Source organism: Bradyrhizobium sp. 199, from assembly GCF_023073355.1.
GTDB lineage: Bacteria > Pseudomonadota > Alphaproteobacteria > Rhizobiales > Xanthobacteraceae > Bradyrhizobium.
On sequence record NZ_JADPJI010000005.1, the window covers coordinates 732,098 to 845,967 of the forward strand.

Below are 113,870 nucleotides of genomic sequence, written 5' to 3' on the forward strand. Positions count from 1 at the left end.
GAATACAGGGGTGCGTGCGAATGTGAAGCTGACGCCTTCCGGCGATGTTGTGGCAGACTTGGCCGGCGCAACCATCTCGGGCCTCGACATCGAAGGCCGCGTCTATATCAAGGCACCGAACGTAACGTTGATCGACTCCAGGGTGACTTCTGCCTCGTTTTACATCGTGAGAATCGAGCCCGGTATTACTGGCACGGTGATCAAGAATTGCGAGATTAACGGCGTTGGCTCAGGCAATGATGGTTCTTACGGCATAGTAGGCCAGGGTACGTTCATCGCAAACAACATCTACAATGTGGAAAACGGAATTGGTGTGTCCGGGTCCGATACGCTCATCCAGGACAACTACATTCACGATCTCCTTGCTTCAGGCTCTCCGCACTACGATGGCATTTCGATCGATGGCGGCAACGTCAACATCGTTATCAGGCACAACACGGTCATCAACATGCACACGCAGACCTCGGCGGTCATGATCGATAATTATTTCGGGCCGATCTCAAATATCGAAGTCGACGGCAACCTGCTGATGGGCGGTGGATACACGGTTTATAGCTCTGCACAATTCAACGGCGGATCGGTCGAGGGAGTTTCGTTCACGAAGAATCGGATGGGCAGAGGGAAGTGGGGCTATAGTTCGATTGTGAAGAACGTCCCGGTCTGGCGAGAAAATGTGGACAACGTGACAGGCCGCCCCGCTGGTCCCCGGTAAGTCATCGGCGCACTCAGGTCCCCTATTTATTCAGCCGCCGGAACCAGAATGAGCCTGGCTCGCGCCACTGTTCGCGCATCCAAACCGGACACGCGTTGTTCAGCCTGGCTCCGTGATGGCGAGCAAGCCAGTTGACTGCGCCAATAATCTCGAAATGTGCGTTGAAACTCAGGAAGGCCTCAAGAAGATATTGCTCATTCCACAGCCAGCGATCGCGAAGTAGCCATTGAGCAGGGTAGTCGTGCGGCGTGAAGACGTCGTGGACATGGACGATCACGTTGGGGCGGAGGAGACCGAGCACGTGCAGATATTCGTGCAGGACGTCGCCCTGCGGCCGGATGATGTGGGAGGAATCGATGAACAGAATGTCGTTCTGGTCCAAAGTCTCAAACAGGCTGTCGGGACAGCACTCGACCTTCTTTCTCAAGACCGTCACACCGGCCGCTTCGAGCCACGGTTGCTCGAACGGCTCGATACAGATTTGCTCACATTCGTAGCCCGGATTGTCCGTCCTGTTCGCCTTTATCGCGAGGCGGGCCATGAGGGTCGAATTGCCACTTCCGACCTCAATTATCCGTTTGGGTTGGAAGTGACGTATCATATTATAAAGAAATTCGGCGTCTCCAGGCTCGAACGATCCGTTGTGGTATCCGAATTCGCTGGGTCCCTTTTGATGGATTGGAACTTCGAGCAGTTCGTCCCGGTAGTTAAATTGCTCGACTAACTCAAGTTGTGCAGCTTCGTTCAAGTTCAGCCCGGCAATTTGCCTCGGAAGACTGAGATCGCGCTTCAGGTCCGTCGCGAAAAGGATGGGCTCGTAGTAGTGATGCCGCACAATGGCGAACTGAAATCTGTCGCAGACGGACCTCGAGAAGGGAGCCCGATCACGAAGGCGGCTCAGGAGGACTGCAAGCGGCGCAAAAAGCAAAACGACGGGTGTCAAAATCAAATCGAGTGCTCTGTAAACAGACTTGCGGAAATAGTGCATGGATCATGACTTCCGAGCTGAATGAAGAGAAAAACGGGAGACAATCTGCGGGTCTAACAACACTGCACTGATGCACGGGAATATTGTGACCCATTGTCATTCGGCCGTCCAGACCAGGCGCCCTTGCCGAGGTCGCCAAGGCCGTAAGAACCCGGCTGCCTTTGCCGGGCGGAGAAAACCTGCATTTTCGGGCCTCGCCCTGCCACGACAATGCAGCAAGTCTGGCCTCAGCGGTCGATCGCACGGGCACGACGACTCAGCGCGCGCTTCATAAAAGATACAGCGGCTACGCAGCGGGATGGCCGGCAACATCAGGTGCTTCAAACGGCTTCTCGACGCTTTCGACCGCCACATCTTAGGTGAGTGCCGCCAGAGGATGCGCAGCACCCGGCCGAGCTCTGCTGACGAGTTCGCACGAGGCCCGTCAGATCGAGTGGCTCGATTCCAACGCCATTCGTGGTCAGAGGCTTTCTGGCAGCGAGCCATTTTGCGAAGGCAGACATTATATCGCCAATTAAATAAAAAAAGCTGACGGCTCACTGGTGATGACGCACGCTTGTGCCGACGCCTGCGTAGATAGGAGTGAATAAATCCGGGTGTGCTCTTGTGGCAACGTCCGAACACCCGCAACCTCTCGGAGCTTACATGGCGGAGTTGCTTCGGTTTTTTTAATCGTGATTGAATTTAGCCGAGCTTGTATCCAAAAAATGACCCAAGTGGTGCCGCCATCTCGTCCCAAAAAAGCCCCCGCCGGTGGAGCATGACACCGGCCGGACGCGACCTTTGGGGATACCCGCGTCTACGTGCACTGCACGTTCGATTTAACTGCGAAGGAGAGTAATATCTTGGCAACGACAACTGCTTGGCCTGATGCTACGAATACTGGAGTGTCGGCGGGCGTGACCCTCACTCCCTACTTCGGGGATCTCGTCATCAACACGGCGGGAGCCGTGATCAGCGGCCTCGACATCCATGGATCGGTCTTCATCAACGCTCCGAATGTCACGTTGGAGAACTGCAAGGTCACGACCGATGCGTTCTACGCCGTGAGGGTTGCGACGGGCGTTACCGGAGCGGTGGTCCAGCACAATGAGATCAATGGCGTCGGCTCAGGCAATGACGGCGACTACGGAATCATGGGGCAAGGGAAGTTCATCGCCAACAACATCTACAACGTCGAAAATGGGATCGGGGTGGATGGAGGGAATACCCTCATCCAGGATAATTACATCCACGATATGATCGCGTCGGGATCTCCGCACTACGACGGTATTTCGATCGACGGGAAGAACTTCGATATCACCATCCGCCACAACACGGTCATCAATGACCATACCCAAACGGCGGCAATCATGATCGACAACTACTTCGGGCCGGTCTCGAACGTTGTTGTCGACAATAACTTGCTGTACGGCGGCGGTTACAACATCTACAGCTCGTCCCAGTTCGACGGCGGATCGGTCACTGGTGTGGTGGTCACGAACAACCACATGGGTGGAGGTTATTGGGGCCCGACCGCGTTCACCGGCAACTCCCCGGTTTACACCGGCAACGTCGATGACAGCGGGTCACTTATCTCGGCCCTCAACACATCGGCGAATAGCGGCTCGGGCTCGACAGCCCCGGTGGCACCGGACGCTCCCGTCGTCGGGTCGTTCTCGACAGATAGCGGCACTGCTGGCGACAAGATCACCAACGACAATACCATCGAGCTCAAGGGGGCCGCTGCGGCCGGCAGCACGGTCAAGGTCTACGACGGTACAACCCAGCTCGGTTCGACGACTGCGGATTCAAGCGGCAGTTGGGACTACATCACAAAGGTCCTGACCGACGCCAAGCATACGCTCACCGCAACGGCGACCAACGCGTCGGGTCAGACCAGCGCGGCGTCGGCTGCGTGGGCAGTCACCGTCGATACCAAAGCGCCGACTGCGCCGACCATTGCCAGCCATACGGTGAACAGCGCGAGTCAGGTGGTGTTGTCGGGCAGTGCCGAGGCGAGCAGCGTCGTCAAGGTGTTCGACGGCACGACCCAGATCGGGACCGCCACGACCAACAGCAGTGGCGTGTGGGGCTACACCAGCGCGACTCTCGCGGCCGGTTCGCACAGCCTCACCGCAACGGCAACGGACGCGGCAGGGAACACCGGCGCGGCGTCCACCGCGTTCGCGGCCAGCATAGCGACCTCGGCGACCCCGTCCGCACCGACGTCGCCGACTTCCGGTACGGTAATCGAGTCGGCTGGTGCGACACGTCTCGTTGAGAGTGGCGACAAATTCTACCTCAACACCAGCACCGGGACGGGCCCCTCACTGAAGTATGCCGGTGCGGATTTTGTCAACGGGTCAGATCACACCTGGGCGCCGATCGCTGCGGAGAAGACGGCGACGGGCTATGAGGTCGTCTGGAAGGAGGCAAGCACCGGTCAGTACACGGCGTGGAACACCGACAACAACGGCAACTACGTTTCCCATGTCGACACCCTGACCGGCTCAACGTCGGGCGGCTCCGTGTCGGGTACGGACTCCGGCCTCAAATCGCTGGAGACGAGCTTCCATCAGGATCTGAACGGTGACGGGCAGATCGGTACTTCCACTGCAACTGCACCGACGTCGCCAACGCCGATTACGGGCAAGGTCATCGAGTCGGCCGGTGTGACAAGTCTCGTCGAGAGTGGCGACAAATACTACCTCAACGGCAGCAGCGGATCGGGCCCCTCACTGAAATATGGCGGTGCGGATTTTGTCGATGGATCAGATGGCACGTGGGCTCCCATTGCTGCGGAAAAGACAGCGACGGGCTATCAGGTTGCCTGGAAGGAGGCTAGCACCGGTCAGTACACAGCCTGGAACACCGACAACAACGGCAACTACGTCTCCCATGTCAGCACCCTGACTGGCTCCACGTCGGGCGGCTCCGTGTCGGGTACGGACTCTGGCCTTAAATCGCTCGAGACGAGCTTCCATCAGGATCTGAACAGCGACGGGCAGATCGGTACTTCCACCGCAACTGCGTCGTCCACCGTATCCGACAGCACGAGTCAGGTGGTGGCTACTTCGGGCAGTACGCTCGTCGCCTCGACAGGCAACACGACGCTGAAGGGCACTGCCGGCGACGACACCTTTGTTGGCAGCAGCCAGGCCGACACCTTCGTGTTTGGCGCGAACTTCGGCCACGACGTCATCAAGGACTTCGTTGCCCGCGGTCCTGCTCACGACACGATCGAGTTCAGCAAGACTGTGTTCGACAGTTTCGCGGGCGTTCTCTCCCACGCGGCCCAGTCGGGCAGCGACGTCGTCCTCGCGACGGGGAGCGACACGCTCACTCTGAAGAACACCAAGCTGGATGCGTTGACCAGCCACGACTTCCACTTCGCGTAAGCGGCGAGTCAACCACACAGACGAGTACTCAACAACTGCCTCGGGGATCTCTTGGGGGATCTCCCGAGGCTTGTTTCAAGGGCGGGTGTCATGACTGACTCTGGACGGCGGGGGGTGATCTCCCCGCTTGTGAATTCTTATCGCATCCCACTTATGCATTTGTCAGGACTATGGTCCGTCGGACGACAGTGGGCGGATGATGCCGAACTGCGGACGCCGCAACTGATCGGCTGGGCAAAGCGCCCGGTCGAGGCCCTGCGGCAACGGATATTTGCTGGTCGACCCCGACCGGCGGAGGATTATGACGAGTCGCAGTCAGAGATGTCGGCTTTCCTGCGGTCGTGCCGCCGGATTTTCTGGGCTCTCGCCGCCTTCAGTGGGATGAGCAATCTCCTTATGCTCACCGGCTCGTTTTTCATGCTGCAAGTCTATGATCGGGTGCTGCCCGGGCGCAGCATACCGACGCTGGTCGCCTTGATGGTTCTGGCCACGGTTCTCTACCTGTTCCAGGGTGGACTCGACCTCGTCAGGAGCAGGATCAGCTCCCGGGTTGGCCGGTATTTCGATGAAAAGCTCAGCATTCGCATATTCGACTCGCTTGTCCGCCTGCCTTTGAAGACCAGAGCGGATGGCGATGGCTTGCAGCCGGTGCGGGATCTCGATCAGGTCCGCAGCTTCCTGTCGAGCGGGGGGCCGACGGCGCTCTTCGATCTTCCCTGGATGCCGATCTATCTCGGCATCTGCTTCCTCTTTCATTTCTGGATTGGCGTGACTGCGTTGGCCGGCGCGCTGGTCCTGGTCGGCATTACGATACTTACGGAAACACGTACGCGAGGGCCGGCAAAGGCATCCTCGCGTCTCGCCGTCTCGCGGACCGCACTGGCGCTCGAAGGGCGGCGAAATGCCGAGGTCCTGCAGGCCATGGGCATGCGGCAACAGGCGGGCTTACGTTGGCGGGATGTCAACGCGAAGTACCTCGCGGCTCATGAGCAGGCAAGCGATGTCGCAAGCGGACTCGGTGGTGCCTCCAAGCTCTTCCGGGCGATCTTGCAATCGCTGGTTCTTGCCGTGGGCGCCGTCCTCGTTATCAATCAGGAATCCACGGCCGGCATTATCATTGCCGGATCGATCCTCACCGCGCGGGCACTGGCGCCCGTCGAAATGGCCATCGCGAACTGGAAAGGATTCGTCGCCGCGCGGCAATCGGGGCAAAGGCTTGATCGCTTGCTGAAGCTTCTGCCTCGCGAGGAGGAGCGGTTGGCATTGCCTGCGCCCGTTGAAACCCTCACTGCCGAGCACCTCTATATTGGCGCCCCGAACTCGGAGAGGCCCACGGTGAGTGAAGTGTCGTTCCAGCTGCGGAGCGGGCAAGCCGTTGGAATCATCGGTCCGAGCGGGTCCGGCAAATCGACGTTGGCACGCGCGCTGGTGGGAGTGTGGCCGTGCATTCGAGGCAGGATCCGGCTCGACAACGCTTCGCTCGATCACTGGTCTTCGGACGCCCTCGGCAAGCACATCGGTTATCTGCCTCAGGACGTCGAATTGTTCGACGGCAGCATTGCAATGAACATTGCACGGTTCGATCCGAAGGCAACGGCCGCCGCAGTTCTGGAAGCTTCGCATGCCGCGGGTGCGCACGATCTCATCCTCTCGCTTCCAGACGGCTACGGCACGAAGATCGGCGAAGGAGGGTTAGCGCTGTCGGCAGGGCAGCGGCAGCGTATCGGGCTCGCGCGCGCCTTTTACGGCAAGCCGTTCCTGGTCGTACTTGATGAACCCTCTTCCAATCTCGATGCCGAGGGCGAGGACGCCTTGACCGAGGCGATCTTGAACGTGCGCCGTCGAGGCGGAATTGTCGCCGTTGTTGCGCATCGTCCGAAGGCGTTGGAAGGTGTGGACCATGTCTTGTGCCTCGGGGGAGGCAAGGTGCAGTCCTTCGGCAAGAGAGAGGAGGTCCTGAAGAGAGTGTTGCGAAATCCCACACCGCTCAAGGTCGTCGCGGAAGCTCAAGGAGGTGGCCGATGAATGGCCAGGTGACACCGGCGATGCAATCCATCCAGCGTTACATGATCGTGGGTATGATCATGTTTGGTTTGGTAACCTTTGGGGTCGGCGGCTGGGCGACAACGACCCAACTGTCGGGCGCGGTGATCGCCCAAGGCGTGGTCGTGGTGGATTCGAGCGTCAAGAAAGTTCAGCACTCCACTGGCGGGATCGTGGGAGAGTTGCGCGTGCGGGAGGGCGCGCGGGTCAATGCAGGGGATATTTTGATCCGCCTCGACGAGACTCAGACGCTCGCGAATGCGACCATCGTCACCAACAGCCTCGATGAGCTGTTCGCGCGCCAGGCTCGCCTGGAGGCCGAGCGCGATGGCGCCGAGCATGCTGTCTTTCCAAAGATGCTGCTCGACCGGGCCAAGGAGAGCAACTCCGAGGCGAGCCGTGCTATCACTGCGGAGCGAAAGCTGTTTGAGCTGCGTCGTCAGGCGCGGGGCGGCCAAAAAGCGCAGTTGCAGGAGAAAAGCGCGCAGCTGGAAAACGAGATCAAAGGCCTTACGGGGCAGACAGAGGCCAAGCAGAAGGAAGTCGAATTTATTCGGCAGGAGCTGGAGGGCGTGCGCAGTCTCTGGCAAAAAAATCTGGTGCCGATCACGCGGCTCAATTCTCTCGAGCGTGATTCCGTCCGCCTCGAAGGCGAGCGCAGCCAGCTGGCAGGAATGATTGCTCAATCGAAAGGCAAGATCGCCGAAATCGGACTCCAGACCATTCAGATCGACCAGGACCTGCGGACGGAAGTTGGAAAGGATCTGATCGAAACGCGATCGAAGCTCTCCGAGCTGAGCGAGCGCAAGACTGCGGCGGTCGATCAATTGAACCGGGTCGATATCAGGGCACCGCAAACCGGCCGCGTCCACGAGCTGAGCGTGCACACGGTTGGAGGTGTGATCTCTCCCGGCGAGCAGATCATGTTGATCGTGCCCGATGCGGACTCGCTTGCGGTTGAGGTCAGGATCGCACCGCGCGATATCGACCAGGTCTATATGGGGCAGACCGCGACAATGCGCTTCGCGGCGTTCAACCAGAAGACCACGCCCGAAATCGACGGAGAGGTCAGCATGGTCTCGGCAGACATTACACAGGATCAGCGTGCCGGCACCAGTTACTACACGGGCCGTGTCCTGCTTAAGCCGGAAGAGCTGGCGAAACTTGGGTCGGCCAAGTTGTTGCCCGGCATGCCGGTCGAGGTCTTCATCAAGACGGCAGGTCGGACCGCGCTATCCTACCTGCTCAAGCCGCTGCACGATCAGGCGGAGCGCGCATTCAAGGAGCGCTGATTCTTCGCGGGAAGATAGCAGCGCTCGACTGCGCGAATTCGCGGCTGGCGCCTATCCGTGGGTACCAGCGTTGCGATTAGCCTCTGAAGGCAGGGCTGGACGGCCGGATGCATCCGCAGTAGGCGTGGCTGGTTGACCAGAGCGCGTCACAAGCCAGGACGGAGTCTGCGGTCTGATTTGAAAGCTCGACCGCGGCGTTCTGGTGATGTAGGGCCGTCGCAAGAGATTTGGTGGGGCGAGCGCGGCGAGATCGATCCACTTCCTGAGCAACCGCATAGATCCCGCGGCTTTCGACGGATCGGCCGTAGTGGATGCCTGTTGTCCGTGGCGAGACTATCGATCGCTCGAACGACCGTCCGCTTAGCACATCCATTCGCTTAGCGTACAGGGTCATTGCCGCGTCGAAGACGAGTATCGTGGCTTCAGCCCCAGAACGACGAGTAGCTCATCCGGCATATGAAATTGTCCTGCCCGAAGAAGTATTGTTTGAAGATCCGGTCTCGGCGAATAATCAAATCGATTGTTGAAATTATATGTGGCGCTGAGATGTTGCATGGCGCTCGATGCTCGAAGCATGTCCCGGTCCGTCCTTGACGGTCCCTTCCATCGGGGACGCCCGAGCCGATCAGAACTTCTCAACCCCTTTCATTCTTCCCTCCAGCAGGGCCCCGCGGGCAATCCCGGCTGTCTACGTGCGACATCAGCGCCGATTTAAATGAGAGAGTAATATTGCTAGTTAATTTAATTATCATTAAATAGTATAATCTAAACGATTGGTCGCTCCCAAGACCGGGGCGGCCCCGCTGACCGGTGAATCCAGACCTTAGTTGGCGATCTCAGGGGATCGGCAGATGCAACAAACCCCGGGACTGGTCGTCGCGACAGTTGTAGCTGTCATGATCGGAGGCGCTCAGTGGGCGCGTGCTGCATTGTTGACAGTGCCAAGGGTTCCGCAAGCGGCTCTTGCGCATGTCGAGCTGGGACGCCCGACGCTTCCGCCTTTCAGTTATTCGGTGTTTTGCTTGCGTTATGAGGCCGAATGTCGCCCGCGGCGCTTCTTCCGCGGCGGGCCAATCCGGTTGACGAAGGGGCGATGGGCACAGTTGAAAGCAGTCAATAGCGCCGTGAACCGCGCCATTGCTCCGCAGCCCAATGAACTCGGCCTTGCAGGTGAGGAGTGGATCGTTAACCCCCATCGCGGTGATTGCAATGACTACGCAGTGAGCAAGCGTCATGAACTGCTGCAGCGCGGCTGGCCCGCGCGGGTCCTGCTATTGAGCGAGGTGGTCACCAGTTCTGGAGACCATCACCTTGTGCTGGTGGTGCGCGCCAGGACTGGCGATCTGGTCCTCGACAATCTGACGCCCCAGATCAAATCCTGGTCGCAGGTGCTATATCGCTGGGTCCGCATGCAACGGCCGAGCGACAGCCGGCTGTGGGCGACGATCGGCCGTCCAGGAGCATGACTCCTACCGCGCGGCCGGGATCGCGCTGGGCTAGCGCCGGCGGGACGCTTGAGCCGAAGCATGCAAGTGCACGCATCCGCAGGTTTTCGGGAGCCGAAGTGCCCTCGGCTCTGTCGTGGACCTAAACAAGTCTCACAAGCGGCGCATTCTCCAGGGCGGCGGCCGTCACGACGCCGCGAGGCCCAGCGTGTTCCCGGCGGCGGCCGAGGGGTCCACCCAACGTCGGATCGTGCCGTCATATATATCGGCGCCGTAGAGCCAACCATCGGGCCCCTTTTGCAGGTCCGCAATGCCTTGTACATTGTCCACCAACTGGACGCTTGCGACCTGCCGGCTTGCATTCAACGTCGCGGCGTAGATTGTTCCATTGTAGACGTCGTCGAAGAATATGGTGTTCTGATTGTAGAAATCTCCCGCGGTGATCACATGGGCGTTGTCGGGCGCACCGTGGCTTAGGGGTAAGATCGGAAACACGGCAGCCGGGTCCGACAAATTGTTGCGGTTGCCATTGTTGTAGAAGGTGATCGCCTGGGAGAGATTCTGGTAGCTGGCGGTTTTGTTCGGACCTTCAAAGTAGGGCCATCCAAAATTCGAGCCGGCTGGCCCCGTATCGATCTCTTCCCAGTTATTCCAGCCCACGTCTCCAAGCACAGGCAGATTCGTCACGGGATCGAAGCTGAAGCGATACGCGTTGCGGACGCCGTAGTAGAACACTTTCGACTGATTGCTGTTTGGATCGCCAGCCTGATAATACGGATTTCCGGGCGCTCCCTCGCCCGTAACAGGATCGATCCGCAGGAGCTTGCCCGAGAGATTGTGGATGTCTTGGACCCGCACTGCGCGAGGATCGACGAAGTTGTACGATGTGCCATCTCCGACCGTCAGGTACAGGTAGCCGTCGGGGCCGAAATGAACCGCCCCTATCGAGTGCGAATCGCTGTCGGTTGCAAGATAGTCCCGGATGTTCTGGTTCTGGATGCCGGCCCTGTCCGGATCGTTGTCCTGCGATCCTACCTCGATCTGACTCGCGGGAGCCGTGATCGTGGTGCCGTTGACGATCCCGGAAGGAACGATGCTGAGATCACCGCCGCTGTTCGCGTCGGGGCGGCTGATATAGGCCCAGATGCTGTTCTTGCCGACCAGCACCACTTCGCTGGACGGATCGGCAATCATTGTGTTGGGGTCGACAGTGACTCTCACCAGACGACAAGGTCGGTTGCCGCCCTGATCGGCGGCCGCGAGACCGCTCTGGCCCGCCGTCTCAGGCGGATCGTAAGTGTAGAGCAAGTAGACATAGTGGTCGCTTGCGAAGTTCGGGTTAACCGCGATCCCCAGCAGCCCGCGATCACCGAAATCATTTACCTCGCCCGAAAGGTCGACGAGCGGAGTGGATCTCAATGTGCCGTTGTCCACCACGCGGACCACGCCGTCCTTCTGCGCGACCAACATGTAGCGGCCGTCGGGAGTCCAGTCCATCGCCGCCGGTTGGTTCAGCCCCGTCACGGCCGTCTCGCCCACCAGATTGCCGAGAGCGGGGTTGTCATTATCCAGGATCTTCACTGTCGTTGCCGCCTGAGAGCCGAGAGTGGCACCCGTCGGGTTGCTCAAGGTGACCGTGAAAGTCTCGTCGTTCTCAGGCGTCGTATCATTGATGATCGGCACCGAGATGGTTTGGCTCACCTGACCAGCAGCAAATGTCACCGTGCCGGACGAGGTGGTGTAATCGGATCCTGCGAGTGCGCTGCCGCTGCTCGTCGTGAAACCGACCGTGGCTGCTTGATTGACGCTCCCGCTGCGCAGCAGCGTGATCGTCGCCGTCGGGCTATTCTCGGAAACACTCACCACAACGTCAGCCATTGCGATCTTGGCGGGTGCGTCATCGTCGATGATGGTTACGAGCACAGTGCGTGGGGCTCCGAGGGATCCGGAGCCGGGATTTTGAAGCCCGACGGCGAACGTTTCGTTGCCCTCGGTAAGCTGATCGTTGACGATGGGGATGGTGAAGCTCTTGGTGCTTTCCCCCGGTCCGAAGATGATCTGGCCGGTGTTCGTCCGACCATTGAAGGTGGGCTGGATGAAGTCCGATCCAGCCGTCGCAGTCTCGGCGGTGCCGATTTCATTCGTCGTGTATTCAACAGTGTTTTGAGACTGGAGGTCCCCGGAGCGTGTGACGGTGACGGTGGCCGTGCCGGCCGCTTCACTGACGTAGATCGTAGAAGTGTTAAGGAGCGCGATGACGTTGGATGGGGCGAACACGACGTCGCGGAAATAGTTTGTATTCTGGTAGACGGCGGCTGGGAAGACGCCCGCGCTGTAGTCGAAGACGCCGGCGCCGGCCGGTGCGTTCAGGCCGCCGTTGCTGATGCCGGAGGCGAAGCCCTGCGGGGTGGAGACGTAGTAGCTGTTGATATTGACCGAGACCACGTAGGTCGTACCGGCCGCGATGGTGAGCGGCGTGGCGAGCGCCTGCTGCTGCCAGCCCGATGCGCCTTCGCTGGTGAACGTGACAGTCGCCAGCTCCTGGCCCGTTGCCGACCAGATGTGGCCGACATGAGTGCCGGCCTCGTTCGAGGCCTTGTAGTACCGGATCGCCTGAATTACGCCGGACGTGTCGCTGGTGAAGCGCATCCCCAGCTCGTAATCCGCCCCTGTCCCGTCGGTGGCATTGGTGATGGACGGTGTCTGGGTGGTGAGCAGAGTGGTGGTGGTACTCGCAGCTGCAACCGTCGCCGTGGCCGCGCTGGTTGCGTTCTCGCTGGTGCCGAGCAGGTCGGTGTAGGTGGCATTCACCCGGATCCGCTTGCCGACCAGGCTGCTGTCGAGGGTGAGACTCGAGGTCGTGGCGGTGAGATTCGTCCAGGTGGTGCCGTCGGCGCTACTCTGCCAGCGATAGGCGATGCTCGCCGGGACGCCGTCGGGATCCGTAACGCTGGCCGTCAGCGTCTGGTTCTGGGTCGCCGTGCCGTTGATCGTGACGACGCCGACGTCGTTGACGTTGGCCACCTTCGTTGCGGTCGCGGAGCTCGCCGGGGTCTCGCTGCTGCCCAGCAGGTCCGTGTAGAAGGCGGTAACGCGTATGAAGCTGCCGACCTGGGCCTGCCCGAGGGTCAGCGTGCTCGCCGTCGCGCCAGTGATGTTGCTCCATGTGGTGCCGTTTGTGCTTTGCTGCCATTGATAGGTGACGGCGCTCGGCACTCCATCCGCATCGCTCACCGCGGCGGTCAAAATCTGTTTCTGTGTCGGGGTCCCGCTGATGCTTACCGTGCCGGGGTGATTGTTGGGTTTGGACGATCCCGCAGCGAACACGACGTCGCGGAAATAGTTTGTATTCTGGTAGACGGCGGCTGGGAAGACGCCCGCGCTGTAGTCGAAGACGCCGGCGCCGGCCGGTGCGTTCAGGCCGCCGTTGCTGATGCCGGAGGCGAAGCCCTGCGGGGTGGAGACGTAGTAGCTGTTGATATTGACCGAGACCACGTAGGTCGTACCGGCCGCGATGGTGAGCGGCGTGGCGAGCGCCTGCTGCTGCCAGCCCGATGCGCCTTCGCTGGTGAACGTGACAGTCGCCAGCTCCTGGCCCGTTGCCGACCAGATGTGGCCGACATGAGTGCCGGCCTCGTTCGAGGCCTTGTAGTACCGGATCGCCTGAATTACGCCGGACGTGTCGCTGGTGAAGCGCATCCCCAGCTCGTAATCCGCCCCTGTCCCGTCGGTGGCATTGGTGATGGACGGTGTCTGGGTGGTGAGCAGAGTGGTGGTGACAGCCACGTTGTACTCCCCGGGCTAGTCCAAGTAACTGGCTAGTACCTAAAGTTGCCCTGCCGACCTGCGTGGCGCGGAGCGACAGCGCGGTTGAATTATTCGAATTAATAACTTTAAATAACATAAAAGATAATTAAATAGTAATTGTTTTTAGCTACTGGGAAAAGTAACGCTAGTCAATTTCTCTTGAAGTTGAAGGAAGCGAGGCGCGTCACGGACCTCGTGCACCAGCTCCGCGTCCCGCGATCCCGGGCAGAAGAGGCGCACAAGTTGGACGAAGCGGCTGCGCACTTCGTTACCAGCCCCGAACACGCTCGCGATGCGCAGCTCTTATGGTTCCATCCGTTTCGCGATCAGGTCGGCGAACTCACCCAAGTTCCGAGCCGTCTCGACTTCGCCAACGCGGAATCGCACGCGAAACTTCTGCTCGACGGCGATGACGAGCGAGATCTGCATGAGCGAGTCCCACTCCTCGACGTCGGCCGCCGACAACTCAGGCTTGGCCGCGACACTCTCAAGGAAGATGCCGTCGAATACCTCCTGCAACTTCGCGAGTACTTCAGCTTGCTTCATAAGCCCTCCGGGTTACGCGGATCTTTGTCGGACGCCTTTGATACTTCTCCACCTTGAGCTCGAACTCCTTTCGGGCGGCGGAGTCTTCCGTGTGCACGAAGCCAAACTCCTCGTAGATGCTGGCAACGATCCCGTTTTTGGCCGTCGGAAGATAAATGCCGCGCACTCTTGCGCAGCCGACGACCTCCGCAAGCCGAAAAATCTCATTCATGATCTCATCCTCGACCTGGCGCTTAAGGACGCGGCAGCTCATGAGCCAGGTATCCAGAACGAAGACTCCGCCCTCGATCTTTGCAATGACCACAGAGATGAGCCCGGAATCACCGAACCGATCCTCCAGCCGCATCGTGAAGCATCGGTAGTCCGGCCTTCTTAAGAGTCCCTGGATCTCGGTTTCGGATCGACGCAAGGTCGTCAGGTTGAACTGGTTACTGCGCGCGATCAGCTGGGCAATGCGGGGTAGGTCGAGCGAGTCGAACTCCTTGATCGTTCCTCTCATCTCCAGCGAGGCGAGATAGGCTGGCATGTCGGTCACGCTCGCCGCGAGCTCCGTACGTCGCCGTTCCTGCCTATACTGCGTCGTCCGCTCAAGATCCTCCTCTGTGACGTTCCGTGGCTCGAAATGGCGCCCGGCCTGGAGGCGGCCGATGAATTCGGCGGGATCTGCCCCGAGGAACACGCCGTCGACCTGGGGCTGAAACTGGCGCACGATCTCGATCTCCGCCGGGTTGTCGTCGGCGAAGACGAAGCTGTCCAGGCCAACGCGGAGTTCATCCGCGATACGCTGCAGGTTGTCGGACTTCGGATCCCAATTGGCTTTGAAGGCTGCGAAGTGCTCCAGCCGGAGAACCATCTCGGGATGCTTCTCGAAGACCTCGATCGCGCGCGCATGGTCGTTCTTGCTGCATACCGCGAGCAGGACGCCGCGTTCGGAAAGCGCAAGGAGGTACTTCTGGAAAGCCTTGAAAGCTTCGCCGCGGGAAGACGAGTCGCCAAGTTCGATTCCCTCGATACCGTCCTCCGCGATCACGCCGCCCCACAGCGTGTGATCCAGATCGACGGCCAGCACCTTTTTGGGACCTTGCTTACGGGAGGCGATCAAATGGCTTAGCTCTTGCGCGACGTCCACTAGAAAATCAGGTGAACCGGGCTGCTTCGATTCGTACCACCCTCGCGCATCCTCCGCGGCCGTGATTCCTCGGCGTGCCGAGAGGAACTCGACGTCGCAGATTTGCACCCCCGCCGGAGCCCGGAGCCCGAGCTCAAGGTTTACCGCCTTGCGGAAACTCCAATCGGCGCCAAGTGTGCGTGAACGAAACGAGCCGAGATCGAGGTCGCCGGGCAGCGCAAGATTGGCGAGAATTACCGCCGCACCTGAGCGTTCGATGAGAGTCTGCGCCAGGGTGAGGAGGTGCTCCGCGGCGCCAACTGCAGCTTCGCGCTGATGTTCCACGGCACCGAGGAGCGAACCGGAAAACCGGTAGCGCCTCGCGTTCGGCAGAATGAAGGCGAGATCCGGCTTGAAAGCGTACAGTGGGCTCGAACCGTCGAGGATTTCCGAGACGAAATTATCGTAGTCGCCGAGGAAGCGTTCGCACTCAACTCCACGAATGGCCAGGAGGTGTTCAACCAATTCGTGCAATGGGTACAGGTTGTAGCCGCCGATCAAGGCGAGGCGGAGTCTTGGCTGGACACTTTCGGTCGTATGTAGCTTCGCCTTCTTTCGAAGTGTCGACAGATGGAATATTTCGGAAAAACTCGCAGCCTGCCGCGAGCGGGCAGCAAGATGTCCCCAGAACGCGGCATCGCCGGATTGCGCTAAGGACTTGAGTTCGGCATCATTTACGTGCCGGTTCGGCAAGACGGGTGCAGCAGCGAGAATAGCGGGCCTCCACCAAGGAAAGCAGGCATCATTTAATTGTCACGCACTTTAAATCAGGCTAAGATTCGAGTCAATTAAATATATATAAATGCCGCTAATTAAGGTCTAATGAATAGATGACGATGCATATGGGATTGGAGCCGCTTGGCTTGGCCACGCTTTCCACCAAGGCTGAGAATCTCAAACGGCTTCCCGAGGGAAATAACCTAGCTCTGCGAGAGATCCGGCTGGACGACTCCGCGCAAATCGTCGCCTGGCGAAACGATCCCGTTCTCGGCAAGTTCATGACCCGCGAAAAGCTGACGTTGACCCAGCAGGAAGAATTTTTCCGAAACTACCAGGCTCGGGTGGACGACTACTATTTCATTGCCGAGTTCAAGCGCTCGAAAAAGCCGGCTGGCAGCATCGCCATTGCGAACGTGGATTTCGCGGCGAAACGCGGCGAGGTGGCGCGGTTGATCGTCGATCCTGGTGCGCGCCTCTTTGTGGCCGAGGTCTTCGATCTGCTTTTCACGTTTGCGTTCGCTGAGCTAGGGCTTTCGGCCGTCGTGGCCAACGTGCAAAGCAAGAACGTGCTCTCGAAGAACTTGCATATTCGCCTTGGTTTCCAAATCGACAAGATTGCGCCCAAAGCTTGGTGGAACGGCGACGACGTAATCACGTTTCGGATGTCGCGCGAAGATTATCCGCGGTTGAAACAGGCTTGGTCGGCGCTGCTCCTCGATGCGCGAGAGGAGTAACTGCCCTACCAGCTAGGCGAGCACAGCCGGCGCAGCGCATCCCGCCTCTGGACGCGACGAATTTCACGCTGGAATTAGATGTTGCCTGTCCTCTGGAGCCGCCCACGGCCGCACGTGGATCACGGACACTTTGCCTCTTCCCGCCTGCGTGGCGCCCGACAGAAATTCGTATTGTTGACTGCTACGCCTGCGGTCGCGTTTGACATGCGCAGTAGTGTTTCTCGCCTCGGCGACGCTCACGCTCATGGGAGCTTTATTGAGGCGAGGACCGGGTGTGAACCGAGGAAAGCTCGATCGGGGGCTGAGTAACGATTTGCGCGTATCCGTCAGTCGAAACAGGTCTACTTCGCCGAACGCATTCGGCAGCGCGCAGGCCGCCTGCCTGCAGTCGCACGATCGGTTCAGCGCCAATCTCCGACAGGAGAATGCCCATGTGCCCCAATGCGGGAGGCGCTGTTGGCCAAACGGCCAATCCATTCGCTGACAATACGGTTCGATCCATATCGCCCCAAAACTGCACGATAACCCCACCGGCGGGCGCGCAAGCAGCGAGGTGCGTTGCTTCCGGCGAACCGATACGAGGCTGAGCCGCCGGTCGCAGCGCGACGATGATTGCGTCCCACTCGTCGCGATACACAGCTTGGACGCTGTCAAAAATTTCCACGCTCGCTCCAGAGTTCGCGAGACCGGTGCGGAGCGAGCCAACAAAGTCATTGTCACACAGCACACCAATGCGATTCTTGTAAACGGGTAAACCGCAATCGTGAAGTTGCTTCACGCACAGTGGACCGAGAAACGAGAAGACATCGACTGCCGGGTGGCGTTCGTTCACGCCAACAATCGGAATTCCGCGCCGTAAGCATGCTTCCATGTCGAGGTCGTTGGGGCGAAATTCCCAAGCCTCGAACATCAAGGCGATAACGGCCTCCTTTGGTAACTTATCAATTAGCGCAGCGGTAAGAGGCCGAAGATGGCCGCTGTTGGTTACAATATCCGTTTGATTGAGAATATCCGGGGTGATCTGCTCCAAGACGTCGATGCGATCGGCCACACCGACCGAATCTGCAAGCTCCAGAGTCTGTTGCCTGGCATCGCCTGGTGTGCCGTGCCGCGTAGGTTTCGTGAAGGCATAGACGTGCCTGGCTCCGGCCATCGCTGCCAGCACGGCCGTCACGGCATACGCGCCGGTCGCAGCCTCAGTGAGAACCGTTAATTCTGACAGGTCCAAGAGCGTTTCCGTGAGCGCTCGGCTCATCAAGGTTCCCAGACGCGGCAGTGAGAATCCCGGACGCAAAGCCCTGTCGAAGCCAGACCGCAATTGCCTCAGTGCTGCTCCGGTCTCGGTTCCGGTCATGAACTGACTTTCGTTTTTACCACTTGGCAAGAGCGATGCTTTGTGCGCCGCACATGTGGTCGAGCTGCCCTGAGCTCGTTGTGCGCCGAAGAGATTTTATATGTGAAAGTTGCTTCCGAGTTAATTAATGTATTTAGAATTATAATGGTTCCGGTTTAATGTCAATGGCGGACCATGACTGCGTTGTGCCCAAACACGGCGCGGTAGTGCAACCTCAATGCTCGTAATGGACCGTGCGACTGGAGTATTGTTCAATGGTCGCCGTTGAGGGCTATGCTGTAACGGCGGGTCGGCATGTTAAATTGTGAATTAACAAATTTAACTTGCAGTATGTCCATTCCGCCCTATTTTCACCTCGACGACGATTGGAGGGTTGACCCACCTCGATGCCGACGGCGAAGACCGTCGTGAGTTCTTGAAGAGCTGCGGAAAATTTGCTGCCGTTACCCCTCCAGCCATGACGCTGTTGCTGTCGACCTCTCTGACTTCAGCCGCCATAACCGGTTCAGGCGGCCATATCGTGCGGGGCAACAATGGCTTCGGCAACAGCGGCGGTGACGGCAGTCCTAACAATAAAGAGGATCGTGATCGCTAGATTTTGCGGTCCATGGACGGCCGCGCCGTTGCGGTATGTACGGCGTCGGGGCCGCGCCGTGCTCAACCGGTGCGGCGGCGCTTTTGGCTGGATGAGCGGTTAATCAATAGATCGTTCAGCTTCTTGCCGGCGCGAAGCTGCGCCTTCAGCCAGCGGGGTTGCTTGCCGCGACCGGACCAGGTCTCGGATGGGTTTTTCGGATTCTGATACTTCGGCAGCACTGGCGGGTAGGGCCGGCGTGCACGTTCCTGGTTGGGGGCCCCGGAAGTTCCCTCTATCTTGCGAAGCCGCTCTTCGAGCTTGGCTTTTTCCGCAATCATTCTCCGACTAAGAACAGTCGTCACCTCATCGTAAAGCCGCCACAGCTCGGCTGTGGCCGCGGATGCCCACTCGTCGTTCCCCATGGAAGCCGTCCCCACTACTTCCGATTTGAAATAGAAGGGGGACTTATCAGGTCGAAGCCCGGTCGGGCAAGCCTGATCGGCCCGCGCACGGAACTCTACTGGTGCAGTGCGGCATTTCTTGGCGCTATCAGCCGGGCCTGTGCCTTCGACCGGCCGGTCGCCTCCCAGCCGGTCTCCGCCGGCGGACCCTTCGCATCGGGCCGAGCAAGCGCTGCTCGGCCATCAACACGCGACTACGTAAATTCTGCAATTCGGTGAATTGAACGATCAGAGATTCATGCGTTTGTCGCAAAACAGCCGAAGAATACATGTGACCACCTACTCATTACCAGCGATGACCCGTGACTGCAGATTGAAGTTTGCCGGGTTGCGAAAATGTCGCCCGAACTTTGCTGACCAGGTTTTCATCGGTGCTATTGCCGAAGCGTTATCGTTCGATACGTTTGATTAATGGTTGGAAAATTTCCACCTCATATTGATGTTGGATGAATAGTAATACTTTTTGAAACCTCCTCTTCGTGTTATGGGTCGAGGCTTTTCAGCTGCCTGGCTCGGTCAAGTTTGTCGAATGTTAGATTTGAATCGTGAATGTGACTATATATCGTTCGTAATAAGTGGTCGGTGATGGGCTTGATGGCGGTTAACCAATCCTGACAAGGCAGCCACATCCTGGAGCGCCAGATCCGCGGGAGAGTTTTGCAGATTATAGCCAGCTGAGAAGGCGCTGTTTTGTAGATGAATCGGCTGCTTCGGATTTTCCATGGAGGACCGCAATCCTACGGTGCTGCACGCATTCTCAAGGCGAGTTAGAGTGGTGTGGCCATCATGCGTTGCCGATGCGCGCCGTGACGAATTGACAGTGCGGCGTTTTGGCAAAACGGATTGGTTGTGCTTCCCACGCGTCTTGAGGTGAATGCAGGAATAAAAACTGCCGCGCGGGGTATCAGGAATAGGCAGGGGAAGCATGCGCCGCATCAGAGTCGTCATCGCGGATCGGCACCCGATCGTCTTGCAGGGGATCAGCAGCGTCCTTGCGGCGCAGCACGATTTTGCGATCGTGGCCGCCTGCGGGGATACTGCAAGCTGCATTGGGGCCATCCGACTTCTGGTGCCCGACGTTGCACTGGTCGATATTGCAATGCCCAGTATCAGTCGACCGGACATTCTGGCTATCGCAAACACCGCTGGCCAAGGTACCCGGGTCATTTTCTTCGCTGAAAAGGCCGGCGATCAAAGGTTGCAGATGCTGGCCGCGGGCCGCGCCTGCCTCGTCCTTACGAGGGATGCTGAGCCGGAGATGCTGGTCGCGACCCTGAGGAAGGTTGCGGAACGCCAAGGACCGGCATCGCGGTCGCCGTGCACAGGTGGTGAGGTCCCTGGGGAGTCTCACACCGGTGAGGAAAGGGCTCCGACGCAGCTGACCGACCGGGAGCGGCAGATCATGAGACTTGTATCGGAGGGGCTGTCGAACAAGGAGATTGGGCGTTTCCTGAACATTACCGATGGTACGATCAAAGTCCACCTTCACCACATCTTCCAGAAGCTCGATATTAGCAATCGAACAGTTCTCGCGACATTTGCAATTTCGCAAAACGGGAAGCATGCGGCCGCACGTGAACTCGCTCCTTCCGGCCTACTACAACAGGATTCGGCGGTTCGAAACGACGAGGACGTCAAGCGCGGCAATGTCCTTCCGGAACGAACGCGTTAGCTGGACATCGCATCATGCTGGGCGGTGAGCGGTTGCGGCGCGCAGATGCTCGGCCATGTTGCGGCAGGCTCCTTCGGCCTCAGCCAACGTTCGGAAGGGCGACCCGCTGATCTTGATCGCCCCATTGTTCTCGTAGAGTGGTCGCCAACTCGCCAGGTACCCAGAGCGTCCGTGAAAGCCTGGACCGGTAGGGCTCTCCAGGCTGATCACAAACGAGAAGCCATCGCTCCTCGCGCTCCAGATCTCCATGTTTTCGATGGGCCGGTGAAATTGCAGTGGCATGGCAATCATCCGTCGTGCGCTGCCCTTAATCAAGCTAATCAGATATATGCATATTAAATATTAGTTGACACTCCAGATTGGGGCCCCGGCGCCGGGACGAGCAAGCGCGAGGCCATGGAAATGCTGGCGATCTGCCGGCGTCGCACGCTTCGCAATCCCATTTTTAAAACAAAATTTTGGTTGAAAGGCTATTTAATATATAATACGAATGAAGCAAATTTAAATCAAGGGGAGCGCATCGTGACCCAAGGTAGCAATGAAGATGACGACCGGCGGGCGTTCCTGAAAACCTGCGGAAGATTTGCGGCCGTGACACCCCCCGTCATGACGCTGCTGCTGTCGACCTCGCTGACCTCGACAGCCATCGCACGTTCAGGCGGACAGAACGGAGCAACGCATGGCGATGACAGGGACCAGTCATTCTTCGACAACGATCGTCCGTCCTCTGCAGCGTCGGGGTCCTCTGGCAGCGGGTCACCTGGAGGCGGTGGCGGACCGGAGGGGCGCCGTGGTGGGCCATCTGCTGCTGGAGGGCCGCCATCCGGCGGTGGCGGCGGATCCGGCGGAGCGGCAGGTGGCAAAGGACCTTTCGCGACGGCAGGGAACTCCGGAAATCCGACCGCATATGGAGGGGTCGATTGTGCAGATGAAGAGGACGACGAGCGGAGGCACAAGCCCGAGTGCGAGCGAGCCGCCACTCGACTTTCGAGCGCAACCCGCTCCGAGCATTAACAACGGCTCGACCCGCTGTTATCGCAGGCTGAGCAGCCAGGCCCAATGGAGCCGTGCCGCGCGCCTGGGCACATGAGTACTTTTTTTACGCGCCGCCACATCGTTATCGGCAACGCAGCATGCCAAATTAGTCGCGTTTCCTGTGATTGCATTTTTTTGCCCACCGTCAAAGCTGGCGGAATTCTCGCGGACATATTGCTAGGAGACCTCACATGAAAATCTGCGCTCGAGTAGACAACCCCGGTGCTGTTCTTCGCCAGCGTCTCGAAGCGCTTGCCGTCCAACTCGCAGAACTTGAGAGTCTCAGGGACCGGCTGAATCGAGAAGAGAACCATCAGCGCGAGCTACGCCAGTCCGGCAGACGAGCGAGTTCAGAGTGCAACCGAGCGGTCGCTGCAAGGTCGCAGATGTAAAGCTCCTGCCTGTTCCGCCTGGTCGCAACCGATCAAATTATTCCAACGAGAGTCCGAAAGCGAACGATGGCTCGAATCCAATCGATCATAGTTAACTTCGGCATGGGGCGAGCGGTTCATCTGCAGCAGCATCCCGTTACGCCGAGAATAGGAGCGCTGGTTTTCCTGGTGCAATACGTGCCGGGAGCGGGGAGTCTTCAATTCATTTACTAGTTTCGCTTGGAAGGATGAAAGCTCGTGAATGAAAGTGAAGTCGAAACGCAGGCCGCTTCCGTGAATGAGAACGTGAACGGAGCCAAGCCAAAGTTCGTTTTGAGTTTCCAGGAACTCCTCCGTGGCTTCGCCGCACCGACCAAAAAATATCGCGAGCATGAAAGCAATTTCCGAGGAGATCAGCGATGTTCTCCGCGAAACCTGCGCTATGAACGCCAGGGGTGCTGTCGATTACGGAGCCAAGGTCGTCGAGATTTCCAAAGACAATACCAGCGCCACCCTGGAGTTTTTCCCGGCTCGTTGAGACCAGATCGCTGCTGGATATCGTGCGTCTTTCAACCGCCCGAAGCCGCGAGGCTTTCGAAGTCGTCTCCGCACAGAATCGGGAGCTTTGGGAGCTCGCGCAGAAAGTAGCGATCGAGACGACCGAGCCCGTCAAAACCAGCTTCAACCGGCTATTGCACAAGACCGCCTGAACCGAGGCTACCTGCCGCGCGCATCGGCTGGAGGGCGTCTCCGCCAGGACGGACGCTCGGTCCAGTTGATGGCGGGCCAGCGTGCCTAGAGTCCGCAACAGATTGCAGGAAATCAAGATGGGGTGTGGTGATGATCAAGTGCCCGAAAACGGGTGACGCCATTTCGACGGGTATCGAGAGCGATCGCGAAGGTTTCGCTGCAGCGCGGTATTCTTCTCGCGCATCTATTGCCCGGGTCTGTGCGGCTACTCACGAATGGCTCGCGCGAGAGGCCTGCTTCTACGAGCCTGCCCTGGATAGTCGGTTGCCCGGCAGCTGGCAGGCGTCTTGCGAAGGCGCGGCGTGAAGAAGCCCTGCTCCGCCACGCGAGACGATCCGATCGATCCTGCGGCTCATCACCTTGTAGCACTCGCATGCCACGGCTTCGAGGCGCGGCCGGTCAATCTCGAGTTGACCGCGGCGGTTGGATTTCAACGCTCTTGACGCGCGCAACGCCCTCACAACATGCGTGACGGTGGTGCGCCGGACGCCCAGTAGCTCCGACATAGTCTCCTGCGTCAAAGGGAGGGGATTGTTGCCATTCGCCCGGTCGTGAATTTGAAGCAGCCAGCAGGCCATCCGGGCTTCGACGGAATGTAGTGCATTGCAAGCCGCGACGTGCTGAACCTGCGTCAGCAGCGATCTCGTGAAAATCTGCACCATGGATGCGATCGCGGGGCTGCGACCCAGAGCTGACAAAAATTGCGCCGCCGGAATCTGCAGCACGGGCCCTGGTACGCGGACCACCACCGTCACGGGTGAGTGGGATGTGCCAAGCGCCGAGGTCAGGCCGATCGCACCTTCATGACCGATCACCGCTACGGCGACAGTCTGGCCGTTCGGCAAGTCCACGATAAACGTAACCGCACCACCACAGGGGAAGAGAAGGTGGTCGATCCGATCACCCGATCGGATCGGTACGGCGTCGCGTCCGAGCATGATTTTCCTCAGGTGAGGCGCAAGCAAAGCAAAATCCGCCGGCGGCAACGCTGCTAACAATCGATTACCAACTCTGGTCGTGTGGTCCATCATGGGATTCGTCCCCCACGGATGTCCGGCGCTAGGCCTCGTGCCGGCTGGTGCCCAGCTGTTTGCACAACTCAACAGGGGGTCCAACTGGTCACGGCGGATATGGTTCCATTGTGGAGGCGTGCCGGTGCGACGGTACTGCAAAGCACAATCCGGCCGGCTAACTGGAGTTCGGCAGGCTCTCGGGCATCGCAGCTGATCCCTGCCAAGCCTATCGTTCATTCGCCTTCCGGGGAAAGGAAAACGGTCGCCGGCGTGACGCAGAGGTACGAGGTCGCCATGAAGTTCGACGGCGGCTTGGAAGTCCTTGGAGACGCTGACGAGGTGAAACAATCCGAGCAGCGGAAGGCAATCCTTGAGGCAATGTGCAGCACAATCATGGCAATGCCACCGGGTGAAATAGCGAAAGCGGTTGAAACGAAATCGGACGGCGTAAGCAGAGTTGGCGAGATCCCGAGCAATGATACGAACAGTTTCCCGCGAATGCTCCCCCTAGACCTCGCCATTTCGCTGCGACAGCAGGTACGCCGGTATTTCCGTGCCGACCAGAGAACAAGCAGCCATATACGTCAAATGGATTCAGCGCCGCATCAGTTTTCCGGCAGGTGGTTCAGAGATCGTGGTCCGACTGGCCTGATGCGATTGTCAAAATGTCCACCGGAGAACGGAAGGGCGTGTGGGTGCTGGACCAGGACTCGTATAAGGCGCCACCGAGGCGGACCTGCCGCACGCCCTGCCGCCAACCAGGACTGTGCGCACGAGGAGTGACTTCTATTTCAACCACGTCGGGCTGGGCGATTCACCGGGCAGGCTAGCGCTGGCGTGGGACGTGCGAGGCTAAGATGGGTTTGTCCTCGTGCCGGGCAATCCCGGCTAAGTGCTGAAGCCCGACCTGCCGACCGCCGAGGCGCCCGAGTGGCTATTGGCCATGATCCGCCCAGGCCATACGACCACGACCCAGTCAGCCATACGCGGCAGGCCGGCACGGCTATTACGTTGACGCCGCTGTGCGCTCGGAGCTTGCGGCGCTATCTGGTGATGCGGCCGGCACGCGCGGTACGCTGCTGAACCGAACTGCCTTCACGCTTGGCACGTTCATTGGCGCTGGTGCGTTAGACGGTGCTGATGCAGAGCATGGCCTGCTGGCCGCCGCGCAAGTTGTGGCCTGACACCTATCGACGGTGAGCGTCCCGTGCGGGGGACTATCAGGCGCGGGCTGGACGCGGGCAGCAGGCACCTACGTCAACTGCCCGAACGGGATAACACGCCGCTAATCGACGTCACCAAGCTGCTGCGGAAGAACAGTGCCTTATAGGCCCGAGTAGGGGGTATTTCGGAAGTGCAACCGTTCGCCAAAGCAACCGACGTCCCCAAGTCACCTTGTTTGCGTGCGAAACCAAAACAGAGTTGGGGGTTGGGCCGGCTCAATCTCTTGCACCGTCGGCCACCCACTCGCGCGCGTTATCCCGCAGATATCCAGATTGTTTTCCAAGCCGCGCCGACGGCCGGCTTTCAGCTTCTGTCCTACGACGCCGGAGCGAAAGCACGAACTCAATTGCTCCGCGCGCGTGGCCGAGCCTTCCTCTGTTATGGGCATTTGGTTCCGAGAATGGGAACAATTTTGCGCGCGCAAATCGGATCGCGCGTGCGAAATCACAAAATTAAAGCAGTCGACCAAGGACGAGGTACAGACGCTGATCAAAATGATCAACGCGGGCTCGACCGCGATCGAAATCGCCACCGAGCTTGGAAGGTATATTGCTTCGTTCAAACGCTGCCGGAGACACGGGCCTTTTGCCGCGGAGCGAGAGGGGCGCTGCACAGAGATAGTAGGCAGCCCCGGTCGGCGCCACTTCTGCCGAGGTTCACGCGCGGGTCTGTGTCGCTTCTAATGAGGCGCAACCAGGGCTGCCATACCGAATGCGACCACGCAGGCAGCTGCCAAGGACCACAGCACCACAGCGATTTCTTTGGGCATGGTCGTGGCCTTCTCCGAAAGCCGCCTTTACCCTTACTGCCGGACGAGCTTAGAGCGCACCGATCAGCATAGTGTAGGCGAGCCCGCGCCAAACCGTGTTCATTAGGACGAGCATTTGCCATCCCCACATCTGGTGACGCCACTTTCGAACAGCAATGTTTCGGGAAGATTTCGCGGGCAACCAAAATGGGCTTCGCGCCGGCCAGGGGACGCAGCCCCGCGGTTCGCCGCGGGCTCGTTTCGTGGCTGAAACGTTCTAACCTTTGAAGACCAAGCATTTGGTCCCATAAAACAAACTGCGACCCTATGGGAGGTCCCGACCATCTAGCGGCCTAAGCGAACCCGCCCCGAAGTTCCGCCGTTTGATCCCGGGTTTGATCAGCGGAGAGAAAGCCATGGCCACCGGGTCGTGCAATCATCGCCAGATGATACTGGCTCGCTGAAGAAGCAAAGCGCCTCCGCGAGGAAGCTAAGTTGCTTCCATATGGCAGCGCGGGGAGGACATGATGCGTAGGGCACGGCAAGTCGAAACCGGATCGCACGTGAGCGAATGGTTGAGATCGCCGGGGCTACAGCCAGGGCATGTACTCATTGAGCGACTGGCCACCCGGCCGAAGAGCTAAACGCAGGCGGCAATTCACCTCAAGTCAGCCGCAATAGTTCTTACACTTCGTCAAAACGGCCGTCCTAAGCGCCCGCGAGCAGCGCGGGGCGCATCATCGCCAATTTGCCCGCTTAGAGGCGCGCCAAAAAATGGGCCCCAGCTCCGGGGGGCACGGGATGAGCTGGGGCCCGACAGATTGCACTTGCATTGGGAAACTTGGTAGTCGGCGACCCGTTCCAGCCCTGCCATTCCTCGAGAGAAAAGTCAGCGGTCTCTGTCGTCCTTGCCGTTGGCGCTACCATCGCCGCCGCCGTTGCCCCACCCATTGTTGCCGTGGTGGACCGCTCCCGCGCCCGACTTGGCAATGGCATCCGACGTGAGGGAGGTCGAGAGCAGTAGAGTGATGGCTGGAGGTGTCACGGCAGCAAACTTTCCGCAGGTCTTTAGAAATTCACGGCGATCGTCCTCTTGGTCAGGCATGGCGTTCTCTCCGGCTGCTGGGCGGAAAGATTAAATACCTTAATTCCAATTAAATCAATAAAAGTATGTTAATAGGTCCGCTCACGAAGCGCCCCCGTAAGTTTCAGGCCCGGTTTTCGCTCCGAAGCGCCAGGTGGCCACGGGCGAGGGCGTGAGTTCTTCTGACCCATCGGCAATCTTAGCCAATAGAAGGACCTCCGAACATCCTTCTTGATCTCTGGATCGAGCTGAAGGGGTTCAATTTGGTGGTCGTGCAGTTTGAACAACGCAGCAATGTAGGTGCTTTGGGCTGAGCGCATGGCAATCACACCCCGAAAAAATGAAATCAGTATCAACTAGTCCAACCGAAAATTCCTGGAAATTCACCTGCGCTAATCACCGGGCTTTTCCGTTCCAGAACGGAAGCTATCTCCCGTGTGGCGCTAAACGTAACCGTGAAATTGCCGAAGTCTGCTTTTGGGTCGCAAGCCGTCGATCACGCCAAGCGGGGAGACGTCCGCATTGCGTCTGTAAGCCGAGCTTAGGCTGGTTGGAACTTGTGTATACTTTGGCACCAAGTGAGTCGTCGGCGAGGGCAGCGCTGTGGACCGCGATTTCAAAAGCGAAGTCTTTTCCAACTGTCGGCCAAATCCAGCGAAGCCGTGCACTTAGTGTGGGCGCCAACCGCGCTTTGCGGCGAAGATGCTCAACACCCAGACCGGTGGGACCGTTCGCATGTTCAAGTGCCAGTGTGGTGAGCAAACTTGGACCGAGAACAAAGCGAAGGCTGTCGCGCCGTAGCCCGAAGGGCGTAGGCGGACTGTCGAACTGATACGGGTGCCGCTATCATCTGCCACGCGAGCCTGAAGCTTCATGCGACCGCGGCTGCCTCCACATGTTCTACGTGTACATTCTCAGAAGCAAAAGCGACCCTGATCGCTATTACGTCGGGCTGACATCTGATCTACGTGCCCGCCTCAAAAAGCACAACGCCGGTGACGTTCCTCACACGTCAAAGTTCACTCCGTGGGAGCTCAAGACCTATGTTGCGTTCTCGGATGAGCAGCAGGCCGTTGCCTTTGAGAAATATTTGAAGTCGGCTTCCGGCCGGGCATTCGCTAAGAAGCGCCTCTAAAGTGCGCTCCAGACTGACACACGGCGGCTAATGCTCACCCCATCATCTCCCGCACCATCGGCACGACCTTCCGCCCATAAAGCTCGATGCTCCGCATCAGCTTCTCGTGCGCCAGGAGACCCGCTGAATACTTCAACTGAAACCGCGAAACACCAAGCGCCTTTGCCGTCTTGGCGATCTTGCGCGCCACTGTTTCCGGCGAGCCGACATAGAGCGCGCCGTGCTCGGCCTCGTTGACGAATTCGTCGCGGCCCATCGGCGGCCAGCCGCGCTCCTTGCCGATGCGGTCGCGCATGGCCTTGTAGTCGGGCCACAGCTGCTCGCGCGCCTGTTCGTCCGTCTCGGCGACATAGCCGGGCGAGTGCACGCCGATGGGCTGCGAGGAGCGGCCGAACTCCTTGAAGGCGCGGTGATAGAGCTCGACGAAGGGCGCAAAGCGCGCGGGATCGCCGCCGATGATCGCGAGCATCAGGGGCAAGTCGTAATGTGCGGCGCGCACCACCGATTGCGGGCTGCCGCCGACGCCGATCCAGGTTTTAAGCCGGCCATTCTCGACCGGCGGATAGACCAGCTGGTCCCGCAGCGGCGGACGCAGCTTGCCTTCCCAGGTCAGCGGCTGCTGCGACAAGAGTGCCGCGAACAGGTCGAGCTTCTCCTCGAACAGCTCTTCGTATTTGCGAAGGTCGAATCCGAACAGCGGAAAGGACTCGGTGAAGGAGCCGCGGCCGAGGATTACCTCGGCGCGTCCGTTCGAGAGTGCATCGAGCGTGGCAAAGCGCTGGAATACGCGGATCGGATCGTCCGAGCTCAGCACTGTCACGGCCGAACCGAGATGGATGCGCTTGGTCCGCGATGCGATCGCAGCGAGCACGGTCTCGGGCGAGGAGATCGCGAAGTCGGCGCGGTGATGCTCGCCGAGGCCGATGAAGTCGAGGCCGAGCTGGTCGGCGAGCACGGCTTCGTCGACGACGTTGCGGATCACCTGCGCGTGGCGAAGCATCGCGCCGTTTGCATCCTTGGTGACGTCGCCAAAAGTATCCAGTCCGAATTCAAGCGGTGCGGTCATTGATCAGGTCTCTGGGAGGATCGGCCAGACTTAATAGACCGCGGCCGTGCGACAAGCCGGCTTTCGGAAATGCTCGGTTTCCGTTTGTGAGTTCTATCGCGCGATCCGTACCACCATCTTGCCGAGCGCCCCGCGCGTCTGCATGGTCCTGAACGCTTCCCGGAAATCGTCCAGCGCGAAAACGCGGCCGACCGCGGGCTTGAGCTGGCCCTCGGCAAGCCAGTCCGTCAACTGCGACATCAGGCGCTTCTGCAACTCGGGTTCGCGCACCGGAATCTGCGCGAGGTCGACGCCCAGCAGGGCGCCGCCTTTCAGGAGCGGCAGATTGAACGGCAGCGCGGGGATGGCGCCGGCAGCAAACCCGACCACGAGATGGCGCCCGCGCCAGGCAATGGATCGAAACGCCTGCACCGAGATTTCGCCGCCGACGGGGTCGTAGATCACGTCCGCGCCATGTCCGTTGGTCAACTCCTTCAGCGTATCGCGCCAGCCGGTCTGCGTGTAGTCGATGTCAGAGTCGGCGCCGTGCGCCCGCGCGAACGCGCGCTTCTGCGGTGTCGATGCCGCTGCGATCACGCGCGCGCCGAGCAGCTTGCCGATCTGGACGGCCGCGATTCCGGTTCCGCCGGCCGCACCCAGCACCAGGAGCTGCTCGCCTGAGACTAACATGGCGCGGGCGTTCAGCGCATAGAGCGCGGTCAAATAGTTGGCCCGAAACGAGGCGGCGACCTCGGCCGCAACGCCGTCGGGCAGGGGATGGAGCGCGGCGGGACTAACGACGATTTCCTCGGCGAGCGCACCAGACCGCGTCATGCCCATCACGCGCATGCCGGGTTCGAAACCGCCGGGTGTGCCGGGAGCCTCGGTCACAACGCCAGCGAACTCCGTTCCCGGAATGAAGGGCAGGGGATCCTTGGTCTGATAACGTCCCTCGATCTTCAAACCGTCGACAAAGCCGATTCCGGCGGCTTCCACGCGGATGCGCAATTGCCCCGGCTCCATCGACGGGGGCGGGATGTCCTTCAGCTCGACCTGATCGATGGTTGCGTATTGCTCGACGACGACGGCTTTCATGTCGGACCTCTATTGTTCCGATTACCCTGACAGGTCGCAAGACCAGTCTCTTGTGTCTACCGCCACATCCCGCGCATCCGTGCCCCGATATCGATCTTCGGCCCTTGCGCCGCGGTGCGGGCTGCGCCCGCGGCGGCTTTCGGCCAGGCGGTGCGCTCGAACAGATGGACCAGCTGCTCCGGGATGAAGCGGGTGCGCGAGGCGTAGACGTGGCGGTCGCCCTTGGCGGCCTGGCCGTGGGTGAAGAAGCGCTGGGGCACGACGAGGTGCAGGTCGTCCTTGGCGCGCGTCATCGCGACATAGAGCAGGCGGCGCTCCTCCTCGAGCTCGGCGCTGGTGCCGGCGCCGAGATCGGACGGCATGCAGCCGTCGACGACGTTGAGCACGAACACCGACTTCCACTCCTGGCCCTTGGCCGAATGGATGGTGGAGAGGATCAGATAGTCCTCGTCGCGCAAGGGCGGACCGGATTTGTCGCTGGTCGCATCCGGCGGATCGAGCGTGAGCTCGGTCAGGAATTTTTCGCGGGAGGCATAGCCGCTCGCGATCTGCTCGAGCTGCATCAGATCGGCGCGCCGGGTCTCGGACTCCTCGTGGATGCGATCTAGATGCGGTTCGTACCAGAGCCGCACGCGTTCGAGATCGACAGGCCATTCCGAATAGCGCAGGTTCTGGGTGGTTCGGACGAAGTCGGTCCAGTCCGCGCCAGTGCGTGGCGGCACCGGCAGCTGGCCGAGCGCGGCAAGCGGATCGGTGCTTTCCGCCATCTGGTCGAGCACGCGCTGCGCCGTCGCGGGGCCGATGCCCGGCAAAAGGTGCAGGATGCGGAAGCCGGCGACGCGGTCGCGCGGGTTCTCGGCAAAGCGCAGCAGCGCCAACACGTCCTTGACGTGCGCGGCATCCAGGAATTTCAGCCCGCCGAATTTCACGAATGGGATGTTGCGGCGGGTCAGCTCGATCTCGAGCGGGCCGGAATGCGAGGACGTCCGGAACAGCACCGCCTGGTGCTTGAGCAGTGCGCCTTGCTCGCGGTTCGCCAGCACCTCTTCGACGATGTAGCGGGCCTGATCGGCCTCGTCGTGCACGGTGACGAGCTGCGGTTTGTGCGAGGCGGCGCGATCGGTCCAGAGGTTCTTGGTGAAGCGCTCGCGCGCGAGGCCAATGACCCCATTGGCCGCTGCCAGCACCGTTTGCGTCGAGCGGTAATTGCGGTCGAGCGTGATCATCTCGGCGCGAGGCGAGAAGCTCTGCGGAAAATCCAGGATGTTGCGAACGGTGGCGGCACGGAACGAGTAGATCGACTGGGCGTCGTCGCCGACCACGGTGAGGCCGCGGCCGTCGGGCTTGAGCGCCAGCAGGATCGAGGATTGCAGGCGGTTGGTGTCCTGGTATTCGTCCACCAGCACGTGATCGAAGCGGCCGCCGATCTCGTCCGCGATCAGCGCATCGCTCATTATCTGTGACCAGTAGAGCAGCAGGTCGTCGTAATCGAGCACGTGCTGAGCCTGCTTGGCCTCGACGTAGGCGGCAAACAGCCTCTTCAGCTCGGCGGCCCATCCCGCGCACCAGGGATAGTGCTGCCCCAGCACCTTCTCGATCTCCATCTCGGCGTTGACGCAGCGCGAATAGATCGAAAGACACGTTCCTTTGGCGGGAAATCGGCTCTCGGTCTTCGACAGGCCGCGCTCGTGCCGGACCAGGTTCATCAGGTCGGCCGAGTCCTCGCGGTCGTGGATGGTGAAAGCGGGATCGAGGCCGATCCGTTCGGCATATTCGCGCAGCAGCCGCGCGCCGATGCCGTGGAAGGTGCCGGCCCAGCTGAGCGCATCGCGCATAATCGCGGCGTTGTTCTCGCCCAGCACTTTTCGGGCGATCCGCTCGACCCGGCCGGCCATTTCGGCCGCGGCGCGGCGGGAGAACGTCATCAGCAGGATGCGGCGCGGATCGGCGCCGGCGACGATCAGATGCGCGACGCGGTGCGCCAGCGTATTGGTCTTGCCGGAGCCCGCCCCGGCAATGACGAGCAGCGGGCCGCCCACGGTCGCGCCTTCGGCAACGCCATGCTCGACGGCGCGGCGCTGCTCCGCATTGAGCGTGTCCAGATATGTTGCCACGAATCGCCCCGGTCAAAGGCCGAGAGTCGGCGATCCCGCCACGAATCGCAATGCGGCTGGACCAAACCCGGTTTAGGATTTAGGGGGAAAGACGACCCAAGGTTCCAGTCCGAAAAGCGCACCCGGCATGACCGAGCTCAAGTCCGACCAGTTCGAGATGCGGCGGCTGGAATCGCTCAGCAACACCATTTTCGGTGTCGCCATGACGCTGCTGGCCTACGATTTGCCCAAGGCTGCGGTGTTCACCAGCGCGCCCGGTTGGAGCGACCTCGCCCATGTCTATTCCGGCAAGCTCGCCGGCTTCGCGCTCAGCTTCATCATCGCCGGCGTGTTCTGGATCAGCCATCACCGGCGGCTGGCCCGCCAGCCTGTCGGCAGCCGCGGCGCGGTGATCCTCAATCTGTTCTTCCTGCTCTCGATCGTGCTGCTGCCGGTGACCAACGGCCTCTACACCAATTACGGCATGAGCAGCGCGGTCGCGGTGCTCTACGGCCTGCACCTCACCGCGATCGCCGGCCTCAATGCTTGGCTATGGTGGACGATCCTGGGCGGCTGGCGCCAGGAGATGATGGCCTCGCTGTTTCCGCTCCTGGTGTTCATCCCGGGCACGATCGTTGCGGCGTTTGCACCGCATATCGCGCCCTTCGTGTGGTTCATTGCTTTCGGCGGGCTCGTGATCCAGCGCTTTACCATCGCGCGGCCCAAGCCGGACGCCTAGCGCACCCTTATGTCGCGCCGAACCCGTCGGCGGGCACGTAAAGCTTGACCGGGCGGATTTCGTAGACCGCGGTCGGATTGACCGCACGCAGCTTTCGCGCCGCCACGATCGCTTCCTCCTCGGTGGCGCATTCCATCAGGTGAAAGCCGAGAAGCTGCTCCTTGGTCTCGGCAAACGGGCCATCCAGCACCATGCCCGCGCCGGGGCCCCGCAAGGTGCGGGCCTTCCGGGTCTCATCCAGTCGGGCGGCTGGCCCAAACTGTCCGCTGGCTCTCAGGGGCGCCTGAACCTCGATGACTTTGGCGACCACCGCGGCATCCTGCTCCGGCGTCCAGGACAAGAGCTCGTCTTCCACGTGGTAGGCCAGGATGGCGTAAAGCATCGTCACCTCGTTGTTTTTCTGCACAGATCCCAAGGACGCAGCACCGCAGGCTGTGCCGACAATCCCGAAGCAAAATATTGCGTGGCTGGCAAGCGACGAAACCGTCCTGAAACCCGATTGCGCTCTTGGGGTGTGAACGCCGCCGGAACCGGTCGCGACTGATGACCACAACAACAAGATTTTCGCTGGAGGCGGCAATGTCGGGTCACACCATCAAGATCGTTGGCAAGATCATCTGCGACGCGCGGCGGGCCGGACCGTCGGAGACGGCCGATCTGCACGACCAAAGCGGCCATCACCGCTATTACGGCAGCTCGGCCGAGAACGGTGGCGAGCGCATCGTGGAAAGCCGGCGCGGCAAGCGCCCGCGCGCGCTCGGTATCTGCGGCTTCTGAAGCCTTACGAGACCGTTTCCAACATGGACGTCCTGCAAATATCCATCGCGACGATGCCGTTCCTGCTCGCACTGATGAGCCGGACGGGGAAGGCTATCGTGCCGTGCCTGCTGACGAGCCTCTTCACGGTGCTGCTTGGTCCGGAGCCTCACCGCGCCGTCGTGGCCTGGTGCGTCGGCACGCTGATCGCAGCCGTGGCTTTGCGCGAGCGGCTTCGCACGGTCTGACGGCCGTCATTGCCCGCTCAGGACCTGCCTGACCAAGCCCTCGCGCAGCGCCGCCAGTTCGCCGCTCGCCTCCATCTCGGCGATCACCTTGCCCACCTTCGCCACCAGATCGCGATGGCGTTCGTGCAGGTAGTGGTAGATGTGGATGCGCTCGAGCGGCGGCGAGAGTGGGTAGATCCTGGCCTGCAGATTGAGTTTCCTCACGGTGGCGAGCCCGCTGAAGAGGTCGGTGACCATCACGTCGAAACGGTCGGCATCGAGCATCCTGACCAGGGTGTCGAGGCTGGTGGTCGCCGTAACGTGGGCCATGCCGCGCGTGCCCGCTTCCGAGGAGCCGACACCACGGACGATGCCGATGCTGTAATCCCTGATCGAATCCCAGCCGGCGACCTCGAACCTGTGTTTGGTCGCGAACACCGAGGGCTCGATGTAGTTGATCGCAGGCGTGACCTGGACGAGCGTCGGGTAGTCGCGCGAGAGTGTTCCGATCCGCTGGATCTCGCCGTCGACCTCGCCGGCACTCGACAGCGCGAGTGCGCGCTTGCCGGGGACGTCCTCGAACGCCAGCCTGATGTTCAACTTGGCATAGACAGCGCGCAGCATTTCGCCGCCGACATATTGATCCTGGATGTCGGCGATGCGCGCCAGCCGGATCAAGTCCTGCGCCTGCGCGGGAGCGGCTGCGAGTAACGACAGGCAGGCGACGATCAGCCGCCACATGAGGCGCCTCCTTGCGTCTTGCATTGCTACCACTGCATTCGGACCCCGGCGCGATCTACCGTGAGTTGGCGCCTCGGGCCGCAAGGATTACCGCTCGCCCGCCATGCGAGCGCCTCCCGACTCTCACCGATGTCATTCTATCACACGGAGTGGTAGGTTGCGTCGGAATCCTGCTGCCGGCGCAAGACATGACCGCCGATCACGAGGCCCCGTGGGCCGACAGGGTGATTGCGCATCGGCCGACGACGCAGGCGTCTCGACTGTTGGAAAGCGCGAGGCTGCCACCTGTAGCCGGAGCAGAGAGCCGCCATTTGCGGGGGATGTGGTGCATGGCCAACGCAGGTGACGAGGACCCTAAGCGCAGCCGCGCCATCGCGCCGGCCGTTGCGAAACCCGATCTGACCGGTATGGGTGTTACGCTTGCGCCCACGATACTCGGATCGCTCCTGTCGCGGCTCTTCAACTGGTCGCGCAGCGGTGTCGGGCCGCGGCTCCTCGCCGCCGTGCTGCTGTTCTCCTCGCTCGTGACGCTGACGCTGACTGCGCTGCAGCTCTATCTCGATTATGATCGCGAGGTCGGGCTCATCGAAACGCGGCTCGACGAGATCGGCCGCAGCACGACCGGCAGTCTCGGCGAGAGCCTGTGGAATCTCGACCAGAACCAGCTCAAGCTCCAACTCGACGGCATCCTCCGGCTGCCCGATATCCGCGCCGCCGAAGTGCGCGAGATTGCCGATCGTCCCAATCCGATCCGTCTTGCCGTCGGCGAGACAAGCACCCGCTCGGTCGTGACGCGCGACTATCCATTGAACACCACCCTACAAGGAAACGCACGCGAGATCGGCGTGCTCCATGTCGAGGCCAGCTGAGCGATATCTACCAGCATCTGCTGAACCGCGCGCTCGTCATCCTGGCCAGCCAGGCGGCAAAGACATTCCTCGTCTCGCTGTTCATCATCTACATGGTCCATCTGCTGGTGACGCGCCATCTGGTCGCCATCGCCGAGTTCGTCAGCAAGTACAGCCTGACGCGGCCGCCGCCGCCTTTGCGCCTGGCGCGCCGGCCACCCTACGATGCCGACGAGCTGGACAAGGTGATCGACGCCTTCAACGCGATGTGCGCGAACCTCCAGCGGGCCTATGGCGAGCTGCGCGAGGCCAATGCCAATCTCGAGCGCGACCTGGCCATTCGCCGGCGCGCCGAAGCGGACGCGCGGGCGAGCGAAGAGCGTTTCCGCGACTATGCCGAGACCGCATCCGACTGGTTCTGGGAGACCGGGCCGGATCACCGGTTCACCTATCTCTCCGACCGGGTGGTTGCCTTCGGCATGGATCCCAAAGTGCGGATCGGCACGCGACGCAGGGATACCGCGCTCGACCGCGAGACCGAGCCCGAGAAATGGCACGCGCACCTGGCGGCGCTGGACCGTCACGAGCCATTCCGGAAGTTTGAATATCGCGGGCGCGACACCACCGGGCGGATGCATCATTTCAGCGTCAACGGCAAGCCGGTCTTCGATGCCGACGGACGCTTCACGGGCTATCGGGGCTCCGCGACCGACCTCACCGCGCAGCACGAGACCGAGGAGCGGCTGCGTCAATCTCAGAAGATGGACGCGATCGGCCAGCTCACCGGCGGCGTCGCACACGATTTCAACAACGTGCTCACGGTCATCACCGGTACCATCGAGATCATCCAGGAGGGGCTTGCGGATAAGCCCGAGCTCTCCGCGATCGCGCAGCTGATCGACGATGCGGCCGCGCGCGGCGCGGAGATCACCTCGCAGCTCCTGACCTTCGCGCGCCGCCAACCGCTGGAGCCGCGCGAGATCGACGTCAACGCCCTCGTGGTCGAGACCGCGAAGCTGCTCAAGCCGATCCTCGGCGAGCACATCGAGATCGAGACCCACCTCGCCGGCGACACCTGGTCCGCCATGGCGGATCCCTCGCAGCTGTCCTCCGCGATCGTAAACCTCGCCGTCAATGCGCGCGACGCGATGCCGGGCGGCGGCAGGCTTACCCTGGAGACTGCGAACCGCGAGCTCGAGGGCACGGGCGGCGACTGTGACGGCGTGCGCGGCGCCTTCGTGATGATCGCGGTCAGCGATACCGGTCACGGAATTCCTGCCGACATCCGCGAGCGCGTGTTCGAGCCGTTCTTCACCACCAAGGGCGTCGGTCGTGGCACTGGGCTCGGGCTCAGCATGGTCTACGGCTTTGCCAAGCAGACCGGCGGCACCGTGGCCATCGAAAGCGAGGAGGGGCGCGGCACGGTGGTGCGGCTGTTCCTGCCGCGGTCGAAGGGCGAGGCGCCGGTCAGGACGGCGCCGGTTCAGCCGCTCGCCAAGACACGCGGACACGAGACTATCCTCGTGGTCGAGGACGATCCGCTGGTGCAGGGCTATGTCATAGCCCAGCTCGGCAGCCTCGGCTACCGCACGCTCGTGGCGGGCGACGGCGCATCGGCGCTGGCGCTGGTCGATCAGGGCGCCAGGTTCGATCTCCTGTTCACCGACATCATCATGCCCGGCGGCATGAACGGGCGGGAGTTGGCCGACGCCGTCCGGCTGCGCCGGCCGGGGGTGAAAGTGCTCTACACCTCCGGTTATACCGACGACGCCATCGTTCACGAAGGGCATCTCGAGCCCGGCGTCGCGTTGCTCGGCAAGCCGTACCGGAAGTCGGAGCTGTCACAGAAGATCCGCCAGGTGCTTGCAGGTGAGCCGCCGGCCTGAGCCGTGCGGAGCGACGAAAAAGGCGCGGCGGGGAGGCCCCGTCGCGCCCGATTTTTTGCTCGCTGGTCCAGGGCCGAGAACGCCCCGATGCCAAGCCTCTATGTAGAGGTTAGCGGGCGATCCCAGCGAGGTGACAGCGCTTGGTAAAAGACACTGGATCACCTCCTTTCGTTGGTTTCGGAAGACTTCAATATAGGCGGCGTTGCCCCCACTGTTAAGGGGTGGCGGGGCCGCAGGAACCGGTTCGGCTCGCAACGCTGGGAAGATGCCGAAAGCGTCTTCCTGAAGCAGTTGAGACCGCCGCCCGGCCGTGTTAGGGAGCCCCTAACGCGGGTGTAGCTCAATGGTAGAGCAGCAGCCTTCCAAGCTGAATACGAGGGTTCGATTCCCTTCACCCGCTCCAATCCCGTTGGGTTCGGCATCCCGACAAGGGGTTGGCATGACCTTGTGTGACGGCCGTCCCGGGCGCGCCGGATTTTCGGCAACCGCTGGCGGCGCCGGCTTCACTGCTGACCGACTATTCCTTTTTCGCGCCTTGCTCGCGTTCCTGCCGCGCACGGTCGACCGCGCCGCCCTGGGGCTGCCCACTGACCTTGACGCCGGGGAGGTGATCGACCTTGTTCTTATCCGCTTCTTCGGCGCGTTGCAGCTCGCGGTCGATGACCTCGCGAGATCCTTCCGCGGGGTCCTTGTCGAACGGGCTCTTGATTTCAGTGCTCATGAGCGCTCCTGGCTGTGGCTAGACGTGACTGCCGAGGCAAGCCCGGCTCGCATCCATCGTTCCTGTCCCGGCAGCCGCTTTCGTGCAGCTTTTATTCCCTGTGGTCGTCGATTTCGGCGGCGACCTGTCCATAGTTCAGCATTGCAACCAGGGTCACTCCGCCCAGAATGTTGCCGAGCAGCGTCGGCATGAAGAAGTCCGACGCATATTGGGCGAACGAGGCCCGTCCGCTCTGCACCAGGAAGGCGCATTCGACCGAGCCCGCAACGATGTGCGCGAACTCGCCGAGTGCGACCACATAAGTCATCGCGACGATGATGTGCGCGCGCGATCCCTTCGCCGCCGGAAGCAGCCACGCCATCAAGGCGATGAGCCAGCCGGCGAAGATCGCCCGGACGAGGGTTGACGTGAACGTCCCCTCGACGGTGCGGCGGCTGAGGTCGACGAACGCGTCCACGATTCGTGGCTCGAAGATGTCGGTGTGAGCGAGTACGGATCCGACCGCCCAGGTACCCGCGATGTTGGCGGCGAGAACCAGAACCCACAGCTTGAGCACGCTCCCCAGAGTACCGAGATCCCTGTTGTGCAACAGTGGCAGGATCGGCGTCAGCGTGTTCTCAGTGAAAAGCTGCTGCCGTCCCAGCACCACGACCAGGAAGCCGACGGTATAGCCGAGCGGAGCGACGAGGCGGCGTGTTGCATCGTCCGAAATAAATGCGTGAAACTCGCCTTGCACGATCAGCGACAATGCCATCGAAAGCCCGGCGGCAAGACCGGACAGGACGATGGCCCACCATCGGCGCTCCAGTTCCTGCTCACCTTCGGCACGGATCGTCTCGTGGATCAGCGCCGCGCTCGGCCGGCTCTGGGATTCGATCTGCTCGGTCTGGCGTCGCGAGACACCGTCGAGCTTGGAGGCAGGATTGAAGGAGGCACCGTCGCCAGGCTGATCCATTGGTCGGCTTCCGCAATGACTTGTCGCCGTCAAGGTGGCTAACCTCCATCGGTTCCTCGCGGGTGATCGATGCGCAATACGGTTTGCAGCGTTCGGAGATCGAGGAACCATCGCTGCGAGCACGAGTTTCCCGGTCGGGGAGGGTGAAGGTCACGAGGCCAACCGTGCAAGAAAACATGCGCGTGCGCACCACCGCGCAGATCGCGGGCCATCCCATTCATCCGATGCTGGTGCCGATACCGATCGCGTGCTTCGCCGGCGCGCTGCTGACCGACATCGCCTATGTCGCCAGTGCCGAGATCATGTGGGCGGATTTTTCCGCCTGGCTGCTGCTCGTCGGCGTCATCTTCGGCGTGCTGGCGGCGATCGCCGGCTTGACCGATTTCCTCGGAAGCCGGCTGGTGCGGGCGCAGGCGCCGGCCTGGCCGCATCTGATCGGCAATGGCGTGGTGCTGGTCCTCGCCATCATCAACGCGCTGATCCATACCCGCGACGGCTGGACCTCGGTGTGGCCGACGGGGCTCGTTCTGTCGGGGATCACCGCGCTGATCCTGCCCGTCACCGGCTGGCTCGGCTGGGCCATGGTCTATCGCCACGGCGTGGGAGTTGCGCGATGACGTTCTCAATGGCCCGCGCGCTGCTGTGCTGTTCGCTGCTGTGTCTGGCCGGCTGCGATGACGGCAGCGGCGATCCGAACGCGCAAGTGGGCGCCAGCCCTGTTCTGCCTGACATCCAGCAATATCTGCTGCCGCCGGTCCACATCGCCCGCATCGTCGGCTGGAAGAAGGACGAGACGCCCACCGTTGCACAGGGCCTGCAGGTCAAGGCCTTTGCAACCGGCCTGCAACACCCGCGTTTTCTCTACGTGCTGCCCAATGGTGACGTGCTGGTGGTGGAATCCAAGGCGCCGAAGGGGGGCGCGATCAAGCGGCCCAAGGAGATCGTCATGGGATATATCGAGTCCTGGGCGACCTCGGGCGGCGACGACACCGGGCCGGGTAACCGCATCACGCTGCTGCGTGACAGCAATGGCGACGGCGTGCCGGATACGCAAAGCGTCTTCCTCGACCATCTCAACTCGCCGTTCGGCGTCGCGCTGGTCGGCAATGATCTCTACGTCGCCAACACGGACGCGATCGTCAAATATCCTTACACCGAAGGTGATACCAACATCACCGCGCCGGGAACGGTGCTGACGCCGCTGCCGGGCGGGCCGATCAACCATCACTGGACCAAGAGCCTGGTCGCCAGTCCCGACGGCTCGAAGCTCTATGCCGGTGTCGGCTCCAACAGCAACATCACCGAGAACGGCATGGAGGCCGAGCACAATCGCGCCGCGATCCTAGAGATCGATCGCGCCAGCGGCCGCTGGCGCGTATTCGCAAGCGGCCTGCGCAACCCCAATGGGCTCAGCTTCGAGCCGCAGACCGGCGCGCTGTGGACGGTGGTGAACGAGCGCGACGAGCTCGGTCCCGATCTCGTCCCCGACTACATGACCTCGGTGCAGGACGGTGGCTTCTATGGCTGGCCCTACAGCTATTACGGCCAGCACGTCGATCCCCGCGTCAACCCGCAGCGGCCGGATCTCGTCGCCAAGGCGATCGTGCCGGATTATGCCTTGAGCTCGCACGTCGCACCGCTCGGGATGGCTTTCAACACCGGCTCCGGTCTGCCGGCCGCCTATCGCGGCGGCGCCTTCGTCGGCGAGCATGGCAGTTGGAACAGACAGGTGCTCAACGGCTACAAGGTGGTGTTCGTGCCGTTCACGGAGGGCAAGCCGAGCGGACCGGCGCAGGACGTGGTGACGGGCTTCCTGAACAGCGATAACAAGGCGCGCGGACGCCCCGTCGGGGTCGCCATCGACAAGACGGGTGCCTTGCTGGTCGCAGACGACAGCGGCAACACGGTGTGGCGAGTGAGTGCGAGCCGTCCGCAGCTGACGCAACGTTAAGCGAGCGGGCGCGTTATCGGGCAGACGGTCATTTGACAGCCAAGCCAGGAGTGGACAATGGGCCTTGCTCAATATGCCATCGTGCCGGTGCAGGAGGAATGGGGCGTGCTGCACGACGGTGACGTCAAGAACACATACGCCACTAAGGAAGCTGCGTTCGAGTCGGCGGTCGCGGCCGCATCCCTCGCGCTTCGTGAGGGCCATGAAGTCCAGGTCAGCGTGCCAGGCCGCGAAGCCGGCGACAACGCGCTGGGTGTGTAGGGCGCCTGGCCGCGTGAGGGCATGCGAGAAAAGGAGGCCGTGATGACCAAGCCCCGCGAACCGAACGGCGTCGAGCCATCCCACTCCGAGGACGACATCCAGCGCGACCAGCTGGGTCCGCGCGGGGTCCCGGGCGCGCCGGACCCGGCCAAGATGACGCCGCAACGCGACAAGAAGACGCCGAAGCATGTCGATCCCGGCCACACGGCTTGATGCAGCTCGGCGGTTCAGACGATCAACCGCCCGCCGCTCTGCAATTCCGATCGTGACCCCGGCACCGCGTTGAAATCGAGGCGGCCGGGTTCGACGGCATAATTGAAGATGACGCGTTCATCCTGCGCCTGGTACACAGGTCTGCTGTTGCGGGTGAAATCTCCGGCCGCGAAACCTGTCGCATCAGCATCGACGATCTCGGTCATCCCGAGGCCGGCCCGATGGCGCGGGCCGACTACGAGCGCCGGCGTGCGGAAGCGGCGGGTGGTGCGGCCGCAATTCCGACCTGACGAGGCGAACGCCGCTGCGATCGATGATGGTTGCCGCGGCCGGATTGCAGGCGTTATGTAGACTCCGCTTCGAATTTGTGCGCTCAAGCGCGATCATCATGAGGATGCAGGATGAACCCCGCTGTCGTTGCCGTTGCTATTACCGGCTCTGTTCCGCGCAAGAAGGACAATCCCGCGGTGCCAATCTTACCGGCCGAGCAGATCGAGTCGACGCAGGAGGCCTTCGAGGCCGGCGCCACCCTTGCACATATCCATGTTCGCAACGATGACGAGACACCATCCTCCGACCCGGAGCGCTTCGCGCTGGTGCAGGAGGGGATCAGGAAGCATTGTCCTGACATGATCGTACAATTCTCGACCGGCGGGCGAGGGCGCGATCCCTCGGCACGCGGATCGTCGCTCTATCTGAAGCCGGATATGGCCTCGCTGTCCACAGGCTCAGTGAATTTTCCGACCATCGTCTACGAGAACAGCGCCGCACTGGTCGAGACGCTCGCCACGGATATGAAGTCGAATGGCATTCGCCCCGAGATCGAGATCTTCGATCTGTCGCATCTGCACGGTGCCCGGCGTCTGATCGAGGCGGGGTTGATCGACGCCCGTCCGCACGTGCAGTTCGTTATGGGTGTCAAGAACGCGATGCCCGCGGACGAACACGTCCTCGACATCCTTTTGGCAGAGCTGAGGCGGCTGATCCCGAACGCGACGTGGACCGCGGCCGGGATCGGACGTCATCAGACCGAGGTCATGGGCTGGGCGCTGGCGCGGGGCGCCGATGCGGTTCGCACCGGGCTCGAGGACAACATCAGGGTCGACAAGACGCGCCTCGCCGCCAGCAATGCGGAGCTCGTGAGCATCGCCTGCGAGGCTGTCGCGCGCCACGGTCGGCGCGTCGCAATTGCGGCAGAGGCGCGCGCCTTGCTCGGGATCGCGGGGCAGGGACGATCATCCAGCGCCTGATGGCGACGGCCGCGGGTGGCGGCGGCCGTGACCTGAGCCGATCAGGCTATATTCGCCGCGCGGAAATTTGCGGTCGTTGCCTTCCCCGGCAGGAGATGGCCGTATGCCGCCAGTGCAGTGCTCAGCGGGCGAAAATGGTGTATCCGCAGGGGGCACGGCCTGCGATCTCGCCGCCGGGCCAATATCCGATTCCCGGAGGAAGCTTACATGTCGGCCCTGCCGCTTTCAGGCATCAAAATCCTTGACCTCACGCGCGTCCTCGCCGGGCCATTGTCGGCCCAGATGCTGGGCGATCTCGGCGCGGAGGTGATCAAGATCGAGCGGCCGGGCACCGGCGACGATGCGCGCGCGTTCGGGCCGCCTTACCTGACCGATCCGGAAGGCAAGGCCAACAACAACAATTCCTTCTACCTCTGCGCCAACCGCAACAAGAAGTCGGTCACGGTCAATATCGCCAAGGCCGAGGGGCAGGCCATCATTCGCGAGCTCGCCAAGGACATCGACGTCTTCATGGAGAACTACAAGGTCGGCGACCTCAAACGCTACGGCCTCGACTACGAGACGATCAAGACGATCAATCCCGGCATCATCTATTGCTCGGTGACCGGGTTCGGCCAGACCGGACCGTATGCGCCGCGGGCGGGCTACGACGCGATCCTGCAGGCGATGGGCGGCCTGATGAGCGTCACCGGCCATATCGACGGCGAGCCAGGCGAGGGCCCGATGAAGGTCGGCCCGTCGATCGTCGACTACATGACCGGCATGAACACCTCGATCGGGATTCTCTCGGCGCTCTACTATCGCGACGTCAACGGCGGGCAGGGGCAGCACATCGACGTCTGCCTGTTCGACACCGTCATCGCGTCGTTGTCGCACTGGCTGCAGATCTACCTCGTCAACGGCAAGACGCCGCCGCGCCGCGGCACCTGGGGCAACGGCGGCATGCCGGCCGGTGTGTTCCGCTGCACCGACGGCGAGCTGATGCTGGTGGTCGGCAATGACGGCCAGTTTCAGCGCACCTGTGCCGTGCTCGGCGAGCCGGAGCTCGCGAACGATCCGCGCTTCATCAGGAACAACGACCGTGTCGTGCACGGCAAGGAGATCATGGCGATCTTCGCCGGCCTGTTCCTGAAGCAGCCGGTGGCCTATTGGCTGGAGAAGCTGGAGGAGGCCGGCGTGCCCTCGGGGCCGATCAACAATTTCGAGCAGGTGTTTGCCGATCCGCACGTCCAGTCGCGCGGCATGCGGGTGAAGACCAAGCACAAGTTCGAGCCCGATCTCTCGCTGATCCGCAACGCGCTGACTCTGTCGGGCACTCCGATCACCGAATATCGCGCTCCGCCGCTGCTCGGCGAGCACACCAAGGAAGTGCTCGGCGGCAAGCTCGGCTATGACGCGGACAAGATCGAGACGCTGAAGCAGCAGGGGATCATTTGACGCGAACGGCGCGCGCTCTTTCCTTTCCCGCAAGGGGAGAACGGAAGCAATTCCCGGCGCTTGCCTGAGGCTTGCGCGCCATCCCCAGATAAGTCCGGACCGTAGTCGCACAGGCTTCCGCTTTGCACGCGACTCTGATTCGATCTCTCCGCTCGAATTTCGGGGGAGGAAAGACAATGTCCTACACAATCGGGTTTCAAGCGAAGGACCAGAAGGCAATTCTGGCGACCGAGGCGGCCACCGCCAATCAGGCCGTTGCCATCGTTGCTGCGCTGCGGCGGAGCGCCGACGAAATCAAGTTCATCCGCTCACCGCAGGAAGGCGAGATGGGCATCGAGATGCTCCTGCTGCTCGCCAAGGAAGAGGCCGAGGAGATGCCGCAGCGGGCCTAATCACCCGCGCGTTCGGCCCCTTGAGGTCGAGATCGACTGCATCGCTATGATGTGAGGCTACCGCGCCGCGACCCTTGGCAGTGCCTTGGTCTCCGTCTTGCCGGCCGTCAGCGCCATTGTCGCCACGCTGACCACCCGCGCGACGACGTCTTCGACGTCGTCGAGATCGCATTTGCCTTCCGACAGCTTGGTCAGCCGCTCGCTCTCGCGAATGGTGTGGTGCGCCATCGCGAGCGCGAAGTTGAGGCCCCAGTAGATGTCGACCTCGCTGCGCTCGGGCAGGGCGCGGCGCATCGCGCCGGCGAATTTCCGCAAATGGTCGATCTCGCGGTTCTTGATGCGGCGGATCGGCGGCACGGATTCGATCGAGGCGCGGATCATGAAGCGCGCCGCGGTCGAGCGCTGGTTCTCGGGCCCGAGGCAGCCGCGCAACGTTGGCCCGACGAGGGCGTGCAGGATCACCTCGATCGGCGCGCGGCCGCCGCCTTGCTCTTCCGCCGCCTTCAATTCGCGCAAACGCTCGCGGTTGGTGGCGATCGAGCGCGTGACAAATAATTCCGCGATCAGCTCGTCCTTCGAGCCGAAATGATAGTTCACCGCGGCCAGGTTGACACCGGCCGCCGCGACGATGTCGCGCAGCGTCACGTCGCCGAAGCCGCGATCGGCATAGAGCCGTTCGGCGGCGGCGAGAATGGCAGACCTCGTATGATCGCTGGCCATGACTTTTCCCGTCATTCCGGCGCGACGCGAAAGCGTCGAACCCGGAATCTCGCGCCACATTCGAGATCCCGGGTTCGGCCCTGCGGACTGCCCCGGAATGACGTCGTGAGCGAGCGAGTTGCAATTCAAACAGTTGTATGAAACTATCGTTTGAAGGCCGGAGATGTCAATCCGCAATCGGGACTCGTTCGCAAATCGAAGGTGGTTCCGAAGGCTCCGCAAGCCCGCGCTTGCGGGCTGGGCGCAAGCGGTGGACAGTCCGGCGCAAAACACGCCCGCGAAGCAAACAGGCTCGCAACAGAGAGACGAGGAGCGTCCCATGGATTTCGATCTGTCCCCCAAGCAGAAGAAATGGCTCGACCGCGTACGGTCCTTCATGGCCAAGCACGTGCGCCCGGCGGTGCCGATCTACGACCAGCAGGATCACAGCGGCGAGCGCTGGAAAGTGATCCCCGTGCTCGAGGATCTCAAGAAGCAGGCCAAGGCCGAGGGCCTCTGGAACATGTTCATGCCGCCGAACGAGCATGAAGATGATGAATTCCGCGGTGCGGGATTGACGAATCTCGAATACGCGCTGCTGTCGGAAGAGATGGGCCGCATCTCCTGGGCCTCGGAAGTGTTCAACTGTTCCGCGCCCGACACCGGCAACATGGAAGTGTTCATGCGCTACGGCTCTAAGGAGCAGAAGCGCAAATGGCTGCGCCCGCTGATGGACGGCGAGATCCGCTCGGCCTTCCTGATGACGGAACCGGCGGTTGCCTCGTCCGACGCCACCAACATCGAGACGCGGATCGAGAAGGACGGCGATCACTACGTCATCAACGGCCGCAAATGGTGGTCGTCCGGCGTTGGCGATCCCCGCTGCAAGATCGCGATCCTGATGGGCAAGACCGATTTCAAGGCGGCCAAGCATCAGCAGCAGTCGCAGATCCTGGTTCCGCTCGACACCCCCGGCATCAAGGTGGAGAAAATGCTCCCCGTGTTCGGCTTCGACGATGCGCCGCACGGCCACGCGCAGGTGCTGCTCGACAACGTGCGGGTGCCGAAGGAGAACATCCTGCTCGGTGAAGGCCGCGGCTTCGAGATCGCGCAGGGCCGTCTTGGTCCGGGCCGCATCCATCACTGCATGCGCACCATCGGCAAGGCCGAGGAGGCGCTCGAGAAGATGGTGAAGCGTCTCACCTCGCGCAGCGCCTTCGGCAAGAAGATCGTCGAGCATTCGGTGTGGGAGCAACGCATTGGCGATGCCCGGACCAACATCGAGATGACGCGCCTTCTGTGCCTCAAGGCGGCCGACATGATGGACAAGGTCGGCAACAAGACCGCGCAGGCCGAGATCGCCATGATCAAGGTCGCAGCGCCCAACATGGCGCTGAAGATCATCGACGAGGCGATCCAGGCTTTTGGCGGCGCGGGTGTCTCGGATGAGGCGGGTCTTGCCAAGGACTACGCCCACATCCGTACGCTACGTCTCGCCGACGGTCCGGACGAGGTGCACAATCGCGCCATTGCCAGACTTGAGGTTCGGAAGTATGCAAATTCTCCAAGTCACTAAGAACGGTGGAGAGCGCTGACTGCGCTCTCCCACCGTCGTTCCGGGGCTCGCGAAGCGGGAACTATGGTGCGCAATTGCGCACCTGAGAATCTCGAGATTCCGGGTCTGGTTCTTCGGACCATCCCGGAATGACCGACAAGAAAATGAGGGAGCGTCATCGTGGCTGACGGCGTCAGGAAAGACGAAGAGTTCTCGGGCACCAAGCCGGTCGAGGAGCGTCATCGCTTCGACGAACTGCGGCTCGAGGCGTGGATGCGCGACAACGTCGACGGCTTCGAGGGACCGCTGGTCGTCCTCCAGTTCAAGGGTGGCCAGTCCAATCCGACCTACCGGCTGAACACGCCGAACCGTTCCTACGTGATGCGCCGCAAGCCGTTCGGCAAATTGCTGCCGTCGGCGCATGCCGTCGATCGCGAATACCGCGTCATTGCCGCCCTTGGAAAGCAGGGCTTTCCGGTCGCGCGTGCCTACGCGCTGTGCCAGGACGACGGCGTCATCGGCGCCGCCTTCTACATCATGTCGATGGAGGAGGGGCGCGTGTTCTGGGATCCGACGCTGCCGAGCCAGGACGGCGATGCGCGGCGCAAGATCTTCACCAGCAAGATCGAGACGCTGGCGAAACTGCACATGTACGATCCCACGGCGATCGGCCTTGGCGAGTTCGGCAAGCCCGGTAACTATTTTGCGCGCCAGATCGACCGCTGGACCAAGCAATATCGCGCATCGGAAACGCAGCACATTCCGGAGTTTGAGAAGGTGGCCGAATGGCTGCCCAAGACCGTGCCGGAGCAGGCGCGCGTTGCGATCGTCCATGGCGACTATCGCCTCGACAACATGATTTTCCACGCGACGGAACCGCGCGTGCAGGCGGTGCTGGACTGGGAGTTGTCGACGCTTGGTGATCCCATGGCCGACTTCACCTATCTGTTGATGCAGTGGGTCATGCCGGGCCTGGACGGCGCCGACCTCAAGGCGCTCAACATTCCGAGCGTTGAAGAGGCCGCACAGATTTATTGCAACGTCACCAAGATGACGGTGCCGGACCTCAACTGGTATTTTGCCTACAACCTGTTCCGTCTCGCCGGCATCACCCAAGGCATCGCCGGCCGCGTCCGCGACGGCACCGCCGCCAACGCCAAGGCGCTGGAGTCGGCTAAGCGCACCGTGCCGCTGTCGAAGGCGTCGTGGGAGTACGCGCAGAAGGCGGGCGCGGTTTAGGAATAGCGAAGGCGCGGGCCGATGGCCGTGTCTTTTGCTTTGCTGTCTCGTGTCCCGGACGCGGTGCAGCACGGAGTGCTGCTCCGCAGAGCCGGGACCCAGTCATGTCGCCAAAGTATTCAGATCATCCGCCAGATCGCGCCAATCCGGGTTGAACCCTTCGATTAATTTGAGCTTCCAACTGCGCCGCCACGCTTCAGCGAATGCTCGCGTGCACGAACCTCGAGCACAGAATCGAAAGTCTCAAAATAGACAAGCAGAGTCACGTCGTATTGCCGCGTGAAGCCGGCTATGAGTTTGGCTTTATGCACCGCCATTCTGCGAGCAAGGTCGTTGGTCACCCCGACATAAAGGGTGCCGTTTCGCTTGCTCGCGAGGATGTAAACTAAGAAGGGCATGTCCATGCAATCGGCACCTAAAGCGCGATGCGACTAGGATGAATCGCCATCGCGCTTTAGGTTGTTGTTTAAGCATGATCTTTTCGGAAAACCGCTGCGCACTTTTCCGGATCATGCTTTAGGGCTATTTAAGATTGCATGGTTCGAAGCCGTCGCCAAACGCTCTGGGTCCCGGCTCTGCGGAGCGTCACTTCGTGCCGCACCGCGTCCGGGACACGAGACTCGAATTGCGGTGTGTCCCGGACGCGGTGCAGCGTGCAACGCTGTGCCGCAGAGCCGGGACCCAGTCAAATGCCGACCTCGGCTATCCCTTCACACAATGCGCAATCAGCCTCTCCACGAACCCCGCGCATTTCTCCAGCTGCGCCATCTCCACAAACTCGTCCGGCGTGTGCGCCTGCGCGATTGATCCTGGTCCGATCACCACCGAGGGAATGTCGGCCATGCTGGCGAACAGGCTGGCCTCGGTGCCGAAGGCGACCTTGGCGTGGTCGTTGCGCCCGGCGAGGCTCTTGGCCAGCGTGACGACGGTCGCGTCGGCCGCCGTGTCGAGCGCGGGATAGTCGAGGATCTCCTCGAAATCGATGCCGCAGTCCGGATGTCGCGCCTTCATCGTCGGCTCGAGCTCGGCCTTGGCCCAGGCGACGATCGCGTCCGTCACTTCGCGGGATTCGGTGATGCCGATGCCGCGGCATTCGAAGTCCACTGTGCAGGTATCCGGCACGATGTTCAGCGCGGCTCCGCCATGCACGATGCTGGTGAGGAGCGTCGAGTGCGGAACGTCGTAGAGGCTGTCGCTTGACCGCGCGGCCGCGAGCGCAACGGCGCGGCGGCGGATCTCGACGATCAGCTCGGCGGCATATTCGATCGCGTTGACGCCATCAGGCGCGATCGACGAGTGGCGGGCCAGCCCGCGAAAGGTCGCGCGCACGCCGTGCTTGCCCTTGTGGCCGATGATCACCTTCATCTCGGTCGGCTCGCCGACGAAGCAGCCGAGCGGCTTGATCTTCTTTTTTGCGACCTCGCCGAGCATGGGACGCACGCCGACGCAGCCGATCTCCTCGTCATAGGAGATCGCCAGATGGATCGGCGTGTTGAGCTTGGCCTCCACCATCTCCGGCACCATGGCGAGGCAAACCGCGACAAAACCCTTCATGTCGGTGGTGCCGCGGCCAAAGAGCTTGCCGTGGCGCTCGATCAGCTTGAACGGATCGTGGCTCCAGTCCTGGCCCACCACGGGCACGACGTCGGTGTGCCCCGACAGCACGAAGCCCGGCCGGTCCTCTGGTCCGATCGTGACCCACAGCGAGGCCTTTTGTCCGGTCGCGTCGACGATGCGCTCGCCCTTGATGCCGTGGGTGGCGAGATAGCTCTCGATATGCGCGATCAGGGGCAGGTTGGAGCGATCGCTGATGGTGTCGAAGGCGACGAGGTCGGCGAGCAGCTTGCGGATACGGTCGGGTCTGGAGCTTGGCATTTTCACGTTCTTGTCAGGAGGTGGGAAGGTGACGCAGCTTGCATGAACCATACCAATGGTGCTGCTGCTAGGGCAAACCAGTTCAAGTCCATCCGGGTACGAGATGTTGCGTTGCCCGACGGGCAAAACAGGCCATGGGTCGGTCAATCCGCGTTGCGGAAAATATTCCACTTTGCCGAAATTCGGAAACGGCGTATGTGTCGCGACAACCCGGCCCAAGGAAGAGGGGCGTATCGCGATCGTCACGAACGCGGGCCGGGCGGCGGTGGACGCTAGTTGCATCGGCGCGAAGAGCTTCGCAGGGCGGAGAGCCGTGAGCGAACGCGTCGCGCACACGACCGGTGTGATCGGCGTACGGCAAAATCGTGTGGTCCTGACGCCCGGGGTCTGTGCGTCAAGTCTTGTGGTGATGCGTGTCGTCCAACCGGACGCATGCGTCAGTCATCCGCAGGGCGACGGGGGCAATAGTGCATCGCTCCCCGGGGAGAGCACGACATAAGCCGTAAAACCACTGCGCAGGGAAGGCCGGTTGTTTGGCTTCACCTGTATGCCGCTGTGCAGATTTTTTGACTGCAACCTCGCACAGTGGACCGCGGGTGCCAGCCGGCACCCGGTCTTCCCTGCGCCTTCTTTCAATTGAGGGCGACTTATTAAAGCAAAACTCGGGCGCAATGAGCCGCGAGGATGCCGAGGCGTGACTGCAATCGATATATCAGATGTAGGATGGGTAGAGCGAAGCGAAACCCATCACCTTCGTGTGCGCAGAAGCATGATGGGTTTCGCAAGTGCTCTACCCATCCTACGGACCGCGGGCTGCGCCTTCGAACAACAGTCTTGTGCCCCGGACGCAGCGCAGCGCCTCTCGGCGGTGCGCTGCAGAGCCGGGGCCCATCCATCAGCGAGCGCTGCGGCCTGCTGGGTCCCGGCTCTGCGGAGCGTCACTGCGTGCCGCACCGCGTCCGGGACACGAGACCGCGGTCGCTAAACCGGCTTGCCCGTATACGGCATCGACGCCGTCAATCCGCCGTCCACCGGGAAGGCCTGGCCGTTGACATACGACGCCTCGTCGCTGGCCAAGAACAATCCCATCGCCGCGAGCTCGTGCGGCTGGCCGGGGCGCTTGAGCGGATTGAGCTGGCCGATCTTGTCGACGGTGCCGCGCTCCTTGGCGCGGTCGAAAATCGGCTTTGTCATTCCCGTTTCGATCAGGCCCGGGCACACCGCGTTGATGCGTACGCCGGTGCCGGTGAGCGAATAGGCGGTGGTCTGCACCAGGCTGATCACGCCGGCCTTGCTCGCGGCATAAGGATGTCCGCTGGCGCCGGCCTTGAGGCCCGCGACGGACGCGGTCAGCACGATCGCGCCGGACTGCTGCTTCACCATGTGCGGCATCGCATGCTTTACCGCCAGGAATGGCCCTATCAAATTGACGCGCAACACCTCTTGCCAGTGCTCGACAGTCTGCTCACCGAGCGGGACGAGCCCGCCGCTGACACCGGCGTTGGCCCAGATCACGTCGAGCCGGCCATGCGTCTTCACCGCCTTGTCGATGACGGCGATGACATCAGTCTCGGAGCCCGCGTCGGCGATCATGGCTTCCGCGACGCCACCGGCCTTTTTCACCTCCTCGGCGGTCTCCTTCACCGCCTCGGTGCGATCGACCGCGATGAGCTTGGCGCCTTCGCGGGTGAAAAGGAGCGCGGCGGCGCGACCGATGCCGCTGCCGGCGCCGGTGATGATGACGGATTTGCCTTGCAGGCGTCCCATGCGTTTCTCCCTTGTGGTGCCTCGCGTGGCCCTTGCCGCGCGACGGAATTTCAAACAAGATTTCAAACGGTAAAGTGTCTTGAGACACGTTCGCTACTGACGTACAGCGACATCAAACGGGATGGAAGGGTTTCGATGGCAGGTGCAGACAAGCCCAATGTGGTCACGACGCGGTGGTGGTGGGTCCGTCACGCGCCGGTGCGCAATGATGGCGGCAACATCTACGGCCAGTCCGACATCGCCTGCGACACCAGCGACACCTATGTGTTCAACGCTGTTGCCAAGGTGCTGCCACGCAACGCCATCTGGTATTCGAGCAATCTGAAGCGCACGCATCAAACGGCCGAAGCGATCTGGGCGGCCGGCTTTCCCAGACCCGCGTCCATGAAATGGGAAGCGGACCTCGCCGAACAAAATCTCGGCCGCTGGCAGGGCATGAACCGAGCCGAGTTCATCGCCAGCCGCCCGGTCGGCACGAGCTGGTTCGCCGACATCAACGAGCCCGCACCGGGCGGCGAAAGTTTCATGGATCTCTACAACCGCACGCGCCGCACCATCGAGCGGATCAACGCTGAGGCGGCCGGGCAGGACGTGATCGCGGTCGCCCATGGCGGTACGATCAAGGCGGCACTGGGCCTTGCGCTCGACGGTCAGCCGGAGCGGGGGTTGTCGTTCGACATCGACAATTGCTCGGTGACGCGGCTGGATTATTTCGCAACTGCCGAGCGCACGGTCTGGCGGCTTCCGATGGTGAATCAGCAGCCGTGGATCGCGGATGACGCGCACGCAGCGATGCACCAGCCGGCAGGACCGGAAGTCAAGAAGCTCGCGTGATGAAGTCGTCATTTCGGGAGGGTCCGAAGGACCAGACCCGGAATGACATTGAATACCAAAATCAATCTGGGAGAGACACATGACCTTGTTCGACATGAAGGGGAAAGTCGCCGTCATCACGGGATCGACGCGCGGCATCGGGCTTGCGATCGCCGAGCGCATGGCCGAGCACGGCGCCAAGGTGGTGATCTCCTCGCGCAAGGCCGACGTCTGCGAAGAGGTCGCCAAGGGCATCAACGAAAAGTACGGCAAGGGCACCGCGGTCGCGATCGCCGCCAACATCTCGTCGAAAGAGAATCTGCAAAACCTCGTCGATGAGAGCAATCGCGCCTTCGGCAAGATCGACGTGCTGGTCTGCAACGCCGCCTCGAACCCGTATTACGGTCCGCTCGCCGGCATCTCCGACGATCAATTCAGGAAGATTCTGGACAACAACATCGTCGCCAACAACTGGCTGATCTCGATGGTGGTGCCGCAGATGATCGAGCGCAAGGACGGCTCGGTCATCATCGTCTCTTCGATCGGCGGTTTGAAAGGCTCGACCATCCTGGGCGCCTACGCGATCTCCAAGGCCGCCGACATGCAGCTCGCGCGCAACCTCGCCTGCGAATACGGCAAGAACAACATCCGCGTGAACTGCATCGCGCCCGGCCTGATCAAGACCGACTTTGCCAAGGCGCTGTGGGACAACCCGGAGAATTTGAAGGCCTCGACCGCGCGCTCGCCGCTGCTTCGCATCGGCATGCCCGACGAGATCGCGGGCGCGGCGGTGTTCCTGGGATCTGCGGCTGGCGACTTCATGACCGGCCAGACCATGGTGATCGACGGCGGCGCGACGATAAGCTGAGGCGTGAAATCAGGCCGAGGTGTGGCCGCGGCGAACAGTGCGCTCCCTCTCCCGCTTGCGGGAGAGGGCTGGGGAGAGGGTTGTCTCCGCAGTGAGATTCCCGATGAGGAGAAAGCCCTCACCCTACGCGCCAACCTCTCCCGCAAGCGGGAGAGGTTGCACCGAGTTCGCCGCTCGATCGTTCGTTCAAGTCAGCCGAGACCTCAGTCCACTGCCGCGTAAACCAGATCCCGCACCAGCGTGCGCGTGTAGTCGCGCTGGCCGGGGCCCTGGCTCATGAACACCGCGAACAGATCCTCCTTCGGATCGATCCAGAAGAACGTGCCGGCAATGCCACTCCAGAAATACTGGCCGACGCTGCCGGGGAAGGGTGCGATGCCGGCCTCGCGGCGCACTGCAAAGCCGAGACCGAAGCCGTGGCCCGGCGACAGCAGCGTGCCGTTGGTCACGACATGCGACCCGAGATGATCGGACGCCATCAGCTCCAGCGTCTTGCGGCCGATGATCCTGTTGCCGTCGAGCGTGCCGCCGTTGCGCAGCATCAGGCAGAAGCGGGCATAATCCATCGTGGTCGAGACCAGCCCGCCGCCGCCGGACTCCATCACCGGCTGCTCGAGCATGTTGAAGAGGGCAACCTTGTCGCCGGTCCATGGATCGGCCGCGAACGGCTCGGCAAGTCTGCTGGCGTTGGCCTCGGAGGTCGAGAAGCCGGTCTCGGCCATCTGCAACGGCGCGAGCACGCGCTCGGTGAGGAACGAGCCAAGCGATTTGCCGCTGGCGACCTCGATGATGCGGCCGAGGATGTCGGTGGAGCGGCTGTAATTGAACTCCGCGCCGGGCTGGCAGACCAGCGGGAAGCTCGCGACCAATGCGGCATGCTCGGCGTTGGTGATCTTGCGGCTGCGGACGCGGGACTCCTGGTAGAGCTTGTGCACGGGGCCGTCGCCCTGGTGCTCGTAGGTGAGGCCCGAGGTGTGGCGGAGCAGGTCCTGCACGGTCATCGGCCGCGCTGGCGGCACCAGCTCGAGCTTGCCGTCCTTGACGATGCCGACCTGCTGGCTGGCAAATTCCGGGATGAACTTTGCGACGGCGTCGCTGAGCAGGAGGTGGCCGTCCTCGACCAGCGCCATGACCGCGACCGAGACGATCGGTTTGGTCATCGAGAAGATCCGGAAAATCGAATCCCGCGCCATCGGCGCGGCGGCCGCCGGGCTCTGCTTGCCGAGCGCTTCGAACCAGCCGACCTGGCCGCGGCGGGCCACCAGCACGGTGATGCCGGGAACGGTTCCCTTGTCGATCTCGCGTTTGAAGGCGTCCGACATGGTCTGGAGGCGAGGCCGCGACAGCCCAAGCGTCTCCGGACGGGCCTCCGGTAAGGGCGGGGTGTGGATTGCGGAGGCGGCTGTGGTGGCAGCTTGGGCGTTCATAAGGGCTCCCGGGCTCTTGTTTTTGGTCGGGAAAGTGTGGCCCAGAAGCCCCGGTACAAACAAGCGAAGCCGGCGCGGTTCACCCTTGCAATCCGGCCGCCCCCTGTGCTTGAAAGCGGCCTGATCCGAGCGGCGACGCTGGGTCTGTAGGAGTGTAGCTCAATTGGTAGAGCACCGGTCTCCAAAACCGGGGGTCGCAGGTTCGAGCCCTGCCACTCCTGCCAGTCAAATCAATCACTTAGATCAGATGCTGGTGGGATAGGGACGAGAACGTCCCACGGGCGGATCACCACGCGCCGATCGATACGCTTGATTCAGTGCCAGGCCCGGCGAGGCGTCGCCTAGCGCGCCGAGGCCCGTTCCGCGTCGGTGGGGACCTGGCTGCGATCGACGTCCCGGATGGGAACGCGGCGCAGCAGCGAGACGACGGTGCCGCAGAGCTCGAAATAGGTGTGCAGTCGCAGCGCACGGGACGATCCCTTCAGCTCCGCGTTCAGGCTCACCGGCACCTGGACGTAGGTGAGGCCAAGCTGGAGCAGCGAGATCAACGCGCAGATCTGATAGCCGTAGCCGTCGGCCTTGACCGCGATCTGGCGCAGCCATTTCACGGGGTAGACGATCATGCTGTGGTAGTCGGACAGCCAGAAACCGAACAGGCAGTTCAGGATGAACCGCAGCGAATGCGACTGCAGCGAGCGGTTGACGGAGCGGTCCGACTGGTTGTCGCGATAGGTGATGACGAGGTCCGCGGCGCCCGCCGCCTTGAACATCCGTGCAACGCCCTCGTTCTGAAAGGCGTGATCGCCGGGAATGAGCGTTATGGCATCGAATTTGGCGCGCGACAGGGCGAATTCGAAGCCGGCACCGACACCCCGCCGTTCGGTGTTATGTTGCACGATGATGCGGGACTCGCCGGCGGCGAACTCGTCCATGATCGCGCCGGTGCCGTCGGTGCTGCCGTCGTCGATCAGGAAAATCTCGAAATCGTCGAGCAACTCGCGGGCGAGCGGCAACACGCCGTCAATGGTGTCGGCGATCTTGTCCTGCTCGTTCAGCGCAGGAATGACGATTGTAAGCCTTTTTGCCGTCCTGGAAGGTGTCATCTTATGCCGCCCGTTGCCGGCCACTCTTACTGGTGGAACCCTGCCGCAACTCTAGGTCATCTGAGCCGGGCGAACAATAAGGGGCCCGCAGATATGCCCCGCACACGAGGCATGAATCCGACGACTTGTGTGTTCTGCGCAACTAGTCCGAAAAATCATAGAGACTGGTATCGCCGATGCCGAATGCGCGACGCAGCTGTCCGACTCGGCTTGCCATGGTCCGGCCCGCCGCCGTTGCCGTGAAGTGGGAATCGGCCGGTTCGACCAGACCGCCATCGACGAGGTTCCCAATTCGTCCCTGGAACAGAGCTGGAACCTGCTGTTCGACGATTTCCGAAAGCGGAGCCCGTCGCTCAGGCCGGTCGACGACGCCGAGCAGAATGTCCAGGGAAACCGACTTGTACACTGCGCCAAAAGCGAAGACGTAGCCCATGACGCAAAACCCGAAAATCGACGCGGCGTCCCAGTACTGAAATTGCGGGACGACGAAGATTCCGAGCATCACGCCGAGACCGTGGGTGACGATCGCGGCGATCGCGAGCAGCATCACGGGTCCAAATTTCCATTCGCGAGCGCGGGCCATCAACTGCAAGGCAGGGGCCAGCACGGCGAAGGTGACGGCGGCGAGGAGCCCGATCATGAAGGACATCGCGGCCGCTCACCCAAGTCCGGTCGACAGACGGACGAGCTTGACGAGACGCGCGACCGCCACGCCCTTCGCCGTCGGAGCCAGCCTGCCGTCCGCCGTGATCACCATGCCCGCGCCGACGAGGAGCTTCAGGCGGTTGTGGGTGAAGGTGCCGAGATCTCCGCCCTGCATGTAGGCGACCGTCCATTGCTCCAGGGTGAGGGGACGCCCGGCCTTCACGAGTGCCGTCAGCAGCGTCAGCGTAAAGCCCCAGGCCAGCAGGCTGAACAGGATGTAGCAAAACATCATCGCCGTCGCCAACAGGAACAGGCCGCCCAGCACGTCGTCGAAATGGCGTTGACCGGGGAGCGCGATGCAGGCGATCGCGTAAAGCGCGATGATGCTGACGCAGCCGAGCCGGAAGCGGCGGCCGGACCCGCCGGTGGCGGCGATGCGCGCGTAGCACAGCAGCAGCAGCGGCAGCACGACACTGAGACCAATCGCAGCGGCTTGCGCCGGGCCCGGTAGCATGTTCATTGCGGAAAATCGTCCCGGACGCCCCTGAGGCCCTGCCAGAGCAAGGTCTATAGGAGGTCGTATTTTTCGGGTCAAGGGAGCCCGTCATGGTCGCTCTTGCGGACATCACGTCGACGTGCGAATCCTCGCCGGCGATGCCGTTCCTCCGACCGAGATGTCCCCATTGCTGCGTGCGATAGTCGTCCTCGTCGTCGCCTTGCTGGCTGCGCATGCGCCGATGCTCCTGAACGATGGTCTCTTCATGGACGACTGGCTGGTGCTCAAGCCGCGTCCGGACTATTTCATCGACATCGATTTCCTGCTGAACGGCGCCGGTCATCCGATCTTCTACAGCTACGACACCTTCGCAAACTGGACGGGCGCCCCGGTCGCCGCAATGGTATCGCTGGCGTTGGCTGGAATCGTCTTCGGCGCAATATCGCTGGCGCTGACGGCAACGCGTCTCGGTCTGCTCGACCGTGCCGAGGCGGTCGGTTTCGCGCTGATCGTCTGGACTTATCCCGGCTATCAGCTTTGGGCGGGCAAGGCGAACGCGGTTTACGTCTTCAGCTTCGGGCTCCTGTTCGTCGGCGCATGGCTGTTGACGCTGGCCTTCCGCGCCCGCGGCCTGCGGCGCGTGCTGCTTCGCGTGGCCTGTGCGCTCGTGTTCCTGCTGAGCTTCGCACTCAACTCGACGATCGTGCTCTATGCCTTCGTGGTGCTCGGTCTCTTCGTTGCGATATGGCGGGGCGGCAGTGCGGCGGATGGATTCGTTCGCCGCACATGGTTCGCAGCCTGGCGCTGCGCCCTCGGTTATCCGGAGCTGATGGTGCTTCCTCTGATCTACTGGGGCACGCTCAATATCTGGTTCAAGCGGATCGGCGTGTACGTGCAGCATTATGACGCCCATTTCCCGACGCTTGGCGAGTTGGCGAAGGGGTGGTGGGCGTTTTTCGTCACCGGTTACAGGGACGTCATGTCCCACGCGATCCGGGCGGCAATCCAGGTCCCGGCGCTCTTCATCCTGACCGCGGTGCTCGTCGGCATCATCTTGCTGTTGCTGCGTCCCGCCACGAAGCCGACTACGTCTAGATTAGCGATCGCCTTGCCGCTCGTGCTCGCCATGGTCTTGTTCCTCGCGCTTTCATCGCCCTATTTGATCTCCGGCCTGCGGCCGTCATCGACGCATTTTTACGAGAGCCGTCATCTGCTGATGTTCGGCCTGCCGTCGGCGCTGACGCTGCTTGCCTTCAAGCGACAGGCCGAACGTTGGACCGGCCCCGGCGCTGCCTTTGCGGTCATGTTCGGGCCTGCCTTGATCATGTCGATCGGCATGCTGTGGAGCGACTATGTCTTCATGCAGGCGAGAACGCTGAAGCAGGAGGCGCTGGCGCGCGACCTTGCCGGCCGGGTCCAGCCCGCGGCGACGGTCTATGCGCTCGATGACGGCTTTGTCGACTACCCGTCCCGGCACGTGCCGTTCGGCCTCGCCGAGGTCACCGGTATGCTCCGCCTTGCCTGGGGCAATCAGCCATTCTTCGGATTTGCGCTGCGCGCGGAGCGGCCTGACATCCTGCAGGGAATGGACGAGGCAAGGAAGGCGCCGGGAAGTGCATTCCATCATTTCGATCCCTCAGGGGCCCAGGCGACGATCGCGTTGCAGCCGGGCCCGGGAGCCGCGCCGAACCAGACCCTGGTGCGAAAATACTACGCATGCCGGTTGCTGGGGCGCTGCGATGTTGCAGAGTTTCTGGCTCAGCTTGCGCAGGTCAAGATCATGGTTGGCCCGATCGCGGGCATCCTGCCGCTTGACGGCGCAAGCAAGAGTGCCGCGCCTAGCCGCTAATCCGCTGTTTCCAAACCGTCTCGGCAAGCGAGATGTCCGTCACCGAATCCTCGCCGGAGGCAAGAGGTAGGCGTCGCTCGGCGATATCGGAAACGAAGGCGTCGGCCTGGCGCCGAAATGCCCAGCTCTTCTCACCCGCCAGCCGCGTGCTTCGACCATCGTGATCGACGATGACCTCCGCCTCTTGCTCGGCAAAGGGTGGGGGCAATTCCAGGGTCACCGCGCCGTGTTCGAAATCGATCGTCAGTCCCTCGCGCCAGGCACCCTCTGCCCCGTTCACGAGATCCAGCGTGCAGGCGACACCGTCGAAGTCGAGCGTTATGCGCGCGGCTCCTGAAGTCTCGATCGCGCTTTCGGCGACCGTTGGCGAGGATCCCAGCAGGTAGCGCGCCAGATTGATGATATGGCTGAAGACGTTCAGAAAATTGTCGTAGCCGGGACGCATCGCGCGCGGCATCCAGTCGGGACCATCCTGCCAGAGCTCAAGCCCGTCCGGTCGCGCCTCGCCGGTCATTACGAAATTATCGTGCGAGCGGCCAGTGTCGCCGCCGAAGCACCAGCCTCTTGCCCGGATCATGCGTCCGAGCGAGCGGTCATTGCGCAACCGTGTCAGCACCTGCAGCGCCCGTGCCACACCGGCATCGTGACGCTTCATGTAGCCGATGCTGTAGACGAGATTTTGCCGCCGCGCAGCTTCGACCAGCGAAATGGCCTGGGCCGTCGTGTAGGCCATCGGCTTTTCCGAGAGCACGTGCCTGCCGCTGTTCAACGCGTCCAGAACGATCGGGCCGGTAGCACGGCGCCTCGTCACGACGACGACGGCGGACACCGCGCTGTCCGCAAGCAACTCGCGATGCGTGCCGTAAACCCGGGCAATGCCGAACCTCTGCGCCGCGGCGGCAGCGAGGTCAGGCCGGAGATCGGCGATCGCGACGACACGGCAGGCGGGATTGGCTGCGAAATTGGCGAGGTGGCACATCTGGCCGACCATGCCCGTTCCGATGATGCCAATGCCTGGCCTCACTGGCTACGATCCCTTGAAGCGCTTCCGGACGACGAGGAAATGCGCGGGCTGTCCCCAGGTGTTGATGAATGCCGGATCCGACTGGGTGAGGGCGGCGACCGCGGACGCATCTCGTCGCCCGATCGCGCCGAAGATGCGATGAAAACTGTCGAGCGTCGCAATCATGGCTTCGATGTCGGCGGTATCGTCGGCGAGAATGTCGCTCGTGCGGATCGTCTCGCGCAGGGACGCGAGGCCCGCGACAACGCGCGGAAGGCTCTCGCCGAAGGGATCGTCGATCATCGCATCGACGTCGAGAACCAGCGCCTCGATCGCTCCCGAGATCGCCTGCACTGCATCCGCCTTGCCGACCAGATAGAGCTTTCGCCCCCCGAGGAAGCTCAGGCGGCTGCGGTCGAGATGGCGTGCGGCGCGACGCAGCTTCTCGTCACCGGGCAGGACCTTCTTGTGCCAGTAGATGTCGAGGCTGTCGCGGTAGGCGGGCCACGCCGAATGGACGTCGAATCCCTGTTCATGCGCCGCCGTGCACAAGGCGGCCGCATCGAGGAAGTAGCGATGCCGGACGAACGGATTTTCGAGCACGTCCATCAGCCAGGATTCAAAGCTGCGGGTGTGCGGAATGCTGTTCCACTTCGCTTCGAACAGCATCTTCGCCGTTTCGAGCGCGGCGCGTCCCGACAATGCCTTGCCGGCCGTATGGATCGCCTTGAGCGCGAGCTCGAAGAAGCCGCCATAGCGCTCGTAATAAGACACGACGGCGTAACCGTCCGGATTGAGCAGGCGGTGGAAGATGCCGAGCCACTTTTCGCTCGGCTGCACCGTGTAGATGAAGCCTTCGGCATCGATAATGTCGAAACCGCGGTCGCTGCCGAATCCCTCGACATCGGCCAGTGCGAGCTGGCGGAGGCGTTCGGTCAAGCCGAAATGCGCGAAATAGGCCTCGATCTTCGGGTGTGCATGCCGGTTCGGTTCGGCGAGCGTCATGTTCGCGCCCCAACCGGCAAACACCAGTGCGTTCTCGCCGGAATCGGGACCGAATTCGAGCACCTCGGCATCGCGGAAGAGCCGTGGCGGCAGCACCAGCTTGTCCGAAAACAGTTCACGCCGCTGGCTGGCGTAGGCCTCGAGCTCAGTGGCCGACTTGAAATTCCCGAACGTCGGCAGAACATCCTGACGTTCGTAATAGTTGAAGAGCTTGTCTTCAGTCATGCCGCGACCCTGCGGCAGCTTCAAGCTGATCGAGCTCACTCCAGATGTCGGAGGGCGCGAAGATCGAAACGATGTGCAGCGGACGCCTCAAGTTCTCGCGCAGCCGGGTGCTGACCTTGCCCTCGTTTTCCTGGTTCACGGCGAGAAGGCAGACGAGCGGATTCGAGTTGCCGGCGAGGTCGTCGGGCGAGCGGATCGGAATGCCGGTGCCCGGCAGGAACAGCCCCTGGCGCTCTTTCTGATCGTCGACCGAGAGGTCAACCAGATCCGCCAGCTCGTGGGCATTGGTGAAGGTGCAGGCGCGGCAGCCGGCGCCGTAGATGGCGATCTCGGTGCCGTTGGCGCGAGCTTTCGCGAGAATTGGGCGGAGACGTGCGCCGTACTCTCGTGCGCGCTGACCGAATTTCTCGCCGGCGCCGGACGGCGCAGGCGGGGGCGTCACATCCCTGGGGGCACGGCGGGCCGCGATCGCGAGGCTGCCGCCGCTGAAATTGTATTTCTTCACGGACACCGCCTCGAAGCCGTGGCGCGCCAGCAGCGCGAGCAGGGTCGGTTCGGTGAAATAGCTGACGTGCTCCTCCCAGAGGACGGAGAGGTCTCCCACTGCCGAGCCGGGGGCGAAATCAGGCACGTCGATGAACAGCAGCCCATCCTCCTTCAGCGCGATCTTCACGCAGGCGAAGAAGTTCTCAAAATCGACGATGTGTTCGAGCACTTGGCGCGATATGACGAGGTCGAACTTGCCGGACTGAGCGACTGCGTCGTGAGCCATCTCCGGGCTGAGCATGTCGGCATAGACCTTGATGCCGCGCTCGCGAGCGATCTTGCCCGACACCGGATTGGGTTCGACGCCGACCATGATCTTGGTGCCGCGCTCGCGCAGCCTGTCCATGAAAAGGCCGTCGTTGCATCCGATCTCGAACACGGACTGATGGTTCGAGAATTTCGCGATGGTATCGAGCTCGTCGACCTGGTGCGGTTCGGGCTTCCAGCTGCTGAAATTGTAGTTGAACTGGCGGTACAGAATGTCGGGATCGATCGGCTTGACGATCTGGGGCAGGCCGCAATCGCCGCAGGCCAGCACCTCGAACGGATACCGTTCCTCCTGCTCGTTTCGGCTGTGCCGCAGCCGATGTGCAATCGGCATCAGTCCGAGGTCGATGACCGGACGCAGGTTGGTCGAATGGCAAAGGCGGCAATGGTCGGTCACGGGCTATTCTCGCGTATGACTGGTCCGGCAGGCGATTTTCAGTGAAACCGGGGTACCGACCATGACGTATTCAGTAGCCGGGATACACCTAAAGTGCGGCCGGCGAAACCGTCTCCCGCCGGCACCTTTCGAAAAAGGAGCAGGTATCAACCGACGGGAGGTCTTGCAAGGCATGTCGGTTCCGTTCGATGAGCGAGTGGCGCTATGACTATCCATGGGCGGGTCTCGAGCTCGGGGACGCGGCCGCGATCAATGCCGCCTCTCGTAAAGCGTCAGGTTGCCTTTCGTTTGAACCGGCACAAAGTCCTTTTTGATGCGTTCCAGAACCTCGCGGACCCGCGGCGATTTGGGCCGGGTTTCGACGATGTTGTCGTAGAATAGGCGGTCCGCATCGTCCATCGATGGGCCGACGAAGTGCTCGTCAAAGGCGACGAGCAACGGCATGAAATAGGCTTTGGGCGCCCGGTGAGCCTGAGCCAGATAAGCCCAGTCCATGAAGGCAATGACGAGGACGCGTTCACCGGGCTTCGAGTTGTCTTGGATGAACTTCGTTTCGGTTTCCGTGATCCGGCCAAAGTCTTCCTGCCACGCACCAGGAGATGGGGACATGAACGGCCATCTCAGGAGGCTGGGATAGTTTGCGTATGATCTCAGGCCATAGGGGTGCGGGTTGATTTTGTCCTGCACAAACAGCAGCGCAGCGATCGCTGCGACCAGCGCCATGGCGCCAGCAGTTCTCCTGGACGCTGGCCGCCACCCGGCAGAGAACTGATGAGCCCACCAAGCCGTGACGATCGCCAGCGGCAAGGCGTTCTGGTGCCAGACCGCGTCAAGCGTCCTGTTGACCCATTTGATCATCAGCGCGATGCCGATCATCGACAGCGCCAACAGGATCCCGGTCACAAAGCGGTCGCGCGCGGAGTCTGCCCGAGACAGTCTGATCGACGCCCAGCCCACCGTGATGCATCCGACAATCTGGAGCGGCAAATTGTAGATCACGCTCCAGCTCAGAGTCCATTTGATCGGCGAACTTCCCCAGCCGGTCCCGTAGAGCACGAGCGGGCGGAAGCATTCGATCAGGAACGTCAGTGACAGGGCTCGCGATCCGAATAGCAGCAGGCACAGCAATGTCGCGGCCAAAGTCGTTGTGATGGCGAATACGAGCGCTTTGCGATAGTTCGGGAATCCGCCGGCGATCGCGGCAACAAAGATGCCGGTCACGAAGAAGAACAGCCCGATCTCCGTCTGCCAGAGCAGCGAGACTGCGCACATGATCGCTGATGCAATCAGCCAGCCAGGACGTTTGGGGTCGGCGCAATGTAGGCCGATCGCGAGCGCGAACACGATCAGCAGGGGAAATCGCGTAGGGTAAGCGGACGGCGAGTAAAAGTGATTGGTGGTGGAGAAAGCCAGCACAGCCAGTGCTGCGACGAGGCAGATCGCTGCGAGCCGCGATCTGATCAGGTACGTCAAAAGAAAATATGCCTGCACATAGACGGCAAGCGTGATCGCGATGTTCAACTCGACCACTCGCATGGCCGCCGATTTCCAACCGTCTCCCATGATGGGATGAAAGAAACGACCGAGTGCCGGACCATAATGTGAGTGATAGTCCAGCCCGGGAACCAGGCCGGAAGCGTAGTCGTAGAGCGCGGGCCCGATGAAGTAGCTGACCTTATGCGACTCGTTCTGCACGACCGACGTCACGCGTTCGAGGTCGGACGGTACCAGCAGCAGGACAAGAAACGCGACCGGAAGCAGATCGATCAGCCCCACAGCAAATGGGGCATCAGTCGGAGATTCTATGGAGGGGAAGTAAGTATTGGCCCGCCGGTTAATTCCGACGGTGACGGCCGCGATCGCGAGAATGATCAGTGCAATCCAGAAACGGCTCCGATCGCTTGCCGCATAGAGAGCAAGATAAACCAATCCCGCCGTGATCGTGCTCAGCGTGACTGAACCCGACGATCGATGCGACGTGTACAACGCAGCTGCGGCTGCAATCGGCGCGCATAGGAAGAACGATCCGTAGAAAGCCTTCTTGCACACGTCACAGTTCTTCTGAGCTGCTGACAGATCAAAGCCGTCGTCGAAGTTCCATTGAAACGCCGGAAGATAATCTTTCAACAGCAATAGCGCCACGTAAGCTGCGGCGCATCCAAGGAGAGCGGCTACAACGGCTCTGGCCGCGATCGAGTATTCCCGGGTTTGCTGCACTAGAGCGTTCCAGTCGCGGAAACCCAAGAGAGGGTAAACGCCGGACCGAAGACGGCAGCCAGGTTGAGAATTCTTGTATCAATTAAAACCACGCCTAGCCCCCATTGCCCCAAGGCAGCGTTTACCATCACAGGCTTAGCCGAGCAATCCCACCAGCTGACGTTGAGACTGCTGTCGCGTTCCGCCGCTGCGGCAGGTCACTGTCAATTTGGATGGACACAAATCGCAATCAACAATCCGCATTGTTACGCAACAGGGGAAGCGCCACTCAGTTCAATAATAGCAACCGGGGAGCGTGCCAAAATGCTGGCGGGCTGTGCTTGCGAGAACGATCGATATGAAGAGTTCGCCGGACGGGATCCGCGTGGGTGGCGTCGCGGTGTCCGACCTCTACGAAAGGCTCGCCTGCGTGAGGACTAAATCGGTGCGGCGTCGGTTCGTTCGGCGGGAGCCCAGGCCGGGCTGGTGAAGTGGGCCCGTTCCGGCGCGACCAGCCACACCAAGCCGCCGAACAGCCCGACGATCAGGCCGCACAGCCCGAGGAGAACCGATATGCCCAGAGCTTTGTCGGCGGCGAGCCCTGCCAAGCTGAGAGAAGCAACCATCGCGCCTTCTCGCAGGCCCCAACCTCCGATAGATATCGGGGCCGCGGACAAAAGAGTAACAAGCGGAATGAAAATAAATGCGTCCAGCGCGGACAGTTGCGCATCCAGTCCGTTGGCGAGGGCATAGCAGGCTGCAACATTGATCAGAGGGATCAAGGTGGCGGATCCCATCAACGTTGCGCGCCCTCGGGGCGCCAGAAGCGGATTCCTGACGAGTATCGCGCATTGTACGAGTTTGACCGGAAGGGCGGCGGTTATGCGTGCGGGCCACCGATCCATTGTGAGCAGAGCGATTGCACCGAAGCACGTGGCCCATACAAAGCCGACGACGGCGAACAGAAGCGAATTCTCGCTGGTTCGCGAAAATAGGAAAGGCACTCCCGTCAATATGACGAGAGCGAGCGCCAACAGACCAAGAAAGCGATCGGCCACGATGCTGCCGATGGTCGGCGACCATTGCACGCCATGCCGCCGCAGCATCCAGATCCGGACCGCGTCGCCGCCTGCGGGCAGCACCTGGTTGAAAAAGGTGCTGACCATGAGAATGCGCCAGCCGGGCAGCCAATCCAGGGCCACGTTCATGGCGCGGAGGATCAGGATCCAGCGGTGGCAAAGCACGAAGGTCTGGACAAGCAGCAGCAGCACCGCGAGCGCCAACATCTCCAGTTTGACAGCGAGAAGATCGGCTTGCAGGGACGACAAATCCTGGGTTCGCAGCAACAATACGAGGATGCCGATCGAGACGGCGAACTTGGCCAGAGTAACCAGTGCTTTTGCAGGCGGCTTCATCGGCTGATGTCGTCCTCGATCATTCGCAGCGGGATCCTCGCGCAGCGATAGCGTTGGGAGTCTATTTTCTCGCCAGATGCTCCGTGGCGAGTGCAGCCATCCTTGTGACGTAGTCCTGGACCTCGGCGGCGTCGCCGCCAGCGGGGGCCCAGTCGGGAAAGGCGGTGCGGGAGGGGTCGAACGGGCCGGCGGTGGTTTCGTGGAACACCAGCCACTCCGAGGTGATCAGGATCGAGTGGAAGACCTGTTCGGGCATCCGGTAATAGCACAGGGCGCCCCGGCCATACGGCGCCATTTCCAACACGTCGCGGATGCGTCCGTCGTCCTCGAAGATCACGACCTGCGCGGTGCCTTCGATCAGGTGAAACGATTCAGGTTTGCCAAAATGCTTGTGGGGCCGCACATAGGCTTCGCGATGATGCACGATCAGCATCTCGTGCAGGCCGGACGAGGGATCGGGGTGCGTGCACAGCCGGCTGCGCAGACGCGGGTTGGCGGCGGCGATGCGCTTCAGCTCCGCGATCGTGGCGTCATCGGCCGTGACGATAGCAGCGCCCGAATAATAGACCTCGGGATTTTGCGCGCGCAGCGACGTCGGCCGCCGCGGGCTCGTCGCCTCATTCGAAGAAGATGAACCCATGGTCGCCCCGGTATCCGCATTTGTCGTAGATCCAGGCCCATGTTTCCGGACCGTGGAAGCTCAGGCAGGTGAGTTGCCAGTAAAGCAGATTCGCCTTCTCGCGCTCGTTGCGGAAGGATTCGACCATCAGATATTTCGACGCGCCGCGCCCGACACGCTCGATCTCTGGCACGGCGCGGAAGACGTCCTCGAGCGGAAGATTGTGCAGCACGCCAAGCGACACCACGAGATCGAAGCTGTGATCGGGGTAGGGCAGCTCGACGGCGCTGCCGACCTTCAAGCGCGGCCGCACCTCCTCTTTGGCATTGGCGATGCCGTAGTCGGAGATGTCGATGCCGGCGACCGTCAGGTCGGGGACGAGTTGCGTGAACTCGTAGAGCAGGTAGCCCTTGCCGCAGCCGACGTCGAGCACACTCATTCCGGGCTTGATGCCGTAGCGATCGATCAGGGTCTGGGCGAGCGGGCGCCAGCGTCCGTCATAGCGATAGCCGCCATAGCCGTAGCGCCGATCGCCGTCCCAATAGTCGTACCCCCATTGCCGCGCCACAGTGGCGGATTCCGCCTTGTCGTGCTCGACCACGCGCTGAACGTAGTTCCGCCTGGTCGATGCGTGCATTGGCTGGAGCAGGTTGATCTCGGTCATGGGGCCGAACCGGTCCGCGGCATCGTCACAGGATGGTCGCGTATTTATTGACCAGCAGGATGTCCTCGACGGCCTGGATGTCTTTCTGCGACGACAGCGTGATCTCCTCGACCGCGGCGTGGAGGTCGCAGCTTTCGCGCAGAACGCGGTCGTAGATCTGTCGTCGCCGTGCCTCGTCGGGCGGCAACATGAAGATGCTGTAGAGGATCAGCCCCTTCAGGCGGGGCAACTCGTCCATGATGTCCTCGAGCACCATGTAGCTGCCGGGCATGATGTGCTCGACGGCGCTGAGCAGAAATTGCAGGTCTTTCCGCCGCGCGTAGTCGCGGATCACGATGTTCTGGACGTGCTGCGGGGTACGACTGCCGTTCAGCGGCCGCGCGCCGATATAGCCGCGATGGCCGGCTCGCTCAGCCATGGAAGCCTCCCGGCAGCTTGTATTGCATGCCGACCCGTGTCGCCGGACGCAGCAGGATCGGCTCGAAAAACTCGCCGAAGCGCTTGTCCGCGTAGGGCGACATGATGCTCTTGAACCGGCAGTTCATGCTCCAGCGCGTGCCGGGCTCCTCGTTGACGCGGTTGCCGTGCATCAGGGTTTGATTGAACAGCATCACGTGGCCGTAGGGAATCTCGATGAAGGTCGCGTGCGGCTTGATGGTCTTGTACAACTCCTCGGCGCTGCGCAGGCTTGCCATCCGGTCCTGCATGTCGCCGTTCAGTGAGGGCGGCAGCAGATACATCGCCTTAGTGCTGTGGACGTCGACCAGCGGCACCCACACCACGACTTCGAACGGCGAGTCGCCCGACCAGACGTCGGAATGGGTGGCGAGCAGCGAGGAATCGTCGCCGGGCATCTGGATGCTGAGATTGACGCGGCGCTGCATGCAGAGCTCGTTGCCGACGATGGTCTCGATCGTCGAGCGCGCCAGACGGAAATAGGTCGGCCGGAACCAGGGCTCGGCGTTGAGGCCGTTGAAGACGTGCAGCCGCAGGCCGTTGAGATCGTCGACGCTCACCCGCGTGTGGATGCTGTCGAGCATCGCGTAGGGATCGTTGCTGTGCGGCAGCTTCAGATAGTCCGCCGCGAGCTCGGCTGCGCGCCGCTGGATGCGATCGAGCCCGGCGCGATCGTCGGCCGGCGTGGTGACGAAGCCGTCGTCGATGAAGCGCTGCGCCAGTGCCTGCTCGTCGGCCTGAATGAAGTCCGTATCCGTCATGCAAAATACTCCCGGGCGGTCGCGCAGATATAGCTGATATCGGCGGCCGACAGGAACTGGTTGATCGGAAGCGTGAGGATCTGGTCCGCCTGTCGTTCCGTAACCGGGAACGCGCCGCGGCCGTGACCCAGATGCGCCGCCGCCGGCTGCAGGTGGATCGGGACCGGATAGTGGATGGCGGTCTCGATGCCCTTGTCGGCCAGATATTTCTGGAAATCGTTGCGGCGGTCGGTCTGCACCACAAAGGTATGGAAGGTGTTGAACTCGATGTTGCGGCAGGGCGGAATGAACAGAGGAAGCCCGGCGAGCTCGGCGCGGTATTGCGCGGCGCTGCGTCGTCGGCGTTCGATCACGGAGGGCAGATGGCGCAGGCGGATCCGCAGCACCTCGGCCTGGAGCGTGTCGAGCCGTGACACGATGCCCCACTCCTGGACGTCGCTGCGGTTGATCAGACCGTGATTGCGCAGCCGGCGGATTCGTGCGGCGAGCTCGGCGTCGGCAGTGACGAGGAAACCGGCATCGCCGGCGGCATTGAGGTTCTTCAGAGGATGGGCGGAGAAGCAGCCGAACGTTCCGATGGTGCCGCTCATCCGGCCGTCATAGGTCGAGCCGACCGCCTGGGCGCTGTCCTCGATCACGGCGAGCGCGTGCTTGTCCGCGATCGCCATCAGTGGGGCCATGTCGGCCATGCGCCCGGTCAGATGCACGGGCATGATCGCCTTGGTGCGCGGCGTGACGGCGGCCTCGACCGCGGCCGGATCGATGTTCTGGTCCGGCAGCACGTCCGCAAACACCGGTGTCGCGCCGACTGCGATGATCGCGGCGGTCGATGCCACGAACGAATTCGGCGGGGTGATCACCTCGTCGCCGGGACCGATGTTGAGCGCCCGCAAGGCGAGGATCAGCGCATCGGTGCCTGAATTCAGCGTCACGACATGTGGCGAGCCGAGATAGGCGGACAATTCCTCCTCGAGCTTTCCGACCGCTGCGCCGCCGATGAAATCACCGCGCTGGAATACGCCCTCGACCGCCTGCATGATCTCGGCGCGTTCTTCCTCGAATTGCGCGGGAAGATTGACGTAACCGATGCGCCGGCGACCGGTGTCAGCGTCCATGGCAGAATTTCCTGACGGTCTCGATGACGCGGTCCTGCTGTGCGCGCCTCAGATGCTGGTCGACGGGGAAGCTGATGACTTCCTTGGCGTGGCGGTCGGTGACCGGGAAGGTGCCGGGCGCGTAACCGAGATGCCTGAGGCCTTCCTGCTGATACAGCGGGATCGGATAGTGGATCTTGGCCTCGATGCCATTGTCCAGGCAGTACTGGTAGAGCTCGTCGCGGCGCTCGGCGAACACCATGTAAAGATGGTAGACGTGCTTCACGTTGGGCCGGCGCGGCGGGACGCGCAGGCCAGGCAGGCCGGCAAGGCCAGCGTCGTAATAGGCCGCATTCTCGATGCGGCGCCGCGTGATCTCGCTGGTCTGGCCGATCAGCCAGTTACCGACCACGGCCTGCAGAGAATCCAGCCGCGAATTGCAGCCGAGGATGGCGATCTCGTCGCGGTTCTTCATGCCGTGATTGCGGATCAGGCGGAGCTTCTCGTTCATGCCGTCGTCATTGGTGACGACGACGCCGGCGTCGCCCCAGACGTTGAGGTTCTTGAGCGGATGCAGCGAGAAGCCGGCGGCGATGCCGTGGGTGCCGGAGCGCTTGCCCGCAAACTCGGACAGGATGCCCTGGCAGGCGTCCTCGACAACAGGCAGGTTGTGACGCTGGGCGATCGCCATCAGCTTGCCCATGTCGGTGACCTCGCCGGTCAGCTGAACCGGCATGATCGCCTTGCTCTTGTTGGTGATGGCGGCCTCGACCTGGTCGACGTTCATGCAGAACGAATCGTCGCAGTCGACCAACACCGGCGTCGCGCCGGTCTCCGCAATGGCGCCGACGGTGGCGATGAAGGTGTTGGCGGCGGTGATGACTTCATCGCCATGGCCAATGCCGAGCGCCTTGAGCGGTAACTTGAGCGCATCGGTGCCGGATCCGACGCCGATGGCGTGACGCACGCCGATCAGGTCGGCAAAGCGCTTCTCGAATTCGGCGACCGGCTTGCCAAGGGTGAAGTCGCCAGTCGCAACCAGCCGGCCGATCTCGGCCAGGATGGGGGCGGGGTCGGAGAATTGCTCGAGCAGATAGGAATATCGAACGTCGTACATGTGACCCGTCAGGTGGAATGGAGTTGAGGAGAGGGGGCGTGCGAGGCGGCATGCGCGCGCTCGATCGAGGTTGCAATCGCGGCCGCGGAAAGTCCGTGCTTCTTCAGCAGCGAGTCCTGCGAGCCGTAATTGTGCATGAAGCGGTCCGGCAGCGACAGCCGCAGCATCGCCGGCAGGCCTGAACCGAGCTTGTCGATCAACGTCTCCGCGACCGCGCTGCCGAGGCCGCCGGAGGGCACGTGCTCCTCCAGCGTTGCCACGAGCTTGACGCCGCGAACCGCCTGCAGCAGCGCTTCGGCGTCGAACGGCTTCACCGTGTGCATGTGCAGGATGCCGGCGCGAATGCCTTGCGCCGCCAGCAGGTCGGCTGCTGCGATGGCGCGCTGAAGCATGATGCCGGTCGTCACCATGAGGACGTCACCCGGCGGCCGCATCAGGATGGCCTTGCCGATCTCAAAACCGTGCTCGGCCTTCGAGACGATCGCGTCGCCACCCTTGCCCAGCCGGATGTAGATCGGACCGGTCCAGTCGAGCGTCTTTTCCATCAGCCGCGCGGCCTCGTCGGCGTCGCACGGGCAAACCACCGTCATATTCGGCAGCGCCCGCATGATGGCGATGTCCTCGATCGCCTGGTGCGTGGGGCCGAGCGGTGCATAGACGAGACCGCCGCCATTGGCGATCAGCCGCACCGGCAGATTGTGCAGACAAAGATCGACGGCCACCTGCTCGTAGCAGCGGCGGGTGAGGAAGGTCGCGATGGTGTTGACGTAGGGAACGAAGCCTTCCATCGCCAGACCTGCCGACATACCGATGATGTGCGCTTCCGAAATGCCCTCGATCAAATGGCGCTTGGGAAACTCCTTGCTCATCGCGCGCAGCGTGCCCGCGCCGGGATCGGAGCCGATGTAAAGCACTCGCTCGTCGCGCGTGGCGAGCTTGTGGACCATGTTCATCGCGGTGTTGCGCATCGGGAGCCGATCAAAAATCGCCGACGGCGACGCGGATGGCGTCGAGCTCGCTGTCGGTCAGCTTGTTTTTGTGATGCCAATCGGCGTTGGATTCTGCGGCCGGCAGACCCTTGCCCTTGACGGTATGGCAGATGATCGCGGTGGGCTTGCCCAGAACGACCGGGACCTGCTTCAGGACAGTACGCAAGGCGCCGACGTCGTGGCCATTGAGCTCCTGCACGGCGAAGCCGAAGCTGCGCCACTTGTCCGCAAGCGGCTCCAGCGGCAGGACGTAATCGGTCGGCCCGTAGCTCTGGAGCTTGTTGTAGTCGATCATCGCGACCAGATTATCGAGCCCGTGCTTGGCCGCGCTCATGGCGGCCTCCCACACCGATCCCTCGTTGATCTCGCCGTCGCCGAGCAGGACGAAGGTCCGGTAGCTGCGCTCGCGCATGCGGGCGGCGAGCGCAAGACCGACACCGATCGACAGACCATGCCCGAGCGCGCCGGTTGACGCCTCGACGCCCGGCACCATGCCATATTCGGGATGTCCGCCCAAAATACTGTCGGGGCCGCAAAAGCCGTCCAACTCGGACAGCGGGAAGAAGCCGCGATCGGCGAGTAGCGCATAGAGCGCCAGACAACCGTGTCCCTTGCTGAGGATCGCGCGGTCGCGATCGGGATCGCGCGGGTTGTTCGGGTCGATCCGCAGCACGTCGTCGTAGAGCACGCGGACCATCTCGATCAGCGACAGGGCGGGTCCGACATGGCCGCGTCCCGCAGAACGGACAGAGCCGAGGACCAGGCGGCGCAAATAAAGGCTGCGCTCGTCCAGCGTGCAGGTGAGGGCGGCTTCAGCGTGGGGTGAGATCTGGATCACGTTGGCAAATCGTTTGGTGGAGCCGACGGGCTTTGTCGAGCTGGCCGGCAAGGCGGACCGTCAGATCGCCACCTTGCGCAGCCAGGGCGCGCCGGGAGCGGCTTTCCGGCAAATAAGCATTCAGGACAATCAGGCACCAAATCGCCCCGAACACAGGATACAGTACGTCACGGCGGATCGCAAACGCGTCATCCCCAGCCTCGAAGGCGCGCGAGAGCCGTTCGATCAATCGATTTGCGCTGGCCTCGGGCAGATCGCTGCCTGGGTGAATCGCGGTGTCGGACACGAGCTTGACCGGGTCGTCCCAGCCGAAATATTCGAAGTCGATGAAGCGCAGCCTGCCATCTTCGGTGCGCAGCGCGTTGTGCAATCCGAAATCCGACGGGCTCAATGCGCGATGGGCGGGTGCCAGGTCCGCTGCGGGATCCCGGCCCAGTTCCGCATAGCGCCGACGGAGGCGCCGAATGGCGGCGGCAGTGCTGGGAACCAGGCTGCCGTCGATGAAAGTGCGCAGGTCGGCATGATCAACCGAGGCCTGCCTGAGTCCGTCCAGACGCTGCTCGTACTGAGCGACGGCTTCCTCGGGCGAAAAGATGCTGGCTGAGGCGTTCCGCAAAGCCTGCGCACCCTCGGCTTTGCGCAGCTTCTGCAATTCGATCAGGAAATCGGCCAGCTGGTCGGCGTCGCCTTCATGGGGATGCAGCACCGCCGCTTCGCCCTCGAACCATTGATACAACGCGCAAAACGTATCCGCGTCCTGCGCGACCGGGCGCGGTGTCGACATGATGCCGTGGCGCGACAGAAACGACAGCGCGTCATATTCCTGTCCCAGGCGATCGCGCCCGTCGGAGGGATATTGCTTGAGGGCGAGGGGTGGACCCTCCGCCATCTCCAGCCGAAACACCCTGTTGTTGCCGCCGGACCGCGCCGGCTGGGCGGCCGCGACCGGTGTCCCGGAGAGGCGGCTGCCGATCGAGATCGCAGCCTGTACGCTGATCTCCGCCTCGCTCATGGCGCGAACACTCCGCGGCTTATATCCGCCCACGTCGCGATCGGCTGGCAATGGTGGGGATGAGGCGCCCGCGATTGCGTGAACAGGATCGATCGCGTCGCCTTCGGAAAATGCGGCTGCTCGAAGACGTCGACGAGATCGTCAATGAAGATATCGAGCTGCAGGCCCGCGAGCCGCTCGACCTTGGCCGCCAGCGTGTCCTCGAAATAGACATCGCCCGGCGCCAACGCCGCATCGGCGACATCGATGAGGCCCGCGCCCTTCAACCAATCGCGCGCGGCCTCGCGCAGATCGACGCGCTCGGGGTCCTGATGGCCGAACCGCGTCTTGTGGCTGACGATGTAGACGCTCGATCCGGCCTTGCGGCATGCCGCGAGGAAATCGCGGACTCCCGGATAGATCTCGGCGCCGCCAATGCCCTTGCCGTAGACGAAGCCTTGCAGCCCCTGCCAGGCAAGCTCACCGCCGGCGCGGGACCGCAAGAGATCCCGTAGTTCGGTCTTCAGCCCCACCCAGCCTTCCGGGACCAGCCCGCGCTGGCGCGCGACGGCGGCAAAGACCTTGTCGTAGCAGATGATCGTGTTGTCGAAATCGATGCCGATCCGCACGCCGCTCACTTCAGGCTGATGTTCTGCATCATCTTGATGTTGAAGTATCGGGGATCATTGAGCGAGTTCGGCAGGCGGCCGGCCTTGAAGGCGTCCACCAGTCCGGACACGGCCTGTTCGATCGTGTGCGTCGGCGCAAATCCGAGCTCGCGGCGGATCTTCTCCGAGGAGACGTGGTAAGAGCGCAGATCGTCGGTCGGCTCGACGGCCACGTCGACGTTGCTTCCGACCACCGATTTGACGATGTCGGCGATCTTCATCAGCGAGTGATTTTCGTAGCCGATATTGTAGGTCTTGCCGTCGATCTTCGCGTCGTCCTGCTGAAGCAGGAACAGATAGGCCGCCGACATGTCCTCGATATGCAGATTGGGCCGCTTCTGCGTTCCGCCGAACACGCGGATGCGGCCGGTGTTGACCGCGAGATTGGTCAGGATGTTGACGACGACGTCGAGCCGCTGCCGCGGAGCGTAGCCGCAAACCGTGGCCGGACGAACCGTGCAGGTCACGAAGCCTGACGCGGCCTCTTCGGCGAGATCGGTCTCGCACATCGCCTTGAACTTGGAGTAGTCCGTGAGCGGCTCGCAGGACAGTTCCTCGGTCACTTCGGCCTCGTCCTTGATGCCGTAGACGCTCGACGAGGAGGCATAGATGAAGCGCTTGATGCCGGCCTTCTTGGCGGCGCGCACCATCGGACGGAAGCAGTCGTAGTTGATGGACTTGCCGAGGCCCGGATCCAGCTCGAACGAGGGGTCGTTGGAGATGCAGGCGAGGTGGATCACCGCGTTGTTGCCGCGCAGGGCCTCGTTGATCGCGGCCTCGTCGCGGATGTCGCCCTTGATCAGGCGCAGGTTCGGATTGTCGCGTACGCCATTGAAGACGTCATCGCCGTACATGAAGAGGTCGAGCACCGTGACCTTGTGGCCGGCCGCCAGCAACCGGGGAACCAGCACGCTGCCGACATAGCCGGCGCCGCCGGTGACCATCACATTCCATTTCTGATCAATCACTGTCGTTCTCCAAATTTCTCGTGTGCGTTACTTGAGCAACGCGGTGACGAATTTGACCAGCGGCGCCTTTTCGACCGAGCTGCGGTGGCCGACGATCCCGACCTTGATGGCGCCCGCCGCGTTACCGATGAAGGCGACGTCCTCGATATTGCCGCCGGCGGCCACCAGCGGCGCCGTAATCGTCAGGAAAGCATCGCCGGCGCCGACCGTGTCCACCACGGTCTTGGTGAAAGCGGGCACGCGCGCGACGCCGGTCTTCGACGAGAAGGGGTAGCAGCCGAAGGAGCCGTGGGTGATGATCATGTTGTCGCAATCGATCTTCTCGTGCAGGCCGTCCTCGATCACCGACGCGATGTCGTTGAACTTGTCGGTAGCCGCCAGGCGCGCTTCCGGCGCGTCGATGCAGACGTAGTCGGCCCGCGGATATTTCGTGATCAGATTGTAACCGTGGTTGCCGCTGTTGCTCTGGGCGTTGACCGCCAGGAACTTGGAATTCGCGATCAACGTGTCGATCGTGCTGGATGCGATCATGCCGTGACCGAAATCGGTGACGATGACCACGTCCGCGCCGCGCACGCGTTCCGCGGTGACCCTGTCGATCTCCTTGCGCGTGGTCTCGTCCAGGGGCGTGTCGTCCATGGTGTAGACTTCGAACAGCTTGTGCAGATAGCCCAACTCGACGTATCGCAATTTGCGCGTCGTCGGGCGGCCTTGAATGCGGATCGGCGTGAGCGTGACATTCGGGCGGACATGCGCGCGAATGAACTCTTCGGGGTAGTCGTTGCCACCCAGCGTCGTGACGATCTCCACCGATTTGCAGAAGCTCGCCACGTGATTGGCCGCGGCAATGACGCCGCCGGCAAATTGCTCGCCGTTCTTGAATTGCGTAGCGACGATGTTTTCCTTTGAAGCCTTTCCGAGCGCCGTGACGTACTGGTATTCGTCGATGATGGTATCGCCGACCAGCACGACGTGCATGTCCTGGATCTTGTCGATCAGCTTCAGCAGGCGTTCGGCGCCGCCGCCTTCGCGCACCTTCTGGAGGTAGTCGCGCAGCGGAGGATCGTAGATGTCGAAATAGCGATTCAGCAGCGACGACGAGCTGAAGGTCACGTCGCGGGTGAAGACGACCCGCCCACCATGACGTTCGACGGCCTCGCGCTCGGTAGCGATCTTGCCGGTGACGTCATCTTCGGGGTTTTCGTAATCCGAGCCCTTCACGTAGATGTCGGGGCGCACGGTATCGAGGACCGGCTCGGCGCTGGAGGTCCGGTTGATGCCGACCCAGTCGACCGTGCCGAGCGCGGCCAGCATCTCGGCGCGCATATTTTCCGGAAAGATCGGCCGCCCGGGGCCCTTGTTGACGAAACGGTCGGCGGTGATGGTCACGATGACCACGTCGGCCTCGTTGCGCGCCGCCAGGATGTGCCGGACGTGGCCGAGATGCACGAGATCGAACACGCCGTGGCAGAGCGCGACGGTCTGGCCCTTTGCCTGCGCGGCGCGTGCAACCACGCCGAGCTCCTCGATCGTCCTGATCTTCTCGTGCGGTGCCGGATGGCCGGTCGGCTTGTCTGTCGGAGCATTACCCATGTGAATTACCTAAAGCGCCGGTAGGTCTCAGATGGCCGCCCGGAAATGATCGACTCGCGGCAACGATATCCCGCGAACCTGTTCAAGAGCTTGCCTGCGGCGAGCCCTTGTCGTCACCAAGATATTTGAACCAGTCCTTGGTGGCGTCGGCGATCTTGTCGACCGTCCACAGGGGCGCGTCCTTGTACTGATCCATCGATTTCAGCATCGTCGCAACGCCGTCCTCGAATTTCACCTTCGGCGTCCAGTTCAGGACTCGTTTGATCTTGGTGATGTCGGCGTAGGTGCAATCGGGCTCGCCCGGACGCTTGGGAATGTGAACCTTGTCGCCGCCGAGAAGCTCGACCAGCCGGTTGACGCTGTAGGTGTTGTCCGAACCAACGTTGAATATCTCGTGCGAGATATCGGAGCGCGCGGCGGTCACGAAGGCGTCTGCGACGTCGCTGACGAAGGTGAAGTCGCGCGTCTGCTCGCCGTCGCCGACCACCGTGAAGGGCTTGCCTGCGAGCTTCTGCGCCATGAACACGCCGAACACGGCACCGTAGGTGCCGGTGGTGCGATGGCGCGGCCCATACACGTTGAACAGGCGGAGCGCGACCGCGGGCAGCTTGTAGACCTGGCACCAGTGCATGACGCACTGCTCGCCGAGATTCTTGGTAAGAGCGTAGGGATACATCGGCCGGATCTCGGCGCTCTCGGGCGTCGGATAGACGTCGGGAATGCCGTAGCAGGACGACGACGCGGCATAGACGAAGCGGCTGACGCGCGCGTGCCGTGCCGCCTCGAGAACGTTGACCGTGCCGTCGACATTGGCGCGATGATACGGGATCGGGGACGCGATGGAGGGAACGATATCGGCCAGCGCCGCGAGGTGAAAGACCCAGTCGATACCGTGGAAATACGGCTTGATCGCTTCGAGGTCGGTGACATCGGCCCGCACGACCTTCAACTGGCTCGAATTGGCGCGCGAGGCCAGATTTTCAGGGCGGCCGATCACGAAATTATCGAGCGCAATGACCTCATGGCCATCATCGAGGAGGCGATCGACGAGGTGACTTCCGATGAAACCTGCGCCACCGGTGACAATGCATTTCATGGGGAACATCCGTGACGCGAATGCCCAGCGAAACAGGCCCGCCAATGTTAAGTGAAAACTCGAAAGCCGACTATCAGCCGCTCGCCAACTTTGCAAGCATTATACCTTTGCAATCCCTAGTAATAGCCGGTATCAGGGCGCCATGTTGCAGCCGAGCCGCCAGCCCATGTCTGTCGAGTCCGTCGATCCCGATCACAAGGCTTTCCTCGACGATTATGTGGGGCGCCTCCATCGCGCGACGGCGATCGACGACAGCGTTTTTGCCGGGATCTCCGCCACCCGCGCCGCCTGGTTGCGCACGCGAGAGCAGGGCGGCCGCGTCATCTTCATCGGCAACGGCGGCTCGGCCGGCATCGCCTCTCATCTGGCGATCGATCTTGCGAAGAATGCATCGGTGCCTGCGCTCTGCTTCAGCGACGCGAGCATGATGTCGTGCCTTGCCAACGATTACGGGTTCGAGGATTGGATCGCGCACGCCGTAAGGCTGAACGCCCGTGCCGGCGACTGCCTCGTCGCGATCAGCTCGTCGGGACGCTCGAAGAACATCCTCAACGCGGTTGCGCAGGCGCGGACGATGAAGCTCGACGTGATCGCACTGTCCGGGATGAACGCGGACAATCCCCTGCGCAATCTCGGCGACGTCAATTTCTGGGTCGACAGCCGCAGCTACAACATTGTCGAGACCACGCACCAGTTCTGGATGATGGCCGCGATCGACCTCGTCATTGGTCGCGCGGAATATCCGGCATCCTGAGGCGAGCACCCGATGCAGTCGCGGTTCAAACAGGCGGCCCTGTTTTCGGTAAAGCTGCTGCTGTCGATCGCCGTGCTGGTCTACATCGCGCGGGGTCTCGACCTGCAGCGGTTGCGCAGCCATCTCGTCTCGGTCGATCCTTTCCTGTTCGTCCTCGCGCTGGCGCTGATCTTCTTCCAGACCTTCGTGCTCAACGGCCGGTGGGAGCTGATCATGCGCGCCCTTGGCGTGTCGCTCGACTGGCTCGCGGGCTGGCGCATTCTCATGATCAGCCTCTGGTTCAATCAGGTGTTGCCGTCGTCGGTCGGCGGGGACGCGGTGCGGATGTGGCTGCTGCGCCAGCGCGGCGTACAGTGGCCGGACGCGGTCAAGGGCGTTGCGGCCGACCGTTTCACCGCATTGATCGGACTGATCGTGCTGATGGTGGCCGGATTGCCGTTGCTGCTATCGCGCGTGTCCAATCAGGCCGCGATCCTGGCCATCGGCGGGCTGACGCTGGCAGGCCTCGCCGGCACTGTGGTCCTGTTGACGCTTGACCGTCTGCCCAGGCGCCTCATCGCGCATCCGGCGATCGCAAGCTTCGTCCGGTTCGGAACGCTGGTCAGATTTCTTCTCCTGCAGTCCGAGCGCCGCGCTTTGCTGTTCGGATCGGCGCTCCTCATTCATCTCGTGACCGCGGCGGCCTGCTACGTCTTGGCGCGCGGTGTCGGAGCGGAGCTCTCGGTGCTGGATGCGATCGTCTTGATTCCGCCCGTGGTGCTGTTGACGGCCGTCCCGATCTCGATCAGCGGCTGGGGCGTTCGTGAGGGAGCGATGGTCGCCTGCCTCGGTCTGGCCGGCGTGCCTTCCGAGGAAGCGCTGTCGGTCTCGCTCCTGCTGGGCGCCATCAGCGTGATCATCGGCCTCGTCGGCGGTGCGATCTGGCTGGCCAGTCCGGAGCGCGGTTCGTATTCCGCGGATAGGGCCGCGAAGGCGGCGGAGGAAACTCCCAGCTACGGAATGAGCAAGGAAGTCTCGAGCCACCCATGACCCGCTTGAGCGCGTTGCTGCAGGTCTGGTTTTCACAGGGTGGGATTGCCTCACCCGACCGCGTATCTCATTTTTCGGTTCCACGATGAAAAATCTGTTCTATGTCCGCCATACCTGCCGCCTCTGTCATTCCGACAAGCAAGAGCTTGTCGTCCCGATGGCAGGCATGCCCATCGGGACGCCGAACTTCCAGGTCCCGGACGCCAGCGTCGATGATCCGGTGTTCCGGGCCGCGGTGCCGATGGCGCTGCATCTGTGCAGGGATTGTGGCCATCTCCAGATTCTTCATGTCGGCAATCCGGAGATCCAGTACCGCAATTACGTCTACACCACCTCGCTCTCGCTCGGCCTGCGGGAGCACTTTGCGGGCTATGCCAACGACGTCGTCAGCCGCTTCGCCATCGCGCCGGGCTCGCTGGTCGTCGAACTCGGCAGCAACGACGGATCGTTGCTCGGGTTCTTCAAAGAGAGCGGCATGCGGGTGCTGGGCGTCGATCCCGCTGTCGACATCGCGCGGCGCGCGACGGAGGCGGGGATCGAGACCATCGGCGATTTCTTCACCGATGCCATTGGTCACCGCATCCTGCAGAGCCACGGTGCGGCGAGCGTTGTGATCGCCAACAACATGATCGCCAATGTCGACAATCTCGATCCGCTGGTGATCGGGGTTCGCGACGTGCTCGCGCCGGACGGGTTGTTCGTCTTCGAAACGCAATACGGGGTCGACGTCACCGAGAAGAACCTGCTCGACACCGTCTACCACGAGCATCTGTCGTATTTTAATATCAAGCCGCTGATCCGTTTCTTTGCCCGGCTCGGCATGGAACTGATCGACGTCCAGCACATCTGGACCAAGGGTGGCTCGATCCGCGTGACCGTGCAGCGTGCCGGTGGCGCCAAGAAACCGTCGGCTGAGGTCGCGCGCTTCGTTGCCGAGGAAGAACGGCTCGGCGTCGATCAGCCGGCCTATTATGCGCCCTACGTGAAGAGGATCGCCGCTATCCGCGACGAGTTGGTCGCGATGGCTGACGCCGCCCATGCGCGCGGGCAGCTCGTTGCCGGCTACGGCGTCTCGGTCGGCACCACGACGCTACTGCCGCAGTTCGGCCTGGAGACAAAGATCGACTTCCTGGTGGACGACGACCCCAAGAAGGGGAACGTGATGGCCGGCCCGGGTTATGACATCCCGATCCTGCCGCCTGCCGCTCTTTACGAGCGCAAGCCGGCATTCGTCGTCGTCTTTGCCTGGCGCTATGTCGACCCGATCCGGGCCAAGCACGCCCGCTATTTCGCCGAAGGCGGAAAGTTCGTGGTGCCGCTGCCGGGCACTTCGATCGTCGACCGGGCCGACTGACCGCGCGACGGCGCTGAAGCGGCGAGCGCTCCATTGGAGCGTTCGGAGGAACCGGGCGGAAGCTGCGGTCAGGCCTGGCGAGGGTGGGGCAGATAAGTTCTTGATTCGCCTGGGCTCTGCTCTACCGCCCGGGAACGGCGGCTCGTCCGGGCGTGCCCCCTCTATCTTGACCTTTGCTCCCATCCGCAGTAGATACCCCGCACTCGCAGCCGGCCCGTTAGACGCGGATCTCCGGCGCGGCTTTGAAATCCCCGAACAATCGAGCCCGGTTTCCGGCTCATCCTTCGAGACAGAGGGCTGGGCCAACGGCGGCTGTTCGGATCCCTGAAATTCATTCGCGTCTGTCGACGGACGTTGGACATCAAAACGATGGCAGTCAGCCCGTTCAAGTTCTTGCAGGAAGTGCGCTCGGAGACCGCCAAGGTCACCTGGCCGACCCGCCGCGAGACCACGATCACCACCATCATGGTATTCGTCATGGTCGCCGTAGCCTCGATCTTCTTCTTCGCCGCCGACCAGGTTATCCGCGTCCTCATCACCTTCCTTCTGGGCATCCACTGATGGCAACAGCAACGGCTCAATTGTCTGACAAGCGCTGGTACATCGTCCACGCCTATTCGAACTTCGAGAAGAAGGTCGCCGAATCGATCCGCGAGCAGGCCAAGCAGCGCGGCCTCGAGGAGCTGTTCGAGCTGGTGCTGGTTCCGACCGAGAAGGTCACGGAAGTGCGCCGCGGCCGCAAGATCGACGCCGAGCGCAAGTTCTTCCCGGGCTACGTGCTGGTGAAGATGAAGCTGACCGACGAGGCGTTTCATCTGATCAAGAACACGCCGAAGGTCACCGGCTTCCTCGGCGCCGAGAACAAGCCGATGCCGATCTCGGAGTCCGAAGCCATGCGCATCCTGCACCAGGTGCAGGAGGGCGTGGAACGGCCGAAGGCGTCGGTGTCCTTCGAAATCGGCGAGAACGTGCGCGTGGCCGATGGGCCGTTCGCCTCGTTCTCGGGTGTTGTCGAGGAAATCGACGAGGCGCGCTCGCGCGTGAAGGTCGCGGTGTCGATCTTCGGCCGCGCCACGCCGGTCGAACTGGAATTCGGTCAGGTCGAGAAGGTCTGATCGGATAGCGCGCGAAGCCGAAAAGCTTCGCGCAAAGAGAGGCCGTGGGAGGGAGAGGGCGGTTGCCAGCCGCATCCGACCCAGACCACGAACCTGAATCCGCCGGCCCAGGCCGGCCCAACAGGAGTGATACATGGCAAAGAAAGTGACCGGATACCTGAAGCTTCAGGTCCCGGCCGGTGCGGCGAATCCTTCGCCCCCGATCGGTCCCGCGCTTGGTCAGCGCGGTCTCAACATCATGGAGTTCTGCAAGGCGTTCAACGCCCAGACCCAGAAGGAAGAGAAGAACACCCCGATCCCGGTGGTCATCACCATTTATGCGGACCGTTCCTTCACCTTCGAGATGAAGACGCCGCCGATGTCCTTCTTCCTCAAGCAGGCTGCCAAGATCCAGTCCGGCTCCAAGGCTCCGGGCCGTGACAAGGCCGGCGCGGTGACCAGGGCGCAGGTGCGCGAGATCGCCGAGAAGAAGATGAAGGATCTCAATTGCGATTCCATCGAATCGGCCATGAAGATGGTCGAGGGCTCCGCCCGCTCGATGGGCCTGGAAGTGGCGGGGTAAACGGACATGGCAATCGGAAAGCGTTTGAAACAAGCCCGCGAAGGTATTGATCGCGAAAAGCTTTACCCGCTCGCGGACGCCATCAAGATGGTCAAGGAACGCGCGAAAGCGAAGTTCGACGAGACGATCGAGGTCGCGATCAATCTCGGCGTCGATCCGCGTCACGCCGACCAGATGGTCCGCGGTGTCGTGACCCTGCCGAACGGCACCGGCCGTACGCTCCGCGTCGGCGTGTTCGCCCGCGGCGCCAAGGCCGATGAAGCCAAGGCTGCAGGTGCCGATGTCGTCGGCGCCGACGACCTGGTCGAGAAGGTGCAGAACGGCACGATCGATTTCGACCGCTGCATCGCCACCCCCGACATGATGCCGCTGGTCGGTCGCCTCGGTAAGGTGCTCGGCCCGCGCGGCCTGATGCCGAACCCGAAGATCGGCACCGTGACCATGGACGTCACCGGTGCGGTGAAGGGTGCCAAGGGCGGCTCGGTCGAGTTCCGTGTCGAAAAGGCCGGCATTCTGCAGGCCGGCGTCGGCAAGGCCTCGTTCACCGAGGAAAAACTGGTCGAGAACATCAAGGCTTTGGCTGACGCCGTCTCCAAGGCCAAGCCCGCCGGCTCCAAGGGCACCTACATCCAGCGCGTTGCGGTGTCCTCGTCGATGGGCCCCGGCGTGAAGGTCGAGCCGGGCACCATTCTCGGCTAAGCCTGGAATTGCATGAGGTGAGGGGCGGAATTGGGCAACCGATTCCGCCCCTCGTCGTTTGTGAAGGCTTTCACCGGAAATAAGAACAATGGCTGACAAGGTCCTGATCTATTCGCGCTTTCCCAAGTCGATGATGGCGCGTTTCGCCGAGCGGTTCGAGCTGCTCGACACCGGCGGCAAGCCGGCGGGGGAGGTGTTTTCGGCCGACGAACTCGGCGGCGTCCGCGCGATGCTCACGGCGGGCGGCTCGCCGCTCGGTGCGGAGGCGATGGATCTGTTTCCAAAACTCGGCGCCATCGTCTGCTACGGCACCGGCTATGACGGCGTCGACCTGAAGGCGGCAGCGAGCCGCAATATCGCAGTCGGCCACAGCCCGGGGGCCAATGCGGCCTCGGTGGCCGATATCGCGATGACCCTGATGCTGGCGACGACGCGGCGGATCCTAGTTGCCGACCACTATGTTCGCAGCGGCGATTGGGCCGCGTCAAAACCCTCGCCGATGATGCGGCCGCAGGCGGGCATGCCCGGCCGCCGCATCGGCGTCTACGGCATGGGCGAGATCGGCCGCAAGATCGCGGCGCGCTGCGCCGCCTTCGAAAGCGAGGTCGGCTATTTCAGCCGCAGCAAGTACGATCTGCCCTATCAGTACTTCCCGACCCTGGAGGCGCTGGCCGATTGGTGCAGCGTGCTGATGGTCTCGGTCCGGGCAGGGGCAGAGACCCAGCATGTCGTCAACGCCGACATCCTGAGGCGTCTCGGCGCCGACGGCTATCTCGTCAATATCTCCCGTGGCTCGGTGATCGACGAGAGAGCCCTGGTCGCGGCCCTTTCCGACAAGACCATCGCCGGCGCCGGCCTCGACGTCTTCGAGACGGAACCGCACGCCCCGGGCGCCCTGACGGCGCTTCCCAACGTGGTGTTCGCCCCGCATATTGGCGGCCACACCCTCGAATCGCACGTTGCCATGCAAGCCTGCGTGCTGGCGAACCTGACCGCGTTCTTCGAGGGCAAGCCGCTGCCCTACGCGGTCAAATCGGCCTGAACCGGTCCTTATCGGCCCGGGTCAAGCGCCCGCGGCAACGGATTGGAACTGGTGCGAATTTTGCTCTTGGCAAGCAGGCAGAGAGCGTTTAAAGAACCGCTTCCGGACGTGCCGGCTTCGGCTGGCGCGTTCGTGCACGCATTCAGAAAAACCCGACACGATAGGAGATCATTCCTTTTCAGGACGTCCGTGAGGATTGGCCCGAAAGGAAGGAAAATCCGTCGATTGGTGAATGTGGGCAGAGGTCGGGCGGTTCGCCGGCTGACCTTGTCCTGTCCAAGACTGCAGGCGCCCGCGGGGAATTTCGATTTCTCAAAGGCTTAATCGCATGGCCTGCATAGACGGGTGAAGACCGGATTTCACTTCGCATCCAGCTTTAAGGGCTGGCCTCGCGAAAGGGTCTGGTTCGGACCTCGACACGCCGTGGGCCTTCAAGGGCTCCCGGAGGGCAGGCTTTGAATCGTCGTCTCGCCCGGCGTGTGTCCGATGGGTTTTGGCCCGGAGGTTCAGGTTTTGGGTGGGGCGATGGGTGCAACCCGGCGGTCCCGCTTTCGCGATGGCCGCCAACCGGAAAGAGCTTGCTGTGGAACGAGCGGCAAAAAAGGAAGCGGTCGAACAGCTCAATGGGGTCTTCAAGACCACGAGCGTCGCGGTCGTTGCCCAATATTCCGGCCTGACCGTTGCCCAGATGCAGAAGCTGCGCACGCAGATGAAGCAGGCTGGCGCCTCGGTGAAGGTCTCGAAGAACCGTCTCGCCAAAATTGCTCTTGAAGGCACTGACGTCGTTGCCATCGGTCCCATGCTGAAGGGACCGACCGTGATCGCTACTTCGAACGATCCGGTTGCGGCGCCAAAGGTCGCCGTCGAATTCGCCAAGGCGAACGAAAAGTTCGTCATCGTTGGCGGTTCGATGGGGAAGACCGTCCTGAATGTCGACGGCGTGAAGGCGCTTGCCTCGCTGCCGTCGCTTGATGAACTGCGCGCCAAGATCGTCGGCCTGCTTGTGGCCCCGGCGACCAAGATCGCTCAGCTCGCCAATGCGCCCGCGGGCAAGCTCGCGCGCGTCATCCAGGCTCATGCCTCAAAGGGCGAAGCGGCCTGACGCCCTTCGCAAAACTCAAACCCGAACCAGACTTACATCCAAGGAAACTGAACAATGGCTGACTTGCAGAAGATCGTTGACGACCTCTCGAGCCTCACTGTGCTCGAAGCTGCTGAACTGGCGAAGCTCCTCGAAGAAAAGTGGGGCGTTTCGGCTGCCGCGGCTGTCGCCGTGGCCGGCCCGGCCGGTGGTGGCGCTGCCGCCGCTCCCGCCGAAGAGAAGACCGAGTTCACGGTCGTTCTCGCCGGCGCCGGCGACAAGAAGATCGAGGTCATCAAGGAAGTCCGCGCCATCACCGGCCTGGGCCTGAAGGAAGCAAAGGACCTCGTCGAGGGCGCGCCGAAGCCTGTCAAGGAAGGCGTGAACAAGGACGAGGCCGACAAGATCAAGGCCCAGCTCGAGAAGGCTGGCGCGAAGGTCGAGCTCAAGTAAGCAACGCTTCTGGCGAGATCCCGGGCGAGCGTCAGCGAAGCCCGGGATCTTGGCTTGCCCTCAACAAGGGGCGTGCCGGATGCAAAAGGCGTGCGACGGAACCTGCCGACGCGGGCCGAACACGAAAAAGTGTGGGGATTTGCGGGTTTCACCCTCGAATCTGCACTAATGTCGCCCCATATCGGGTCGACAGCACGAAAGCGCGGTGGGCAGGGATTTCGAATTCCCTGTAGCCGTTGGGAGAGCAAGCTATTTCGGGCTTTTGCAGTCCGTGAAGACAATCGTTGTGACGGGCGGGCGCGCACCAGCGCCCCGCGCGTCGTTTTGCGTTTTGAAGGTCTGAAGAACAGATTCAGGACATTCTCGCCTGAAACTGAGTCTCCGGTCCCCAAAACGGGTTCGAAAAATTCAACCCGGGGAGCGGTGGCAGCCGCGTCCCGGACGGCGCGCCCGGAGCGGGCGACGAAAATGAGAGGCCACCATGGCGCAGCAGACATTCACCGGTCGCAAACGCGTTCGAAAGTTCTTCGGACACATCAAGGAAGTGGCCGAGATGCCGAACCTCATCGAGGTTCAAAAGGCGTCCTATGACCAGTTCCTGATGGTCGATGAACCCCAGGGTGGCCGTCTCGACGAGGGTCTGCAGGCGGTCTTCCGCTCGGTGTTTCCGATCTCCGACTTCTCGGGCACCTCGATGCTGGAATTCGTCCGCTACGAATTCGAGCAGCCGAAATACGACGTCGACGAGTGCCGCCAGCGCGGCATGACCTTCGCGGCTCCCCTGAAGGTGACGCTGCGCCTCATCGTGTTCGATATCGACGAGGAAACCGGCGCGAAGTCGGTGAAGGACATCAAGGAGCAGGACGTCTACATGGGCGACATCCCGCTCATGACGATGAACGGCACCTTCATCGTCAACGGCACCGAGCGCGTCATCGTCTCGCAGATGCACCGCTCGCCCGGCGTGTTCTTCGATCACGACAAGGGCAAGACCCATTCCTCGGGCAAGCTGCTGTTCGCTGCCCGCGTCATCCCGTATCGCGGCTCCTGGCTCGACATCGAGTTCGACGCCAAGGACATCGTCTACGCGCGTATCGACCGTCGCCGCAAGATTCCGGTGACGTCGCTGATGTTCGCCCTCGGCCTCGACGGCGAGGCGATCCTCAGCACCTTCTACAAGAAGATCCTCTACAAGCGGACCAAGGAAGGCTGGCGCGTTCCGTTCGACGCGAACCGTTTCCGCGGCTACTCGACCGTCAACGACCTGATCGACGCCGATACCGGCAAGGTCGTGCTCGAGGCCGGCAAGAAGCTCACCGTCCGTGCCGCCCGCCAGCTCCAGGAGAAGGGGCTGAAGGCGCTGCGCTTGTCCGATGAGGAACTGGTCGGCAACTACGTCGCCGAGGACCTCGTCAACCCGAAGACCGGCGAGATCCACGCCGAGGCCGGTGAGGAAATCACCGACAAGTCGATGAAGGTGCTCAACGAGCACGGCTACAAGGAATTGCCGCTGCTCGACATCGACCACGTCAATGTCGGTCCCTACATCCGCAACACGCTCTCGGCCGACAAGAACATGACGCGCGAGGATGCGCTGTTCGACATCTACCGCGTGATGCGTCCGGGCGAGCCGCCGACGCTGGATTCGGCGCAGGCCATGTTCCAGTCGCTGTTCTTCGACGCCGAACGCTACGACCTCTCCGCGGTCGGCCGCGTCAAGATGAACATGCGCCTCGACCTCGATGCGCCCGACACCCAGCGCACGCTGCGCAAGGAAGACATCCTCTCCGTCATCAAGACGCTGGTGGACCTGCGCGACGGCAAGGGCGAGATCGACGACATCGACCATCTCGGCAACCGCCGTGTGCGCTCGGTCGGCGAGCTCATGGAGAACCAGTACCGCATCGGCCTCCTGCGCATGGAGCGCGCGATCAAGGAGCGCATGTCCTCCGTCGACATCGACACGGTCATGCCGCAGGATCTGATCAACGCCAAGCCGGCGGCTGCCGCCGTGCGCGAGTTCTTCGGCTCCTCGCAGCTCTCGCAGTTCATGGACCAGACCAACCCGCTGTCGGAGATCACCCACAAGCGCCGCCTGTCGGCGCTTGGACCGGGCGGTCTGACGCGCGAGCGCGCCGGCTTCGAGGTGCGCGACGTGCATCCGACGCATTACGGCCGCATCTGCCCGATCGAGACGCCGGAAGGTCCGAACATCGGCCTGATCAACTCGCTCGCGACCTTCGCGCGCGTGAACAAATACGGCTTCGTCGAGACGCCGTATCGCAAGGTCAAGGACGGCCGCGTCACCGACGAGGTGGTGTATCTCTCCGCGATGGAAGAGGGCCGCTACACGGTCGCACAGGCCAACGTGCCGCTCGACCCGAAGGGCCGTTTCACCGAAGACCTCGTGGTCTGCCGTCACGCCGGCGAAGTCTTGCCGGTGACGCCCGACAAGGTCGACTACATGGACGTGTCGCCGAAGCAGCTCGTTTCGGTCGCCGCGGCGCTGATCCCGTTCCTCGAGAACGACGACGCCAACCGCGCGCTGATGGGCTCGAACATGCAGCGCCAGGCGGTGCCGCTGGTTCGCGCGGAGGCGCCGTTCGTCGGCACCGGCATGGAAGGCGTGGTTGCGCGTGACTCGGGTGCCGCGATCGCGGCGCGCCGTTCCGGCGTGATCGACCAGATCGACGCGACCCGCGTCGTCATCCGCGCCACGGAAGATCTCGATCCGACCAAGTCGGGCGTCGATATCTACCGGCTGATGAAGTACCAGCGCTCCAACCAGTCGACCTGCATCAACCAGCGTCCGCTGGTGAAGGTCGGCGACGTCGTCAAGAAGGGCGACATCATCGCCGACGGTCCGTCGACCGATCTCGGCGAGCTCGCTCTGGGGCGGAACGTGCTCGTCGCGTTCATGCCATGGAACGGCTACAACTTCGAAGACTCGATCCTGCTCTCCGAGCGGATCGTGAAGGAAGACGTGTTCACCTCAATTCACATCGAAGAATTCGAGGTGATGGCCCGCGACACCAAGCTTGGCCCTGAGGAAATCACCCGCGACATTCCGAACGTCTCGGAAGAAGCGCTGAAGAACCTCGACGAAGCCGGTATCGTGTACATCGGCGCCGAAGTGCGCGCCGGCGACATCCTGGTCGGCAAGATCACGCCGAAGGGCGAGAGCCCCATGACGCCGGAAGAGAAGCTCCTGCGTGCCATCTTCGGCGAAAAGGCTTCCGACGTTCGCGATACCTCGCTGCGCGTTCCTCCGGGCGTGCAGGGCACGATCGTGGAAGTGCGCGTGTTCAACCGTCACGGCGTCGACAAGGACGAGCGTGCGCTGGCGATCGAGCGGGAAGAGATCGAGCGTCTGGCCAAGGACCGCGACGACGAGCAGGCGATTCTGGACCGCAACGTCTACAACCGTCTAGCCGAGCTCCTCGAGGGGCGGCAGGGCATTGCCGGTCCGAAGGGCTTCAAGAAGGACACCAAGATCACCCGTGCGGTGCTCGAGGAGTACCCGAAGTCGCAGTGGTGGCTGTTCGCTTCGCCGAACGACAAGCTGATGGCCGAGATCGAGGCCATGCGGAAGCAGTACGACGAATCGAAGAAGGGGCTTGAACAGCGCTTCCTCGACAAGGTCGAAAAGCTTCAGCGCGGTGACGAATTGCCGCCCGGCGTGATGAAGATGGTCAAGGTCTTCGTCGCGGTGAAGCGCAAGATCCAGCCCGGCGACAAGATGGCCGGCCGCCACGGCAACAAGGGCGTGGTGTCGAAGATCGTTCCGATCGAGGACATGCCGTTCCTCGAAGACGGCACGCATGCCGACATCGTGCTCAATCCGCTCGGCGTGCCCTCGCGCATGAACGTCGGACAGATCCTCGAGACCCATCTCGGCTGGGCCTGCGCCGGCCTCGGCAAGCGTATCGGCCAGACGGTCGATGCCTATTTGTCGAAGCAGGACATCAAGCCGCTGAAGGAAACCTTGAAGAAGGTCTACGGCGAGGACGAGACGATCAAGTCGCTCAACGACAACGAACTGATCGAGCTCGGCCACAATCTGAGCCGCGGCGTGCCGATCGCGACGCCGGTGTTCGACGGTGCCAAGGAAGCCGACATCGAGGAGATGCTGAAGCTTGCCGGTCTGGACGCTTCGGGCCAGTCGACCGTCTATGACGGCCGCACCGGCGATGCGTTCGATCGCAAGGTGACGGTGGGCTACATCTACATGCTCAAGCTGCACCATCTGGTCGACGACAAGATCCACGCACGTTCGATCGGTCCGTACTCGCTCGTCACCCAGCAGCCGCTGGGCGGCAAGGCGCAGTTCGGCGGCCAGCGCTTCGGCGAAATGGAAGTGTGGGCGCTCGAGGCTTACGGCGCGGCTTACACGCTCCAGGAGATGCTGACGGTGAAGTCGGACGACGTCGCCGGCCGTACCAAGGTGTACGAGGCGATCGTGCGCGGCGACGACACGTTCGAGGCCGGTATTCCGGAATCGTTCAACGTGCTGGTCAAGGAAATGCGCTCGCTCGGCCTCAACGTCGACCTGCACAACTCCAAGGTGGGACCGGCGCCGACGTCGGAAGCTGCCGAGTAACCCGACCTGTCATGCCCGGCCTTCCCGGCCGGGCACCGGCGCCCCGTCCGAGGCCTTGAGGGCAGGGCGCCCCGTTAAGTGATTTTCGAATTTGCGGCCGGAGGCGACCGGCACGCGAGGAGAAGACGATGAACCAAGAAATTATGAATCTCTTCAACCCGACGACGCCGGCTCAGGTCTTCGACCAGATCCGGATCTCGATCGCGTCTCCAGAGAAGATTCTGTCCTGGTCCTACGGCGAGATCAAGAAGCCGGAGACCATCAACTACCGCACCTTCAAGCCCGAGCGCGACGGCCTGTTCTGCGCCCGCATCTTCGGGCCGATCAAGGATTACGAGTGCTTGTGCGGCAAGTACAAGCGCATGAAGTACAAGGGCATCATCTGCGAGAAGTGCTCGGTCGAGGTCACGCTGTCGCGCGTCCGGCGCGAGCGCATGGGCCATATCGAGCTCGCAGCCCCAGTCGCCCACATCTGGTTCCTGAAGTCGCTGCCCTCGCGCATCGGCCTCCTGCTGGACATGACGCTGAAGGATCTCGAGCGGATCCTCTATTTCGAATACTACGTCGTGCTCGAGCCGGGCCTCACCGCGCTGAAGGACCGCCAGCTGCTGTCCGAAGACGAGTATCTGAAGGCGCAGGACGAGTACGGCCAGGATTCCTTCACCGCCATGATCGGCGCCGAAGCGATCCGCGAGCTGCTCAAGGGCATGGATCTCGAGAAGCTCGAGGCCACCCTGCGCATCGAGATGCAGGAGACCGACTCCGACATCAAGCACAAGAAGCTCGCCAAGCGCCTGAAGATCGTGGAAGCGTTCCGCCACTCCGGCAACAAGCCGGAATGGATGATCATGACCGTGGTTCCGGTGATTCCGCCGGACCTGCGTCCGCTCGTGCCGCTCGACGGCGGCCGCTTCGCGACCTCGGACCTCAACGACCTCTACCGCCGCGTCATCAACCGCAACAACCGCTTGAAGCGGCTGATGGAGCTGCGCGCGCCTGACATCATCATCCGCAACGAGAAGCGCATGCTTCAGGAAGCGGTTGATGCGCTGTTCGACAACGGCCGCCGCGGCCGCGTCATCACGGGCGCCAACAAGCGCCCGCTGAAATCGCTCGCCGACATGCTCAAGGGCAAACAGGGCCGCTTCCGCCAGAACCTGCTCGGCAAGCGCGTCGACTATTCGGGCCGTTCGGTGATCGTGGTCGGTCCCGAGCTGCGCCTGCATCAGTGCGGCCTGCCGAAGAAGATGGCGCTCGAGCTGTTCAAGCCGTTCATCTATTCGCGGCTCGACGCCAAGGGCCTGTCCACGACCGTGAAGCAGGCCAAGAAGCTGGTTGAGAAGGAGCGGCCGGAGGTCTGGGACATCCTGGACGAGGTCATCCGCGAGCATCCGGTGCTACTGAACCGCGCGCCGACGCTGCATCGCCTCGGCATCCAGGCGTTCGAGCCCGTGCTGATCGAGGGCAAGGCGATCCAGCTTCACCCGCTGGTCTGCTCCGCGTTCAACGCCGACTTCGACGGCGACCAGATGGCCGTGCACGTCCCGCTGTCGCTCGAAGCGCAGCTGGAAGCGCGCGTCCTGATGATGTCGACCAACAACATCCTGCACCCGGCCAACGGTCAGCCGATCATCGTGCCGTCGCAGGACATCGTGCTCGGTCTCTATTACGTCTCGATCATGCGCGAAGGCCTGCCTGGCGAGGGCAAGGTGTTCGGCGAGGTGGCCGAGCTCGAGCACGCCCTGCACGCGAAGGTCATCCACCTCCACACCAAGATCAAGTACCGGTGGGAAGGCATCGACGAGACCGGCAAGATCACCAAGCGCTGGATCGAGACCACCGCCGGCCGCGTTATGCTCGGCCATCTGCTGCCGAAGAACCCGCGCGTCCCGTACGAGATCATCAACAAGCTGATGACCAAGCGCGAGATCTCGGGCGTCATCGACCAGGTCTACCGTCACTGCGGTCAGAAGGAGACGGTGATCTTCTGCGACCGCATCATGGCGCTCGGCTTCTACAACGCGTTCAAGGCCGGCATCTCGTTCGGCAAGGACGACATGGTCGTGCCGCACTCCAAGTGGAAGATCGTCGACACCACCCGTACGCTGGCGAAGGATTTCGAGCAGCAGTACAACGACGGTCTGATCACCCATGGCGAGAAGTACAACAAGGTCGTCGACGCCTGGTCGAAGGCCACGGAAGAAATCGCCAAGGCGATGATGAAGGAGATCTCCTCCACCAAGAAGACGGCGAGTGGAGCGGATGCCGACATCAACTCGATCTACATGATGGCCCACTCCGGTGCCCGCGGTTCGCCGGCCCAGATGCGCCAGCTCGCCGGCATGCGCGGCCTGATGGCCAAGCCGTCGGGTGAGATCATCGAGACGCCGATCATCTCGAACTTCAAGGAAGGCCTCTCGGTTCTCGAGTACTTCAACTCGACTCACGGCGCCCGCAAGGGCCTCGCGGACACCGCGTTGAAGACCGCGAACTCGGGCTACCTGACCCGTCGTCTGGTCGACGTCGCGCAGGACTGCATCATCACGCAGAGCGACTGCGGCACCAAGCTCGGCATCAAGATGCGCGCCATCGTCGATGCCGGCACCGTGGTTGCTTCGCTCGGTTCGCGTATCCTCGGACGCACGGCCTGCGAAGATATCCGTGACAGCTCGGGCAAGGTGATCATCAAGCGCGATACGCTGATGGAAGAAAGCCATCTGGACGCGATCCAGCAGGGTGGCGTGCAGGAGGTGAAGATCCGCTCGGCGCTGACCTGCGAACTCGTCAACGGCATCTGCGGCAAGTGCTACGGCCGCGACCTCGCCCGCGGCACGCCGGTCAACCACGGCGAAGCGGTCGGCGTCATCGCGGCGCAGTCGATCGGCGAGCCGGGCACCCAGCTCACCATGCGCACCTTCCACATCGGTGGTGCGGCGCAGCTCAACGAGCAGTCGTTCGTCGAAGCCAATTTCGACGGCAAGATCGTGATCAGGAACAAGGCCATCGCCCGCAACAGCGAAGGTCACCTGGTCGCGATGGTGCGCAACATGGTGGTGGCGATCGTCGATGCCGACGGCACCGAGCGTGCGACGCACCGCGTCCAGTACGGCTCGCGCCTGCACGTCGACGAAGGCGACATGGTCAAGCGTGGCCAGCGCATCGTCGAGTGGGACCCGTACACCCGTCCGCTTCTCACTGAAGTCGAAGGTACCATCGGTTTCGAGGACCTGATCGAGGGTCTGTCGATCTCGGAAACGCTCGACGAAGCCACCGGCATCGCCAAGCGCGTGGTCATCGACTGGCGCTCGACGCGTGGTGGCGCGGACCTGCGTCCCGCCATCGTGGTCAAGGGCAAGGACGGCAAGGTGCTCAAGCTCGCCCGTGGCGGTGATGCCCGCTACATGCTGTCGGTCGACGGCATTCTGTCGGTCGACATAGGAGCCAAGGTCCAGGCGGGTGACATTCTCGCCCGTGTCTCGACCGAAAGCGCCAAGACGCGTGACATCACCGGCGGTCTGCCGCGGGTGGCGGAACTGTTCGAGGCACGGCGTCCGAAGGACGCGGCGATCATCGCCGAAATCTCGGGCACCATCCGGTTTGGGCGCGACTACAAGAACAAGCGTCGCATCTCGATCGAGCCGATGGACAAGACCGAGGAGGCCCGTGAGTACCTGATCCCGAAGGGCAAGCACATCCATCTTCAAGACGGCGACATCGTCGAAAAGGGCGATTTCATCGTGGAAGGCAACCCGGCGCCGCACGACATTCTTGCGGTCAAGGGCATCGAGGAACTCGCGGCCTACCTGGTCAACGAGATCCAGGAGGTGTACCGGCTCCAGGGCGTGCTCATCAACGACAAGCACATCGAGGTGATTGTCCGTCAGATGCTCCAGAAGGTGGAAGTCACCGACCAGGGCGACACGGACATGATCTCCGGCGAGCAGGTCGACAAGATCGAGTTCGACGCGCTGAACGAGAAGGCCAAGGAAGAGGGCAAGAAGATCGCCACGGGGACGCCGGTTCTGCTCGGCATCACCAAGGCGAGCCTCCAGACCCGCTCGTTCTTCTCGGCGGCCTCGTTCCAGGAGACCACCCGCGTCCTCACGGAAGCGGCGGTCAACGGCAAGGTCGATCCGCTCGAAGGCCTCAAGGAGAACGTCATCGTCGGCCGGTTGATCCCGGCGGGCACCGGCGCTTCCATGGCCAAGATCCGCGAAGTCGCCGTCAAGCGCGACAAGATGATCCTGGACGAGCGCGAGAAGCAGGCGGCCGTCGTGTCGCCCGCGCCGGAAGCGGAGCTTCCTGCACTGCCGCCCGCGGAATGATGGTTCATCCGTAGGAATACCGAGGACAATGAAAAGGCCGGCGGAAGCCGGCCTTTTTGCTGCTTTCATTGCCTGCTGCGATGCGGGATCAACCTTTGTTCATCTTTCCTTCAGGCGCAAAAGCGCTTCTGCTAGGGGAGTTTAGACCGGTGGATCCCGTGACGGGGGCTGGGCCGGAGACCACGGAACTCACATGCTTGATCTCGCAATCGTAGGCGGCGGCCCCGGGGGGCTGATGAGCGCCTGGTATCTGAAGCGCAAGCTTGGCGATCTCTGCCGCGTGACCATCTACGAGGCCTCCGACCGGCTCGGCGGCAAGATCGTCACGCGCAAGTTCGATTCGGCGCCTGCGATGTACGAGGCCGGCGTTGCCGAGATCTACGATTACTCGATGACCGGGCCCGATCCACTGCGCGAGCTGGTTCAGCATTTCGGGCTGCAGACCATTCCGATGGATGCCGAGCAGGTCCAGTTCGGCGGCGAACTCCTGAGCGACGTGTCCGGCATGCGCCGCAAATACGGCGCCAAGACCGCGGCGGCGATCGAGGCGTTCCGCAACCGCTGCGCCGAGGCGATGTCGCCGATCGAATATTACGAGGGCGTCGGCGCGCACGACAACGAGAATCCCTGGGCCTTCAAGACCGCCGAGCAGGTGCTCGACGAGGAGGTCGAGGACGAGACGGCGAAGCGCTTCTTCAAGGTGATGGCGCGCTCCGACATCGCGACCGAGAGCCACAACACCAACGGCCTCAACGCGCTCAAGAACTATCTGATGGACGTCGACGGCTATATTGGCCTCTATTCCATCCAGAACGGCAACGAGCAGCTGATCGAATGCCTCCAGTCGGAGGTCAACGCCGACATCCAGCTCAATCACCGCGTGCTCACGGTGGGCAAGGCGCCGACCGGCCGCTACCAGCTCAAGATGATGAACGGCAAGGGACCGGAGACCCGCGATTTCGATCTGGTGCTGGTCTGCCTGCCACATTCCTGGCTCGCCACCGTCGGCTGGGAAGGCGAGCAGCTGCGGAAGTCGATGGTGAAGCACGTCTCCTATTTCGATCGCCCGGCGCATTACCTGCGCGTCTCGATCCTGTTCGACACACCGTTCTGGGGTGAGAAGATTTCGGGCGCCTGGTTCATGTCGGAAGCCTTCGGCGGCTGCTGCGTCTACAACGAGGGCGCGCGCCACGACGTCGGCAAGCACGGAGTGCTGAACTGGCTTATTCCCGGCTCCGACGCGCTGGCCTTTGCCAATCTGTCGGACCAGGAGCTGATCGATGCCGCGCTGAAGTCGCTGCCAGCTTCGCTCGGCGATGCGCGTTCGCATCTCATGGAAGGCAAGATCCACCGCTGGCTGTCGTCAGTGAATGCGATTCCGGGCGGTCTGCCCGTGCGTGACGTCATGACCAATCACCGGCCGGAACCAAAGGAGCATCCGGGCATCGTGGTGGTCGGCGACTATCTGTTCGACTCGACGCTGAACGGCCTGCTCGACTCCTCGGACGCGGCGACCGACATCATCCTGACCGAGATGATGCGCCTGCGCCGCCAGCGCGCGCAGGATGGCGAGCCGGTCTCCGACAAGATCGACCGCGACTATTTCGAGAACTATCGCGGCCTCGGTCCCTATCACGAGGCATGGCGCCACTTCACCGACCCCGATTATCTCACCAAGCTGCTCGGCATCGTCTGGGGCAAGACCAAGGGCGCCAAGCTGCTCGTGGCAGGCTCGGCCAGCGGCGAGCTGGTCGGCGCGCTGCGCGAGCGCGGCATCGATGCCTTCGGCATCGAGAACAACCGTGCCATCCACGCCAGGACGCCGAAGGCGCTGAAGAAGTACAACAAGCTCGGCTCGATCACCGACATGCCGTTCAAGGACGGCGCGTTCGACTTCGTGTTCGAAACCAGCCTCTGCCACGTTTCCCCGAAGCAGGTGGTTCGCGCGATCAAGGAGCTGAACCGTGTGGTCAAGACCGGCCTGGTGTTCGGTTCGATCACCTCGGACATGGCTCCGGCTCTGATTGATCGTTTCGACCTCCTGCGCGGGGTCAAGAAGCTCGGCACCTGGTGGGAATGGTCCGAGCTGTTCTTCGGCAACGGTTTCGACCTCTCGATGCACCGCAAGGATTGCACCGATGCGCTCTGGGAGGCGACGCTCGCCGCCAACAAGGGCCCGGGGCAGTGGTACGCCGACGCGGACAGCCTGCGCTATTCCTTCTTCGACAAGGTCGAGGACGAGGACGAGGATTAGCCGCTTGGCGCGAAGGTCTTCGCCAATTGTTTTGCCGAATTCATCTTGATCGCATAGAATCGGTGCAATAGCGGTTACCGCTATTTCCTGCTTTCTCTGCGGTCATGCCGGCCGTCAGCATCGGTTGGTTTCATGGCGTCCAAGCCCCTCCCGCCCGACAAACAGAAGCTCGTCGCCAATGAGGCGGCCGAGCTAGACGACAAGCTCGCCGCTGCCGCCAAGCCGGACCTCAAAGACGACGAGGACGACGAAGAGGAGGCCGATGAGGGGGTGGAACTTGACGACGAGGATGAGGATGAGGACCTCGTCGTCTTTACCGCGCGCGAGGCCGCCGGGGCGCTCGCGACCATCGTCGGGTTCGTCAAACCCCATCTGACGAACTACAAGCGGATGCTGTCATTCGTGGCGTTTGGCGTCTTCGTCGAGACGCTGTTCAACGTCATCATGCCACTCAGCCTCAAGTTCCTGATCGACGATGCGCTCGGCGAGGAGGACTTCCAGGCGCTGTACAATATCCTCGGCGTGCTCGCCGTCGCCGGCATCTTCACCTCGATTGTCGCCGTCTGGTACGAGCGCTGGGATGCGCGGTTGGCTGCCTGTATCATCTCCGACGTCCGCAAACGCCTGTTCGAGCACGTCCAGGACCTGCCGGCGGCCTATTTCGGCCGCACCAAGCGCGGCGAGATTCTGTCGCGCTTCTCAGTCGATCTCTCGGCCTTCGAAGGCTCGGTCAAGACTTTCGCCAACAGTGCCGCGCTGCCGTTTCTGGAATTGATCGCCGGCATCATCCTGATGGTGTTCCTGAACTGGCAGCTCGCGGTGGTGGCGCTGCTGGTGTTTCCGATCACGCTGATTGGTCCGCGCATGCTCACGCCGAAGGCGGTGCAGGCCAATTACGAGCAAAAGCTCAACGAGAGCGCGCTGCTCGGCATGGTGCAGGAAAACGTCGCGGCGCAGGCGGTGATCAAGGCGTTCAGCCTGCAACGCCGGATGTTCGGCTTCTTCACCTTCCGCAATGACGAGACCCGCCGGAAGATGGCCTCTGCCGCGTTCCTCTCCACCATGGTGGAGCGGACGGTCACCATCTCAGTGTTGCTGCTGCACATCGTGGTGCTCGCGATCGGCGCCTATCTCGCAACCAAGGGGCAGATCACCATCGGCACCTTCGTGACCTTCGAGAGCGCGTTCTGGGAGGTCTCCTACAACATCGCTCATGTCATGCACTTCGTTCCGGTGTCGATCTCCTCGGCTGCCGCGATCCGCCACATCCAGGAGCTGCTCGATGAACCGACACGCAGCGCCGATCGGCCCGGCGCGCCCGATCTGCCTCGTGTCACCCACGACATCACCTTTGATCGCGTGACGTTCCAGTACGAAGGCAGCCAGATGCCGGTGCTCGACAATCTCAGCCTCAAGCTTGACGTCGGCAAGCGTATCGCCATCGTCGGCCCCTCGGGCTCGGGCAAGAGCACGCTGCTCAATCTGATCCTGCGGCTCTACGTGCCGGACGAAGGGCGCGTCACCATCGACGGCGTCGACGTCCGCAAGGTGACGCTGGACTCGCTACGCCGGAGCATGGCGGTGGTGTTCCAGGAGAACATGCTGTTCAACATGTCGATCCGCGAGAATATCCGGCTCGGCAAGGAGGGTGCGAGCGACGAGGAGGTGGAGGACGCCGCCAAGAAGGCCGAGATCCACCGCTACATCATGAGCCTGCCGCAGCGATACGACACGCCGGTCGGCGAGCGCGGCGACACCCTGTCGGGCGGCCAGCGCCAGCGCATCGCGATCGCGCGCGCGATCATCCGCAACCCCTCGGTGCTGCTGCTGGACGAAGCCACCTCGGCGCTGGACCAGACCACGGAAGCTGCGATCAACCGGACGCTGCTCAAGGTCGCCAAGGGCCGCACCATGATCTGGTCGACCCACCGCCTGACCTCGGTTGTCGAGATGGACGAAATCATCGTGATTTCCGCGGGCAGGGCGATCGAACGCGGCTCGCATGCCCAGCTGCTCGCCAAGAACGGCACCTATCGCAAGCTGTGGAACGACCAGATCCATCAACCTCATGGCGCGGCGGCTCACGTCGGCGACGGCCGAGACGATGATGAGGAAGACGACCTCGAGGATGATGAGGACGAGGACGGGGAGGAGTGACCGGGGCCGCACCGATTCTGTGATTCCCGTCATCGGTGTCACTCGATCTGCACGCGACGATGCGTTCTTCGATTCGAAAACCCGGTCGGATAACTCTCATGCGGATTGATTAGGACCTCGAAAAGTCCCTCGGCCGACATCGCCGGCCTCGGTCAATCCGGACAATTTTCCGGCCATTATGATGAAGGCTCCGGCGCCGATGGCTGCCCAAAGTGAACAGATTAATGCCTGACGAGCAAAAAAAGCTTGCCGAGGGTCATAAAAGTACCTTTCGCCCGGGTATAAATAGTCGGCGGGCTGGCCAAAGGGAGGCCGCGGGCCCATATCGGGGTGACGCGGTGAGAGCCGCAAACAGCGATTTTGACAGGCCCCTGAGCGCTTTGTGACTGTCGTTTCGCCTTGACTTGATCGACTCTCACTTATAGAAAGCGCCTCACTTAACGACAGGCGGTGAGCATCGCCAGCGTCGGAACGGGCCACCCGTTAGATCCCCAAGAACTAGATCCACAAGGACTAGATCCACAAGGATCGCTCAAGGCGGGCACCAACCTCGACGAATGCCGCTCAAACGCTGTCGATCATAGCTAGGCAATGCCAGTGCGACTTTAGTTCTCTTGAGCCCGTTCTCTTGAGATCGAAATCGGATGCATGACCTCAGTGCGCGGGCCGCGGCTTAATGCTGAGCGGTCTCGATACTGCGGTCCTCTGTGGCGTCGAAGCGCTTTCCGCTCGTTGATGGAGCGGTTGGCGCGATTTCGCTTTGTGCGGATTGTTCCGCGAAAGGCGACCTCGTCGAGCAGGTAGCTCGAAAGAATTTGCAGTCCCGGCAACGGGCTGCGGCAAGACAGCGGATCCGGAAGGGTCTGCACAGAACAAAGGGTAAGGCCAGGATGCCGACGATCAACCAGCTGATCGCTCAACCGCGTGAAGTGCAGAAGTCGCGCAAGAAGGTGCCGGCGCTGCAGCAGTCGCCGCAGAAGCGCGGTGTTTGCACGCGCGTCTACACCACGACCCCGAAGAAGCCGAACTCGGCGCTTCGTAAGGTCGCCAAGGTGCGCCTGACCAACGGCTTCGAGGTGATCGGCTACATCCCCGGCGAGGGCCATAACCTCCAGGAGCACTCGGTGGTCATGATCCGCGGCGGTCGCGTCAAGGATTTGCCCGGCGTGCGCTACCACATCCTCCGCGGCGTTCTGGATACCCAGGGCGTCAAGAACCGTAAGCAGCGTCGTTCGAAGTACGGCGCGAAGCGTCCGAAGTAAGCGGGAACCAGGTCCATGTCTCGTCGCCACTCAGCGGAAAAGCGCGAAGTCCTTCCCGATCCGAAGTTCGGGAACATCATCGTCACGAAGTTCATGAACTCGGTGATGTACGCCGGCAAGAAGTCGGTTGCGGAAGGCATCGTCTACGGTGCGTTCGGTATCATCGAAACCAAGACCAAGCAGAACCCGCTCGGCGTGTTCGAGCAGGCACTCGAGAACGTCATGCCGACGATCGAAGTGCGCTCCCGCCGCGTCGGCGGCGCGACCTACCAGGTCCCGGTCGAGGTTCGTTCGACCCGCCGCCAGGCGCTGGGCATCCGCTGGCTGATCTCCGCTGCGCGCGATCGCAACGAGAAGACCATGACCGAGCGGCTGTCGGCGGAACTCCTGGACGCGTCGAACAACCGTGGCAACGCCGTCAAGAAGCGCGAAGACGTGCACCGGATGGCGGAAGCCAACCGCGCCTTCTCGCACTATCGCTGGTAACGGCGAAACACGGAATCTAAGGAACACTCCATGCCCCGCGTTCATGCCATAGAGAATTACCGCAACTTCGGTATCATGGCGCATATCGATGCCGGCAAGACGACGACGACCGAGCGCATCCTCTATTACACCGGCAAGAGCCACAAGATCGGCGAAGTGCACGAAGGTGCCGCGACGATGGACTGGATGGAGCAGGAGCAGGAGCGTGGCATCACGATCACCTCGGCTGCCACCACCGCGTTCTGGGCCGGCAAGCGTCTGAACATCATCGACACCCCCGGCCACGTCGACTTCACCATCGAAGTCGAGCGTTCGCTGCGCGTGCTCGACGGCGCCGTTTGCGTGCTCGACTCCAACCAGGGTGTCGAGCCTCAGACCGAGACCGTCTGGCGCCAGGGCGACAAGTACAAGGTTCCGCGCATCGTCTTCGCCAACAAGATGGACAAGACCGGCGCCGACTTCTTCAAGTGCCTGGCCGACATCGTCGACCGCCTCGGCGCCAAGCCGATCGCGATCCAGCTTCCGATCGGCGCCGAGAACAACTTCAAGGGTCTCGTCGACCTCGTGAAGATGCAGGGCATCATCTGGAACGATGAATCGCTTGGCGCGAAGTTCGACTATGTCGACATTCCCGAGGATCTCGTCGAGCAGGCCAAGGAATATCGCGAGAAGATGGTGGAAGCCGCCGTCGAGCTCGACGACGACGCCATGGCGGCCTATCTCGACGGCAAGGAGCCGGACGAAGAGACGCTGAAGCGGCTGATCCGCAAGGCGGTTCTGACCGGCGCGTTCTATCCCGTGCTGTGCGGTTCGGCCTTCAAGAACAAGGGCGTTCAGCCGCTGCTCGACGCCGTCGTCGACTATCTGCCGTCGCCGGTCGACGTGCCCGCGATCAAGGGCACCGACGACCGCGGCAACGAGGTCGTGCGCAAGGCGGACGACAAGGAGCCGCTCGCGCTGCTCGCGTTCAAGATCATGGACGACCCGTTCGTCGGCACCATCACCTTCTGCCGCATCTACTCCGGCGTTCTGCAGAGCGGCACCGGCGTCGTGAACTCGACCCGCGAGAAGAAGGAGCGCATTGGGCGCATGCTCTTGATGCATGCGAACAACCGCGAAGACATCAAGGAAGCCTATGCCGGCGACATCGTCGCGCTGGCCGGCCTGAAGGAAGCGCGCACCGGTGACACGCTGTGCGATCCCGACAAGCAGGTGATCCTGGAGAAGATGGAATTCCCCGAGCCGGTCATCGAGATCGCGATCGAGCCGAAGTCCAAGGCCGACCAGGAAAAGCTGGGCGTGGCGCTAGCCAAGCTCGCCGCGGAGGATCCGTCCTTCCGCGTGTCGACCGACCAGGAGTCCGGCCAGACCATCCTCAAGGGCATGGGCGAACTCCATCTCGACATCAAGGTCGACATCCTCCGCCGCACTTACAAGGTCGACGCCAACATCGGCGCTCCGCAGGTTGCGTTCCGTGAGCGCGTCACCAAGAAGGCCGAGGTCAAGTACACCCACAAGAAGCAGACCGGCGGTACCGGTCAGTTCGCGGAAGTCACGATCGTGGTCGAGCCCAACGAGCCCGGCAAGGGCTACGAGTTCGAGTCCAAGATCGTCGGTGGTGCGGTTCCGAAGGAATACATCCCCGGCGTCGAAAAGGGCCTCAACAGCGTGATGAGCTCTGGCGTGGTTGCGGGCTTCCCCGTGGTCGACGTCAAGGTTCAGCTCGTCGACGGCAAGTATCACGACGTCGACTCGTCGGCGCTCGCCTTCGAAATCGCAGCGCGCGCGGCATTCCGCGAAGCCTTGCAGAAGGGCAAGTCCGTCCTGCTCGAGCCGATCATGAAGGTCGAAGTGGTGACCCCGGAAGACTACACCGGCTCGGTCATCGGCGACCTGAATTCCCGGCGCGGTCAGATCCAGGGTCAAGATATGCGCGGCAACGCCAACGTCATCAACGCGATGGTGCCGCTCATGAACATGTTCGGTTACGTGAATAACCTGCGCTCGATGAGCCAGGGTCGCGCAACCTTCACCATGCAGTTCGACCACTACGCAGAAGCGCCGGCCAATGTGTCGGCAGAAGTCCAGAAGAAGTTTGCCTGATTGTCGTCGGTCACGAACTGACGATTGAACGGAGAGTCAAATGGCCAAAGCAAAGTTTGAACGTAACAAGCCGCACTGCAACATCGGCACCATCGGTCACGTCGACCATGGCAAGACGTCGCTGACCGCGGCGATCACCAAGGTTCTCGCCGAAGCCGGCGGCGCGACGTTCACCGCGTACGACCAGATCGACAAGGCGCCGGAAGAGAAGGCGCGCGGCATCACGATCTCGACCGCGCACGTCGAGTACGAGACCAAGAACCGCCACTACGCGCACGTCGACTGCCCCGGCCACGCCGACTACGTGAAGAACATGATCACCGGCGCTGCCCAGATGGACGGTGCGATCCTGGTCGTGTCGGCCGCTGACGGTCCGATGCCGCAGACCCGCGAGCACATCCTGCTCGCCCGCCAGGTCGGCGTTCCCGCGCTCGTCGTGTTCCTGAACAAGTGCGACATGGTCGATGATCCCGAACTGCTCGAGCTCGTCGAGCTCGAAGTTCGCGAGCTGCTCTCGAAGTACGACTTCCCGGGCGACAAGATTCCGATCATCAAGGGCTCGGCGCTCGCCGCTCTCGAAGATTCCGACAAGAAGCTCGGTCACGAGGCTATTCTCGAGCTGATGAAGAACGTCGACGAGTACATCCCGCAGCCGGAGCGTCCGATCGACCAGCCGTTCCTGATGCCGGTTGAAGACGTGTTCTCGATCTCGGGCCGCGGCACCGTCGTGACCGGCCGTGTCGAGCGCGGCATCGTCAAGGTCGGCGAGGAAATCGAGATCGTCGGTCTGCGTGCGACCCAGAAGACGACCGTCACCGGCGTCGAAATGTTCCGCAAGCTGCTCGACCAGGGCCAGGCCGGCGACAACATCGGTGCGCTGCTCCGCGGCACCAAGCGCGAAGACGTCGAGCGTGGTCAGGTGCTGTGCAAGCCGGGTTCGGTCAAGCCGCACACCAAGTTCAAGGCTGAGGCTTACATCCTCACCAAGGAAGAGGGCGGTCGCCATACCCCGTTCTTCACCAACTACCGTCCGCAGTTCTACTTCCGCACCACCGACGTGACCGGTGTCGTGCATCTGCCGGAAGGCACCGAGATGGTGATGCCGGGCGACAACATCGCGATGGAAGTGCACCTGATCGTGCCGATCGCGATGGAAGAGAAGCTCCGTTTCGCGATCCGCGAAGGTGGCCGCACCGTCGGCGCCGGCGTCGTCGCCTCGATCATCGAGTAATTACGAGAATAGGGATCGGCGAGTAGCGAATGGTGTCATTCGCTATTCGCTATTCGCCACCCAACGAAGAGAGACCACGGCAATGAACGGCCAAAACATTCGTATCCGTCTCAAGGCGTTCGACCATCGTATCCTCGATACGTCGACCCGCGAGATCGTGAACACGGCGAAGCGCACCGGCGCGCAGGTCCGCGGACCCATTCCGCTGCCCACCCGCATCGAGAAGTTCACCGTCAACCGTTCGCCCCACGTCGACAAGAAGAGCCGCGAGCAGTTCGAGATGCGCACTCACAAGCGCCTGCTCGACATCGTCGATCCGACCCCGCAGACCGTCGATGCTTTGATGAAGCTCGATCTGGCCGCCGGTGTCGACGTCGAGATCAAGCTCTAAGATTTTTGGATCCCGTTCGCGCGAGCGGACAGAAAGAACAGGAAGCAAGCCGATGCGCTCCGGAGTGATCGCACAAAAGGTCGGGATGACGCGGGTCTTTACAGAGGCCGGCGAGCATATCCCCGTGACCGTGCTGAAGCTCGGCAATTGCCAGGTCGTAGGCCACCGCACCGAAGAGAAGAACGGTTACGTCGCGCTCCAGCTTGGTTCTGGCAGCCGCAAGACCGTTTACATGCCCAAGGCGGAGCGCGGCCAGTTCGCGGTCGCCAAGGTCGAGCCGAAGCGGCAGGTCGAGGAATTCCGCGTCACCGCGGATGCCATGATCCCGGTCGGTGCCGAGATTCTCGCCGACCACTTCGTCGTCGGCCAGTTCGTCGACGTCACCGGCACCTCGGTCGGTAAGGGCTTCGCCGGCGGTATGAAGCGCTGGAACTTCGGCGGCCTGCGCGCCACCCACGGCGTCTCGGTCTCGCACCGCTCGATCGGTTCGACCGGTGGCCGTCAGGACCCCGGCAAGACCTGGAAGAACAAGAAGATGCCCGGCCACATGGGTGTCGACCGCATCACCACGCTCAACCTTCGCGTCGTTCAGCTCGATGTCGAGCGCGGCCTGATCCTCGTCGAAGGCGCCGTTCCCGGCTCCAAGGGCGGCTGGATTCGCGTGCGCGACGCCGTCAAGAAGCCGCTGCCGAAGGAAGCTCCGAAGCCCGGCAAGTTCAAGGTTGCGGGCGGCGAAGCCGAGGCTGCGGCCCAGCAGGAGGGTGCGTGAGATGGAATTGAAAGTCACCACCCTCGAAGGTAAGGAAGCCGGCTCGGTCCAGCTGTCCGACACCATTTTCGGCCTCGAGCCGCGCCAGGACATCATTGCACGTTGCGTGCAGTGGCAGCTCAACAAGCGCCAGGCCGGCACGCACAAGGCCAAGGGCCGCGCCGAGATCTGGCGCACCGGCAAGAAGATGTACAAGCAGAAGGGCACCGGCGGTGCTCGTCATGGCTCGGCCCGCGTGCCGCAGTTCCGCGGCGGTGGACGTGCCTTCGGCCCGGTGGTGCGTTCGCACGCCACCGACCTGCCGAAGAAGGTCCGCGCGCTCGCACTGAAGCATGCGCTCTCGGCCAAGGCCAAGGACGGCAATCTCGTCGTGATCGACAAGGCCGCGCTGGAAGCCGCCAAGACCAAGGCGCTGCTCGGTCACTTCTCGGGTCTGGGCCTGACCAACGCCCTGATCATCGACGGCGCCGAACTCAACAACGGCTTCGCCGCTGCGGCTCGCAACATCCCGAACATGGACGTGCTGCCGATCCAGGGCATCAACGTCTACGACATCCTGCGCCGTCAGAAGCTCGTTCTGACCAAGGCTGCCATCGATGCGCTGGAGGCGCGCTTCAAATGACGAAGAACATCGAGGCTCGCCACTACGACGTGATCGTGTCGCCGGTCGTGACCGAAAAGGCGACGATCGCCTCCGAGCACAACAAGGTGCTGTTCAAGGTGGCCGCCAAGGCGACCAAGCCGCAGATCAAGGAAGCGATCGAGAAGCTGTTCGACGTCAAGGTCAAGAGCGTCAACACGCTGGTCCGGAAGGGCAAGACCAAGATCTTCCGCGGCAATCTCGGCTCGCAGTCGAACACCAAGCGCGCGATCGTGACCCTCGAAGAGGGCCACCGGATCGACGTCACCACCGGTCTGTAAGGTCGTACGACGATGGCACTGAAGACATTCAATCCTACGACGCCGGGCCAGCGCCAGCTGGTCATGGTCGATCGTTCGGCCCTCTACAAGGGCAAGCCGGTCAAGGCGCTCACCGAGGGCAAGCACTCCTCGGGCGGCCGCAACAACACCGGTCGCATCACCGTGCGCTTCCGCGGCGGCGGTCACAAGCAGACGCTGCGCATCGTGGATTTCAAGCGCGAGAAGATCGACGTCCCCGCGACGGTCGAGCGTCTCGAGTATGATCCGAACCGCACCGGCTTTATCGCGCTGATCAAGTATCAGGACGGCGAGCAGGCCTACATCCTGGCGCCGCAGCGCCTGGCCGTGGGCGACACCATCATCGCCGGCAACTACGTCGACGTGAAGCCGGGCAACGTCATGCCGCTCGGCAACATGCCGGTCGGCACGATCATCCACAACATCGAGGTCAAGATCGGGAAGGGCGGCCAGCTCGCCCGTTCCGCGGGGACCTACGCCCAGCTCGTCGGCCGCGACCAGGACTACGTGATCATCCGCCTGAACTCGGGCGAGCAGCGCCTGGTGCACGGCCGTTGCCGCGGCACGATCGGCGCGGTGTCGAACCCGGATCACATGAACACCTCGATCGGCAAGGCTGGCCGTAACCGTTGGCTTGGCCGCAAGCCGCATAACCGCGGTGTCTCGATGAACCCGATCGACCATCCGCACGGCGGTGGTGAAGGTCGTACCTCGGGCGGTCGCCACCCGGTCACCCCGTGGGGCAAGCCGACCAAGGGCAAGAAGACCCGCACCAACAAGTCGACCAACAAATTCATTCTCCTAAGCCGCCACAAGCGGAAGAAGTAAGGAACGCCGGACATGGTTCGTTCAGTCTGGAAAGGCCCGTTCGTCGAGGGTTCTCTGCTCAAGAAGGCAGATGCCGCCCGCGCGTCCGGCCGTCACGACGTCATCAAGATCTGGAGCCGTCGTTCGACGATCCTGCCGCAGTTCGTCGGCCTGACCTTCGGCGTCTACAACGGTCAGAAGCACGTGCCGGTGGCCGTCAACGAGGAAATGGTCGGTCACAAGTTCGGCGAGTTTTCGCCGACCCGGACCTTCCATGGCCACTCCGGCGACAAGAAAGCCAAGAAGGCTTGAGGATTAAACGATGAGCAAACCTAAGCGCGAACGGAGCCTCGCCGAGAACGAGGCCAAGGCGGTCGCCCGGATGCTGCGGGTGAGCCCGCAGAAGCTCAACCTGGTCGCCCAGCTCATTCGCGGCCGGAAAGCCGCTGCTGCGCTCGCCGATCTGCAGTTTTCGCGCAAGCGGATCGCGGTCGACGTGAAGAAGTGCCTGGAATCGGCTATCGCCAATGCCGAGAACAACCACGACCTCGACGTCGACGATCTCGTCGTGGCGCAGGCCTTCGTCGGCAACGGTCTCGTGATGAAGCGCTTCGCCGCTCGCGGCCGTGGCCGCTCGGGCCGTGTCTACAAACCATTTTCGCAGCTGACGATCATCGTTCGTCAGGTCGAAGCCGAAGCAGCCGCTTAAGGGCGCAGGAGAACACGATGGGTCAAAAGATCAATCCGATCGGTCTGCGTCTCGGCATCAACCGCACCTGGGATTCCCGCTGGTTCGCGGGCAAGCAGGAATACGGCAAGCTGCTGCACGAGGACGTCAAGATCCGTGAGATCCTGCACAAGGAGCTCAAGCAGGCGGCCGTCGCCCGCATCGTGATCGAGCGTCCGCACAAGAAGTGCCGCGTCACCATCCACTCGGCCCGCCCGGGCGTGGTGATCGGCAAGAAGGGCGCGGACATCGACAAGCTGCGCAAGAAGGTCGCGGACATCACCTCGTCCGACGTCGTCATCAACATCGTCGAAATCCGCAAGCCGGAGCTTGATGCGACGCTGGTGGCCGAGTCGATCGCGCAGCAGCTGGAGCGCCGCGTGGCGTTCCGCCGCGCCATGAAGCGCGCCGTGCAATCGGCGATGCGTCTCGGCGCGGAAGGCATCCGCATCAACTGCTCGGGTCGTCTGGGCGGTGCGGAAATCGCCCGCATGGAGTGGTATCGCGAAGGTCGCGTGCCGCTGCACACGCTGCGCGCCGACATCGACTACGGCGTTGCGACCGCGTTCACGACCTTCGGCACCTGCGGCGTCAAGGTCTGGATCTTCAAGGGCGAGATCCTCGAACACGATCCGATGGCCCAGGACAAGAGAATGGCCGAAGGCGAGACCAGCGGTGGTGGTGATCGCGGTGGTCGTGGGCGCCGTGACAACGCTGCGGCCTGATCCGCACTGAGAATTTGAGGGCTTGAAGCCATGATGCAACCTAAGAAAACGAAGTTCCGGAAGGCGCATAAGGGCCGTATCCACGGCGTTGCGTCGTCGGGCGCGACGTTGGCGTTCGGCCAGTTCGGCCTGAAGGCGACCGAGCCTGAGCGCGTCACCGCGCGCCAGATCGAAGCCGCTCGCCGCGCGCTGACCCGCCACATGAAGCGCGCTGGCCGCGTCTGGATCCGCGTGTTCCCCGACGTTCCGGTGTCGAAGAAGCCGGCCGAAGTCCGCATGGGCTCCGGCAAGGGTTCGCCGGAATTGTGGGTCGCGCGCGTCAAGCCGGGCCGGGTGCTGTTCGAGATCGACGGCGTTAACACCCAGACGGCTCGCGAGGCGCTGACCCTGGCGGCCGCCAAGCTGCCGATCAAGACGCGCTTCGTCGAGCGCATTGCGGAGTAATGGCCATGGTCCAGATGAAGATCGAAGACATCCGCGCGATGAGCCCTGACCAGCAGGATGACGCCGTCCTGAACCTGAAGAAGGAGCGCTTCAACCTGCGCTTCCAGCGCGCCACCGGGCAGCTCGAGAACACCTCGCGCCTGCGCGAGGCCCGCCGTGACATCGCCCGGATCAAGACCGTCGCCGCGCAGACGCGCGCGAAGAAGAAGTAAGAGGCTTACGAAGATGCCGAAACGTACTTTGCAGGGCGTGGTCGTCAGCGACAAGCAAGCCAAGACCATCGTGGTGCGCGTTGATCGCCGCTTCACGCACCCGATCTACAAGAAGACGATCCGCCGTTCGAAGAACTACCACGCGCACGACGAGAGCAACGAGTTCAAGCCGGGCGACATGGTGTGGATCGAGGAATCGAAGCCGATTTCGAAGTTAAAGCGCTGGGTCGTGATCCGGGGCGAACACAAGAAAAGCGCCTGATCTGTTGGCTTTAGCCGACTGACTTCAGGGAAATGTTGAGCGCCGGCTGGGCTGGCGCAAATAGAAGAGGACGAGGTGCATCAATGATTCAGATGCAGACCAACCTCGACGTGGCCGATAATTCTGGCGCACGCCGTGTCATGTGTATCAAGGTGCTCGGGGGCTCCAAGCGCCGCTACGCCACGATCGGCGACATCATCGTCGTTTCGATCAAGGAAGCGATTCCGCGTGGCAAGGTGAAGAAGGGCGACGTGATGAAGGCCGTCGTGGTGCGCGTCCGCAAGGACATTCGCCGCGCCGACGGTTCGGTCATCCGCTTCGACCGCAACGCCGCCGTCCTGATCAACAACCAGTCCGAGCCGGTCGGCACCCGTATCTTCGGGCCCGTGCCGCGCGAGCTGCGCGCGAAGAACCACATGAAGATCATCTCTCTCGCGCCGGAGGTGCTGTAATGGCTGCGAAGATCCGCAAGGGCGACAAGGTCGTCGTGCTGACCGGTCGCGACAAGGGCCGCACCGGCGAAGTGTTCGAAGTGCGTCCGGACGCCGGCACGGCGCTCGTGCGCGGCATCAACATGGTCAAGCGTCACCAGAAGCAGACGCAGGCCCAGGAGGGCGGCATCATCTCGAAGGAGTCGCCGATCCAACTGTCCAACATCGCGTATGTCGGCAAGGACGGAAAGCCGACCCGCGTGGGATTCAAGATTCTGGCGGACGGCAAGAAAGTCCGCATCGCCAAGAGCTCGGGAGCTGAGATCGATGGCTGAGGCCGCTTACACGCCGCGCCTGCGCGCGGAATACGATGCGAAGATCCGCACGGCGATGACCGAGAAGTTCGGTTATGAGAACGTCATGCAGGTTCCGCGCCTGGACAAGGTCGTGCTGAACATGGGCGTTGGCGATTCCGTCAACGACCGCAAGAAGGCCGAAACCGCCGCCGCCGAGCTGACCCAGATCGCCGGCCAGAAGGCGATCGTGACCTATTCGCGTGTCGCGATCGCGACCTTCAAGCTGCGCGAGAACCAGCCGATCGGCTGCAAGGTCACGCTGCGCAAGTCGCACATGTACGAGTTCATCGATCGCCTGGTGACGGTCGCACTGCCGCGCGTCCGCGACTTCCGCGGCCTGAACCCGAAGAGCTTCGACGGCCGCGGCAACTACTCGCTCGGCATCAAGGAGCACATCATTTTCCCCGAGATCGACTTCGACAAGGTCTCGGAAGCCCGCGGCATGGACATCACCGTCTGCACCACGGCCAAGACCGACGACGAGGCGAGGGCCTTGTTGACCGCTTTCAATTTCCCGTTCCGGCAGTGAGACGCTGACCTAAAGCCTCTCAAACGCGGATACCCAGGAGCCAAGCATGGCAAAGAAGAGTTCAGTCGAGAAGAACAACCGGCGCAAGCGGATGGCGAAGAACGCCGCCCCGAAGCGCGAGCGGTTGAAGGCGATCATCGCGGACAGGAAGCTGCCGATGGAGGAGCGGTTCGCCGCCACCCTGAAGCTCGCGGAAATGCCGCGTAATTCGTCGGCGACCCGCATCCGCCTGCGTTGCGAGCTGTCGGGCCGCCCGCGCTCGAACTACCGCAAGAACAAGCTGTCCCGTATCGCGCTGCGCGAACTTGGCTCCAAGGGCATGGTCCCGGGCCTCGTGAAGTCCAGCTGGTAAGGAGGGTCGTTTAGATGTCTACGCACGATCCAATCAGCGATCTGATCACCCGTATCCGCAACGCGCAGATGCGCTCCAAGAACAAGGTCTCCACGCCTGGCTCGAAGATGCGCGAGAACGTGCTCGAGGTCCTCAAGAGCGAGGGCTACATCCGCGGTTACGCCACGCTCGAGCATTCCTCCGGCCGCAGCGAGATCGAGATCGAGCTGAAGTATTTCGACGGCGAGCCCGTCATCCGCGAGATCGAACGTGTCTCCAAGCCCGGGCGTCGCGTTTACGCCTCGGTGAAGAACCTGCCGCGTGTGAACAACGGACTCGGCATTTCCGTGTTGTCGACGCCGAAGGGAATCATGGCCGACCACAGTGCGCGTGAAGCGAACGTGGGCGGCGAAGTTCTCTTCACGGTGTTCTGAGAAGGATTTTTGATCCATGTCACGAGTTGGCAAAAGGCCTGTTCCGGTTCCGTCGGGTGTGACCGCGACCGTCGATGGGCAGACCGTCAAGATGAAGGGTCCGAAGGGCCAGCTTCAGTTCGTCGTCCATGACGACGTCGAGGTGAAGCTCGAGAATGGCCAGGTGAAGGTGAACCCGCGGGTCGAGACCAACCGCGCGCGCGCGCTGTACGGTACCGCTCGCGCCCAGGTCGCGAATCTGGTCGAAGGCGTCACCAAGGGCTTCGAGAAGAAGCTCGAAATCACCGGCGTCGGTTACCGCGCCGCGATGCAGGGCAAGAACCTGCAGCTCGCGCTCGGCTACAGCCACGACGTGGTCTACGCGATCCCGGAAGGGATCACGATCACCGTGCCAAAGCCGACCGAGATCACGGTGACAGGCAGCGACATCCAGCGTGTCGGCCAGGTCGCCGCCGAGATTCGCTCCTATCGTCCGCCGGAGCCCTACAAGGGCAAGGGCGTGAAGTATGTTGGCGAATTCATCTTCCGCAAGGAAGGCAAGAAGAAGTAACGGAGCCGGTCATGTCGAAAGCCAAGGTTACGAATGCCCGGCGCAAGCGGAGTGTGCGGCTGAAGTTGCGCCGCTCCGGTGGTGGTCGTCCGCGTCTGTCGGTGTTCCGCTCGTCCAAGCACATCTACGCCCAGGTCATCGACGACCTCAAGGGCGAGACGCTGGCCTCTGCGTCGTCACTCGAGAAGTCGATGCGCGACGGCGGCAAGTCCGGCGCCGACATCGATGCGGCGAAGGCGGTCGGCAAGCTGCTGGCCGAGCGCGCCGCCGAGAAGGGCGTCAAGGAAGTCGTGTTCGATCGCGGCAGCTACCTCTATCACGGGCGCGTCAAGGCTCTTGCCGATGCAGCGCGTGAGAGCGGGCTGAGCTTCTAACAGAATTTAAGGATTGAGGCGTAAGCCTCTGAAGGATTGGAAAAATGGCAGAACGCGAACAACGTGGTGGACGCGATCAACGCGGCGGACGTGACCGCCAGCAGCGCGAGGAGCGCGACAGCGAGTTCGTCGACAAGCTGGTCCACATCAATCGCGTGGCCAAGGTCGTCAAGGGCGGTAAGCGCTTCGGTTTCGCCGCGCTGGTCGTGATCGGCGATCAGAAGGGCCGCGCCGGCTTCGGTCACGGCAAGGCGCGCGAAGTGCCTGAAGCGATCCGCAAGGCCACCGAATCCGCCAAGCGCAACCTGACCCGCGTCTCGCTGCGCGAGGGCCGCACGCTCCATCACGACATCGCTGGCCGTCATGGCGCGGGCCGTGTCTACCTGCGTGCAGCTCCCGCCGGTACCGGGATCATCGCCGGCGGTCCCATGCGCGCCGTGTTCGAGACGCTCGGCGTCCAGGACGTGGTGGCGAAGTCGATCGGCTCGTCGAACCCGTACAACATGGTGCGCGCGACCTTTGACGCGCTGAAGCACCAGGATTCGCCGCGTTCGGTCGCTGCCCGCCGCAACATCAAGGTGTCCACCCTCCAGTCTCGCCGTATCGGCGGCGACGCCGAGGCGGCTGCCGAATAACGGAAGCTTTTCGGAGTAGACTCCCATGGCCAAGAGTGCCGTTACGACCGCAAAGACGATCAAGCTCGAGCAGACCGGCAGCGCGATCCGCCGCCATCACTCGCAGCGCTCGACGCTGATCGGGCTCAAGCTCAACAAGATCGGCCGCACCAGCGAACTGCCGGACACCCCGGCGGTCCGCGGCATGATCGAGAAGGTTCACCATCTCGTCCGCATCGTCGACGAGAAGTAAGCAAAGGCACATGATCCCGAAGAGCGGGCACCGTTTTTCGGCGAAGATCATGCGCAAGACACAAGGAGAAGGGCGATGAAGCTCAGCGATATCGCCGACAAC

At 62.3% G+C, this 113,870-nt stretch carries 108 protein-coding genes, 2 tRNA genes and 3 pseudogenes (2 of these 113 running past the window's edge); 69 read left to right on the top strand and 44 right to left on the bottom strand.

The annotated features are described in order from the left end of the window. Nucleotides 1–712, top strand: the 3' portion of a protein-coding gene (locus IVB28_RS11830) for a right-handed parallel beta-helix repeat-containing protein (RefSeq protein ID WP_247526371.1). Its footprint begins 125 nt before the window's first position; only the last 712 of its 837 coding nucleotides appear in the window; its start codon lies off the left edge, out of view; the stop codon is at nucleotides 710–712. 22 nt (nucleotides 713–734) lie between these two features. Here the strand turns inward: IVB28_RS11830 and IVB28_RS11835 are convergent, their stop codons facing one another. Next, nucleotides 735–1,700: a class I SAM-dependent methyltransferase gene (locus IVB28_RS11835; RefSeq protein WP_247526372.1), complete on the bottom strand. Its 966-nt coding sequence runs from the start codon at nucleotides 1,698–1,700 to the stop codon at nucleotides 735–737. 899 nt (nucleotides 1,701–2,599) lie between these two features. Here IVB28_RS11835 and IVB28_RS11840 point away from each other — a divergent pair. The 4 genes from IVB28_RS11840 (at nucleotide 2,600) to IVB28_RS11855 (ending at nucleotide 9,881) form a co-directional block, all read left to right on the top strand. Beyond that, a complete protein-coding gene (locus tag IVB28_RS11840; protein ID WP_247526373.1) occupies nucleotides 2,600–5,080 on the top strand; it encodes an Ig-like domain-containing protein in 2,481 nt (826 codons plus the stop codon). A 321-nt stretch (nucleotides 5,081–5,401) separates the two neighbouring features. After that, complete coding sequence (locus IVB28_RS11845) at nucleotides 5,402–7,105, top strand: type I secretion system permease/ATPase (protein WP_247526374.1); 1,704 nt, start codon at nucleotides 5,402–5,404, stop codon at nucleotides 7,103–7,105. Beyond that, nucleotides 7,102–8,415, top strand: a complete 1,314-nt coding sequence (locus tag IVB28_RS11850) for an HlyD family type I secretion periplasmic adaptor subunit (protein WP_247526375.1) — start codon at nucleotides 7,102–7,104, stop codon at nucleotides 8,413–8,415. Before IVB28_RS11845 ends, IVB28_RS11850 begins: the two co-directional genes overlap by 4 nt. Before the next feature lie 851 nt (nucleotides 8,416–9,266). Further along, entirely contained in the window at nucleotides 9,267–9,881 is a 615-nt protein-coding gene (locus IVB28_RS11855) for a transglutaminase-like cysteine peptidase (protein WP_247526376.1), read from the top strand. A gap of 165 nt (nucleotides 9,882–10,046) precedes the next feature. Here IVB28_RS11855 and IVB28_RS11860 read toward each other — a convergent pair whose 3' ends face one another. The 3 genes from IVB28_RS11860 to IVB28_RS11870 form a co-directional block, all read right to left on the bottom strand. After that, on the bottom strand, nucleotides 10,047–13,646 hold the full coding sequence (locus IVB28_RS11860) for a DUF4082 domain-containing protein (protein ID WP_247526377.1): 3,600 nt from the start codon (nucleotides 13,644–13,646) through the stop codon (nucleotides 10,047–10,049). A 324-nt stretch (nucleotides 13,647–13,970) separates the two neighbouring features. Continuing rightward, a complete protein-coding gene (locus tag IVB28_RS11865; RefSeq protein ID WP_247526378.1) occupies nucleotides 13,971–14,213 on the bottom strand; it encodes an acyl carrier protein in 243 nt (80 codons plus the stop codon). Beyond that, nucleotides 14,200–16,074 carry an HAD-IIIC family phosphatase gene (locus IVB28_RS11870; protein WP_247526379.1) on the bottom strand — a complete coding sequence of 625 codons (1,875 nt, stop codon included), beginning with the start codon at nucleotides 16,072–16,074 and terminating at the stop codon, nucleotides 14,200–14,202. The genes IVB28_RS11865 and IVB28_RS11870 overlap by 14 nt, the downstream gene beginning before the upstream one ends. A 170-nt stretch (nucleotides 16,075–16,244) precedes the next feature. On the opposite strand from IVB28_RS11870, the gene IVB28_RS11875 reads away from it, so the two are divergent. Continuing rightward, nucleotides 16,245–16,835: a GNAT family protein gene (locus IVB28_RS11875; RefSeq protein ID WP_247526380.1), complete on the top strand. Its 591-nt coding sequence runs from the start codon at nucleotides 16,245–16,247 to the stop codon at nucleotides 16,833–16,835. Nucleotides 16,836–17,088: 253 nt separating this feature from the next. Here IVB28_RS11875 and IVB28_RS11880 read toward each other — a convergent pair whose 3' ends face one another. Next, nucleotides 17,089–18,063, bottom strand: a complete 975-nt coding sequence (locus IVB28_RS11880; protein ID WP_247526381.1) for a hypothetical protein — start codon at nucleotides 18,061–18,063, stop codon at nucleotides 17,089–17,091. Nucleotides 18,064–18,553: 490 nt separating this feature from the next. Between IVB28_RS11880 and IVB28_RS11885 the strand changes: the two genes are divergently transcribed. Beyond that, on the top strand, nucleotides 18,554–18,784 hold the full coding sequence (locus tag IVB28_RS11885) for a hypothetical protein (protein ID WP_346730745.1): 231 nt from the start codon (nucleotides 18,554–18,556) through the stop codon (nucleotides 18,782–18,784). A 62-nt stretch (nucleotides 18,785–18,846) separates the two neighbouring features. Here IVB28_RS11885 and IVB28_RS11890 read toward each other — a convergent pair whose 3' ends face one another. Then, nucleotides 18,847–19,188 carry an H-NS histone family protein gene (locus tag IVB28_RS11890; protein WP_247526383.1) on the bottom strand — a complete coding sequence of 114 codons (342 nt, stop codon included), beginning with the start codon at nucleotides 19,186–19,188 and terminating at the stop codon, nucleotides 18,847–18,849. A gap of 964 nt (nucleotides 19,189–20,152) precedes the next feature. Here IVB28_RS11890 and IVB28_RS11895 point away from each other — a divergent pair. Further along, a complete protein-coding gene (locus tag IVB28_RS11895) occupies nucleotides 20,153–20,899 on the top strand; it encodes a response regulator transcription factor (protein ID WP_247526384.1) in 747 nt (248 codons plus the stop codon). 12 nt (nucleotides 20,900–20,911) lie between these two features. Here the strand turns inward: IVB28_RS11895 and IVB28_RS11900 are convergent, their stop codons facing one another. Further along, complete coding sequence (locus IVB28_RS11900; RefSeq protein ID WP_247526385.1) at nucleotides 20,912–21,181, bottom strand: hypothetical protein; 270 nt, start codon at nucleotides 21,179–21,181, stop codon at nucleotides 20,912–20,914. Between the two features lie 1,103 nt (nucleotides 21,182–22,284). Beyond that, the gene (locus IVB28_RS11905) at nucleotides 22,285–22,698 is read right to left on the bottom strand and encodes a hypothetical protein (RefSeq protein ID WP_247526386.1); all 414 of its coding nucleotides are present in this window, start codon (nucleotides 22,696–22,698) and stop codon (nucleotides 22,285–22,287) included. Here IVB28_RS11905 and IVB28_RS11910 point away from each other — a divergent pair. Further along, the gene (locus IVB28_RS11910; RefSeq protein WP_247526387.1) at nucleotides 22,697–22,843 is read left to right on the top strand and encodes a hypothetical protein; all 147 of its coding nucleotides are present in this window, start codon (nucleotides 22,697–22,699) and stop codon (nucleotides 22,841–22,843) included. The genes IVB28_RS11905 and IVB28_RS11910 overlap by 2 nt on opposite strands. Nucleotides 22,844–22,865: 22 nt before the next feature. Further along, the gene (locus IVB28_RS11915) at nucleotides 22,866–23,015 is read left to right on the top strand and encodes a hypothetical protein (protein WP_247526388.1); all 150 of its coding nucleotides are present in this window, start codon (nucleotides 22,866–22,868) and stop codon (nucleotides 23,013–23,015) included. A 279-nt stretch (nucleotides 23,016–23,294) separates the two neighbouring features. On the opposite strand, the gene IVB28_RS11920 is transcribed toward IVB28_RS11915, so the two are convergent. After that, a complete protein-coding gene (locus IVB28_RS11920) occupies nucleotides 23,295–24,086 on the bottom strand; it encodes a Crp/Fnr family transcriptional regulator (RefSeq protein ID WP_247526389.1) in 792 nt (263 codons plus the stop codon). Nucleotides 24,087–24,652: 566 nt separating this feature from the next. On the opposite strand from IVB28_RS11920, the pseudogene IVB28_RS11925 reads away from it, so the two are divergent. Next, nucleotides 24,653–24,898 (top strand): annotated as a pseudogene (locus IVB28_RS11925) (hypothetical protein); the annotation flags it as partial. A 2,031-nt stretch (nucleotides 24,899–26,929) separates the two neighbouring features. Here IVB28_RS11925 and IVB28_RS11930 read toward each other — a convergent pair. Next, nucleotides 26,930–27,145, bottom strand: a complete 216-nt coding sequence (locus IVB28_RS11930; protein ID WP_247526390.1) for a hypothetical protein — start codon at nucleotides 27,143–27,145, stop codon at nucleotides 26,930–26,932. An 874-nt stretch (nucleotides 27,146–28,019) separates the two neighbouring features. Between IVB28_RS11930 and IVB28_RS11935 the strand changes: the two genes are divergently transcribed. Beyond that, nucleotides 28,020–28,259, top strand: a complete 240-nt coding sequence (locus IVB28_RS11935; RefSeq protein WP_247526391.1) for a GIY-YIG nuclease family protein — start codon at nucleotides 28,020–28,022, stop codon at nucleotides 28,257–28,259. Nucleotides 28,260–28,293: 34 nt separating this feature from the next. Here IVB28_RS11935 and IVB28_RS11940 read toward each other — a convergent pair whose 3' ends face one another. From IVB28_RS11940 to IVB28_RS11950, 3 genes are all read right to left on the bottom strand, one after another. Next, entirely contained in the window at nucleotides 28,294–29,325 is a 1,032-nt protein-coding gene (locus tag IVB28_RS11940; protein ID WP_247526392.1) for an LLM class flavin-dependent oxidoreductase, read from the bottom strand. Between the two features lie 93 nt (nucleotides 29,326–29,418). Further along, entirely contained in the window at nucleotides 29,419–30,399 is a 981-nt protein-coding gene (locus IVB28_RS11945) for an NADPH:quinone oxidoreductase family protein (protein WP_247526393.1), read from the bottom strand. Nucleotides 30,400–30,455: 56 nt separating this feature from the next. Then, nucleotides 30,456–32,513 (bottom strand): ATP-dependent helicase, encoded by a 2,058-nt coding sequence (locus tag IVB28_RS11950; protein ID WP_247526394.1) that lies wholly within the window; start codon nucleotides 32,511–32,513, stop codon nucleotides 30,456–30,458. A 127-nt stretch (nucleotides 32,514–32,640) separates the two neighbouring features. Here IVB28_RS11950 and IVB28_RS11955 point away from each other — a divergent pair, with 127 nt between their 5' ends. Then, nucleotides 32,641–33,231, top strand: a complete 591-nt coding sequence (locus IVB28_RS11955) for a TMEM175 family protein (RefSeq protein ID WP_247526395.1) — start codon at nucleotides 32,641–32,643, stop codon at nucleotides 33,229–33,231. Nucleotides 33,232–33,238: 7 nt separating this feature from the next. Here the strand turns inward: IVB28_RS11955 and IVB28_RS11960 are convergent, their stop codons facing one another. Next, nucleotides 33,239–33,613 carry a YciI family protein gene (locus IVB28_RS11960; protein ID WP_247526396.1) on the bottom strand — a complete coding sequence of 125 codons (375 nt, stop codon included), beginning with the start codon at nucleotides 33,611–33,613 and terminating at the stop codon, nucleotides 33,239–33,241. 197 nt (nucleotides 33,614–33,810) lie between these two features. On the opposite strand from IVB28_RS11960, the gene IVB28_RS11965 reads away from it, so the two are divergent. Both IVB28_RS11965 and IVB28_RS11970 read left to right on the top strand, forming a co-directional pair. Beyond that, nucleotides 33,811–34,008, top strand: a complete 198-nt coding sequence (locus IVB28_RS11965; protein ID WP_247526397.1) for a hypothetical protein — start codon at nucleotides 33,811–33,813, stop codon at nucleotides 34,006–34,008. A gap of 23 nt (nucleotides 34,009–34,031) precedes the next feature. Continuing rightward, entirely contained in the window at nucleotides 34,032–34,235 is a 204-nt protein-coding gene (locus tag IVB28_RS11970; protein ID WP_247526398.1) for a hypothetical protein, read from the top strand. A gap of 6 nt (nucleotides 34,236–34,241) precedes the next feature. On the opposite strand, the gene IVB28_RS11975 is transcribed toward IVB28_RS11970, so the two are convergent. Beyond that, nucleotides 34,242–34,955: a transporter substrate-binding domain-containing protein gene (locus tag IVB28_RS11975; protein ID WP_247526399.1), complete on the bottom strand. Its 714-nt coding sequence runs from the start codon at nucleotides 34,953–34,955 to the stop codon at nucleotides 34,242–34,244. A gap of 329 nt (nucleotides 34,956–35,284) precedes the next feature. On the opposite strand from IVB28_RS11975, the pseudogene IVB28_RS11985 reads away from it, so the two are divergent. After that, nucleotides 35,285–37,689 (top strand): annotated as a pseudogene (locus IVB28_RS11985) (ATP-binding protein). A gap of 329 nt (nucleotides 37,690–38,018) precedes the next feature. Beyond that, nucleotides 38,019–38,092: transfer RNA gene (locus IVB28_RS11990), tRNA-Gly, on the top strand. A 114-nt stretch (nucleotides 38,093–38,206) separates the two neighbouring features. On the opposite strand, the gene IVB28_RS11995 is transcribed toward IVB28_RS11990, so the two are convergent. Next, a complete protein-coding gene (locus IVB28_RS11995) occupies nucleotides 38,207–38,410 on the bottom strand; it encodes a hypothetical protein (RefSeq protein WP_247526402.1) in 204 nt (67 codons plus the stop codon). Between the two features lie 91 nt (nucleotides 38,411–38,501). Next, nucleotides 38,502–39,365, bottom strand: a complete 864-nt coding sequence (locus IVB28_RS12000) for a formate/nitrite transporter family protein (protein WP_247526403.1) — start codon at nucleotides 39,363–39,365, stop codon at nucleotides 38,502–38,504. A 164-nt stretch (nucleotides 39,366–39,529) separates the two neighbouring features. Between IVB28_RS12000 and IVB28_RS12005 the strand changes: the two genes are divergently transcribed. From IVB28_RS12005 to IVB28_RS12020, 4 genes are read left to right on the top strand one after another with little or no spacing between them, the layout of a single operon-like run. Beyond that, on the top strand, nucleotides 39,530–39,982 hold the full coding sequence (locus IVB28_RS12005) for a DUF2231 domain-containing protein (protein WP_247526404.1): 453 nt from the start codon (nucleotides 39,530–39,532) through the stop codon (nucleotides 39,980–39,982). Further along, entirely contained in the window at nucleotides 39,979–41,316 is a 1,338-nt protein-coding gene (locus tag IVB28_RS12010; protein WP_247526405.1) for a sorbosone dehydrogenase family protein, read from the top strand. Before IVB28_RS12005 ends, IVB28_RS12010 begins: the two co-directional genes overlap by 4 nt. Before the next feature lie 57 nt (nucleotides 41,317–41,373). Next, on the top strand, nucleotides 41,374–41,577 hold the full coding sequence (locus IVB28_RS12015; RefSeq protein WP_247526406.1) for a hypothetical protein: 204 nt from the start codon (nucleotides 41,374–41,376) through the stop codon (nucleotides 41,575–41,577). 42 nt (nucleotides 41,578–41,619) lie between these two features. Continuing rightward, nucleotides 41,620–41,790: a hypothetical protein gene (locus IVB28_RS12020; RefSeq protein ID WP_247526407.1), complete on the top strand. Its 171-nt coding sequence runs from the start codon at nucleotides 41,620–41,622 to the stop codon at nucleotides 41,788–41,790. Between the two features lie 14 nt (nucleotides 41,791–41,804). Here the strand turns inward: IVB28_RS12020 and IVB28_RS12025 are convergent, their stop codons facing one another. Continuing rightward, entirely contained in the window at nucleotides 41,805–41,996 is a 192-nt protein-coding gene (locus IVB28_RS12025) for a hypothetical protein (RefSeq protein ID WP_247526408.1), read from the bottom strand. A 195-nt stretch (nucleotides 41,997–42,191) separates the two neighbouring features. Here IVB28_RS12025 and IVB28_RS12030 point away from each other — a divergent pair, with 195 nt between their 5' ends. The 3 genes from IVB28_RS12030 to IVB28_RS12040 all read left to right on the top strand — a co-directional run bounded on the left by IVB28_RS12030 (nucleotide 42,192) and on the right by IVB28_RS12040 (nucleotide 44,869). Continuing rightward, the gene (locus IVB28_RS12030; RefSeq protein WP_247526409.1) at nucleotides 42,192–43,040 is read left to right on the top strand and encodes a 3-keto-5-aminohexanoate cleavage protein; all 849 of its coding nucleotides are present in this window, start codon (nucleotides 42,192–42,194) and stop codon (nucleotides 43,038–43,040) included. Between the two features lie 207 nt (nucleotides 43,041–43,247). Then, nucleotides 43,248–44,477 (top strand): CaiB/BaiF CoA-transferase family protein, encoded by a 1,230-nt coding sequence (locus IVB28_RS12035; RefSeq protein ID WP_247526410.1) that lies wholly within the window; start codon nucleotides 43,248–43,250, stop codon nucleotides 44,475–44,477. Nucleotides 44,478–44,653: 176 nt separating this feature from the next. Then, nucleotides 44,654–44,869, top strand: a complete 216-nt coding sequence (locus IVB28_RS12040; protein ID WP_247526411.1) for a hypothetical protein — start codon at nucleotides 44,654–44,656, stop codon at nucleotides 44,867–44,869. 57 nt (nucleotides 44,870–44,926) lie between these two features. On the opposite strand, the gene IVB28_RS12045 is transcribed toward IVB28_RS12040, so the two are convergent. Continuing rightward, nucleotides 44,927–45,589, bottom strand: coding sequence for a TetR/AcrR family transcriptional regulator (locus IVB28_RS12045; protein ID WP_247526412.1), 663 nt, complete (start codon nucleotides 45,587–45,589; stop codon nucleotides 44,927–44,929). Between the two features lie 319 nt (nucleotides 45,590–45,908). Here IVB28_RS12045 and IVB28_RS12050 point away from each other — a divergent pair, with 319 nt between their 5' ends. Together IVB28_RS12050 and IVB28_RS12055 are read left to right on the top strand one after the other, a co-directional pair. Then, nucleotides 45,909–47,144, top strand: coding sequence for an acyl-CoA dehydrogenase family protein (locus tag IVB28_RS12050; protein ID WP_247526413.1), 1,236 nt, complete (start codon nucleotides 45,909–45,911; stop codon nucleotides 47,142–47,144). 159 nt (nucleotides 47,145–47,303) lie between these two features. Next, nucleotides 47,304–48,362, top strand: a complete 1,059-nt coding sequence (locus IVB28_RS12055; RefSeq protein ID WP_247526414.1) for a phosphotransferase family protein — start codon at nucleotides 47,304–47,306, stop codon at nucleotides 48,360–48,362. 102 nt (nucleotides 48,363–48,464) lie between these two features. Here the strand turns inward: IVB28_RS12055 and IVB28_RS12060 are convergent. From IVB28_RS12060 to IVB28_RS12070, 3 genes and pseudogenes are all read right to left on the bottom strand, one after another. Next, a pseudogene (locus IVB28_RS12060) lies at nucleotides 48,465–48,760 on the bottom strand (GIY-YIG nuclease family protein). 304 nt (nucleotides 48,761–49,064) lie between these two features. Continuing rightward, nucleotides 49,065–50,237, bottom strand: coding sequence for an acetylornithine deacetylase (gene argE, locus IVB28_RS12065; RefSeq protein ID WP_247526415.1), 1,173 nt, complete (start codon nucleotides 50,235–50,237; stop codon nucleotides 49,065–49,067). Nucleotides 50,238–51,218: 981 nt separating this feature from the next. Beyond that, nucleotides 51,219–52,004, bottom strand: coding sequence for an SDR family oxidoreductase (locus IVB28_RS12070; RefSeq protein ID WP_247526416.1), 786 nt, complete (start codon nucleotides 52,002–52,004; stop codon nucleotides 51,219–51,221). A 135-nt stretch (nucleotides 52,005–52,139) separates the two neighbouring features. Here IVB28_RS12070 and IVB28_RS12075 point away from each other — a divergent pair, with 135 nt between their 5' ends. Together IVB28_RS12075 and IVB28_RS12080 are read left to right on the top strand one after the other, a co-directional pair. Further along, the gene (locus IVB28_RS12075; protein WP_247526417.1) at nucleotides 52,140–52,838 is read left to right on the top strand and encodes a histidine phosphatase family protein; all 699 of its coding nucleotides are present in this window, start codon (nucleotides 52,140–52,142) and stop codon (nucleotides 52,836–52,838) included. A 79-nt stretch (nucleotides 52,839–52,917) separates the two neighbouring features. Next, entirely contained in the window at nucleotides 52,918–53,685 is a 768-nt protein-coding gene (locus IVB28_RS12080; protein ID WP_247526418.1) for an SDR family oxidoreductase, read from the top strand. 203 nt (nucleotides 53,686–53,888) lie between these two features. Here the strand turns inward: IVB28_RS12080 and IVB28_RS12085 are convergent, their stop codons facing one another. Beyond that, nucleotides 53,889–55,112: a serine hydrolase domain-containing protein gene (locus IVB28_RS12085; RefSeq protein WP_247526419.1), complete on the bottom strand. Its 1,224-nt coding sequence runs from the start codon at nucleotides 55,110–55,112 to the stop codon at nucleotides 53,889–53,891. A 148-nt stretch (nucleotides 55,113–55,260) separates the two neighbouring features. Between IVB28_RS12085 and IVB28_RS12090 the strand changes: the two genes are divergently transcribed. Further along, nucleotides 55,261–55,336, top strand: a tRNA-Trp gene (locus IVB28_RS12090). Between the two features lie 117 nt (nucleotides 55,337–55,453). Here IVB28_RS12090 and IVB28_RS12095 read toward each other — a convergent pair. The 3 genes from IVB28_RS12095 to IVB28_RS12105 form a co-directional block, all read right to left on the bottom strand. Beyond that, nucleotides 55,454–56,215, bottom strand: a complete 762-nt coding sequence (locus tag IVB28_RS12095) for a glycosyltransferase family 2 protein (protein WP_247526420.1) — start codon at nucleotides 56,213–56,215, stop codon at nucleotides 55,454–55,456. A 142-nt stretch (nucleotides 56,216–56,357) separates the two neighbouring features. Continuing rightward, on the bottom strand, nucleotides 56,358–56,864 hold the full coding sequence (locus IVB28_RS12100) for a hypothetical protein (protein ID WP_247526421.1): 507 nt from the start codon (nucleotides 56,862–56,864) through the stop codon (nucleotides 56,358–56,360). 9 nt (nucleotides 56,865–56,873) lie between these two features. Continuing rightward, nucleotides 56,874–57,380 carry a hypothetical protein gene (locus tag IVB28_RS12105; RefSeq protein ID WP_247526422.1) on the bottom strand — a complete coding sequence of 169 codons (507 nt, stop codon included), beginning with the start codon at nucleotides 57,378–57,380 and terminating at the stop codon, nucleotides 56,874–56,876. A gap of 163 nt (nucleotides 57,381–57,543) precedes the next feature. Here IVB28_RS12105 and IVB28_RS12110 point away from each other — a divergent pair, with 163 nt between their 5' ends. Continuing rightward, nucleotides 57,544–59,205: a hypothetical protein gene (locus IVB28_RS12110; RefSeq protein ID WP_247526423.1), complete on the top strand. Its 1,662-nt coding sequence runs from the start codon at nucleotides 57,544–57,546 to the stop codon at nucleotides 59,203–59,205. Here the strand turns inward: IVB28_RS12110 and IVB28_RS12115 are convergent. From IVB28_RS12115 to IVB28_RS12200, 18 genes are all read right to left on the bottom strand, one after another. After that, the gene (locus IVB28_RS12115; RefSeq protein ID WP_247526424.1) at nucleotides 59,195–60,229 is read right to left on the bottom strand and encodes a Gfo/Idh/MocA family oxidoreductase; all 1,035 of its coding nucleotides are present in this window, start codon (nucleotides 60,227–60,229) and stop codon (nucleotides 59,195–59,197) included. The two genes, IVB28_RS12110 and IVB28_RS12115, sit on opposite strands and share 11 nt — an antisense overlap. Nucleotides 60,230–60,232: 3 nt before the next feature. Then, a complete protein-coding gene (locus IVB28_RS12120; protein ID WP_247526425.1) occupies nucleotides 60,233–61,438 on the bottom strand; it encodes a class I SAM-dependent methyltransferase in 1,206 nt (401 codons plus the stop codon). Beyond that, nucleotides 61,431–62,648, bottom strand: coding sequence for a class I SAM-dependent methyltransferase (locus IVB28_RS12125; protein WP_247526426.1), 1,218 nt, complete (start codon nucleotides 62,646–62,648; stop codon nucleotides 61,431–61,433). The genes IVB28_RS12120 and IVB28_RS12125 overlap by 8 nt, the downstream gene beginning before the upstream one ends. Nucleotides 62,649–62,897: 249 nt before the next feature. Continuing rightward, the gene (locus IVB28_RS12130) at nucleotides 62,898–64,892 is read right to left on the bottom strand and encodes a hypothetical protein (protein WP_247526427.1); all 1,995 of its coding nucleotides are present in this window, start codon (nucleotides 64,890–64,892) and stop codon (nucleotides 62,898–62,900) included. Between the two features lie 389 nt (nucleotides 64,893–65,281). Then, the gene (locus IVB28_RS12135) at nucleotides 65,282–66,259 is read right to left on the bottom strand and encodes a lysylphosphatidylglycerol synthase transmembrane domain-containing protein (protein ID WP_247526428.1); all 978 of its coding nucleotides are present in this window, start codon (nucleotides 66,257–66,259) and stop codon (nucleotides 65,282–65,284) included. 61 nt (nucleotides 66,260–66,320) lie between these two features. Continuing rightward, entirely contained in the window at nucleotides 66,321–66,899 is a 579-nt protein-coding gene (locus tag IVB28_RS12140) for a WbuC family cupin fold metalloprotein (RefSeq protein ID WP_247526429.1), read from the bottom strand. After that, nucleotides 66,877–67,542, bottom strand: coding sequence for a class I SAM-dependent methyltransferase (locus IVB28_RS12145; protein ID WP_247526430.1), 666 nt, complete (start codon nucleotides 67,540–67,542; stop codon nucleotides 66,877–66,879). Before IVB28_RS12145 ends, IVB28_RS12140 begins: the two co-directional genes overlap by 23 nt. A 25-nt stretch (nucleotides 67,543–67,567) precedes the next feature. Then, entirely contained in the window at nucleotides 67,568–67,960 is a 393-nt protein-coding gene (locus tag IVB28_RS12150; RefSeq protein ID WP_247526431.1) for an LIC12192 family sporadic carbohydrate cluster protein, read from the bottom strand. Continuing rightward, on the bottom strand, nucleotides 67,953–68,759 hold the full coding sequence (locus tag IVB28_RS12155; RefSeq protein WP_247526432.1) for a sporadic carbohydrate cluster 2OG-Fe(II) oxygenase: 807 nt from the start codon (nucleotides 68,757–68,759) through the stop codon (nucleotides 67,953–67,955). Before IVB28_RS12155 ends, IVB28_RS12150 begins: the two co-directional genes overlap by 8 nt. Beyond that, a complete protein-coding gene (locus IVB28_RS12160; protein WP_247526433.1) occupies nucleotides 68,756–69,874 on the bottom strand; it encodes a DegT/DnrJ/EryC1/StrS family aminotransferase in 1,119 nt (372 codons plus the stop codon). Before IVB28_RS12160 ends, IVB28_RS12155 begins: the two co-directional genes overlap by 4 nt. After that, a complete protein-coding gene (locus IVB28_RS12165) occupies nucleotides 69,864–70,970 on the bottom strand; it encodes a DegT/DnrJ/EryC1/StrS family aminotransferase (protein WP_247526434.1) in 1,107 nt (368 codons plus the stop codon). Before IVB28_RS12165 ends, IVB28_RS12160 begins: the two co-directional genes overlap by 11 nt. A gap of 8 nt (nucleotides 70,971–70,978) precedes the next feature. Continuing rightward, nucleotides 70,979–71,938, bottom strand: coding sequence for a transketolase C-terminal domain-containing protein (locus IVB28_RS12170; protein ID WP_247526435.1), 960 nt, complete (start codon nucleotides 71,936–71,938; stop codon nucleotides 70,979–70,981). 10 nt (nucleotides 71,939–71,948) lie between these two features. Then, nucleotides 71,949–72,797 (bottom strand): transketolase, encoded by an 849-nt coding sequence (locus tag IVB28_RS12175; RefSeq protein ID WP_247526436.1) that lies wholly within the window; start codon nucleotides 72,795–72,797, stop codon nucleotides 71,949–71,951. Next, on the bottom strand, nucleotides 72,772–73,809 hold the full coding sequence (locus IVB28_RS12180) for an aminoglycoside phosphotransferase family protein (RefSeq protein ID WP_247526437.1): 1,038 nt from the start codon (nucleotides 73,807–73,809) through the stop codon (nucleotides 72,772–72,774). Before IVB28_RS12180 ends, IVB28_RS12175 begins: the two co-directional genes overlap by 26 nt. Continuing rightward, a complete protein-coding gene (locus tag IVB28_RS12185) occupies nucleotides 73,806–74,417 on the bottom strand; it encodes a hypothetical protein (RefSeq protein WP_247526438.1) in 612 nt (203 codons plus the stop codon). Before IVB28_RS12185 ends, IVB28_RS12180 begins: the two co-directional genes overlap by 4 nt. A 5-nt stretch (nucleotides 74,418–74,422) precedes the next feature. Then, nucleotides 74,423–75,424 (bottom strand): SDR family oxidoreductase, encoded by a 1,002-nt coding sequence (locus tag IVB28_RS12190; protein ID WP_247526439.1) that lies wholly within the window; start codon nucleotides 75,422–75,424, stop codon nucleotides 74,423–74,425. A gap of 27 nt (nucleotides 75,425–75,451) precedes the next feature. Further along, entirely contained in the window at nucleotides 75,452–77,017 is a 1,566-nt protein-coding gene (locus IVB28_RS12195; protein ID WP_247526440.1) for a PfkB family carbohydrate kinase, read from the bottom strand. 82 nt (nucleotides 77,018–77,099) lie between these two features. Beyond that, nucleotides 77,100–78,113: an SDR family oxidoreductase gene (locus IVB28_RS12200; RefSeq protein WP_247526441.1), complete on the bottom strand. Its 1,014-nt coding sequence runs from the start codon at nucleotides 78,111–78,113 to the stop codon at nucleotides 77,100–77,102. A 166-nt stretch (nucleotides 78,114–78,279) separates the two neighbouring features. On the opposite strand from IVB28_RS12200, the gene IVB28_RS12205 reads away from it, so the two are divergent. From IVB28_RS12205 to rplO, 39 genes are all read left to right on the top strand, one after another. Continuing rightward, nucleotides 78,280–78,867: an SIS domain-containing protein gene (locus IVB28_RS12205; RefSeq protein WP_247526442.1), complete on the top strand. Its 588-nt coding sequence runs from the start codon at nucleotides 78,280–78,282 to the stop codon at nucleotides 78,865–78,867. 12 nt (nucleotides 78,868–78,879) lie between these two features. After that, nucleotides 78,880–79,896, top strand: coding sequence for a lysylphosphatidylglycerol synthase transmembrane domain-containing protein (locus IVB28_RS12210; protein ID WP_247526443.1), 1,017 nt, complete (start codon nucleotides 78,880–78,882; stop codon nucleotides 79,894–79,896). Nucleotides 79,897–79,981: 85 nt separating this feature from the next. Beyond that, a complete protein-coding gene (locus tag IVB28_RS12215; RefSeq protein ID WP_256466988.1) occupies nucleotides 79,982–81,250 on the top strand; it encodes a class I SAM-dependent methyltransferase in 1,269 nt (422 codons plus the stop codon). 369 nt (nucleotides 81,251–81,619) lie between these two features. Next, the gene (gene secE / locus IVB28_RS12220) at nucleotides 81,620–81,811 is read left to right on the top strand and encodes a preprotein translocase subunit SecE (protein ID WP_135166019.1); all 192 of its coding nucleotides are present in this window, start codon (nucleotides 81,620–81,622) and stop codon (nucleotides 81,809–81,811) included. Beyond that, complete coding sequence (gene nusG / locus IVB28_RS12225) at nucleotides 81,811–82,365, top strand: transcription termination/antitermination protein NusG (RefSeq protein WP_008136441.1); 555 nt, start codon at nucleotides 81,811–81,813, stop codon at nucleotides 82,363–82,365. Before secE ends, nusG begins: the two co-directional genes overlap by 1 nt. Nucleotides 82,366–82,498: 133 nt before the next feature. Then, the gene (gene rplK / locus IVB28_RS12230; RefSeq protein ID WP_200293150.1) at nucleotides 82,499–82,927 is read left to right on the top strand and encodes a 50S ribosomal protein L11; all 429 of its coding nucleotides are present in this window, start codon (nucleotides 82,499–82,501) and stop codon (nucleotides 82,925–82,927) included. Between the two features lie 6 nt (nucleotides 82,928–82,933). Then, nucleotides 82,934–83,626, top strand: a complete 693-nt coding sequence (gene rplA, locus IVB28_RS12235) for a 50S ribosomal protein L1 (RefSeq protein WP_247526445.1) — start codon at nucleotides 82,934–82,936, stop codon at nucleotides 83,624–83,626. Between the two features lie 88 nt (nucleotides 83,627–83,714). After that, on the top strand, nucleotides 83,715–84,668 hold the full coding sequence (locus IVB28_RS12240; protein WP_247526446.1) for a 2-hydroxyacid dehydrogenase: 954 nt from the start codon (nucleotides 83,715–83,717) through the stop codon (nucleotides 84,666–84,668). Between the two features lie 583 nt (nucleotides 84,669–85,251). Continuing rightward, entirely contained in the window at nucleotides 85,252–85,770 is a 519-nt protein-coding gene (gene rplJ, locus IVB28_RS12245; protein WP_247526447.1) for a 50S ribosomal protein L10, read from the top strand. 54 nt (nucleotides 85,771–85,824) lie between these two features. Then, nucleotides 85,825–86,202: a 50S ribosomal protein L7/L12 gene (rplL, locus tag IVB28_RS12250; protein WP_247314866.1), complete on the top strand. Its 378-nt coding sequence runs from the start codon at nucleotides 85,825–85,827 to the stop codon at nucleotides 86,200–86,202. 481 nt (nucleotides 86,203–86,683) lie between these two features. Next, nucleotides 86,684–90,802: a DNA-directed RNA polymerase subunit beta gene (gene rpoB / locus IVB28_RS12255; RefSeq protein ID WP_247526448.1), complete on the top strand. Its 4,119-nt coding sequence runs from the start codon at nucleotides 86,684–86,686 to the stop codon at nucleotides 90,800–90,802. Between the two features lie 128 nt (nucleotides 90,803–90,930). Then, nucleotides 90,931–95,127 carry a DNA-directed RNA polymerase subunit beta' gene (gene rpoC, locus IVB28_RS12260; protein ID WP_247526449.1) on the top strand — a complete coding sequence of 1,399 codons (4,197 nt, stop codon included), beginning with the start codon at nucleotides 90,931–90,933 and terminating at the stop codon, nucleotides 95,125–95,127. Between the two features lie 193 nt (nucleotides 95,128–95,320). Continuing rightward, nucleotides 95,321–97,381: an FAD-dependent oxidoreductase gene (locus IVB28_RS12265; RefSeq protein ID WP_247526450.1), complete on the top strand. Its 2,061-nt coding sequence runs from the start codon at nucleotides 95,321–95,323 to the stop codon at nucleotides 97,379–97,381. 132 nt (nucleotides 97,382–97,513) lie between these two features. After that, nucleotides 97,514–99,538: an ABC transporter ATP-binding protein gene (locus IVB28_RS12270; protein ID WP_247526451.1), complete on the top strand. Its 2,025-nt coding sequence runs from the start codon at nucleotides 97,514–97,516 to the stop codon at nucleotides 99,536–99,538. An 890-nt stretch (nucleotides 99,539–100,428) separates the two neighbouring features. Then, nucleotides 100,429–100,800: a 30S ribosomal protein S12 gene (gene rpsL, locus IVB28_RS12275; protein WP_007603006.1), complete on the top strand. Its 372-nt coding sequence runs from the start codon at nucleotides 100,429–100,431 to the stop codon at nucleotides 100,798–100,800. Nucleotides 100,801–100,815: 15 nt separating this feature from the next. Further along, nucleotides 100,816–101,286 (top strand): 30S ribosomal protein S7, encoded by a 471-nt coding sequence (rpsG, locus tag IVB28_RS12280; protein WP_018322260.1) that lies wholly within the window; start codon nucleotides 100,816–100,818, stop codon nucleotides 101,284–101,286. A gap of 30 nt (nucleotides 101,287–101,316) precedes the next feature. After that, nucleotides 101,317–103,389 (top strand): elongation factor G, encoded by a 2,073-nt coding sequence (gene fusA / locus IVB28_RS12285; RefSeq protein WP_247526452.1) that lies wholly within the window; start codon nucleotides 101,317–101,319, stop codon nucleotides 103,387–103,389. A 40-nt stretch (nucleotides 103,390–103,429) separates the two neighbouring features. Then, nucleotides 103,430–104,620, top strand: coding sequence for an elongation factor Tu (gene tuf, locus IVB28_RS12290; protein ID WP_247526453.1), 1,191 nt, complete (start codon nucleotides 103,430–103,432; stop codon nucleotides 104,618–104,620). Between the two features lie 82 nt (nucleotides 104,621–104,702). Next, complete coding sequence (gene rpsJ, locus IVB28_RS12295; RefSeq protein WP_002712302.1) at nucleotides 104,703–105,011, top strand: 30S ribosomal protein S10; 309 nt, start codon at nucleotides 104,703–104,705, stop codon at nucleotides 105,009–105,011. A gap of 52 nt (nucleotides 105,012–105,063) precedes the next feature. After that, entirely contained in the window at nucleotides 105,064–105,780 is a 717-nt protein-coding gene (rplC, locus tag IVB28_RS12300) for a 50S ribosomal protein L3 (RefSeq protein WP_028141005.1), read from the top strand. A gap of 1 nt (nucleotide 105,781) precedes the next feature. Continuing rightward, complete coding sequence (gene rplD, locus IVB28_RS12305; protein WP_247526454.1) at nucleotides 105,782–106,402, top strand: 50S ribosomal protein L4; 621 nt, start codon at nucleotides 105,782–105,784, stop codon at nucleotides 106,400–106,402. After that, the gene (locus IVB28_RS12310; RefSeq protein ID WP_194402791.1) at nucleotides 106,399–106,701 is read left to right on the top strand and encodes a 50S ribosomal protein L23; all 303 of its coding nucleotides are present in this window, start codon (nucleotides 106,399–106,401) and stop codon (nucleotides 106,699–106,701) included. The genes rplD and IVB28_RS12310 overlap by 4 nt, the downstream gene beginning before the upstream one ends. 12 nt (nucleotides 106,702–106,713) lie before the next feature. Continuing rightward, a complete protein-coding gene (gene rplB / locus IVB28_RS12315; protein ID WP_247526455.1) occupies nucleotides 106,714–107,547 on the top strand; it encodes a 50S ribosomal protein L2 in 834 nt (277 codons plus the stop codon). 12 nt (nucleotides 107,548–107,559) lie between these two features. Beyond that, a complete protein-coding gene (gene rpsS / locus IVB28_RS12320) occupies nucleotides 107,560–107,838 on the top strand; it encodes a 30S ribosomal protein S19 (protein WP_008136357.1) in 279 nt (92 codons plus the stop codon). Nucleotides 107,839–107,848: 10 nt separating this feature from the next. Beyond that, the gene (gene rplV, locus IVB28_RS12325) at nucleotides 107,849–108,235 is read left to right on the top strand and encodes a 50S ribosomal protein L22 (RefSeq protein ID WP_008136353.1); all 387 of its coding nucleotides are present in this window, start codon (nucleotides 107,849–107,851) and stop codon (nucleotides 108,233–108,235) included. A gap of 17 nt (nucleotides 108,236–108,252) precedes the next feature. Continuing rightward, entirely contained in the window at nucleotides 108,253–108,978 is a 726-nt protein-coding gene (gene rpsC / locus IVB28_RS12330) for a 30S ribosomal protein S3 (RefSeq protein WP_129268065.1), read from the top strand. Between the two features lie 30 nt (nucleotides 108,979–109,008). Next, the gene (gene rplP, locus IVB28_RS12335) at nucleotides 109,009–109,422 is read left to right on the top strand and encodes a 50S ribosomal protein L16 (protein ID WP_008136349.1); all 414 of its coding nucleotides are present in this window, start codon (nucleotides 109,009–109,011) and stop codon (nucleotides 109,420–109,422) included. A 5-nt stretch (nucleotides 109,423–109,427) separates the two neighbouring features. After that, nucleotides 109,428–109,634, top strand: coding sequence for a 50S ribosomal protein L29 (rpmC, locus tag IVB28_RS12340; protein WP_247526456.1), 207 nt, complete (start codon nucleotides 109,428–109,430; stop codon nucleotides 109,632–109,634). Between the two features lie 13 nt (nucleotides 109,635–109,647). Next, complete coding sequence (rpsQ, locus tag IVB28_RS12345; RefSeq protein ID WP_007603028.1) at nucleotides 109,648–109,896, top strand: 30S ribosomal protein S17; 249 nt, start codon at nucleotides 109,648–109,650, stop codon at nucleotides 109,894–109,896. A gap of 83 nt (nucleotides 109,897–109,979) precedes the next feature. Beyond that, nucleotides 109,980–110,348 carry a 50S ribosomal protein L14 gene (rplN, locus tag IVB28_RS12350; protein WP_007603030.1) on the top strand — a complete coding sequence of 123 codons (369 nt, stop codon included), beginning with the start codon at nucleotides 109,980–109,982 and terminating at the stop codon, nucleotides 110,346–110,348. After that, on the top strand, nucleotides 110,348–110,662 hold the full coding sequence (gene rplX, locus IVB28_RS12355) for a 50S ribosomal protein L24 (protein WP_007603031.1): 315 nt from the start codon (nucleotides 110,348–110,350) through the stop codon (nucleotides 110,660–110,662). The genes rplN and rplX overlap by 1 nt, the downstream gene beginning before the upstream one ends. Beyond that, on the top strand, nucleotides 110,655–111,212 hold the full coding sequence (gene rplE, locus IVB28_RS12360; RefSeq protein ID WP_247526457.1) for a 50S ribosomal protein L5: 558 nt from the start codon (nucleotides 110,655–110,657) through the stop codon (nucleotides 111,210–111,212). Before rplX ends, rplE begins: the two co-directional genes overlap by 8 nt. A 46-nt stretch (nucleotides 111,213–111,258) precedes the next feature. Further along, complete coding sequence (gene rpsN / locus IVB28_RS12365; RefSeq protein WP_247526458.1) at nucleotides 111,259–111,564, top strand: 30S ribosomal protein S14; 306 nt, start codon at nucleotides 111,259–111,261, stop codon at nucleotides 111,562–111,564. Between the two features lie 14 nt (nucleotides 111,565–111,578). After that, complete coding sequence (gene rpsH, locus IVB28_RS12370) at nucleotides 111,579–111,977, top strand: 30S ribosomal protein S8 (RefSeq protein WP_007603034.1); 399 nt, start codon at nucleotides 111,579–111,581, stop codon at nucleotides 111,975–111,977. 16 nt (nucleotides 111,978–111,993) lie between these two features. Next, on the top strand, nucleotides 111,994–112,527 hold the full coding sequence (gene rplF / locus IVB28_RS12375; RefSeq protein WP_008136336.1) for a 50S ribosomal protein L6: 534 nt from the start codon (nucleotides 111,994–111,996) through the stop codon (nucleotides 112,525–112,527). 11 nt (nucleotides 112,528–112,538) lie between these two features. Beyond that, nucleotides 112,539–112,901, top strand: a complete 363-nt coding sequence (gene rplR / locus IVB28_RS12380) for a 50S ribosomal protein L18 (protein ID WP_247526459.1) — start codon at nucleotides 112,539–112,541, stop codon at nucleotides 112,899–112,901. Between the two features lie 44 nt (nucleotides 112,902–112,945). Further along, entirely contained in the window at nucleotides 112,946–113,536 is a 591-nt protein-coding gene (gene rpsE / locus IVB28_RS12385) for a 30S ribosomal protein S5 (protein ID WP_247526460.1), read from the top strand. Nucleotides 113,537–113,561: 25 nt separating this feature from the next. After that, the gene (gene rpmD / locus IVB28_RS12390) at nucleotides 113,562–113,768 is read left to right on the top strand and encodes a 50S ribosomal protein L30 (protein WP_212248998.1); all 207 of its coding nucleotides are present in this window, start codon (nucleotides 113,562–113,564) and stop codon (nucleotides 113,766–113,768) included. 75 nt (nucleotides 113,769–113,843) lie between these two features. Further along, nucleotides 113,844–113,870: the 5' end (the start) of a 50S ribosomal protein L15 gene (gene rplO, locus IVB28_RS12395; protein ID WP_247526461.1), read on the top strand. 459 nt of this gene lie beyond the right edge of the window; 27 of the gene's 486 nt are visible here — the first part of the coding sequence; it begins with the start codon at nucleotides 113,844–113,846; its stop codon lies beyond the right edge, outside the window.

Coding starts and splice junctions, on each gene's coding strand:
- rpoC (WP_247526449.1), top strand. CDS start 90,931: ATGAACCAAGAAATTATGAATCTCTTCAACCCGACGACGCCGGCTCAG.
- IVB28_RS12270 (WP_247526451.1), top strand. CDS start 97,514: ATGGCGTCCAAGCCCCTCCCGCCCGACAAACAGAAGCTCGTCGCCAAT.
- IVB28_RS11905 (WP_247526386.1), bottom strand. CDS start 22,698: ATGCTCGCGATATTTTTTGGTCGGTGCGGCGAAGCCACGGAGGAGTTC.
- IVB28_RS11855 (WP_247526376.1), top strand. CDS start 9,267: ATGCAACAAACCCCGGGACTGGTCGTCGCGACAGTTGTAGCTGTCATG.
- IVB28_RS12010 (WP_247526405.1), top strand. CDS start 39,979: ATGACGTTCTCAATGGCCCGCGCGCTGCTGTGCTGTTCGCTGCTGTGT.
- IVB28_RS12085 (WP_247526419.1), bottom strand. CDS start 55,112: ATGAACGCCCAAGCTGCCACCACAGCCGCCTCCGCAATCCACACCCCG.
- IVB28_RS12155 (WP_247526432.1), bottom strand. CDS start 68,759: ATGACGGATACGGACTTCATTCAGGCCGACGAGCAGGCACTGGCGCAG.
- IVB28_RS11970 (WP_247526398.1), top strand. CDS start 34,032: ATGGACGTCCTGCAAATATCCATCGCGACGATGCCGTTCCTGCTCGCA.
- rplR (WP_247526459.1), top strand. CDS start 112,539: ATGTCGAAAGCCAAGGTTACGAATGCCCGGCGCAAGCGGAGTGTGCGG.
- IVB28_RS12215 (WP_256466988.1), top strand. CDS start 79,982: ATGAAAAATCTGTTCTATGTCCGCCATACCTGCCGCCTCTGTCATTCC.
- IVB28_RS11920 (WP_247526389.1), bottom strand. CDS start 24,086: ATGATGGACCACACGACCAGAGTTGGTAATCGATTGTTAGCAGCGTTG.
- IVB28_RS11930 (WP_247526390.1), bottom strand. CDS start 27,145: ATGCCTGACCAAGAGGACGATCGCCGTGAATTTCTAAAGACCTGCGGA.
- rplA (WP_247526445.1), top strand. CDS start 82,934: ATGGCAATCGGAAAGCGTTTGAAACAAGCCCGCGAAGGTATTGATCGC.
- IVB28_RS11945 (WP_247526393.1), bottom strand. CDS start 30,399: ATGAAAGCCGTCGTCGTCGAGCAATACGCAACCATCGATCAGGTCGAG.
- rplV (WP_008136353.1), top strand. CDS start 107,849: ATGAGCAAACCTAAGCGCGAACGGAGCCTCGCCGAGAACGAGGCCAAG.
- IVB28_RS11850 (WP_247526375.1), top strand. CDS start 7,102: ATGAATGGCCAGGTGACACCGGCGATGCAATCCATCCAGCGTTACATG.
- IVB28_RS12015 (WP_247526406.1), top strand. CDS start 41,374: ATGGGCCTTGCTCAATATGCCATCGTGCCGGTGCAGGAGGAATGGGGC.
- IVB28_RS12095 (WP_247526420.1), bottom strand. CDS start 56,215: ATGACACCTTCCAGGACGGCAAAAAGGCTTACAATCGTCATTCCTGCG.
- IVB28_RS11955 (WP_247526395.1), top strand. CDS start 32,641: ATGACCGAGCTCAAGTCCGACCAGTTCGAGATGCGGCGGCTGGAATCG.
- IVB28_RS12310 (WP_194402791.1), top strand. CDS start 106,399: ATGACGAAGAACATCGAGGCTCGCCACTACGACGTGATCGTGTCGCCG.
- IVB28_RS12025 (WP_247526408.1), bottom strand. CDS start 41,996: ATGACCGAGATCGTCGATGCTGATGCGACAGGTTTCGCGGCCGGAGAT.
- IVB28_RS12150 (WP_247526431.1), bottom strand. CDS start 67,960: ATGGCTGAGCGAGCCGGCCATCGCGGCTATATCGGCGCGCGGCCGCTG.
- IVB28_RS12000 (WP_247526403.1), bottom strand. CDS start 39,365: ATGGATCAGCCTGGCGACGGTGCCTCCTTCAATCCTGCCTCCAAGCTC.
- IVB28_RS12100 (WP_247526421.1), bottom strand. CDS start 56,864: ATGTCCTTCATGATCGGGCTCCTCGCCGCCGTCACCTTCGCCGTGCTG.
- IVB28_RS11995 (WP_247526402.1), bottom strand. CDS start 38,410: ATGAGCACTGAAATCAAGAGCCCGTTCGACAAGGACCCCGCGGAAGGA.
- IVB28_RS12195 (WP_247526440.1), bottom strand. CDS start 77,017: ATGGGTAATGCTCCGACAGACAAGCCGACCGGCCATCCGGCACCGCAC.
- IVB28_RS12240 (WP_247526446.1), top strand. CDS start 83,715: ATGGCTGACAAGGTCCTGATCTATTCGCGCTTTCCCAAGTCGATGATG.
- tuf (WP_247526453.1), top strand. CDS start 103,430: ATGGCCAAAGCAAAGTTTGAACGTAACAAGCCGCACTGCAACATCGGC.
- rplN (WP_007603030.1), top strand. CDS start 109,980: ATGATTCAGATGCAGACCAACCTCGACGTGGCCGATAATTCTGGCGCA.
- IVB28_RS12170 (WP_247526435.1), bottom strand. CDS start 71,938: ATGCGCAACACCGCGATGAACATGGTCCACAAGCTCGCCACGCGCGAC.
- IVB28_RS12165 (WP_247526434.1), bottom strand. CDS start 70,970: ATGTACGACGTTCGATATTCCTATCTGCTCGAGCAATTCTCCGACCCC.
- IVB28_RS12180 (WP_247526437.1), bottom strand. CDS start 73,809: ATGAGCGAGGCGGAGATCAGCGTACAGGCTGCGATCTCGATCGGCAGC.
- IVB28_RS11940 (WP_247526392.1), bottom strand. CDS start 29,325: ATGACCGCACCGCTTGAATTCGGACTGGATACTTTTGGCGACGTCACC.
- rpsG (WP_018322260.1), top strand. CDS start 100,816: ATGTCTCGTCGCCACTCAGCGGAAAAGCGCGAAGTCCTTCCCGATCCG.
- rplX (WP_007603031.1), top strand. CDS start 110,348: ATGGCTGCGAAGATCCGCAAGGGCGACAAGGTCGTCGTGCTGACCGGT.
- IVB28_RS12030 (WP_247526409.1), top strand. CDS start 42,192: ATGAACCCCGCTGTCGTTGCCGTTGCTATTACCGGCTCTGTTCCGCGC.
- rpmD (WP_212248998.1), top strand. CDS start 113,562: ATGGCCAAGAGTGCCGTTACGACCGCAAAGACGATCAAGCTCGAGCAG.
- IVB28_RS12145 (WP_247526430.1), bottom strand. CDS start 67,542: ATGACCGAGATCAACCTGCTCCAGCCAATGCACGCATCGACCAGGCGG.
- fusA (WP_247526452.1), top strand. CDS start 101,317: ATGCCCCGCGTTCATGCCATAGAGAATTACCGCAACTTCGGTATCATG.
- IVB28_RS12040 (WP_247526411.1), top strand. CDS start 44,654: ATGTCCTACACAATCGGGTTTCAAGCGAAGGACCAGAAGGCAATTCTG.
- IVB28_RS12265 (WP_247526450.1), top strand. CDS start 95,321: ATGCTTGATCTCGCAATCGTAGGCGGCGGCCCCGGGGGGCTGATGAGC.
- rpsL (WP_007603006.1), top strand. CDS start 100,429: ATGCCGACGATCAACCAGCTGATCGCTCAACCGCGTGAAGTGCAGAAG.
- IVB28_RS11960 (WP_247526396.1), bottom strand. CDS start 33,613: ATGCTTTACGCCATCCTGGCCTACCACGTGGAAGACGAGCTCTTGTCC.
- IVB28_RS11935 (WP_247526391.1), top strand. CDS start 28,020: ATGTTCTACGTGTACATTCTCAGAAGCAAAAGCGACCCTGATCGCTAT.
- IVB28_RS12050 (WP_247526413.1), top strand. CDS start 45,909: ATGGATTTCGATCTGTCCCCCAAGCAGAAGAAATGGCTCGACCGCGTA.
- rpsN (WP_247526458.1), top strand. CDS start 111,259: ATGGCAAAGAAGAGTTCAGTCGAGAAGAACAACCGGCGCAAGCGGATG.
- IVB28_RS11975 (WP_247526399.1), bottom strand. CDS start 34,955: ATGTGGCGGCTGATCGTCGCCTGCCTGTCGTTACTCGCAGCCGCTCCC.
- rplF (WP_008136336.1), top strand. CDS start 111,994: ATGTCACGAGTTGGCAAAAGGCCTGTTCCGGTTCCGTCGGGTGTGACC.
- rpsC (WP_129268065.1), top strand. CDS start 108,253: ATGGGTCAAAAGATCAATCCGATCGGTCTGCGTCTCGGCATCAACCGC.
- rplB (WP_247526455.1), top strand. CDS start 106,714: ATGGCACTGAAGACATTCAATCCTACGACGCCGGGCCAGCGCCAGCTG.
- IVB28_RS12080 (WP_247526418.1), top strand. CDS start 52,918: ATGACCTTGTTCGACATGAAGGGGAAAGTCGCCGTCATCACGGGATCG.
- IVB28_RS11865 (WP_247526378.1), bottom strand. CDS start 14,213: ATGAAGCAAGCTGAAGTACTCGCGAAGTTGCAGGAGGTATTCGACGGC.
- IVB28_RS12205 (WP_247526442.1), top strand. CDS start 78,280: ATGTCTGTCGAGTCCGTCGATCCCGATCACAAGGCTTTCCTCGACGAT.
- IVB28_RS12075 (WP_247526417.1), top strand. CDS start 52,140: ATGGCAGGTGCAGACAAGCCCAATGTGGTCACGACGCGGTGGTGGTGG.
- rplE (WP_247526457.1), top strand. CDS start 110,655: ATGGCTGAGGCCGCTTACACGCCGCGCCTGCGCGCGGAATACGATGCG.
- rplP (WP_008136349.1), top strand. CDS start 109,009: ATGATGCAACCTAAGAAAACGAAGTTCCGGAAGGCGCATAAGGGCCGT.
- IVB28_RS11900 (WP_247526385.1), bottom strand. CDS start 21,181: ATGCCACTGCAATTTCACCGGCCCATCGAAAACATGGAGATCTGGAGC.
- IVB28_RS12045 (WP_247526412.1), bottom strand. CDS start 45,589: ATGGCCAGCGATCATACGAGGTCTGCCATTCTCGCCGCCGCCGAACGG.
- IVB28_RS12035 (WP_247526410.1), top strand. CDS start 43,248: ATGTCGGCCCTGCCGCTTTCAGGCATCAAAATCCTTGACCTCACGCGC.
- IVB28_RS12200 (WP_247526441.1), bottom strand. CDS start 78,113: ATGAAATGCATTGTCACCGGTGGCGCAGGTTTCATCGGAAGTCACCTC.
- rplD (WP_247526454.1), top strand. CDS start 105,782: ATGGAATTGAAAGTCACCACCCTCGAAGGTAAGGAAGCCGGCTCGGTC.
- IVB28_RS12120 (WP_247526425.1), bottom strand. CDS start 61,438: ATGACTGAAGACAAGCTCTTCAACTATTACGAACGTCAGGATGTTCTG.
- rpsH (WP_007603034.1), top strand. CDS start 111,579: ATGTCTACGCACGATCCAATCAGCGATCTGATCACCCGTATCCGCAAC.
- IVB28_RS12160 (WP_247526433.1), bottom strand. CDS start 69,874: ATGGACGCTGACACCGGTCGCCGGCGCATCGGTTACGTCAATCTTCCC.
- rplC (WP_028141005.1), top strand. CDS start 105,064: ATGCGCTCCGGAGTGATCGCACAAAAGGTCGGGATGACGCGGGTCTTT.
- IVB28_RS12070 (WP_247526416.1), bottom strand. CDS start 52,004: ATGGGACGCCTGCAAGGCAAATCCGTCATCATCACCGGCGCCGGCAGC.
- rpsJ (WP_002712302.1), top strand. CDS start 104,703: ATGAACGGCCAAAACATTCGTATCCGTCTCAAGGCGTTCGACCATCGT.
- rpsE (WP_247526460.1), top strand. CDS start 112,946: ATGGCAGAACGCGAACAACGTGGTGGACGCGATCAACGCGGCGGACGT.
- IVB28_RS12210 (WP_247526443.1), top strand. CDS start 78,880: ATGCAGTCGCGGTTCAAACAGGCGGCCCTGTTTTCGGTAAAGCTGCTG.
- rplL (WP_247314866.1), top strand. CDS start 85,825: ATGGCTGACTTGCAGAAGATCGTTGACGACCTCTCGAGCCTCACTGTG.
- IVB28_RS11965 (WP_247526397.1), top strand. CDS start 33,811: ATGTCGGGTCACACCATCAAGATCGTTGGCAAGATCATCTGCGACGCG.
- secE (WP_135166019.1), top strand. CDS start 81,620: ATGGCAGTCAGCCCGTTCAAGTTCTTGCAGGAAGTGCGCTCGGAGACC.
- rpoB (WP_247526448.1), top strand. CDS start 86,684: ATGGCGCAGCAGACATTCACCGGTCGCAAACGCGTTCGAAAGTTCTTC.
- IVB28_RS11845 (WP_247526374.1), top strand. CDS start 5,402: ATGTCGGCTTTCCTGCGGTCGTGCCGCCGGATTTTCTGGGCTCTCGCC.
- rpsS (WP_008136357.1), top strand. CDS start 107,560: ATGGTTCGTTCAGTCTGGAAAGGCCCGTTCGTCGAGGGTTCTCTGCTC.
- argE (WP_247526415.1), bottom strand. CDS start 50,237: ATGCCAAGCTCCAGACCCGACCGTATCCGCAAGCTGCTCGCCGACCTC.
- IVB28_RS12135 (WP_247526428.1), bottom strand. CDS start 66,259: ATGAAGCCGCCTGCAAAAGCACTGGTTACTCTGGCCAAGTTCGCCGTC.
- rplK (WP_200293150.1), top strand. CDS start 82,499: ATGGCAAAGAAAGTGACCGGATACCTGAAGCTTCAGGTCCCGGCCGGT.
- IVB28_RS11890 (WP_247526383.1), bottom strand. CDS start 19,188: ATGGGGAACGACGAGTGGGCATCCGCGGCCACAGCCGAGCTGTGGCGG.
- nusG (WP_008136441.1), top strand. CDS start 81,811: ATGGCAACAGCAACGGCTCAATTGTCTGACAAGCGCTGGTACATCGTC.
- IVB28_RS11910 (WP_247526387.1), top strand. CDS start 22,697: ATGAAAGCAATTTCCGAGGAGATCAGCGATGTTCTCCGCGAAACCTGC.
- IVB28_RS11835 (WP_247526372.1), bottom strand. CDS start 1,700: ATGCACTATTTCCGCAAGTCTGTTTACAGAGCACTCGATTTGATTTTG.
- IVB28_RS12020 (WP_247526407.1), top strand. CDS start 41,620: ATGACCAAGCCCCGCGAACCGAACGGCGTCGAGCCATCCCACTCCGAG.
- IVB28_RS12105 (WP_247526422.1), bottom strand. CDS start 57,380: ATGAACATGCTACCGGGCCCGGCGCAAGCCGCTGCGATTGGTCTCAGT.
- rpmC (WP_247526456.1), top strand. CDS start 109,428: ATGGTCCAGATGAAGATCGAAGACATCCGCGCGATGAGCCCTGACCAG.
- IVB28_RS11895 (WP_247526384.1), top strand. CDS start 20,153: ATGCGCCGCATCAGAGTCGTCATCGCGGATCGGCACCCGATCGTCTTG.
- rpsQ (WP_007603028.1), top strand. CDS start 109,648: ATGCCGAAACGTACTTTGCAGGGCGTGGTCGTCAGCGACAAGCAAGCC.
- IVB28_RS12140 (WP_247526429.1), bottom strand. CDS start 66,899: ATGGGTTCATCTTCTTCGAATGAGGCGACGAGCCCGCGGCGGCCGACG.